The 115,343-nt window shown below is 68.2% G+C and carries 83 protein-coding genes, 2 pseudogenes and 1 riboswitch (2 of these 86 cut by a window edge); of the genes and pseudogenes, 23 read left to right on the top strand and 62 right to left on the bottom strand.

What is annotated here, in order from left to right:
- On the top strand, positions 1-1,250 hold the 3' portion of the coding sequence (locus ACFYP0_RS14940) for an MFS transporter (RefSeq protein WP_355493326.1). 181 nt of this gene lie to the left of the window's left edge; the window shows 1,250 of its 1,431 coding nt (coding positions 182-1,431); its start codon lies beyond the left edge, outside the window; its stop codon occupies positions 1,248-1,250.
- Positions 1,251-1,696: 446 nt separating this feature from the next.
- Positions 1,697-2,869, top strand: a pseudogene (locus tag ACFYP0_RS14935) (IS21/IS408/IS1162 family transposase); the annotation flags it as partial.
- 242 nt (positions 2,870-3,111) lie between these two features.
- On the opposite strand, the gene ACFYP0_RS14930 reads toward ACFYP0_RS14935, so the two are convergent.
- The 9 genes from ACFYP0_RS14930 to ACFYP0_RS14890 form a co-directional block, all read right to left on the bottom strand.
- Positions 3,112-4,044, bottom strand: a complete 933-nt coding sequence (locus ACFYP0_RS14930; RefSeq protein WP_386996308.1) for a hypothetical protein — start codon at positions 4,042-4,044, stop codon at positions 3,112-3,114.
- A 539-nt stretch (positions 4,045-4,583) separates the two neighbouring features.
- Positions 4,584-7,634, bottom strand: coding sequence for an AAA family ATPase (locus ACFYP0_RS14925; protein ID WP_386996305.1), 3,051 nt, complete (start codon positions 7,632-7,634; stop codon positions 4,584-4,586).
- Positions 7,634-8,779: an exonuclease SbcCD subunit D gene (locus tag ACFYP0_RS14920; protein ID WP_386996303.1), complete on the bottom strand. Its 1,146-nt coding sequence runs from the start codon at positions 8,777-8,779 to the stop codon at positions 7,634-7,636. The genes ACFYP0_RS14925 and ACFYP0_RS14920 overlap by 1 nt, the downstream gene beginning before the upstream one ends.
- Positions 8,780-9,098: 319 nt before the next feature.
- Positions 9,099-10,904, bottom strand: a complete 1,806-nt coding sequence (locus ACFYP0_RS14915) for a hypothetical protein (RefSeq protein ID WP_386996300.1) — start codon at positions 10,902-10,904, stop codon at positions 9,099-9,101.
- The gene (locus ACFYP0_RS14910) at positions 10,901-14,347 is read right to left on the bottom strand and encodes a DUF5682 family protein (protein WP_386996298.1); all 3,447 of its coding nucleotides are present in this window, start codon (positions 14,345-14,347) and stop codon (positions 10,901-10,903) included. Before ACFYP0_RS14910 ends, ACFYP0_RS14915 begins: the two co-directional genes overlap by 4 nt.
- Positions 14,340-15,458 (bottom strand): AAA family ATPase, encoded by a 1,119-nt coding sequence (locus ACFYP0_RS14905; RefSeq protein ID WP_386996295.1) that lies wholly within the window; start codon positions 15,456-15,458, stop codon positions 14,340-14,342. Before ACFYP0_RS14905 ends, ACFYP0_RS14910 begins: the two co-directional genes overlap by 8 nt.
- Complete coding sequence (locus ACFYP0_RS14900; protein ID WP_386996292.1) at positions 15,455-20,185, bottom strand: hypothetical protein; 4,731 nt, start codon at positions 20,183-20,185, stop codon at positions 15,455-15,457. The genes ACFYP0_RS14905 and ACFYP0_RS14900 overlap by 4 nt, the downstream gene beginning before the upstream one ends.
- The gene (locus ACFYP0_RS14895) at positions 20,182-21,057 is read right to left on the bottom strand and encodes a DUF4132 domain-containing protein (protein ID WP_386996290.1); all 876 of its coding nucleotides are present in this window, start codon (positions 21,055-21,057) and stop codon (positions 20,182-20,184) included. The genes ACFYP0_RS14900 and ACFYP0_RS14895 overlap by 4 nt, the downstream gene beginning before the upstream one ends.
- A gap of 1,049 nt (positions 21,058-22,106) precedes the next feature.
- Positions 22,107-24,143: a tetratricopeptide repeat protein gene (locus tag ACFYP0_RS14890; protein ID WP_386996288.1), complete on the bottom strand. Its 2,037-nt coding sequence runs from the start codon at positions 24,141-24,143 to the stop codon at positions 22,107-22,109.
- Between the two features lie 794 nt (positions 24,144-24,937).
- Here ACFYP0_RS14890 and ACFYP0_RS14885 point away from each other — a divergent pair.
- The gene (locus ACFYP0_RS14885) at positions 24,938-26,668 is read left to right on the top strand and encodes an ATP-dependent nuclease (RefSeq protein ID WP_386996285.1); all 1,731 of its coding nucleotides are present in this window, start codon (positions 24,938-24,940) and stop codon (positions 26,666-26,668) included.
- A 37-nt stretch (positions 26,669-26,705) separates the two neighbouring features.
- Positions 26,706-28,088: a UvrD-helicase domain-containing protein gene (locus tag ACFYP0_RS14880; RefSeq protein ID WP_386996283.1), complete on the top strand. Its 1,383-nt coding sequence runs from the start codon at positions 26,706-26,708 to the stop codon at positions 28,086-28,088.
- Positions 28,089-28,144: 56 nt separating this feature from the next.
- Here ACFYP0_RS14880 and ACFYP0_RS33150 read toward each other — a convergent pair.
- The 8 genes and pseudogenes from ACFYP0_RS33150 to ACFYP0_RS14845 all read right to left on the bottom strand — a co-directional run.
- Positions 28,145-28,272 (bottom strand): annotated as a pseudogene (locus tag ACFYP0_RS33150) (helix-turn-helix domain-containing protein); the annotation flags it as partial.
- A 193-nt stretch (positions 28,273-28,465) separates the two neighbouring features.
- Entirely contained in the window at positions 28,466-30,586 is a 2,121-nt protein-coding gene (locus ACFYP0_RS14875) for a DEAD/DEAH box helicase (protein WP_386996280.1), read from the bottom strand.
- On the bottom strand, positions 30,583-31,890 hold the full coding sequence (gene brxD / locus ACFYP0_RS14870) for a BREX system ATP-binding protein BrxD (protein ID WP_386996278.1): 1,308 nt from the start codon (positions 31,888-31,890) through the stop codon (positions 30,583-30,585). Before brxD ends, ACFYP0_RS14875 begins: the two co-directional genes overlap by 4 nt.
- Positions 31,887-34,652, bottom strand: coding sequence for a BREX-2 system phosphatase PglZ (gene pglZ, locus ACFYP0_RS14865; protein WP_386996276.1), 2,766 nt, complete (start codon positions 34,650-34,652; stop codon positions 31,887-31,889). Before pglZ ends, brxD begins: the two co-directional genes overlap by 4 nt.
- A complete protein-coding gene (locus ACFYP0_RS14860) occupies positions 34,649-38,395 on the bottom strand; it encodes a hypothetical protein (RefSeq protein ID WP_386996273.1) in 3,747 nt (1,248 codons plus the stop codon). Before ACFYP0_RS14860 ends, pglZ begins: the two co-directional genes overlap by 4 nt.
- Positions 38,396-38,437: 42 nt before the next feature.
- Positions 38,438-41,986, bottom strand: a complete 3,549-nt coding sequence (pglX, locus tag ACFYP0_RS14855) for a BREX-2 system adenine-specific DNA-methyltransferase PglX (RefSeq protein WP_386996271.1) — start codon at positions 41,984-41,986, stop codon at positions 38,438-38,440.
- 2 nt (positions 41,987-41,988) lie between these two features.
- Complete coding sequence (pglW, locus tag ACFYP0_RS14850; RefSeq protein ID WP_386996269.1) at positions 41,989-46,206, bottom strand: BREX system serine/threonine kinase PglW; 4,218 nt, start codon at positions 46,204-46,206, stop codon at positions 41,989-41,991.
- 442 nt (positions 46,207-46,648) lie between these two features.
- Positions 46,649-46,852 carry a hypothetical protein gene (locus ACFYP0_RS14845; protein WP_386996267.1) on the bottom strand — a complete coding sequence of 68 codons (204 nt, stop codon included), beginning with the start codon at positions 46,850-46,852 and terminating at the stop codon, positions 46,649-46,651.
- Between the two features lie 165 nt (positions 46,853-47,017).
- Here ACFYP0_RS14845 and pglX (ACFYP0_RS14840) point away from each other — a divergent pair, with 165 nt between their 5' ends.
- The 4 genes from pglX (ACFYP0_RS14840) to ACFYP0_RS14825 all read left to right on the top strand — a co-directional run bounded on the left by pglX (ACFYP0_RS14840) (position 47,018) and on the right by ACFYP0_RS14825 (position 52,691).
- Positions 47,018-50,299: a BREX-2 system adenine-specific DNA-methyltransferase PglX gene (gene pglX, locus ACFYP0_RS14840; protein ID WP_386996264.1), complete on the top strand. Its 3,282-nt coding sequence runs from the start codon at positions 47,018-47,020 to the stop codon at positions 50,297-50,299.
- A 221-nt stretch (positions 50,300-50,520) separates the two neighbouring features.
- Complete coding sequence (locus ACFYP0_RS14835; RefSeq protein WP_386996261.1) at positions 50,521-50,745, top strand: hypothetical protein; 225 nt, start codon at positions 50,521-50,523, stop codon at positions 50,743-50,745.
- 83 nt (positions 50,746-50,828) lie between these two features.
- Positions 50,829-50,949, top strand: a riboswitch (SAM riboswitch).
- Between the two features lie 4 nt (positions 50,950-50,953).
- A complete protein-coding gene (locus ACFYP0_RS14830; RefSeq protein ID WP_386996259.1) occupies positions 50,954-51,580 on the top strand; it encodes a hypothetical protein in 627 nt (208 codons plus the stop codon).
- Between the two features lie 172 nt (positions 51,581-51,752).
- The gene (locus tag ACFYP0_RS14825; RefSeq protein ID WP_386996256.1) at positions 51,753-52,691 is read left to right on the top strand and encodes a hypothetical protein; all 939 of its coding nucleotides are present in this window, start codon (positions 51,753-51,755) and stop codon (positions 52,689-52,691) included.
- Here ACFYP0_RS14825 and ACFYP0_RS14820 read toward each other — a convergent pair.
- A complete protein-coding gene (locus tag ACFYP0_RS14820; RefSeq protein WP_386996254.1) occupies positions 52,688-53,380 on the bottom strand; it encodes a GIY-YIG nuclease family protein in 693 nt (230 codons plus the stop codon). The two genes, ACFYP0_RS14825 and ACFYP0_RS14820, sit on opposite strands and share 4 nt — an antisense overlap.
- Positions 53,381-53,653: 273 nt before the next feature.
- Here ACFYP0_RS14820 and ACFYP0_RS14815 point away from each other — a divergent pair, with 273 nt between their 5' ends.
- Positions 53,654-55,567: a S9 family peptidase gene (locus ACFYP0_RS14815; protein WP_386996252.1), complete on the top strand. Its 1,914-nt coding sequence runs from the start codon at positions 53,654-53,656 to the stop codon at positions 55,565-55,567.
- 3 nt (positions 55,568-55,570) lie between these two features.
- On the opposite strand, the gene ACFYP0_RS14810 is transcribed toward ACFYP0_RS14815, so the two are convergent.
- The 17 genes from ACFYP0_RS14810 to ACFYP0_RS14730 all read right to left on the bottom strand — a co-directional run bounded on the left by ACFYP0_RS14810 (position 55,571) and on the right by ACFYP0_RS14730 (position 69,829).
- Positions 55,571-56,944 carry a helix-turn-helix domain-containing protein gene (locus ACFYP0_RS14810; protein ID WP_386996250.1) on the bottom strand — a complete coding sequence of 458 codons (1,374 nt, stop codon included), beginning with the start codon at positions 56,942-56,944 and terminating at the stop codon, positions 55,571-55,573.
- Positions 56,945-57,365: 421 nt separating this feature from the next.
- The gene (locus ACFYP0_RS14805; RefSeq protein ID WP_386996248.1) at positions 57,366-57,953 is read right to left on the bottom strand and encodes a PIG-L deacetylase family protein; all 588 of its coding nucleotides are present in this window, start codon (positions 57,951-57,953) and stop codon (positions 57,366-57,368) included.
- 26 nt (positions 57,954-57,979) lie between these two features.
- Positions 57,980-58,852, bottom strand: a complete 873-nt coding sequence (locus ACFYP0_RS14800) for a 5'-3' exonuclease (RefSeq protein WP_386996245.1) — start codon at positions 58,850-58,852, stop codon at positions 57,980-57,982.
- Positions 58,852-59,949: a glycosyltransferase family 4 protein gene (locus ACFYP0_RS14795; protein WP_386996243.1), complete on the bottom strand. Its 1,098-nt coding sequence runs from the start codon at positions 59,947-59,949 to the stop codon at positions 58,852-58,854. Before ACFYP0_RS14795 ends, ACFYP0_RS14800 begins: the two co-directional genes overlap by 1 nt.
- Entirely contained in the window at positions 59,946-60,464 is a 519-nt protein-coding gene (locus tag ACFYP0_RS14790; protein WP_386996241.1) for a phosphoribosyltransferase, read from the bottom strand. Before ACFYP0_RS14790 ends, ACFYP0_RS14795 begins: the two co-directional genes overlap by 4 nt.
- A gap of 65 nt (positions 60,465-60,529) precedes the next feature.
- Entirely contained in the window at positions 60,530-61,408 is an 879-nt protein-coding gene (locus ACFYP0_RS14785) for a radical SAM protein (RefSeq protein WP_386996604.1), read from the bottom strand.
- Between the two features lie 50 nt (positions 61,409-61,458).
- Positions 61,459-62,493 (bottom strand): glycosyltransferase family 2 protein, encoded by a 1,035-nt coding sequence (locus ACFYP0_RS14780; RefSeq protein ID WP_386996239.1) that lies wholly within the window; start codon positions 62,491-62,493, stop codon positions 61,459-61,461.
- A gap of 2 nt (positions 62,494-62,495) precedes the next feature.
- Positions 62,496-62,981, bottom strand: a complete 486-nt coding sequence (locus tag ACFYP0_RS14775) for a DUF6884 domain-containing protein (RefSeq protein WP_386996237.1) — start codon at positions 62,979-62,981, stop codon at positions 62,496-62,498.
- Positions 62,978-63,460 carry a formylglycine-generating enzyme family protein gene (locus ACFYP0_RS14770; RefSeq protein WP_386996234.1) on the bottom strand — a complete coding sequence of 161 codons (483 nt, stop codon included), beginning with the start codon at positions 63,458-63,460 and terminating at the stop codon, positions 62,978-62,980. The genes ACFYP0_RS14775 and ACFYP0_RS14770 overlap by 4 nt, the downstream gene beginning before the upstream one ends.
- 115 nt (positions 63,461-63,575) lie before the next feature.
- Positions 63,576-64,364, bottom strand: a complete 789-nt coding sequence (locus tag ACFYP0_RS14765; protein ID WP_386996231.1) for an RNA-directed DNA polymerase (Reverse transcriptase) — start codon at positions 64,362-64,364, stop codon at positions 63,576-63,578.
- 178 nt (positions 64,365-64,542) lie between these two features.
- On the bottom strand, positions 64,543-65,244 hold the full coding sequence (locus ACFYP0_RS14760) for a 7-carboxy-7-deazaguanine synthase QueE (protein ID WP_386996228.1): 702 nt from the start codon (positions 65,242-65,244) through the stop codon (positions 64,543-64,545).
- Positions 65,245-65,294: 50 nt separating this feature from the next.
- Positions 65,295-65,675 carry a 6-pyruvoyl trahydropterin synthase family protein gene (locus ACFYP0_RS14755; protein ID WP_386996226.1) on the bottom strand — a complete coding sequence of 127 codons (381 nt, stop codon included), beginning with the start codon at positions 65,673-65,675 and terminating at the stop codon, positions 65,295-65,297.
- Positions 65,676-66,398 carry a 7-cyano-7-deazaguanine synthase QueC gene (queC, locus tag ACFYP0_RS14750; protein WP_386996224.1) on the bottom strand — a complete coding sequence of 241 codons (723 nt, stop codon included), beginning with the start codon at positions 66,396-66,398 and terminating at the stop codon, positions 65,676-65,678. It abuts the gene before it with no gap.
- Positions 66,395-67,003, bottom strand: a complete 609-nt coding sequence (folE, locus tag ACFYP0_RS14745; protein WP_386996222.1) for a GTP cyclohydrolase I — start codon at positions 67,001-67,003, stop codon at positions 66,395-66,397. Before folE ends, queC begins: the two co-directional genes overlap by 4 nt.
- A 167-nt stretch (positions 67,004-67,170) precedes the next feature.
- Positions 67,171-67,605 (bottom strand): NUDIX hydrolase, encoded by a 435-nt coding sequence (locus ACFYP0_RS14740; RefSeq protein WP_386996220.1) that lies wholly within the window; start codon positions 67,603-67,605, stop codon positions 67,171-67,173.
- Between the two features lie 259 nt (positions 67,606-67,864).
- Positions 67,865-68,593 (bottom strand): creatininase family protein, encoded by a 729-nt coding sequence (locus ACFYP0_RS14735; protein ID WP_386996218.1) that lies wholly within the window; start codon positions 68,591-68,593, stop codon positions 67,865-67,867.
- Positions 68,594-68,596: 3 nt separating this feature from the next.
- Positions 68,597-69,829, bottom strand: coding sequence for a helix-turn-helix domain-containing protein (locus tag ACFYP0_RS14730; protein ID WP_386996216.1), 1,233 nt, complete (start codon positions 69,827-69,829; stop codon positions 68,597-68,599).
- Between the two features lie 268 nt (positions 69,830-70,097).
- Here ACFYP0_RS14730 and ACFYP0_RS14725 point away from each other — a divergent pair, with 268 nt between their 5' ends.
- The 4 genes from ACFYP0_RS14725 (at position 70,098) to ACFYP0_RS14710 (ending at position 74,012) form a co-directional block, all read left to right on the top strand.
- Complete coding sequence (locus tag ACFYP0_RS14725; RefSeq protein ID WP_386996601.1) at positions 70,098-71,504, top strand: APC family permease; 1,407 nt, start codon at positions 70,098-70,100, stop codon at positions 71,502-71,504.
- Positions 71,505-71,509: 5 nt separating this feature from the next.
- Complete coding sequence (locus tag ACFYP0_RS14720) at positions 71,510-72,514, top strand: acetamidase/formamidase family protein (RefSeq protein WP_386996213.1); 1,005 nt, start codon at positions 71,510-71,512, stop codon at positions 72,512-72,514.
- A gap of 10 nt (positions 72,515-72,524) precedes the next feature.
- Positions 72,525-73,202 (top strand): GOLPH3/VPS74 family protein, encoded by a 678-nt coding sequence (locus ACFYP0_RS14715; RefSeq protein ID WP_386996211.1) that lies wholly within the window; start codon positions 72,525-72,527, stop codon positions 73,200-73,202.
- 84 nt (positions 73,203-73,286) lie between these two features.
- Positions 73,287-74,012, top strand: coding sequence for a GNAT family N-acetyltransferase (locus ACFYP0_RS14710; RefSeq protein ID WP_386996209.1), 726 nt, complete (start codon positions 73,287-73,289; stop codon positions 74,010-74,012).
- A gap of 197 nt (positions 74,013-74,209) precedes the next feature.
- Here ACFYP0_RS14710 and ACFYP0_RS14705 read toward each other — a convergent pair whose 3' ends face one another.
- Together ACFYP0_RS14705 and ACFYP0_RS14700 are read right to left on the bottom strand one after the other, a co-directional pair.
- Positions 74,210-74,683: a hypothetical protein gene (locus ACFYP0_RS14705; protein ID WP_386996207.1), complete on the bottom strand. Its 474-nt coding sequence runs from the start codon at positions 74,681-74,683 to the stop codon at positions 74,210-74,212.
- A gap of 825 nt (positions 74,684-75,508) precedes the next feature.
- A complete protein-coding gene (locus tag ACFYP0_RS14700; RefSeq protein WP_386996205.1) occupies positions 75,509-75,832 on the bottom strand; it encodes a hypothetical protein in 324 nt (107 codons plus the stop codon).
- A 423-nt stretch (positions 75,833-76,255) separates the two neighbouring features.
- Here ACFYP0_RS14700 and ACFYP0_RS14695 point away from each other — a divergent pair, with 423 nt between their 5' ends.
- Positions 76,256-76,786, top strand: a complete 531-nt coding sequence (locus ACFYP0_RS14695) for a hypothetical protein (RefSeq protein WP_386996203.1) — start codon at positions 76,256-76,258, stop codon at positions 76,784-76,786.
- Between the two features lie 691 nt (positions 76,787-77,477).
- Here ACFYP0_RS14695 and ACFYP0_RS14690 read toward each other — a convergent pair.
- On the bottom strand, positions 77,478-77,714 hold the full coding sequence (locus ACFYP0_RS14690) for a hypothetical protein (RefSeq protein WP_358126978.1): 237 nt from the start codon (positions 77,712-77,714) through the stop codon (positions 77,478-77,480).
- A gap of 40 nt (positions 77,715-77,754) precedes the next feature.
- Here ACFYP0_RS14690 and ACFYP0_RS14685 point away from each other — a divergent pair, with 40 nt between their 5' ends.
- From ACFYP0_RS14685 to ACFYP0_RS14645, 9 genes are all read left to right on the top strand, one after another.
- Positions 77,755-78,315, top strand: a complete 561-nt coding sequence (locus tag ACFYP0_RS14685) for an SAF domain-containing protein (RefSeq protein ID WP_386996201.1) — start codon at positions 77,755-77,757, stop codon at positions 78,313-78,315.
- Positions 78,316-79,177: 862 nt separating this feature from the next.
- On the top strand, positions 79,178-80,506 hold the full coding sequence (locus ACFYP0_RS14680) for a CpaF family protein (RefSeq protein WP_386996199.1): 1,329 nt from the start codon (positions 79,178-79,180) through the stop codon (positions 80,504-80,506).
- Positions 80,507-80,511: 5 nt separating this feature from the next.
- A complete protein-coding gene (locus tag ACFYP0_RS14675; RefSeq protein ID WP_386996197.1) occupies positions 80,512-81,381 on the top strand; it encodes a type II secretion system F family protein in 870 nt (289 codons plus the stop codon).
- Positions 81,378-82,238 (top strand): type II secretion system F family protein, encoded by an 861-nt coding sequence (locus ACFYP0_RS14670; protein ID WP_386996194.1) that lies wholly within the window; start codon positions 81,378-81,380, stop codon positions 82,236-82,238. Before ACFYP0_RS14675 ends, ACFYP0_RS14670 begins: the two co-directional genes overlap by 4 nt.
- A gap of 37 nt (positions 82,239-82,275) precedes the next feature.
- Positions 82,276-82,470, top strand: coding sequence for a hypothetical protein (locus tag ACFYP0_RS14665; protein WP_357108127.1), 195 nt, complete (start codon positions 82,276-82,278; stop codon positions 82,468-82,470).
- A gap of 11 nt (positions 82,471-82,481) precedes the next feature.
- The gene (locus ACFYP0_RS14660; RefSeq protein ID WP_386996191.1) at positions 82,482-82,904 is read left to right on the top strand and encodes a TadE/TadG family type IV pilus assembly protein; all 423 of its coding nucleotides are present in this window, start codon (positions 82,482-82,484) and stop codon (positions 82,902-82,904) included.
- Positions 82,905-82,930: 26 nt separating this feature from the next.
- Positions 82,931-83,383 carry a TadE/TadG family type IV pilus assembly protein gene (locus ACFYP0_RS14655; protein ID WP_386996189.1) on the top strand — a complete coding sequence of 151 codons (453 nt, stop codon included), beginning with the start codon at positions 82,931-82,933 and terminating at the stop codon, positions 83,381-83,383.
- Complete coding sequence (locus ACFYP0_RS14650) at positions 83,380-83,808, top strand: pilus assembly protein TadG-related protein (protein ID WP_386996187.1); 429 nt, start codon at positions 83,380-83,382, stop codon at positions 83,806-83,808. The genes ACFYP0_RS14655 and ACFYP0_RS14650 overlap by 4 nt, the downstream gene beginning before the upstream one ends.
- Positions 83,809-83,828: 20 nt before the next feature.
- A complete protein-coding gene (locus tag ACFYP0_RS14645; RefSeq protein ID WP_386996184.1) occupies positions 83,829-86,654 on the top strand; it encodes a BTAD domain-containing putative transcriptional regulator in 2,826 nt (941 codons plus the stop codon).
- Positions 86,655-87,125: 471 nt separating this feature from the next.
- Here ACFYP0_RS14645 and ACFYP0_RS14640 read toward each other — a convergent pair whose 3' ends face one another.
- From ACFYP0_RS14640 to ACFYP0_RS14525, 24 genes are all read right to left on the bottom strand, one after another.
- Positions 87,126-89,606, bottom strand: a complete 2,481-nt coding sequence (locus ACFYP0_RS14640; protein WP_386996182.1) for a tetratricopeptide repeat protein — start codon at positions 89,604-89,606, stop codon at positions 87,126-87,128.
- The gene (locus tag ACFYP0_RS14635; protein ID WP_386996179.1) at positions 89,603-90,100 is read right to left on the bottom strand and encodes a hypothetical protein; all 498 of its coding nucleotides are present in this window, start codon (positions 90,098-90,100) and stop codon (positions 89,603-89,605) included. The genes ACFYP0_RS14640 and ACFYP0_RS14635 overlap by 4 nt, the downstream gene beginning before the upstream one ends.
- Positions 90,101-90,522: 422 nt before the next feature.
- Positions 90,523-91,587: a M23 family metallopeptidase gene (locus ACFYP0_RS14630; protein ID WP_386996598.1), complete on the bottom strand. Its 1,065-nt coding sequence runs from the start codon at positions 91,585-91,587 to the stop codon at positions 90,523-90,525.
- 467 nt (positions 91,588-92,054) lie between these two features.
- Entirely contained in the window at positions 92,055-93,032 is a 978-nt protein-coding gene (locus ACFYP0_RS14625; protein ID WP_386996177.1) for a DUF2637 domain-containing protein, read from the bottom strand.
- A gap of 403 nt (positions 93,033-93,435) precedes the next feature.
- Positions 93,436-94,239, bottom strand: a complete 804-nt coding sequence (locus ACFYP0_RS14620; RefSeq protein ID WP_386996175.1) for a hypothetical protein — start codon at positions 94,237-94,239, stop codon at positions 93,436-93,438.
- A gap of 29 nt (positions 94,240-94,268) precedes the next feature.
- Positions 94,269-95,252 carry a DUF4192 domain-containing protein gene (locus tag ACFYP0_RS14615; protein WP_386996173.1) on the bottom strand — a complete coding sequence of 328 codons (984 nt, stop codon included), beginning with the start codon at positions 95,250-95,252 and terminating at the stop codon, positions 94,269-94,271.
- A gap of 254 nt (positions 95,253-95,506) precedes the next feature.
- Positions 95,507-95,920: a hypothetical protein gene (locus tag ACFYP0_RS14610; RefSeq protein ID WP_386996171.1), complete on the bottom strand. Its 414-nt coding sequence runs from the start codon at positions 95,918-95,920 to the stop codon at positions 95,507-95,509.
- A gap of 233 nt (positions 95,921-96,153) precedes the next feature.
- Positions 96,154-96,657, bottom strand: coding sequence for a hypothetical protein (locus ACFYP0_RS14605; RefSeq protein ID WP_167944790.1), 504 nt, complete (start codon positions 96,655-96,657; stop codon positions 96,154-96,156).
- Entirely contained in the window at positions 96,650-97,276 is a 627-nt protein-coding gene (locus ACFYP0_RS14600) for a hypothetical protein (protein ID WP_386996168.1), read from the bottom strand. Before ACFYP0_RS14600 ends, ACFYP0_RS14605 begins: the two co-directional genes overlap by 8 nt.
- Entirely contained in the window at positions 97,273-98,217 is a 945-nt protein-coding gene (locus ACFYP0_RS14595) for a DNA-processing protein DprA (protein ID WP_386996166.1), read from the bottom strand. Before ACFYP0_RS14595 ends, ACFYP0_RS14600 begins: the two co-directional genes overlap by 4 nt.
- A 319-nt stretch (positions 98,218-98,536) precedes the next feature.
- Positions 98,537-98,698, bottom strand: coding sequence for a hypothetical protein (locus ACFYP0_RS14590; protein ID WP_167944793.1), 162 nt, complete (start codon positions 98,696-98,698; stop codon positions 98,537-98,539).
- Between the two features lie 186 nt (positions 98,699-98,884).
- Positions 98,885-100,033, bottom strand: a complete 1,149-nt coding sequence (locus ACFYP0_RS14585) for a GGDEF domain-containing protein (RefSeq protein ID WP_386996163.1) — start codon at positions 100,031-100,033, stop codon at positions 98,885-98,887.
- Between the two features lie 228 nt (positions 100,034-100,261).
- Positions 100,262-100,903 (bottom strand): hypothetical protein, encoded by a 642-nt coding sequence (locus ACFYP0_RS14580; protein ID WP_386996161.1) that lies wholly within the window; start codon positions 100,901-100,903, stop codon positions 100,262-100,264.
- A 92-nt stretch (positions 100,904-100,995) separates the two neighbouring features.
- A complete protein-coding gene (locus tag ACFYP0_RS14575) occupies positions 100,996-101,565 on the bottom strand; it encodes a hypothetical protein (protein ID WP_386996159.1) in 570 nt (189 codons plus the stop codon).
- Positions 101,562-102,596 carry a hypothetical protein gene (locus ACFYP0_RS14570; protein WP_386996157.1) on the bottom strand — a complete coding sequence of 345 codons (1,035 nt, stop codon included), beginning with the start codon at positions 102,594-102,596 and terminating at the stop codon, positions 101,562-101,564. The genes ACFYP0_RS14575 and ACFYP0_RS14570 overlap by 4 nt, the downstream gene beginning before the upstream one ends.
- A 124-nt stretch (positions 102,597-102,720) precedes the next feature.
- Positions 102,721-103,146 carry a hypothetical protein gene (locus ACFYP0_RS14565; RefSeq protein ID WP_386996155.1) on the bottom strand — a complete coding sequence of 142 codons (426 nt, stop codon included), beginning with the start codon at positions 103,144-103,146 and terminating at the stop codon, positions 102,721-102,723.
- Positions 103,147-103,372: 226 nt separating this feature from the next.
- Positions 103,373-104,044: a hypothetical protein gene (locus tag ACFYP0_RS14560; RefSeq protein WP_386996153.1), complete on the bottom strand. Its 672-nt coding sequence runs from the start codon at positions 104,042-104,044 to the stop codon at positions 103,373-103,375.
- A gap of 792 nt (positions 104,045-104,836) precedes the next feature.
- A complete protein-coding gene (locus ACFYP0_RS14555) occupies positions 104,837-106,342 on the bottom strand; it encodes an outer membrane protein assembly factor BamB family protein (RefSeq protein ID WP_386996150.1) in 1,506 nt (501 codons plus the stop codon).
- Between the two features lie 1,126 nt (positions 106,343-107,468).
- Positions 107,469-108,149, bottom strand: a complete 681-nt coding sequence (locus ACFYP0_RS14550) for a hypothetical protein (RefSeq protein ID WP_386996148.1) — start codon at positions 108,147-108,149, stop codon at positions 107,469-107,471.
- Positions 108,150-108,224: 75 nt separating this feature from the next.
- Complete coding sequence (locus tag ACFYP0_RS14545) at positions 108,225-109,169, bottom strand: replication-relaxation family protein (protein WP_386996146.1); 945 nt, start codon at positions 109,167-109,169, stop codon at positions 108,225-108,227.
- Positions 109,170-109,364: 195 nt separating this feature from the next.
- Positions 109,365-111,878 (bottom strand): helicase HerA domain-containing protein, encoded by a 2,514-nt coding sequence (locus ACFYP0_RS14540; protein ID WP_386996144.1) that lies wholly within the window; start codon positions 111,876-111,878, stop codon positions 109,365-109,367.
- Positions 111,875-113,692, bottom strand: a complete 1,818-nt coding sequence (locus ACFYP0_RS14535; protein WP_386996141.1) for a VirB4 family type IV secretion system protein — start codon at positions 113,690-113,692, stop codon at positions 111,875-111,877. Before ACFYP0_RS14535 ends, ACFYP0_RS14540 begins: the two co-directional genes overlap by 4 nt.
- On the bottom strand, positions 113,689-114,621 hold the full coding sequence (locus tag ACFYP0_RS14530; protein ID WP_386996138.1) for a PrgI family protein: 933 nt from the start codon (positions 114,619-114,621) through the stop codon (positions 113,689-113,691). The genes ACFYP0_RS14535 and ACFYP0_RS14530 overlap by 4 nt, the downstream gene beginning before the upstream one ends.
- 42 nt (positions 114,622-114,663) lie before the next feature.
- Positions 114,664-115,343: the final stretch of a hypothetical protein gene (locus ACFYP0_RS14525; protein WP_386996136.1), read on the bottom strand. Its footprint extends 766 nt past the window's final position; only the last 680 of its 1,446 coding nucleotides appear in the window; its start codon lies off the right edge, out of view; the stop codon is at positions 114,664-114,666.

The following is a 115,343-nucleotide window of genomic DNA, read 5'->3' as shown; positions in this document are numbered from 1 at the left end:
GGTACGGCGGCTTCATGCTGCTGGGCGGGCGGGCAGCAGACCTGCTCGGCCGGCGGCGGATGTTTCTGCTGTGGCTGGTGATTTTCCTGGTCTTTTCCGGGCTGGGTGGATTCGCCAGCGAGGGCTGGATGCTACTGGTCGCGCGTTTCGTCACGGGCGTGGCGGCGGCGTTCATGGCCCCCGCCGGGCTGGCCTTGTTGACCAGCAACTTCCCCGAGGGTCCGCTGCGTAACCGAGCGTTGGGCGTGTACGCCGGCACCGCCGCCGGTGGATTCTCCCTCGGCCTTGTCGCCGGCGGCGTGCTGGCTTCCGTCGGGTGGCGGTGGGTGTTCTTTGCCCCAGTGATCCTCGCCGCGCTGATCCTGCTGGCTGCCCTTCCGCTGCTGAAGGACGACGCGCAGGAGAATCAAAGGGTCCATGGCTTCGACCTCGCCGGTGCCGTCACCGTCACGGCAGCCATGCTGCTGCTGGCGTACGGCGTGGTCCGGTTGGAGCATGGAACGGAAGGATTCGGCATCACCCTGACCGTTCTCGCCGTTGGCGCCATCCTGCTGGGCGTGTTCACCCTGATCGAGCGGCGCGCAGCGAACCCGCTCGTGCGCCTTGGCATCCTGCGGTCGTCGCCGCTGGTGCGGACCAACCTGGCTGCGCTGCTGTTTATGATGTCGTTCGCCGGGTTCCAGTTCATGGTTACGCTCTACCTGCAGGAACTGCGGGGCTGGAGCCCACTCGAGACGGGGCTGGCCATGCTGGTGGTCGGCATTGACACCATCCTCGCGCCGACGCTGACGCCGCGGCTGGTCAACCGGTTCGGAGCGGTGCGAGTGCTCTTCGGCGGCATCATCTCCGCTGCGCTGGCCTACGGGCTGTTCCTGCCGGTCGCGTCGGACTGGACCTACGCGGCGATGCTGCCGAGCATGCTCCTGCTGGGCTTGGCCTTCTCGTTGTCCTACGGACCGCTCACCATGGCAGCCACCGACGGTGTCGATGAGCAGGAGCACGGCTTGGCTGGCGGCTTGCTCTACACCTCGATGCAGTTCGGCATGGCTCTTGGCATCTCCGCGGTCACCGCTGCAAGTGTGGCAACGCTAGGCACAGAGCCTGGCGAGGGGATCAGCTTGGAGGCGATCCGCAATGGGCTGGCCCTACCCACGGCCGCGGCTATCCTCGCGGCGGTCATCACGGCGTTTGGCCTGGGCCGAAGCAAGACAACGACCGAGGCACCCGCGGTCGCGCAGGCACCGGCCTGACCATGAGGAACAGTAATGAAGAACCAGCGGGTCTGGCCGTTGGCGAGGCGGTAGTTGTAGACAGCCATGAGGCTGCACCTCTGCAGTGACGGGATCGAGGGATGCGATCCACGTTAAGCGATCTCCGTTGCCGCCAGCGTTACCGCAAGATCGCACATGATCTTCTATATCCGCTGGTGAATACCAGTCGGGACGGCCGGATTCGAACCGACGACCCCTTGACCCCCAGTAGTCCGGTGGCCCAGCGGCATGCTCACGAACGTTTGTCCAGGTCGCTGACAGCGTAAACCAGCCGAGTAAAGGAGTCGTCGCAACACTCCCCCGGCAGGGCCGCGCCGAGTTCGGCCCGCAGGCGTCGTGGAACTCGTCGGACTTCTGTCGGCTCCGCCTGAAAACTGACCACGTGGTTCCGGTTGAATCTTGACCCCCTCCGGAAGCATCGGGAGGTGCTGAGCGTGGAGGACTGGCAGAGATCCGTCGGTTGACCGGGCGGAGGGGATGGCGATCAAGGCCATCTGTCGCCGGCTGGAGGTCTCGCGGAACACGGTGCGGAAGGCCTTGGCCAGTCATGAGCCGCCTCGTTACCAGCGGGCGGTGAAGCGCTCAATCGTGGATGCGGTGGAGCCGCAGATCCGGGTGTTGTTGGCGGAGTTCCCGGACATGCCGACGACGGTGATCATGGAGCGGGTCGGGTGGACCCGGGGCAAAGACGGTGTTCGCCGATCGGGTGCAGCAGCTGCGGCCGTTGTTCCGCCGCCCGGACCCCAGCCAGCGGACGGACTATTTGCCGGGCGAGTTGGCGCAGTGTGATCTGTGGTTCCCGCTCGCGGTGGTTGTCGGCGGTGATGATCCCGTCGCGGCAGTCGCCGGATCTGCTGGTCGGGCATTGGATGCTGATCTCCGGATGGGGCCGGGTGCCTAAGGCGTTGGTGTGGGACAACGAGTCCGCGGTCGGGCAGTGGCGGGCCGGTCGGCCGCAGTTGACCGAGACGATGAACGCCTTCCGCGGGACCCTGGGCATCAAGGTGATCCAGTGCCGGCCGGCGGACCCGGAGGCCAAGGGGCTGGTCGAGAGAGCCAACGGCTGTCTGGAGACATCGTTCCTGCCGGGGCGCCGGTTCGGCTCAGCACAGGACTTCAACGCCCAGTTGACCAACTGGTTGGCGCGGGCGAACAACCGCCAACACCGGGGTGTTGGGCTGCCGACCGGTGGACCGGTGGGACGCCGACCGGGCCGCGATGTTGTCACTGCCGCCTGTCGCTCCGGTGGTCGGCTGGCGACAGGCCACCCGCTTGCCACGTGATCATTACGTCCGGTTGGATGCCAACGACTATTCGGTGCACCCGTCGGTCGTTGGCCGACGCATCGAGGTCACCGCCGACTGCGACCAGGTCCAGGTGTCCTGCGACGGCCGGTTGGTCGCCCGGCATGAGCGTTGTTGGGCCGGGCATCAGACGATCACCGACCCGGTCCACCGCCAAGCGGCGGCTGACTTGCGTGCCGCCGCCCAGCACACCCCGGTGCCAGTCGTCGATGCTCAGGTCGAGCGTCGAGCGTCGAGCGTCGAGCGTTGAGTGATTACGACCGGATGTTCGGCCTGGAGCCGGCCGGTCTCGGACAAGGGTGCATTACGGTTGGGCATGAGGGCCTCCGCTGGTTCGGGGTAGGACGTCGCAATCCACACCGAACCCGAAGGCCCTCACCTATTTCAAGATCTCCCCGTCACCAACGTCTGTGGTCAGTACAACTAGACACCCTCGCCCGTCAAGTCTGGATCGGTGGTGCGCGAGAGGCGGCCCGCGTTGACGGTCGAGTGGCTCACGACCGCATCGATTGTCGGTACCCTGACGGGACGCTGGATCAGATGCCGAGCGCTGCCCGCAGCCGGTGAACGCGGTAGACGGCCATGGGGTTGGCGCCCACGTCGTTCCAGGGCCATCGGGTCACCCGGCCCCGCATCAAGGCAAGGTGTGGCCGGGCCGATTTCCGGTCGCCGATGACGCTGAACCAGGCGGCGGCGTAGTTGTGAGCGAGTATCTCGCCGGGCCGCTCGCAGCTTGCCAGGTTCATCCGGGTCGACGCCTGCCGGGCGCGTTCGAGAGCGTCGACGTCCTTCCGCAGGGGCGTGCCGGTGTTGTCGCGACGCCAGCGTTCGAAATTCGCGACGTGGATCAACGCGTGAGTCGGGGAACCGATGGGATGGCCGTCGGTCCACTCCCGCGCGCACTGCGCCGTGAAGGCGGCGGAATACCCCCAGTGCGGAGTGACGGACATGACCGCTTGATAGTGCCCGCGAAAGTGGTAGGGACTGCGCTTGGCCAACTCCTCGCGGCGCTCACCCGTACGCTCCGGGCCGATCTCCAGCCCTCGCGCCAGCTCCAGTAGCCACACCCAGGGCGATGCGTCCGCCGGCGCCAGCGCGGCCGACGCCTGCAGCAACTCCTCGGCACAGTGCAGACCTTGGTGGAAGCTCGACATCTGCTCGCTGCGGGTGTAGTAGGCAAGAGCCCCGCCGCGTAACACCCAAGCCCGTGCGACTTCCAGCGCGCCCCGCAGCAGGTACGCGGTAGCGTCTGCTCCGAGTGAGACGATGTACTGCTCGAACTGGGCCGGGACAACGGCCTTCCATCGCCCGATCAAGGTCTGCACGGCAACTTCGACGCGGTCTGACCGATCTTCGTCACCGGATACGTCAGCGTTGATCGCATCCATCAGGCGGGGCCAGTCACCCTTCCGGGCCGCATTACGCACCGCCAGCAAATCAGGTCGGCCGTAAGTGATGTCGAGCGCCATGTCACCTTGCCCCAGATAGATCCACGCCCGGGATCGTGCCACACCGAACGTGGTCCGCCGAAGCGACTACCGGGCTGATTGGGGTCCGACGGGCAGACGCCGCTCGCGAACTCGGGCTTGCCGATTTTCCAGTCCACTCCGCCGCCAAACCATGATCAACAGCGCGTTCTCCTTCGACGCGAGACACGGACCGACCCAAGCACCCATCGGCAGCCCCCGTGATCAGCAACTCGACCGGGTGACCGTAGAGAGCCTGCGAATCCGGTGTGAAGCACCGTTACAAGTTGATTCCACAGAGCGGTCATCGGGAGTAGCAAGAGGGCCGGTCGTTCACGGTCAGCTACGGCGGCGGCCAGCGTGCGTGAGCGAATAGGGGTCAACCCGCCCGTACTGGCGGATTTCGTTGCCGAACTGCCCATCGGCCCCGACGCTGCGTCAACAGTTCCACCGGCACGGCGGCCGACACCGTCCAGCTCGACCGCACTGTTGAAACTTGTGGTCGGCTGCGACTGGGCGGAACAGAGTCCCCAGCGTTGATCTCAGTCGAGCACCTGAGCTTCGACGACCACGGATGAGCCGGTGGCTGTCTTGCGCACGTGTAGGCGGGAGGGTATGCGCCTGCGCAGTTCCGCGACGTGGCTGACCAGTCCGACGGTGCGGCCACCAACGCGCAGGGCGTCGAGCGCGTCGAGTACCTGATCGAGCGCCTCTTGATCGAGACTGCCGAAGCCCTCGTCGACGAACAGGCTACCGAGTTGCGTGCCGCCTGCCTCGGTTAGGACGACATCGCTGAGGCCGAGGGCAAGACACAGCGAGACCAGGAAGGTTTCTCCGCCGGAGAGCGTGGCCGGGCGGCGTTCCTGGCCAGTCCACGCATCGATGACGGACAGGCCAAGCCCGTTCCGCCCGGCACGGCGGCCCGTATCTGCCTCGGTGACGTGGCGCAGCAGGTAGCGGTTGTAGGTGACCTGCCCGAGGCGGGTGTTCGCGGCCGCCACGACGTGCCGGAACCGGTGGGTCAGCACATACGTGGAGAGGGTCATCCGGGTATTGCCGTCGGTGCTCTTGCCCTCGACGAGTTGGGCGAGCCGATTGGCGATCTCGTACTCCGCGCGGATGGGCTTCCATTGCGCGAGGGCGTTGACCAGGTCGGGGCCCAACTGCTTCAGTCGGTCGTGTTGCCGGACGGCAAGGCCGTGCTGGGCATGCAACTCGGTGGCACGTTGCCTCGCGGATTTGTAGGCCTGTTCGCTGCCCTCGACGTCGGGTGGTGGTTCGTGCGCGGCCGCGAGCAGGGTGGGGTCCTGCACTCGTCCTGCGATCTTGCTGTACTCGCTGTCGAAGGCGTCGATTCGTTTCTGCAGTTCGACCAGCTCGGGGTTGGCCAGGGCTGCCCTACGCGCTGCCACGGCGTCGGCGAACTCCGACAGGTGCAGGTGGTGGTGCGCCTCACGGTGGGCCTCGGAGAGTTCCTTTGCTGCCTGTCGCCACTCCCCCAGGCTGCTCGCTGCGGCCTTGACCTCAGCGAGTTCCCGGACCAGTCGAGCCACCCGTAGCCGCAGGCTCTTGTCCTCTCCCCGGATGGCGTCGATGGTTTCGGTGAGTTCGGTGATCTGCTCGGTCAGGGCGGTCTGTTGGGTCGTCGCCGCTGCCTCATCGCGGCCGATCTCGGCGGCCTCGCGGCGTTGATCGGCCAGCAGTACGTCGAGGGTTTCCAGTTGGGCGCCGAGTTCCTCGGCCAGTTTCGCTGCCTCGGTCGCGACTCGTACCGACTTCCGTGCCTCCGTCGCCTTCGATATCGCTTGTGCTGTCGTCAGGTCGCCGACCGCTTCAATGACTTCCTTGAGTTGGGCGTTGATGCGCTCGACGGTGATTTCGGCACTCCGGCGTTCATTGAGCCGCTCGCCCGCCTCAACCTCGGCGAGTTCCTCGTCAGCGGCGGAGACGGCGTCGGCCGCGGCCCGGGCGGCATTTGGGTGTTCCAGGGAGCCACAGACCCCGCAGGGCTGTCCAGGCCGCAGCTCACCGGCGAGTTCCGCGGCCATGCCGGCCAGTCGGCGCTGCCGCACGTCAAGGTGCCGGGCCTCTGCGTCCTGGTGGCGGTCGATTGCAGCACGCCGTTCCTCCTCGGCGGTCGTGAGCTGCCCGGCGAGGTCGTCCCGACGCTTGCACGCCTTGGTCTGCTTCTGCGCTTCGGCCAGCAATAGTTCGGTGGCTGCCTGGCCGGCGGCCGCAGCGAGAGCCTGCTCCTGCCGAGCGGCAACCTCGTCACGCTGGGTGGGCAGCTCAGCAAGGAGGGCGTTGACCTTCTCGCTCCTTCCGGCCAGATCCTCAAGCTTCTTGCTGACCGTCGTCTTCTGACGCAGCAGCTTGGTCCGTCGCGCCTCGCTGTCGATCGCGCCTTCGGCCGCATGACGTTGTGCGGTACGGGTCTGCTCCGCGCTTGTGAACGCGTCGAGGTGGAGGTCGGCTACGTCGACGGCGTCCCAACCGTCCGGACCAGGCGACGAGGTATGGCCCGGCAGCACCGCTACATCAGCGGGCAGGGATTCGAGGCGTTCCGACACCGTCCGGCGGAGCCGGTCAAGATGCCCCTGTCGGCGGTCGACCTGGTCGAGGTACGGCTTCAGCGCCGCCGCAGCGCGGGCCAGGTCGAGCTGGCGTTTCCACTGTTCACGCTCCGGCTTGCGCATTGTCAACTCGTCGCGCTGCTGGACCGCCGCACGGTACTCGCGTTGCTGCCCGGCGAGTGTTACGGCTGCCTGCCGAACCTGGTCGAGGCACTGTTCCTCTGCCGCACCGACAGCAATGCTGTGGGACAGGGCTTCCACCAGAACACCGACCCGGTCTCGGTGCGAGGCAGCCCACACCTCTAGCTCGACCAGGGCATCGGGCTTGTCGAGGTCCGCGGGCACCTCTACCTTGACCACCTCGGCGAAGCGCTGCGTCAGGTCGCGGATCGCGCCAAGGGCCGCACGTTCATGCTGGCCGAGTTGCGTACGGTGATCGGCCAACCAACGCTCGGCGCGAGTGAAGATATCGATGTCGAAGAGGTGCCGCAGAAGCCCTTGCCGGTCGTCGGGAGATGCCTGCAGGAATCTGGCGAACCCGCCTTGGGGCAGCAGGACCACCTGACAGAACTGGTGGACGTCGAGGCCGATCTCGGCTGTAATCAGGTCAGCGGCTTCCCGATGGTCACGGGTGACGAACGACTGAGTCTGATCCGACAGCTGCTCGATGATCTCGACATGTGCGCCTTCGCGTGTGGTTCCAGTACCGCGCTTACGGGGGCGTAGCCATTCCGGGGTACGAGTGATCAACAGTCGCCTGTTGGTCAGGGTTACGTCCAGTTCGACGCGGGGGCCGCGAACAGGGCTGGCGTGGTGGGAATGCAGCGATTTAGCGTCGTCCCGTGAGCCGGGTACGGCTCCGTACAAGCCGAAGCAGATCCCGTCCAGAATCGTGGTCTTTCCCGCACCCGTGTCACCGTGAATCAGGAACAGGCCGTCAGCCGTGAGCGCCTCGAAGTCGACGCTGACCGTTTGGGGAAACGGTCCGAACGCGGTCATGGTCAGCCGGTGAAGTCGCATCAGCGGGTCGCCTCCAAGCGGCGCAGCTCGTCGAAGGTGCGATGCAGCAGCGCGACCTCGTCGCCGTCGGCGGGTCGCCCGCGTACCTCTGTCACGAAGTCGAGCGCAACCTCGACCGGAGCCAATCGATCGAGGTCGGCGAGATCCCGGCTTCCCACGTCGGCGGTCAGGCTCGGCACGACGAGCTTCAGCAGATGCGGGAACCGGCGTTTGAGCCGCTCATACGGCGACAACGGTCGCACCCGGTCGGTCAGGGTCGCCTCGACCCAGCACTGCTCGTACGCGCTGTAGGCGGGGTTGTTCAACAGTTCCTCAACGCTGCCGGTGAGCCGGGCCATCCGCCTCGGTATCGGAGCAGGAACCTCCTCGACGCGACGCAGCCCGTCAGCGTCGAGGTCCACAAGGTAGGACGACTTGACGTGAGCCGCCTCGGAGAAACTGAAAGCCAACGGTGACCCGCTGTATCGCAGCCCGTCGGCTAGACGCTGACGGCCGTGCAGGTGGCCGAGCGCCACGTAGTCGACGCCTTCGAAGACCGCGCTGGGTACATGCTGCGCGCCACCCACGCTGATGTCCCGCTCAGTGTCGCAACCCTGTCCGCCGAAGACGAAGGCGTGCGCCATGACGACAGACCGATGTCCAGGGCGGCCGGCGAGATCCGATCGAACCCGGCCCATCGCGGCACGCAGGGCCGCAGCATGGCTCCGCTCCTCGAGCCCCCAGGCGGCTACCGCCGACGCTGGTTCTATAAACGGTGCCGGGTAGCACGCGACCGCCGTGTGCTCGTCCTCAAGGAGCACTGGCGTGCCCACAGCACCTGTGCCCACTCGCACGTGGACGCCGGCTCTCTCCAGCAACCGGGAGCTGACTCCCAAGCGGGCCGGCGAGTCATGGTTGCCGGCGATGACGACCACCTGCGTCCGGGCCTCCAACACGAGCCGGGTCTGTGCCTGGTCCCACAGACCGACTGCATCAGGCGGCGGCACCGCCCGGTCGTAGAGGTCACCGGCGATGAGCACGGCATCGACACGTTCATTGCGAGCAACCTCGACCAAATGATCGATGAATGCCTGGTGCGCGTCGTGCAGGTTGAGACCGTGCAGCTGGCGACCCAGATGCCAATCCGAGGTGTGAAGGAATCGCACGAGCGGTGACGCTAAGACATACATCGACCGCAGCACATCAACTCAGCCGACCACAGTCCCAGCCGAAAATCGGGTGTGTCCCGGCAGCCCAAACGTGAAGCTTCTGGTATTAGGCGGCAAGAGAGCCGAAACCGCCAAAGGAGAGCCGCAGGGTGCCTGCGGTCCGGAGTTGCTCACGCGAGCGGGTCCTACGTTTTGGCTCGGCGTCGGCGTGCCGCCGCCGAGCGCTCAAGAAAGCTGGCCTCAGCCCAGCGTGAATACTGTCGGCGTCGCACCCGACCCAGAGGCTTCGGCTACTCACGGGATAGCACTGGCAGCATCAGGCTGACGGCTGCCAGGCGCGGCCTTCAGCGCGGTGAGCATTGTCGTCTACCACGCGACCCCGGTTGGATTGCCATGATTCTGCGGATACGGCTGTCGCTGCGGCGTGTTGATAGGCCGCACCGCTCAGCCAGGCCACCGCGAGGGCGGTGGAGTCCTGCTGGTTCAAGCGGCCGAACGCGTCGCGGCTACGTCGGTGACCCGCGCGCCGTAGTTCGCGCAGCACGGATGCGGCTGTCGGCAGCTGGGCGTCCACGAGCGCCCGCGCGTCCCGGTCGACGTCCGGCACCAGGGCAGCGCGGCCGGCGGCGACCACTCGTTGCAGATGGTGGGTGAGGAGGTGCAGCGGCGGTTGAGGTTGATTGCTGCCGGAAGGCTCCGTGGTTTCGGCGTCGGGTAGGTCGGCGCGCTGTAGCTGGTCGACGCCAAGGTCGACGTGTCCGGCGAAGCGGTCCGGCAGCCAGGGCGCGGCAACGGCGAGACCGTGCACTTGGCGGGGTCCGTGGAAGCGCCCGATCATCCGTACCGGCATGCCGGTGGCGTGGGCGGCGAGCAGGCGCAGATTCGCGACGTACGGAAGCACCGGATCATCGTGTGGAGCGAGGACGAGGACTGGCCCCGGCAGTTGCGCCGTCTGCAGGAGTAGACCTCGCTGGTCGGCGGCGAGGACGCCGTCGAGGAAGGCGAGGTCGTGTCCGGTGGGCCGCTCGTGTTGGGCGACTTCGAAGGCGTTCAGCCAGCGGGCGGCCTGTTCGGGGATCGGTTGCCGCCAGAGGGCGTCGGCTGGTTCCTCGTGCCAGGTGCGGCCTGTGGTTCGTACGGCCTGCACTGTCCTGCCGTGACTGAGGCGCCGGTCGACGGACGCATGGGCGTTGATGACGATGATCCCGGCGCGGTCCAACTCGCGGTGGCTGATCGTCACGTCGCCGAGGTTCACGCTTGCCTGAGCGGCGCTGCGGGCTGTGTCGCCATCGCCGGGGCGTGCCTGTGCCAGGCTCCAGATGGTCGAATCGCCATCGGTGAGGTAGCTGATCGCACCGACGTGGCCGGTGGTGGTGCGCAGCGGCTCGGTGCATAGCCCGCGCAGGTGCAGATCGCCGACCGGGCCGTAGCCGCGCCGGCTCGTACCCCGGGCGGCTCGCTGGTCGCCGATGCCTTCGCTCAGGAGGTGACAGACGATGAGTGCCTCGCGCAGATCTTCGGTGAGGTCGGCCAGCCGGAACCCGGCCGTGCTCCGGCGGGCTGCGCGCAGTTGTTCAACCACTCTGGTCGCGGCTGTCGCCAGCCGGGGCAGTCCGATGGCGCGTGCCTGGTGGATGGCGCGGAGCAGGTCCGCCTGGGTGACCGCGCCGGCGCCTGCCACCCCGTGTTCGAGGATCTGCGCAACGACGTCGCGTACCTGGGTGGCGGCGGCCTTCTCGTCGGCGGTGGCGGATGGGGCGGCGGGATCGGGCGGGTCGGCTTCGGTGGTCACGACGGTCTCGGCGGTGGCCACGTCCGATCCGGCTGCGACCGGGTGGTGTGGGTGCGTGGTCAGGACGGGTGCGGCGCTGAGCACCGCGGCTCGGTGCAGGCAGCGTGGTGCGAGCAGGCAATTGCAGGCGGCTCCGTCCGCGGTTTCGACCGGGGCGGTGAGGGTGACGGTTACGTGGTCGTCGATGACGATCGTCGCGCCAGAGTCGGACGTGGTGATGGTCCAGGTCGGCTGCTTCTCGAGAGCCTGGTCGAGCTTGGACCGCAGCCGGGTGGGGAGGGCGGCGACGGCGTCGGCGACGACGTGTGGTGCGACGGCGGGCAGGCTCATCGGACCTGGTCTCCGATCCATCGGGCCAGTTCGGTGGGGCTCAGCGCGGCGACGGGCATCCCGGCGGCCACAAGTTGCCCGGCGACGGCGGTGCTGTAGCGGGGTTGACCCCGGTCGTCGAGGCTGGCGCAGCCGAGCAGGGTCACCCCGTCGTCGGCGAGTGCCCGGACAGCGGCCAGTAGTCCGCCGATGGGATGTCCCTCTTCGAAGTCGCTGACGAGCACGACGAGGCTGCGGCTGGGGGTGGTGACGAGCTGCCGGGCGTAGCGCAGGGCGGCGGCGATGTGGGTGCCGCCGCCGACGCTGATTTCCAACAGCAGGCTGAGCGGGTCGGCGACCCGGTCGGTGAGGTCGACAACCTCGGTGGAGAAGGTGACGAAGTGGGTTCGTAGGGTCGTCACGCCGGCGAGGACGGACGCGGTCAGCGCCGCCCAGATCGTGGACGGTTCCATCGACCCGGATACGTCGACGAGGAGGATGATCTGCCAGTCGACGCTGCGTCGACCGCGGCTGCGGAAGACGAACCTTTCGGGGCGGATCTGCGCTGCGCCGTCTGAGTCGAGGTGTGCGGTGTGCAGGTTGGCGTGCACGGTGGCGCCGAGGTCGAGACGCCCGGTGGGTCGGCGGGTACGTCGTGGTGTGGCGAGCCCGGTCAGTGCCGGTCGGATCTGTCGGGCCAACTGCGCGGTCAGCTCGGTGACGAGCCTGGCGACGAGTGGGCGCAGTCGGTTGAGCCGCGCCTCGGGAAGCCCGCCGGCCAGCGCCAACACGGTGTGCAGCAGTTCCACAGAGGGTCGGACGTCTTCGGGTGCGATGGTGAGCAGGGCGTCGGCGCGTCCGCGTTCGGCGGCGCGGGCGAGCACCTCGTCGCGTACCGCGGCGCCGAACAGCGCTTCGAGGTCGTCGGCCCAGTCCCGCACCTGCGGGTATGCGGGTTGTCGCCCACCGCCACGTCCGGCGGCGGTGTGGGAGCCTTCTCCCCTGCCGCTGCCGTACAACTCGTCGAGTGCGGTGGCGAGTCGGCGGGCGTGCGGTGGCAGGTCGTCGGGGCGGCGGCCGAGCAGCAGCCGCCAGCGCTGCGCGGCGGGCAGCGTGTGCGCTCGGTGAGCCGGGCGGGGTTCTGCCGGGGGTGGTGGTGGAGCCGACTTCTCGGCGGTGTGGTTGTCTTTGCACGCCGGCAGTCCGAGGGTGGTCAGGGCCTGCCGTCCCGACTGGTCGACGGCGAGCCAGTCGGCGAGCAGGCCGGGTGCGACGCTCACCGTCGCGTCGAGATCACCGATGCGGTGACGGACGGTGTCCAGAACGCGGTCCCGGTCGGCGGGGCTCAACGCGTCGAAGCCGCCGCGCAGCGCTGGCAGCCGGCGGATGAAGTGGTCGTCGTCCCAGCCGTCGATGGTTTTCAGCAGCGGGGTCAGTGTGTCCCCACCGGCTTCGAGCAGGGCGCCGGCGAGGCTGAGCGCTCCGCGGAGTCGGTCAGTGCATTCCACGGCCGGCATCTCGGTCCAGGACGCCAGGACCACGCCGAACTCGTGGGGAGCGGCGATGCCGAGCAGTACCTGGACGGCGTGGGCCGCTCCCCTCATCAGCGGTGATCCGTCGCGGGCGAGGCGGCTGACGGCGTGGCCGAGGCGCAGCAGGTGGCCGCTTTCGTCGGCGTGCCGGACAAGGTCGAGCAGCGCGCGGGCGTCCCCGGGTTTGGTGGATCCGGCGAGCCCGTCAATGGCGCGGACCGCCGCAGCGTGCAGGTGTGTCAGGTGCTCGTCGAGGCCGGCTGGTGGTGACGGGGTGGCGGGGATGTGCCCCCGGTGCAGCCGCTGGAGCAGTTGGCTGGCGGCGGCGAGATCGGCGAGGGTGGCGGTGCCGGTCACGGCGGTGTGCAGGTCGGTGAGGCGGACGTCGACGGCGTCGGGTAGTCCGCAGGCGGCGGCGCGGGCGAGCCCGGCGACAGCTTGTGCGGCGGTGGGGCCTCCGTCGGTCACCTCTCGGCGGCGCCGGGTGTTCAGCATGCCGGCGGCGGCTTGGGCGAGGGTGACACCGTGTGGGCTGGCGGCGGCGAGCCCGGCGTCGGTGCCGGGCTGCCAGTGCAGCCGCCAGCGGGTGGTGAGGGTTTCGGCCGTGGTGGTCTCTGCGGGCTCGGCGTAGGGCACCTGGCAGGCGAGCAGTCGCTGCAGGGTGGCCTCTCGTCGCTGGTCGAGTGGGATACGCAGTGGATCAAGCCGAACGGTGCGGGGCGGGTCACCGGGGCCAGGCAGGCGCAGCTGCTGTAGCAGAGCCGTGGTCGCGGGAGTCAGCCCGCAGACGGGTGTGTCCGGGCAGGGGTGACCGCGGCGCTGTCCGATCAGGGTGTGCTGCATCGCGGCGGCGACCGCTCGGCCCCGGCCGGCCGGTTCGCCCTGAGCGAGGACGGACTGCAGTGCTTCGACGAGTTCACCGCGTCCGGCGGCGGGCAGGTTCCGCAGTCGGGCCAGGTCGTGGGCGAGCCGGGTGATTTCGGCGGCCTCCGCCGGGCCCGTGGGGTGTCCCTGGTCCCGCAGGTGCCGAGTGATCTCGACGGCGAAACCGCGCAGGTGGGCGGCCAGCGCGCTGGGATCGGCGTGCGCATCGTGGACAGCCTGCTGCCAGCGAGGGTCGCGGATCCCTGCGGGATAGCCGGACCGCGCGTCGAGCAGGTCGAACGAGTACGGCACCAGAGAGATGACCGGGGTACGTCCCGGCGCCTCGGCATCGGGTGTCGGTGGTGTGGTGGGTGCTGGGTGTCCCGGTGTGGTCAGGGCGGGGGCGTGGAAGGCGCCGACGACGACGGCGAGCCGGCCGGAGGTCTCCGCGATCTGCTGCCGCATCCACGCCTCGCGCCGCTGATCGAGGGCGCCGATGCCGTCGGCGGCATCGTTACGAAGCGCCCAGCCGACTGCCAGCGCCGACCGGCGTACCGCCTCGGGCGGCGAGCCGGGGGCCGCCGCCTCGACCCAGCGGTCCCACAGGTCGTCTCCGATCCGACCGGTCAGGGTGGCTCGCACGCTGTCGGCGTACCCCCTCACCTGCGGTCCGACGGCTGCCGGGCGTTCCTGCCAAACCGGGTCGCTCAGCGGAAGATCGCAGCAGTGGGCCGGCACGCCTCGCCGTTGCGCCCACCGCAGCGCGGCGAGTTCCGGGGAGAAGTCGGCGAACGGGTAGAAGGCGAGCGGCCCGCCCTCGTCACCGCTGGCGGCGGCCAGGGCGACCGGCGCCTGGGTGTCGAGGTGCGCCAACCAGGTCAGCCACGGCTGCATGTCGGCGGGCAACTCGACCAGCACCGCGTCCGGGGCGGCCGCGTCCAGCAGGGCGGGGATCGCCGCGGCGAGCACCGGCGAGTGATGCCGCACTCCGATCAGGGTGACGCGGCCGGTGTCGCTCAGACGTGCGACGGCGGCGCGCGGGTCGTCAGCTGCGCTGTCGTCAGTCACGCAGGACATCGCGCTGTTCCCACAGCTGCCGCCACATCCGGCTGCCGCCGGCCTCGGCGCGGCGGCGCAGGGCGCCGTCCCAGTACGCCAACAGCCGCGCATGGTCGGCCGGGTCGTCCTTGCGTACGACACCCACCAGGTGCCCGGGCAGCAGCGACAACGGGTCCGGGCCGGGCAGGTACGCGGTGGACAGGCCGATCGAAGCGGCGACGGCGACCGCCTCGGCGGTGCTCATAACCGAGGACGGACGTTCCACCTCCCAGCCCTCGACGGTGCTGCCGGTGCGCAGGTCGCGGAAGGCGGTCACCAGGGTCTCCAGCACCGCCTCGTCCACCGTGTACGCGGCGCCGACCCGTTCCACGGTAGTGCGGGCCTGCCGGGTGACGAGGGCGACCTCGGCGTCGAAGTCGGCGATCGGAGGCACCACCTCGAAGTTGAACCGCCGTTTCAACGCCGCGGACATCTCGGACACGCCCCGGTCTCGCAGGTTGGCCGTGGCGATGACGCAGAAGCCAGGAGCCGCGTAGGCGACGGAGTCGTCGGCGAGTTCCGGCAGGACCAACCGCCGGTCGGACAGGATCGACACCAGAGCGTCCTGCACCTCGGGCAGGCAACGGGTGATCTCCTCGACCCGGGCGACGGCACCGGTGGTCATCGCGGTGAGCACCGGCGAGGGCACCAGTGCCTCCCGGGACGGCCCCTTGGCCAGCAGGAGCGCGTAGTTCCAGCCGTAGCGCAGCTGTTCCTCGGTCGTGCCGGCCGTACCCTGCACGGCCAGGGCACTCGTGCCGCACACGGCAGCGGCGAGCAGCTCGGACAGCATCGACTTGGCGGTGCCCGGTTCGCCGACGAGCAGCAGCCCCCGCTCACCGGCCAGGGTCACGACACACCGCTCGATGAGGGCCCGCTCCCCCACGAACTTCGCCGCGATGGTGACCTGACGGCCGTCGGGCCCGTGCACGGGGCGGCCGGCGGAGCCGGCGATGAACGTCACCACCGCCTGCGGGGTCAGCTGCCAGCCTGGCGGGCGGGGACCGCGGTCGGCGGCAGCCAGGAACGCCAGCTCGTCGGCGTACAGGTGCTCCGGCGGGTCGATCTGTCGGGCGTTCACGCCTTCTCCTGCAGGTCGAGGTAGCGGGGTGTGTCACCGGCGGTCACGCGATCCCAGGCGGTGCGGAACAGCTCCGGCGTCGTGCGGGTGACCAGGGTCAACCCATTGAGGAACAGGTACAGCGGCTGCTTCCAGCTCTCCATGGGCGGGTTGGGGTTCTTCGCCGCAAGCCAGCCACCGGGGAGGAAGACGCCGCGGCCGGCGCGTTCCCGCTTGCCTGCCACCACCAGTCCGGAGTCGAGCAGCGCCGCCTGGGCGTGCTTGAGGGTGGCGGGCTTCCACGCGTTCCAGGTTCGCACGTTGACATCGGTGGGGTTCGGTAGGGCGAGCAGCTGCAGGTAGTAGCCGGCCGAATCCCGGTCGAGGCCAGTGTGAGCTGCGACGGAGTCGACCAGGTCCGGTGCGCTGACCCGGGCGTCGCGATGTTCGCCGCTGGCGCCGTCCGGGGTGGACAGCGCCGCTGCGATGTCCGGTGAGAGCACCAGCCGCAGCGCGTCCGCGACCGGGCCGGAGATGAAGCTGACCGCCGGGTCCTGCGGTCCGCTGAGGCGGGCCGGGGCGAGGTGGTGCACGACCTCGTCCCGGAAGGTGTGCCCGGCCACCAGCGCCGGTCCCACCTGGGGTGGCTCGTCCACCTCATGTCGCCCGGCGCCGATCAGCAGCCGCGGGTTGCGCAACCGCTGCCGCAACAGCTCCAACGCCCGAGGCAGAGCATCGCGCATCGGATCGCCCCACGGCAGCTGGTAGGCCAGCCACAGCAATGCCACCGTGCACCCGTACAGGTGGTTGCCGTCGAACGGGGTTCCGCTCGTGGCGGTGGTCTCCAGTCGGCCCCAGTCGCCAGGCTGACTCTCCCCGTCGGTGGTCAGCCAGCTTCCGGGTGCCGGGTTGGCGATCGTCTGCAGGATGTCGGCCGCTCGGTTTGTGGGCAGGATGCGGGTGGCGTCGGCGAGCAGTTGCTCGCCGATGACGACGCGGGTGCCGCGCAGTGCCAGCCATGCCGTGGCGAGACGGTCGACGTCCGGGCCCTTGCGCCACAGATCGGCCGGGTCCTGCGGCATCGCCGCGTCCACCAGCGCGATCCGGTGCCCGTACGACAGGGACTTCAACGCGTCGCGGGCGGTGCGCGCCTGGGTGCTGTTCACCCCGAGGATGCGCCGCTGGTCGGCGGTGAGGAAGTTCGCCTGCCAGTCGTCGATGCCGGGAAGACCAGCCAGCAGCAGGGCGGCCTCGGCTCGCGTCATGCCGGTGCGCTGCACCAGATCGTCGACGCATTCCGCGCGCCACGGGGCCGGGCCCTGCTCGGCGAGCAACCGGCAGAACGCCCTGATGCGATCAGCGCCCCGCCAGCCGGCCGCGACGGTCTCCGCATCGACGGTGGCACCGGGCGGCGGGGTGAACCGCCCGTTCGGGGACCACTGCACGGCCGTGCGCCGCCACTGCTTGCCTCCCCCGGCGTACCAGATGGGGCCGCGTTCTGGCAGGAGCACCGTGACCTGGGCTCCGTCGCGCTGAATGACCCGCTGGTTTTCCTCGGGCGCCTCGTCCCATGTCGCGGTGAGCACCCGCACCGCCTGTGCCGGGTCGGCCAGAACGGTACCGGCCAGGGTGGACAGCAACTGGGCCAGCGCTGGGCGCTCCTGCTCACTGGTGACCGGCGCGGCGGCTCGGACGGCCAGGGCGCCGAGCCCGCCGAGCGCCTCCACCCACGTCGGACTGGCCTGCGGTACGTCCTCGACCGTCCCGGCCGCGAGGAGGTCGGCGACCGCGGTGACCTGGCGAAGGATCTCCCGCTGCGTCTGGGCCCTGCCGCTGTAGTAGGTGAACCGTTGCGCCGGCAACAGCCCGGACCAGGCGGTGCGCAGCAGATCGTCGGCGACGGCGTCGACAGTGGTCTCGTCGACCGGTTCGGTCGCCAACAGCTGCGGCACCCCTTCCAACCGCCGACGCAGCCGTACCGCGCGCACCACCTTCTCCGCCACGACGGTACGCAGCACCGGGTCGGTCACCTCCGTCAGCACCTCGGTGACGATGGCCAGCGCCACCGCGTTGATCTCGGTGGACTTCGTGACGGTGTCGTCGATTGACATCAACCGGGCCGCGTCGGCGGCGTCGAGCCGCCGCAGCCGGGCCGAGCCCGACGCATCCCGCGGGGCCAGTGCGTGCCACCAGGCCAGCGGCGGAAGATGTCGGGATGCCCGGCACCGGTCCACCGGTTCCCGGCCGTCGGAATTCCAGACGGTCAGCTCCAACTCGCCCCGGTGATGGGGCCGCCCGGTCACCGGTAACACGACGTCGCTGCCCGGTAGTCGCAGGCCGGCAACCAGCGCGTCGCCGTGGAACGGGTTGCGGCTGGCCCGGACCGCACTCGAATGCCAGGACACCCGCCGCCCGTCGACCCCCTCCCCCACCTGCGTGCCATCCGGCAGGCGGGTCACCCGCCAACCGACCAGCCCGTCGCGCCAGCCCAGCGGCGACGAGGCGAACCCGGCCGGCGCCGGCCGCAACTCGCACAGGTCAGCGAGGAGGGTCGCACCCGGGGGCAGGTCGGCGGCGAAGAACGCGGGCAGGCTGTACCGGCCGCTCTCGCCCGTCGCCGGGTCGTACTCCCGCCAGCGCCGCTCCTCGGGCGTCGGATCGGTGGGCCGTTCACACCGCCAGAACGAGACCCCGTCACCAGCGACCGGATACGTCGAGGCCGGACTGCGGGTGTCCCCGGCGTGCCAGGGCCGACTGCCCGTGGTCGTCGCACCATCGGGCAATGGCAACGGCATCGACCGGCGGCCCCACAGGGCGTGGTCGGTCGGTTGGCCGGGCTCGATCAGCTCGTCCGGGTCGGCCGACCAGTAGCCGACGAGCCGGCCGTCGGTGCTGTACCAGGTGACCAGGAGTTGTCCGTTGACCAGCCGGCAGGTGGTGTCGGCGTGGGAGTTGCGCGCGTGCGGGCTGCCCGAGGGCGGATACCGAAAAATGTGTTCGCTGGTCGGGGCGTCGACGTCGACGACATGGGCGGTCCGGTTGTCGTGCACCACCAGCTGCGGCCAAGCGTCGCCGAAGCGTCGGCCGAGCTTGTCCTCGGCCACCTGCTCGTAGGCCGGCCAGGACAGCTCCGCGACCAGGCCGGCTCGCAATGACCGGGCGAGTACCGCAGGCACGTCGACCACCGCCAGGGCAGTGAACGCGTCCGGTGCCAACGCCACACCGGCGGGCGACCACACGGCCGCGAGCTGGGACAGCGCCTCGTCCAAGCCGATCACGGTGCCCTTCGACACCCGGGCAGCCCGTTCGACGAGCAGCTCGGCCATCACCTCCCGCAGGCCGGCCGTTCCCAGCGTCTCGGTGACCAACCGCGCCGGCAGCGGCCCCGACCCCTGCCTGTCGTGCAACTGCGACAGGGTGTCGGCGGCCCCCCGCGCCAGCAGAACCCGACACCTGGGGTCGGCGGCCACGGCGCGCAGGTCCCGCCGGCCGGGGCCGACGTCGTGCACCCAGGGAGACACGTTGAACGCACCGCTGTCGGTGTCGATCACCACCGGCACGCCACCCGTGAGGCACACGTCGAGGACGTCCAGGTCGGCCCGGTGAGCGAAGCCGCTCCACAACGTCACCGGCCGGCCCTCTGCCCGCAGCCGCGGCGCCAGGTCCGCCACGACGCGGATGAGCCGCTCACAACGACGCCGGCTGCGCCGTTCCCGCAGCGCCATCAACCGCTCCAGCCACCGCGCCGCGGAGACCGTCGCGGCCTCGTCACGCAGCAGATCGAGCGTGCCCGCCGCGTCCAGCAGCTCCAGCCAGAAGTCGGTGACGTCGGTGGACCAGCCGGGCGGCTCGGGGAAGATATCCGCCAACCGCGCGCGCACCGCCGGGTCATGCTTGGTTAGCCGCAGCAGGGGTGTGCGGTACGCCTTCCACACCGCCTCGCTTGAGCGGGTCATCGCGGGGAACGTCAGCAACTGCCGGATCACCGCCTCGGCCTGCTCCTCGGCGTCCACGCCGGCCGCCTTCGCCAGCCGCCGCAGATCCTCCGCCATCCCGGCGTACGGCGGCAGCCCGCCGGCGACGCGACGAATGGCCAGGGTCCGCACCAGCTCGTACGCCTCAGGTGCCGGTCGCCGCGTCGCGACCGCGCGGGAGTACTCGGTCAGCATCTTCGCCGTCAGGGCACCGGCGAAGGCGAACTCCAGATGCACCTCCCGCAGCCGCTCCTCGTCCACTGGCAACCCGTGCACCTGCTCGGCCCGCCGGGCTTCGGCGAAGCAGCCGCCGGCCATCCGGGGGTTGTCGGCGGCGCGGAACGCCCGCCCGGCCTCCTCCCAGAACGTCGGCAGGAAGTGCGGCGCCGCCGCACCCAGCCGGGCGGCAAGCTGCTGGTAACCATCTCGGGCGTTACCCGGCTTGGAAGCGGCGCTTCGCGCGAGCCGGGCCATGTCTTTGACCATTGCCAACGCGTGCCGACCATTCGCCGGGTCATTGATCAACGCCCAGGCCGGAAACCCGAGCGACTGCCGCCGGGCCGTGCCCACCGGCGTCGGTTCGGCGGTACGGCTGAAGCCGAGGAACTCCATCGACAGGTCCTCAGCCTCGCCCAGGGTCGCCCCGGCCAGACGGACGACGGTCCGACCGGTGAGCGCCGGATGGGTGTAGCGACGCGCGGCCATCACGTCACGTCCGGTTTGGGCCTCGCCGCCAGGCAGGATCGCCCCCGCCTCCAACAGCGCCTCACTCACGCCCGCTCACCGTCCTCGTCGACAAACCGTCCGGCGTGAAGATTCGCCGCCATTCGCATTCCTTCCGACCACGCCACTGGCCCCACCGCCGCCAACGCCACCGCCTCCCCCTCCGGATCGGTGAAATAGAGCGGGCCCGTCTCGGTTTCGTACAGCGGATCGCCCTCGCCGATCCACACCGACGCGACCATAGGGACGCCGTCCTCCCACACCCGCACCGACGCCGCGCCACCCTGCACCCGGTAGCCTGCCGACGTCGTCCGCGCCTGCACATGGCGCAACTCCTTGTAGCGGCCCCCGGCGTATCGGAGCAGGTCGCGCCGCCGCTCGTCGAGTGACTCTGGCAGCGCCCAGACTTCCCGGAACAACTGCAGCGTCTCCTGCCGCACCCCCAGGTCCGCAGCGAACTCCCGCAGATCTGCCAGATCAGGCAGACGAACCGGGTGCGGCAGAACAACCTGCACGGCGGTGATCCGGCCGCTCTCGCCGTCCAGGTCCACCACACCCAGCCCCTTCCCGGGGTCCGCGTCACGCAGCAGCCCCGCACGGTCGGTTTCCCATCGCCCCGCGCCGTCGATCGGCACCACGACCAGATCACGCAGCGACGTACGCCACGCCTCGTCTGCCCACACCTCACAAATCACAGTGGTCGGCACGGGCAGCGACCGCACCATCCACTGCTCGACCTCCCGCCGGCACGAGACCTCGTGCCGCTTCAACCACTCCGAGAGCTGCCGCAAGCCGACGACCACATCGGTGTCACGCAACGCCTTCGGTAGGCCTTTGAGCAGCCTGCCCTGGCGGTTACGCGCGATCACCTTCCCGCGTTCCAGGCTCACCTCGTAGTCGGCACCGGCCGCCAGCCAGCCCATGTTGATCTCCTCCCGCCGGGCAGTGAGCGGGATTCTGCCATCCGCGACCGACACTCGAGATCACCGTGCCCCGATGGGTGCAGCAGGAGTTCGCGTGCGCAGGTCACCGTCTTCGATGGCGGTGACGCCGCCTTCTACGGATACACGCCGGCAGAACATCTCCACAGACTGATGGTCAGCTGCTTCTCCCTGGACGGACGCTTGACTGGATGCTCGAAGAAGCCGAACGCACCGACGCGGTCGCGATCTATCGGACTGCCCCAACTTCATGACCAACCAGAACAATGCAGGGCAGGGCGACGGGTCACGGAACTGGCGGGCGGAGCCCCGAAAAGCTCTTGAAGCTCGACGAGCTGCGGCGGGACCTCGCAACCAAGTTCATCCGGTCAGTGAGCGGCTCGCCGTCGGCGGTCGGCACTACGAAGTGCGGCCAAAAGAGCCGACCGCGGCACAGCGGGGAACATGTCCTGTCTGTCCGAAATCGCCTGCCGTTAAGAGGTCCAGCAGCGACCACAACGACGCGATGCAGAACGCCTACCAGGCGATTCACCGCGGGGGCAACCAAGATCGGCTCGCAAAACCACCCGAGTTAAGGGTTCCAGCAGCGCCTTACGCGCCATTTCATCGAGCGATAACAATAAACTGAGGGTTTCCGCAAGTCACTGACCTGCGGAAACCCTCTCACTGTCGGGACGGCCGGATTCGAACCGACGACCCCTTGACCCCCAGTAGTCCGGTGGTCCAGCGGCATGCTCAGGCACGTTTGCCCAGGTCGGTGAAAGCATATACCGGCCGAGTAAAGGAGTCCTCGCACCACTCCCTGGACCGGATGCAACGGCTGTTGAATGCGGCCAACTGGCTCACCGAGGCTGTCCACGACGCCCTGCGTGGCTATCCGACAATGCACACAGGTCAACCCGCCACCTCGGCCGTCGTCGTGTCGAAGTCAACCCGCCAGTAGATCTCGGCAGCCGAAACCGGGTTCTCGTCCGTCCCGGGCACCGCGCGAATCGCGAGTCGAGTCGATCAGCGCGCGTCCATCACCGAGCTTAGAACCAATCCGTGGCCGTCCCGCCATCCGGCTCCAGCCCAAACCGGCGAATTCGCTGCCAGCCGGGGTCGTCGGAGTACGCATCGGCCAAGATCGTCAGGCAATTACTGTCGCCGGCGTCCGTCGCGCGCCGCGCCAATCTTTCCGCCTCTTGAGCCTGGCCGCTGTTGCCACGAACCACGACGAGGCTCCCGAAAGCGGACACGTCTCCGGCGCACGCTGCACGCTCAGCAAAAGCCTCCGCCTCGTCGCGGTTGCCCTTGTCTTCGCACGCTTCGGCCAACAGCACGAGGTCACGCGGGTCCGCCCCGCGCCCGGCAGATTCTGCTTCGGACACACGCCGCCGAAGACTCCGCTCCAGCTTGTCCGCACCACCACTCCGCTGTTGGATGTCCCCCAACGGCCGACGAGCGAAGACCTGGACGCAATTCATAGCCTGCGCGCGGAGCTCTGCTGCCTCACGCGCGTCACCGGCTTCGGAGCGAAGGCGTGCTAGCTGCCTGAGCGGTCGCGCCCCCTCGAAACCGGCCGTTTCGACCGCTTCTCGTAGCCACTGTTCCGCGCGGCCATTGTCTCCTTGCGATTCAGCAAGCTGAGCCAGCAATTGCTGAGCCTTAGCGTCGTGCTTACCTGCCGCCAGTATCAGCCACCGTTCAGCTTCATCGATCTCTCCCCGAGCGACGAGAAGGCGGGCAAGCTCAATCTGCGCGTCCGTACCGCCACCGGCCGCCGCTCGCCGGTAGTGCAGTTCGGCTTGATCGAGGTTTCGGGATCGAGCGTGCATGTCACCAAGCAGAACGAGTGCCTGGACGTTGCCGAGCTCCGCAGCCCGCTCGAACAACATGGCTGCGTGCCGGAGGCGCCACCTGGTCGCCGCCGCGGACCCAAGCGACACGAGGACTCCGGCGTCGGCGAAGTGATCAGAGGCCGCCTGCCAGAACTCCACCGGCGGGACCTGGAAACACCTGCTAATTCTGCCCCACTGCGCCAGGTAGTCACTCACGGTGAAACCCGCTTCGCCCTGCTCACTCTGCCCCGGCTTCTGCCTCCGCCGCGTTACTAGTCCGGATGCACCACGGCACCTGGCGCCTGCGAAAGCCAGTGCCTGGTCCAACCAGTCGTCGCTGGTCGACTGCCATTCGGAGTCCGACAGATACCCGACAGCAGCGTGCTCCAAAAAGGATCGGGGCGGGTCCAGGTCAGCGACGAGCCGACGAAGGTCGATCGTGGCATCGATAACCGCTCGAGCCGCGGAGGGAGCAGCTTCATACCGCTCGACTATGGCCGGCCCAGCCGCTAGGTATTGCGTGATCTCGCCAGACCTGGAGAAGGCAAGGGCTTGCCGCAAGCGCGGGTCGTCGCCTCCCGCGGCGCCGACGGCGGCCAACTCCTCTGGGCTGAACCGCCCAGGGATCGGCAACTCGTTGCCGGCAACGAGGATACGAGCCTGCGCGTACAGATCCGCCTGGTCCGGAGGAGGGGCCATTGTGATCCTGTTGAGGTAGTCCGGCCAGATCGTTCCCACGATGAGCACCGGCGCACGCTCGTGATCACGAAGGAGTTCGCGCAAGTTCGCGGCCACCACCTCGCTCACACTGGGATCGGGTGAAACCAGGTAATGCTGGAGTTCGTTCAACCAGACAACCGTGAACGGGGGTATCCGCGCCAACCCATCAAGCACGGCCTGCGACGGCGATGGCGAGATGGGGTGCCACACCGTCCACCGCGCGGGCAATTGCTGGATCGCCTCCCAGCACGCCCGTGTCTTGCCCGACGAAGACCCACCCACGAGAACGATGAACTCGCTCGTACCATCGCAAGCATGCTGCACGCTCTGACGGAGAATTTCGTCGTGCGGTCGTAAGAAGTATCGAGGGAGCTCGGGAAGCGCTGCTCCGGCTCCGCCTGGAGCGGTGATGGCTCGGTGAACCTCGAGATCGAACGGGTCGAGTTCGGTGACCGGCACCAACCGCAGCTCAAGCGTCTCTAATGCAGGCGGAAAGGGATCAACGACAACGGTGTGGTGATAGCTCACCGGACCGGAGTGTCCAATGCTGAGTCCGCCCGTCCCAGTGGCCACTCCGCCATTAATGACGGTCGTGGGCTCTTCAGCTGGGGCGTCGCCTCTCTCCGGCAAGGACTGTCCCACGTCATCGCCGGGCCGGCGCGGGTACTGTGTGGCTTCTCCCGTCGCGACCTGCCCGCCTGTCGCAACACCGACAGTCTGCCCCGACCCATGACCGTGAACACCATTGTTGATGGTGATCCTTGGCTGCGGTGACGCGCTGGTGGACGTCGATTCACGCCGCCCGGCCCGCACCTGGAGCACGAGCGCAGCGACCACGAGGGGGAACGAGAGGATCGCCACCACCCAGCTCAAGCCTTCAATAACAGTCCGTAATGGATCACTCTCACTCGGCAGCCACAACAGAAGGCCGTATCGGAGCAGCGCCCACATCCCCGCTGCCGCAACAACTATCACCAGAGCCGCGACGAGACCTCGACGCCACTGCCTCAAAGTCAACTCCTTCCGCCCTCCCCCGGGCTGGCGGGTTTTAGAGCGCAGCCTAACGCAACCTGCGAGTTGAACTCCGTTCGAGGCAAAGCCGACCTACCCGTCGGCTATTCACTGTCTGCGCCGGCTGCTCTGCCCGCCGCAATAGCTCGCCCGCACGTTGGGTTGAGCCTCAAGGTTTCCGGACCGCTCGGCTGGCGATGCCCGGCCGTTCGAATGACCAGGAGTCGCCTGATCGGCATCCCTGGCTGTGGAACAGTTTCCGCCGCGGTGTTCGAGTTCAAGTCGGTCCGCCCAAGCCGTAGAATGCGCCGATGCAGATTCGGCGGGTCATCGCTCGCAACTTCCGCGGCATTCGGCACGCCGACTGGTCACTGCCTCGCCAGCGATTTGTGTGCCTGGTCGGTCCCGGCGACAGCACTAAGACGACCTTGCTCGACGCCATTGCGCTCGTCCTGAGCCCACGATGGACGGTCCAGTTCACCGACGCTGACTTCCACCGGTGTGACGTCTCCCAGCCCATCGTGCTCCAACTCCTGATCGGCGATCTGGACGACACGATGCTGGCCGACAGTGCTTTCGGCCTCGACCTGTGCGGACTTGCCGAGAGTGGGCAGCTGCTGCACGACCCGGTTGACGGCGCCGAAGAGTGCGTCCTGCTGCAGCTGCGCGTGGATGAAGACCTTGAGGCTGAGTGGACTGTCATGCGGCCTGGTTCCACCGAGACCACCCAGCCTCTCACCGCTTCCAAGCGCAAGGCGCTTGGCCTGTTCCGCATCGACGAGCGAGTCGACACCCACCTGCGGTGGGGCCGTGGCTCCGCGCTCACTCGGCTCACGGAGACCTCTGGTGCGAGCCAAGCCGTCACCCTGGCGGGGCGGGCTGCGCGCAACGCCGTCTTCGACGCGTCTCATACCGCCCTGCAGGCAGCGGCCGACACGGTCGCTTTGGCCGCCAGCAGTATCGGCGGTGCTGCTTACACGGGCTTGCGGCCGGGGTGGGACCCGTTGGCGGTCGCTTCGACGGGCGCCCTGCTGCTGCATGAAGGAGCCGTGCCACTCACGCACGCAGGCCTGGGCACTCGTCGACTGACCAGCATCGCCGTTCAGGAAGGCGCTGCGCTCAATGGGCACGTCATGCTGGTCGACGAGATTGAGCAGGGCCTTGAGCCGCATCGGCTGCTGCACGTGTTGCACCGGGTGAAGCAGCGTGCGATTGGCAGCCGTGGACAGGTCATCGTCACCACCCACTCACCCTCCGCTGTACAGGCTCTCGAAACGGCGGATATCTGCGTGGTGCGGAGCACCGCCGGCGAGACCACCGTGCGCCAGGTCCCCGACGTCGTCCATGACGCCCAGTCGTCCCTGCGAGCCTGCCCCAGCGCGGTACTGGCCCGCAAAGTCATCGTGGGCGAAGGTAAGACCGAGGTCGGTATGGTCCGCCACCTCATGCGGGCCTGGGATACCGAACAGATCGACGCCGACCAGCCGACACATGCTGCGCTCGGCGTCGCCCTGGCCGACGGAGGCGGCAAGACCGCACCCGTGCGGGCCAAGGTCTTCCAGGACCTCGGCTTCAGCACGCTGCTGCTCGTGGACAACGACGACCCGAACTTCGACGCAGACATCGCCACCGCCACTCACGCAGGCGTCGCCGTGATCCGCTGGCAGGCCGGGCACTCTACGGAGGCCGAGATCACCTCGGCACTCGACATCGACGGACTTTCGGACTTGTTGCAGCTGGCCGCCGAGCTCAGCGGTGAGGACCCGGTCCGCGACGCGGTCGTCGCCAAGCTAGATCGGGTCCCCGCACCGGGCCAGCTGAGCCCTGCCTCATGGCTGGAGGCCGGCCATGCCCTACCTGAGCTGCAGCGAGCCGTTGCCGCAGCGGCCGGGAAGAAGGCATGGTTCAAGCGCGAAGACCCCGGTGAACGGCTGGGTGCGTTCGTCCTCGATCACTGGGACCAGTTCAAGGGCGTCGCGCTGGGACACCGCCTCGCGGACCTGCACAGTTTCATTTACGGAGACAGCCATTACTCCCAATGACGAACTGCTCGCCGTCGCCCGCAAGGTCCGCCAGACGATGCCGTGCTCTGTGCAGCTGCCTGCAGGTACTGGCAAAACCCATGTCATCGCCGCCGTCGGCTCTCTAGCTGCCAACGCCGGCGAGAGAACCCTGGTCCTTACTCACACCAACGCCGGAGTTGACGCGCTTCGACGAAGAATGACCGCCTTCGGGGTCACGCAGAGGCATGTACGCGTGGAGACAATCGCGAGCTGGTCTCACTCCCTGGTGAACCGCTACCCGCAGCTCGCGCAGTTCTCGGCGCCGCAACTGCCGAACTGGTCTGACTCGCTGCGCTACTACACCGGCGCCGAGCTTGTCGTATCCAGCCGCGCCATTCGCCGCGTACTGGCAGCCAGCTACGACTTGGCGGTCGTTGACGAGTACCAGGACTGCGGAGCCGACCAGCACGCCCTCATCCGTGCCCTGGGCGAGATCCTGCCGGTGGCTGTCTTCGGCGACCCACTGCAGAGCATTTTCAACTTCGGCGGCAACGTGCCAATCACCTGGGAAACGGACGTCGCGGCACGATGGCCGAACACGGAACTCCCGGCGCGGCCGTGGCGCTGGCTTAGCCACAACGAGGTCCTTGGGGAGTGGCTAATCAAGGTACGTACCGACATCATCACCGGTGCCCCCATCGTCCTCGACGAATCCGCACCGGTGACCTGGATCGCCGCCGACCCCGCCAACCGGGCACGTGCCTGCTTCGGCCACCGGACCGCAGTCGGGTCTGTGGTGGCCATCGGCGACTTGCCCCACGATGTCGCATCCCAGGCCCGAAACCTTGGTGGTCTCTATACCGTAATGGAGGAAATCGAGGGCAAGGAGATGATGAAGTTCGCCGCCTTCGTCGACAAAGGAGATCCTGCGACCGTCGCCTCCGAGACCGCCAAGTTCGCCAAGACCTGCGCCGCCAAGCTTGCGGACGTCCTCGACACCGCTGTGCTGAAGAAGCTTGCAGCCGGCCAAAGCGTTGCCCACCTGAAACGCCAAGGTGCCCAAGACGCGCTCGTCCGATTGTCTGTGCTGCTCGATGATCCGTCACCCGCACGAGTGCACGAAGCCCTCAACGCCCTCGATTCCGTGCCGACCACGAAGATCTTTCGTCACGACGCCTGGTACACGATCCTGAACGCCCTGCGAATCGCCACTTCGGGCACCACCGACGTGGCGGCAGCCGTGACGCAACTCCGCAACCGCGCACGCGTCACAGGCCGCCGGACGACACAACATGTCATCTCACGCCCTGTCCTGATCAAGGGTCTCGAGTACGACCATGCGATCATCCTTGATGCCGATGCCCATCACCCGACCAGCCTCTACGTGGCAATGACAAGGGCCCGCCGGAGCCTCACCATCGTCAGCCGCGAGCCCGTCCTCCGGCCAGACGCCAAGTAGTAAACGTGGTGTTTGGACTGCAACCGTCGAGGTGTCGGCGCGCTTGCTGCGGTAGGCCGGCTACCACGCCGGGCAGCCTCCCGCGACACCACCAACGGATCCGGTCGATCAGCACACCGATCTGCTTGAACTCCAGGCCTTCGGCCAAGCCACGGGATATCTCCTCGCGATCAGCCAGGGTCAACGTTGCACGCACGGCGAAACAACCTGTCCCACCCAATCAGCAAGATCAAAAGCTCCGACCGACTGAACCTGCCCCGCGCTGCCTCCGAGCGGATTTGGGTCAGCACGCTGGAGGGCCAGAGCGCGTGTCGGAGGCCCCTACCAAGCGTGAGACTGGAGAGCGCGTCACGCAGCCTGGCTGACACGCTGCCCGGCTATGTCTGAACGAACCGCGTCGGCTCCTGCAGGACAGCGGTTGCGCCACCGAGGTCGGCGAGGCGAGACGCCAGCGTCGCCAGCGCGAGCCGCTCCGGCAGCGCTTCACTGAACTTGAGGCCGTCGAGAGCCTTCTTGTTGACCTCGGGCAAGCACAGACGCTGATCTGCGTCGGCGATGAGTTTCCGCCATTCTTCCCGAATGAGATTCGTCCGCAGGCGGATCTGGCAGTCATCGAAGCGTTGGACAGGGTCGACCACCTCGGTCAACGTGGCCGCCAACGTTGCGTTCGCGCGGAAACCGGCCCAGGTCCACCAGCGCAGGTCATCGCCGTGCCGATCGCGAACGATGACGTTGCCACCCGGATGCACCAGCGCGGATCGCTCTTCCCGCTCTTGGGCGAGGCGCTTGGCTGCTCGCTGTGTGAGCTTTACCGGGGGGTCAGCGCCGAGAAGCACCTCGCGCATGGCGCGGCTCAGCTCGAATCCGAGGCCTGCCCAGCCCCCGGTCGTCCAACGAGCTTTCCCGCCGCTCTCGGCGGGTTCGACGAAGCAGCGGCGGCGCCGCCAGTCGATGTAGGTGACCCGCCAACTTCGCCCGTTGAGTAGCAGGCGACGGTCGCCCTGCACCTCCTCCGTGAGCAGCGCGGGGTCGACGCGGCCCAGCTCATCGCGGCCTACCAGGACGGTGAACTCGGGTGCTCCGACGAATACTGCTGTCATGCCCATGAAGTGTCGGTGTCCGAAGCGCCGTTCAGCTTCGGGGCCGATGTAAAGCATGTCGCTGTCGCTGTCGAGGTAGCCCTGATCGATCAGATGGCGAATGATCGGGGTGGCGCCGCGGCCGAAGGGGTCGAGACCGTTCCACCACTGCGGCCAGTTCTGATCCCCCACTCGGTGTTCTTGCAGGCAGAGCGCGAGCATCTGCTGGGCGACGATGTGCCGTGGCTCGGGCGGGGCGACGACTGGCTCGACCCATCCGCGGCCCCAGAGCACCAGCAGAGCCGCAGCCTCCAGCAGGGCGTCGCCGCTGCGGGTGAGGAAGAGGCAGTTGCGGATGCCGCCGGGCCGCCGACCTGTACGCCCGAGTCGTTGCAGGAAGGAAGCCACAGTCGAGGGGGCGTCGATCTGAATGACGCGGTCGAGGTCACCGACGTCGATTCCCAGTTCGAGTGTGCTGGTCGAAACGATGACGCAGTCACGGGCCTCGGCGAACGCCTCTTCCGAGCGTCTTCTTTCGTCTGCGGACAGCGAGGCGTGTGACAGGAAGGTGGTGATGCCGCGCTCCCGCAGGAGACTCCCGAGCTGTTCTACGGCCTGGCGGGATTCGCAGAAGACCAGCCGCTTTTCACCGGAGTGCAGCCCGGCGAGCACGGTGGCAGCATTTTGCAGGGAGCCGACGAAGTCGAGTTCGATCTCGCCCGGCGGAGGTGTTGCCGCAGTCGCTTTCGCGGCGACCGACAGGTCAGGAGCGATGACGCGTCCGGCCCGAACACCCGCGCCGGAGCCCTGCAGCCAGGCCAGCAGGCGATCCGGATTGCCCACGGTTGCCGAGAGCCCGATCCGCTGAACGGGCCGGCCGATCAGGTGGGTCAGACGTTCCAGGACAGCGAGGAGATGCCAGCCACGGTCGTCGCCGGCAAAGGCGTGCACCTCGTCGACGACCACGGTCCGCAGGCCAGCGAAGAACGCCCGATGGTCGACGTTTCGGCTGACCAGCATCGATTCCAGGGATTCCGGCGTGGTCAGAAGCACGTCCGGGCGGGCAGCCAGAATGGCCCGCCGTCGCGACGTGGTGACGTCGCCATGCCAGAGCGCGGCTCGCCGTCCCAACCAGTCGGCGTAGCGTTCCCAGCGCGGCAGCAGATTGTTGAGTAGGGCTTTGAGCGGGCAGAGGTAAAGCACTGAGGTTCCGGACCAGCCCTCGGCTGCCATCCGAGACAACAGCGGAAACGCTGCCGCTTCGGTTTTGCCGCCAGCGGTCGGCGCGAGGAGGAGCGTGTCCTCGCCAGCCAGAAGGGGCCCCACAGCAGCGTCCTGCAGGGGTCGCAGACCCTGCCATTGCAGGGAGTTGACGATGTGGTGCAGCAGGACGGGATGTAGCAGGTCGGCGGCAGTCACACGTCTAGTGTGATGTCGTCGGCGCTTGCGGCGTTGCGTTCCACGTCGGTCATCTCCGCTGCCGACATGGTCGGCGCGTAGTGCTGTCTGGGGTCGAAGTCCGGGAACTGGTCGACGCGGTCGAGGACATCGCCCACCAGCTTCTTCAGGTACAGGCGCGGCACGATGCCGACCTTTCCACCCAGGCCGCCGGCAACGGCACGAGCCAGCTGGTCAAGGTACGCGTCGTCGACCAGAGTCCGAATCCGGTCGGGAGCGGTTGATGCGTCGGCGTAGAGGTCCCGAACGCGGGCGCCCAGCTCGACCAGGGACTCGATAGTGAAGCCCGGCAGGCGGATCTGCACGGCCCTGGGGTTGTCGAATCTCGGGTCCGTGGCGAAGTCGACGGCAAGCCGTTGCGCCAGCGGGGCGAGCCGCTGCACTCCCTGCTGCCCGTCGTAGAACGCCGGCGTGCCGGTGATGACGAGATGCAGCCCTGGGAAGCGGCCGGAGTGAACCTCGTCGATCAGCTGCCGCAGTGCGTTGAGTGCCTTGTCCCGGACGTCGCCACGGACCCGTTGCAGCGTCTCGACCTCATCGAGGACAAGGACCAATCCCGGATGACCAGCGTCCCTCAGGACGGTGAGTAGCCCCTGAAGGAAGGCCATGGCGCCGAAATGGTCGAGCTCGCCGCGGATCCCGGCGGCTCGTTTCGCCGACGCCGAGACCTGCGGTTGTCCGGCCATCCATGCGGCCAAGCCGTCGGCGACGACGGTGTCGCCCGAGCTCAACGCCGCCCGGTAGCCGCGCAACGCCAGCGCGAAGAGCGGGGAGTGCTTGCTGACCTGGGCGAGCCGCTGTTCGAGGAGCCGATCCACCGCCGCGCCCACGTCTGCCTCCGCGGCGGGATCAGCTTCGAGCGCATCGGCTTCCAGCGTGAACAGCCAGGAGTCAAGAACAGCGCGGAACGCGCTGGGTGGTATCGACGCCGTCCGCATGGACTCAGTGATGCGCCGGTACACGGTCTCCAGCCGGTGCAACGGCGTCTGGGTCTCGGAGATCTGCACCTCGGCCGCGGCGAAGCCGCGGCGAAGAGCCCGCTCCGCCAGGTGTCGCGTGAAGAATGTCTTGCCGGCGCCGTATTCGCCCCGCACCGCCTTGAACACGGCGCCACCGGACCTGACCGTGTCGAGCTCACCGTCAAGAGCGGCGGAAAATCGGTCGAGGCCGACTGCGAGCAGGTCGAGTCCACTTTCCGGGACGGTCCCACGGCGAAGCGCGTCGATCACCTCGCGTCGGCGGCGCTGGGAAACGTCCGGCGTCACGCGGGCACCTCGAACTGCTCGGTGAGGAGTGTGACGTCGAGCGTGACCGTGCCGGTGGCTGGTTCGGCGGCCAAGACGGCGTATCCCTCGATGTTGAGCAGTTGCTGAACCTGCGTCAGCGCACCCCGAAGCCGGGTCTGTGCCACTCCTAGGGCTTGGGCTGCGAGGGTGGGTGCCAGCCGGTTGGCAGCTGCCCCCACCAGGGCGTCGATGATGCTCGCGATCTGATCGTCGGTGACGATGAGCCGGCCGGTGATCCTCCGCTGTGCCTTGTAGACGGAACTAGTCACGATGGCGCGGCCGAGTGTCACCGCCGGCTGCTCGGTGGCCTGTGGGCCCATGTCGAACAGGGTCGGGCTGTCCTGTCGGACTCCGCGACTCTTGGTGGTCGCGGCCTTCTGGGCAGGCGGCTCGGCAGGCAGCCGCGGAGCGGGGGCGGAGGTTAGCCACCAGGCAGGTTCCTGCGGCAGCAGCAACTCCAGGCCGGCCCGGTTGCGGGTCTCATCAGGTACGAGGACAGCGACCGGGACGACGACCTCCGCTGCGCTCGCTCCCCCGTGGTAGCCGGCTTTCAGGGGTCCATACCTGAGAGTCTCGTCGACGGCCAGGACGGCTCGGTGGCCGTCGGTGAGGACGCGAGGGCCGCTGACCTCGATCTCGTCGTCCTGGACGGGAGCGGTCGCCGGGCGAGAACGGGCACTGGAAATATTCGGGTACGAACGTTGCGCGCCTTGGCGGCGCTCGACGATGTGACCGTGGTCGGAGGTCACGACGACCGTCCGCCCTGCGGCGGCGGCCCGCGCTAGCAACGGTTCAAGATGTTTGACAGCGTCAGCGGTCCAAACCGTTCCTGCAGGGTCGCTGCGGTCGAGTGCGTCGTCGATCGTGTTCAAGACGACGGTCACCAGCGACAGCTCAATGTCGTCGATGGCGCCGCCGACGTCCGGGCTGACCGACCAGCCCGCTGCCGTCGTATCCACTGCCTTTTTGTGAAAGAGCCGTGCAGTGATCTTTCCGCCTTTGGCGGTGAGTTCGGCGTACCCGTGCAGTTCTTCGGACTGCTGCCCGCGGGTGAGGCGGCCGGTGAGCAAAGCGGCTCGACTCACCTCGGTGACCGACGGCAGCGCCGCAAGCGCTGCGGACCTTCGGCGGTTGCCGGCTCCTGGCAGGGCAGCCTCGAGCCAGCCGAGGCGTGTAGTCGCGTCGGACAGGATCTCCGTCGCGACGGCGGCGCTCATGCCGTCGAGGACGAGCAGCAGCGTGGGTGCCTTGCGGGCGAGCGGGATGACGGTGCCTGGCAGTAACTGCTCCAGGTACCAGATGGTTCCCGAGTCAGCGGGCACGCCGCGGCCGGTAGGGAGCGGCGCTGAGGCGAGCGCCCGGGCGAAGCGACGTTCCTGTGCGCGGCGTCGCTTCTGCGCGACCGTGACGACGGCGTGGAGTGCGCTTGACAAGCTCGGATCGTCAACGCCGCCGAACGCGTCGTTGATCGCCGCGTCAGCCCATGCTTCGCTGTCGAGGTACTGGCGCACGAGAGCGCCGAGTGCAGCGGCATCCGAGGCGGCGCCGGCCGGTGGATCAACCTCCGCGAGCCACCGGACAAGTCGTACCGCGGCCTCGAAGGGAACGCGCAGTGGCGTTGTCGCTTTGAGCCGGTGCGTCTGAACTGCAGCCCAGGCGGTTTCGACGGTGTTGGTGTTGTCGACATGGCCGGGTGAAGCGATTGCCCGGCGCAGGGCGTCGGCAAGCGCGACATATCGCGCTCGTAATCCGCCGGCGAGAAGTCCTGAGTAGCGGGCCAGCGGCTCGGCTTGGAGCTGCTTAAGGATTACGTCGGCCCGGTCGAGGGAGCGCGCGACATCGTCATCGGCACGCCGATCGTGGATCAGGTCGGACAGCAGTGTGTCCGCTGCTTGTCCGAGTGCGGCCAACGCGACCAGCGACGGGCGGGGATCGCCCCACCGCGGTTCGAGCCGGACCAGAGCAAGTTGTGCCTGATGAGCTGTCGGCGGGTCATATCGGTCGGCGGTCAGCAACCGAAGAACCAAACCGAGCGGTACGACGTCGGCGAGTTCGCCGCGAGACAGCAGCGCACGTATCGGGCCTGCCGCCGAGCCCGCCCGCTGGGCGATCCAGTCAAGCGTGGTGTCGGCGAGCAGGTCTCCGACGCTTCGTCGCAAGGCGCCGAGGGAGGCGACGCTCTGCGCAGCGATCGACCAGCGGAGGACGCCAAGGACGTCGGCGGTGTCCGTATCGAAGCCGAGGTGGGTTGCGGCCACGGCACCGAGCGCGTGGGTGCGGGTGAGCACCCCGGCCGGGGCTGCAGGCCAGCCCGCCTGCGGGGTTGCAGCGACCAACGCGGTGGCCAGCTCCCGGTTGTCCGGTCGGCTGGTCAGGGCAGGGTCGATACCGGTGGCAGCGAATCGAGTCCGCACTGCCTCCCACGGGTCAGGGCTGCGTAAGCGCTGCCAGATGAAGTGGGCCAGGATACCGGCGCCGAGGTCGCCATCGTCACGGTCGGTGACGACGACGAGCCAGTCGCCGCCTCGGTGGTCACCGAGCAGCTCGCGGGCGGCCAGCGCCGACTCGGCCGCTCGAACCCGTACGGTTTGGCCCTGATGTTGAAGGTCGGCGGTGATGGCTCGGTCTGGGACGCCACGGATGCCGATGACGCCGCTGCCGTAGTTCTTGGCGCGGGCCTCGTCAACGATGGCAAGCACCATCGATGCGCTTACCCGCGTTGCGACCACGGCGACGGTCACGGCAGCACTCGCCACGTCACCTCGACGGTGACGTCGGGGTTGTCGTTCAAGAAGGTTTGCAGCCGGTCCAAGATGTCTGTGTTCCCCGCTCCGCCTGCCCGACTGGAACTCCCGGCCTTGAGGCCCGGCACCACCGGCGGCTTCGGCTTGGGCCCAGGACCCGGCGGGGGCGCGGTGCTCCCCGCCAACCACCTGAAGATCCCGTCCTCGCAAGAGGCAAGAGCCCGTCCGATCGGGACTGGCAACTCGTCCTGCTCCAGAGCGGTACGCAGGCCGTTGACGACGTCAGCGGCATCCGCGGCGCGGCTTCCCTCGCCGTCCATAGCTGCGCGAAGCGGGTCGAGCCGGTGCCAAGAAAACGCAATGAGCGCCTTTTCAACAGCATCCGCCGAAGCCAGCGATTTACCCGCGGCGACTGGAGTCGCACCGCCGAGATCCGCCTTCGCCAACACCTGGACGAGCTTGACGCCGTCCAGATGACGCAGTTGCTGCATCAGCGCGGAACAGGCTTTGGCGGTCCTCAGCCGGCTACCGTCTGCAATCTCCGCACGTCGATACGCCGTCTCGATCGCTCCCACCAACCCGGGCGCTGTCTTCGACAGTTCCGCTGCCTTGGTGACGACCTGCCCGACGAAATCGGCCACAGCGGGCGCGGTGAGATACGCCCCGGCCGTGATGCCGAGCATCGCGCCGGCCACGGTTCGCGCCGCCTCCCAATCACCGGCGGCCGGCAGTTCCTGGGTACGCAGCTCCATCACCGGGTTGAGCGAGCCAGGCTCCGGTGCAACCGGTAGCGCCATCTCTTGTTGAAACCAAGCCCGCTGCCGCAGCGCCGCCCAAGCGATGACAACCAGGTCGGCGACCTCGTCCCGCAGGCCATGGGCAGGCGAGACGTCCCGGATCCAGCGCCGCAGCTCCGCCACGGTCACCGGACCGTCGGCGGGCTTGCCCTGTTCCTGCGACCGTCGGCCGAGTGCTCGCTCGATCTCCTGACCCCACGGAGTAAACCGATCGTCGCCGAAGAGGTAGTGCATCTCCGTGGCCTTGCCGACGCCGAGCGGCTCCGCGATCCGTCGTACCACGGCGGCGTCGGCCTGAAGCTCGACGCGCTTCTCGCTGTCCGCCGCAGTCTGTGCGACGTACCGAGCAACGGTTTTCAGGTCGCGGACTTTGACCTCCACATCGCCTGGCTCGAACAGCGGATGCGCGGGGTAGAGAGCCTTGAACGCCTGGTCGAGCAGGTTGTTGAAGGCCTGACCGAGCGTGGCACCGACCGGATTTGCCGGGGCGAAGCGCCGTTCGAAGGAGAACAGCGTCCGCTCGTGCGACGCGTCTTCGAGGAGGACGCCCGGGCGCGGTGACGCGGCGCCGTATGCCTGCTGCACCGCGTCCTCAAGGCTGCGCCGCAGCGTGTTGCGCTGGGACTCCAGGATCGACCGGGCCAAGGCACGGTCAGCCTCGTTGAGGTGGTCGGCATGGCCTTGCCAGCGTTCGATGCTGCCGTCGAGCAGCCAGTTGAGGATGACCAGACGCCGCAGCTCGCGAATTTTGTCATTCGACAGGAATCGCGGCAGCCACACAACGGTGCGCTCCTGCACGCCCCGCGCCACCATCTCGTCCAGCCGCTGCAGGTCTTCGACGGTGGAGTGGCCCGGGTCGTCGAACGGATGGTCGATGACGATCCGCCAGGTGTCCGGCGCAGCGCGGAAGTGGTCGTCGGACAGCCAGCTACGGTCGCGGACGTTGCCGAAGAGCACATCGACCTTTCGCTTCGAGCCACGCCAGACGAAGTCGTACGGGTATGCGCCCTGCAGGTCTTGTGACGCCAGAGTGACGCCGAGACTGTCGCTGACAAGGTCCTTCAACAACTCACGGCGTCGGCCCTCGTTGTCCTCAGCCTTGGCCCGCTCCACGATCGATTCGTAGTCGACGTCGGACAGCTGTACCCGAATCGTCGGGTTGCGGTCGTCGCCGTCGAGGTGAATCTCCGGGATGTCCCGGGCCCAGGTGCGCACCTTGGACAGCACCACGGCCGCCTCGCCGCCCGGCAGCGGTGACACGATCGACCCGTGGTTGAGCGACGCGAGCCGGGCCGCGGTAAGCGCCATCAGGGCCGGCACCCTTGGGGCGACGGCCGACAGCAGGAGAGTCTTGGCCAGACGGTCATCCGTACGGAAGCCTGGCGGAACCTTCTCCGCCTCCTCCCGCAGCGTCCGCTCGTCGATGCCGTGGATACCAAGCAGCAGCGGTCGCAGCTTGTCCGTGTATAGCTTGTTGGCTGACCGGAACAGCGCGGCCGCCTCAGCGTCCAACGCCTGCCCGGTCTGGCCCTGAACGACAAGGTCGAAGGAGTCTCCGACCGGAATGATCTGGTCGATGGTCAGGGTCTCGCGCCGGTCGACGAGCATCTGCTGCATCACCTTGAGCGCGGTCCGCTCGCGCTGCATGACGCTGGCGAGGCTACGCAGCGTGGACACCAGGGCCGGCGAGAACGGGTAGGTGAGGCGGAATGCTTTCTCGTCGGACCCGCGATGCCGCTCGTCGGTATTCACGCCATCGAGAAGCACATCCCAGACGGCAGGGCGGCGGTCAATTGTCCCGAAAGCGCCTTCGAGGACCGCGGAAGCCTCAGCGTTCCGGGGCTGCAGGAGACGCCGATTCGCGACGTACGGAAGGTTGTCGTCGCCCAGCGGGATGACCCCGAACCGGCCCTCCTGATGGCGGAAGGCGCGGTCCAGCGCGTCCTGCTCTGCACCGCTGGCGCCGGAGTCGGCGAACCAGCGCCGCAGGTCCATCTGCCGGGCCACAAACGAGATGAGCGGGATGGGCCGCCCGCCGATGGACGACTCGACCAGCTTGGTGAGCTTCTGTGACTCCCGGCGGAAGAACTCGCGGTCCTGCACCGAGAACGCCAGCCACAGGACAAGTTCGTCGAGGAACAACACCACGGCGTCGTAATTGAGGCTCTTGGCGTGCACCGAGATTGCCGCGAGCCCGGTGTCCAGGTCGACGTACTCCGCTTGCTGCGTATACGAGCGGAAGTACGTGTCGACCAGGGCCGACACCAGCTTCTGTCGGCTGGGACTCGCGGCCGAGGCCGCACGCGCCTCGGCGTAACGAACCGCATCCCACTGCCCCTTACCCAGCACGGCGGCCCAGGGGTCGGCAGCGCCGCCGCCCTCGCCGCTTGCCTCGCCGTTGAGACCGGCGAAGAACTGCTGGTCGCCGAGCTGGGCCCGGTAGCGCTCGGCGTCTTCGAGAAGAGCGTCGGACTTGTGTACCGCGGGCAGCGGCGCACCGGGATGGCGTTCGGCGATCTGGCGGATGTACCCCTGGAAGAGGGCTTCCTCCATCGTCCGCGCGCCGAGCAGGTGGAAGGCGAGCGGCAGGATCTTCCGGTCTGCCAGGACAGGATCGTGGCGCGCGACTACGGGCTGAAGCTCGGCCTTGGCGCGGGCAGCGGGCTCATGCTGCAACAGGGCATGCAGCACGGCCATGAAGTGCGACTTACCCGAACCGAACGAGCCGGTGAGGAACGAACCACGGCTCGTACCTGAGGTGATGCCCTCGGCCACCAGCCCCATCGCCGAATCGAACGCCTCGACCAGCGCATCGGTGACGACGTATTCGTCGAGCGTGCGCTGGACGGCGCTTTGCCCTACCGAGTCGGTCAGGCGCAGGACGTAGTCCTCCGCGCCGGCGCGCTCAGGAATGTTGATGACGTCGCGCAGCGGGGTATTCAAGCCTTCTCCTCAAACTGCATCGTCATGGCTCCGATGTCTCCCTCAAGCCCTCGCCCTACGACCACGCACGGCGGCCGGCGGCTTCCAAGCACCAAGCTGCTCGACGGTCATGCCGACCTGGTGAGCGCGACCTCGCAGCTGCTCTTCCAGGTAGTCCGCCAGATTAAGCTGGTAGATGGGGTCGGTCTCGTCGTGCCATTGCCGCACCCAGGGCTGAAGCTCCGCGAGGCCCGCGACCAGGGGGACGAGCTTTTCGTCGGCCCAGCCTTCGGCCTCCCGCTCGGCGATGACCGCGTTCAGGGCCAGCGCTTGCTGAGCGTGGTCCCAGCCGGCCCAGCCGAGCAACTGGGTTGGGTCGGTCTCGCGACCGGCGTCCGGGTAGAGGATGAACCGTTCCTTGGGCACGTCGAGCTTGCCCCGGTGCTGCCACCACGACTGCTTCCGGAAGTCCGCGGTCGCGTATTTTGGCGGCACCGGAATCTCGCCGACCTTATCGCCACTGTCCTCGCGGCGTTGCAGATCCCAGGTCTGCTCCCATGCTTCACGCTTGCGAAGTCCAGAATCCTTGAGCCGGTACGCGGCCAAGAAGGGCACGCTTTCAGTATCCAGCAGCGTAGAGAGCTGCTGGGTGACCGACCGGTCCTTCCGACCGTCCCAAAGCTGCAGGACCGAGACGAGATCGAAGTCGCGGGTCACTACGTCCGCGAGCTGAGCGACCGATCGGGCGGTTGGTCGCCCCTGCACGTCGAACCAGTACGAGCGTGCCTCCAGGCGGTCGAGCAGCCACCGCCGTAACGCCCTCTCGACCCGCTTCTCCCACGGTTCGGTGGCCCACCGCCGCTTGTACTCGGGACGCTCAAGCAGGTTGATGAACTTGTTCGACTCGATCAGTTCAAGCCGCCGCTGCACCAACGCCCGATACTCTTGCGGCCAATGTAGAGGTAGCTCAGTTATGGGTTCAGACGCATGCCGTGTGAACCATTCTGCAGACTCGCCATCTCGTATCACCTTTCGGGCGAGCGCAATCTCAAATGCTCGTTCTCCGAGGCGGATTCCTGGGGCAACGCCCTCCGAATACGTCAAATCGTCTTCGGTGAGCCCGTAGGAGAGATAGAATTGCCAGTCCAATTCCTCCTGATCAGAAATCATTCGCTTACGCAGCTCGCCGAACTCAGCTCGGGCATTGGAAATTGCACCGAGTGTTGGAGTGCAATTTCCGGCCGCCATGGAGCCAAAAAGGGCTGCCGCCCTCTGAGCAGCATCGTCGAGTGAACGAGCCAGAGCCAACGGTAGATTCGGAGGAAGTGGGAAGTCTTTCAGGGTCGTCCCGGTAAACTCGTAAAATCGCTCCCAGTCCGACGAGGTAAATCCTCCACCCTCACCCCGGATACCCTTGTCGTGGCTGTTCTGTTTGAGCCAGAAGCAGGCCGTCGATGAGTTCAGCACTCCCAGCAGCGCAAGGTAATCGTCCTCTGCCGCCCCCTCCGGCAACTTAATCACCGGCGCCGACTGCTTGAACACCTTCCCGCCCCGATCCAGCACAAAATGGTTGTGCGTCGCGACGAAGGCAAAAGCAATTGATAACGGACGACGGAAGCGCTGTGGAAAGAACATCGAATGGTCGAACCAGCGAAGGCCTCGCTCTGTCTTGGTCTGGCCGAAATCGAGTTGAGTCTCGAGCGAACGCCTCGTGCGCCAGAGATGCTTCATCGCCGCAGAGCTCAAATCCTTGGGATTTCCGAGCCTACCGTTCGGCAGGATGGTTACGTTCGCAGGTTCCAAGCCGTAATCGCGGACTTCCTCGCCGAGCACTACTGGCACTACGTCGGACTCCAGCCCCAGGACGCTTGACGAAGCGGCAGGAACGAAAAATGCCTCATCGTTTCCAGTATGCGTCGTGCGCCCGACTACTTCCATCCTTGCAGCAAGGCTACTCGTTGAGACCTTCTCAATTTTAGCCGACAGCCCTGCAGCGCTACCGCCACTCAAACTCCATGGATGTTTCGCCAAAACTTTGCGCTGCAGGTCTGCGACGGAGATAAAGTCGCCGTCCTCGAATTCAGCTTTGCTGATATTAGTTACGATTTCTTGCCAGACAAGACCATCCGACGGGACGTCGGGTTGCCCCGGCTCGCCACGAATTCCAAGTGCCGCCTTGACCGTATCGGTGGTTGGTGACTGATGCCTACCAACCAAGATGACCGTCGGTGTTCCGTGACCGGGGATGTAAGCACCCGAAGTGTCAACAACGAGTCGGAGGTCCTGGCGGCTAAGGAACTCTTCAATCAGTCTAGAACCGAACTCACGCTTCATGAACGAGTTAGATGTAATCTGGCCAGTCCAGCCGGCCGGCCGGTCGCCGGCCACGGACTTTGCTAGCTGGAAGAACCGCTCCATGAACGGGACCGTCAGCGCATACGTTCCTTTGCATGTCGGGTAGAGCTCGCGATAGGCGGCGTTCAGCTTTCGATCCTTGACGGTGATGTACGGCGGATTGCCCACCACGACGTCGTACTTGCCCGGCTCCAGGATCGAACGCAGCGCCGCGAGGTCCTCCGACGCGTAGGCGAAACCGCTGAGCCCGACGTCGTAGTCCTCCACGCCCGGTAGTTCGAGTGCAAGCTGCGGTCGTCGATGCAGCAAGGAATCGCCTGCCGCAAGATGGAATTGGAACGCAGGCGCCTGCTCCAGAGTGTTCAGATCTGCCGCCCGGAGTGCTGCGAGCATGAGGCGGAAGCGGGCGATAGCGACGGCGAAGGGGTTGAGGTCGACGCCGTGGATGGCGTTGAGTGCTTCCTGTACCCGTGTCTGCACCTCCATGCCTGGGGCGTGCGCGGCCCAACGATCGTAGAGCCGGGCGAAGGCACCGAGCAGGAAGTGACCAGACCCACATGTAGGGTCGATGAGCTTGAAACCTTCGAGCGGTCGCTCGGCGAGCGCTGGCTCCATCGTCTGGTCGAGGATGAACTCCTCGACGAACTCCGGCGTCTGGAGCAGCGCGAACGTCTTCTTGGCGTAGTCGGAGAGGTCTTGGTAGAGGTCGCCGAGGAATCGAGTCGACAGATCGGGGTCGGCGAGGTCCCAGACGAGGTCACCGTCGGCGGTGCGTTCGCGCCAGAAAGCGATGAGCCGCTTGGCGGCCTGACCCGACGGAGAGACCGTCCACAGCGGAGAATGCGACTCGACCAGATCCCGGGTCGCCTCCGTGTTCCTCAGGTATTCGATCGCCTGGAGCACCCACTCCCGGTCGGTGTCTTCAGGGTGAGCGCGGAAGTAGGAGAGTTCCGCGTCCAAGGCCTCCTGCCGGCGGTCGGCGGGTCCGGCGATCCAGACCGGCATGAGTAGGCGATTGTCCTCGCAGAAACGCACGAAGACCGTGGTCAGCACCCAGGCAACGGCCGCCTGTGTCACCCGGTCGTCGCGCCATTCCTGCCACGACATGGCAGTCCGCTCGCGGCTTTCCGCAGCCTTGTGCTCCTGTTCCCATCTCGCCAGGACGTCGGGCTGCGAGGCGACACGATCGCGGAGGTCGTCCTCCAGATCGAGGACAACCTTCTTGAGCGCTGCCGTCAACCCCGTTGAGACCGCCATTGCTACTGCTCCTTCTGGGCGGCTGCGCTCAGGGCAGCCGTGCTGTCGATCCACTCGTTGTCGAGGTTGACGAACTGGTTGGGTGCGGCGAGCGGGACCGGCCGGCCGTCAATCACAGGGCCGTGGTTGCCGTTGAGTTGCGGCACGAGCAGCCAGACTGCACGGTGGCGCGGGGCTGCCAGGTCGGTCCACCGGGTGAGCAGCGCCATGTTGTCGTAGCGGGCGAGCGGCGAGGCATCCGTGAGCAGCACGGGCGAGTCCTCACGTCCCGCCGTGAGCGCCCGCTCGACGGCGGCCTCGACCTCGGGCCAGGATCTGCGAACCAGCTCTTCCAAACCGCGTCGGGGACGACTCGACTCCCGTTCGGCGTCGGCGGCACGCACCAGGTCCCAAGGCATGTTGGCGGCCTCGGACACCGAGCGCAGCGCGCCCAGCAACGCTCCGGTCAGGTCGACCGTCGTCGCCCCGTACCGGGATTGGGCCGCATCGATCAGCCGATCGAGACGATCGGCGCGGGCGCCGAGCGCGAGGAACGATCGGCTGCCGATCGAGGTTTCCAGCCTGGCACCCAGCGCGCCCGTGGTGCCTACCGGGGATGTGGTCGTCGCGAGACTGGTCGCGGGCCGGGAATCCAGCCCGGTTGTCGCAGCGCCGGTGTGGAGGGCCCGGTAGACCCGCAGCCGGTCGTCGAAGGTCAAGCCGAGGCCAGCATCCGCGATCAGGCTGTCGAGCGCCGGCCTCCGCGGCAGTTCCGGCGCTGCGGGGAACCGGACCCGTACTCGTTCGCGAATCTCATCCGGGGTGAGCTGCTGCCCGCCGAAGTCCGCAAACGTCTGGGCCAGAGCCGCGACCGCGGTGAACGCGCGGTGGTGTAGATCGCCGGCGCCTGAAGCAGCCGCGTGGGTCGATGCGGCGGCGGCCAGAGTCACCCGACGCAACGGGTCGGCAAGGGCGGTCGGCCATCCGCTCTCGGTGGGGACGGCCGCTTCGAGGCGTGCTTGCGCGCGCTGGGCCGGAATGACCGCGTTCGCGGTGACGCCGGTTGCGTTGACCAGGCGGTCCGCCTCCGCGGCGAGTGACTCGGCGACATCGCACAGCGCCTGATCCTCGGCCAGCAGCGTGACCACTCCCCCGCGCCGGCGGACCCAGACGGGCGGCTGCGAGCCGTCGGCCTTGTTCATCGCCTTACGACGTTCCAACGCGAAGCGGAGCAGGCCACGAGCCAGCCGCTCGTCCGGATGCGTTCCGGGCCGGAGCTTTTCGATCACCGTACGAGTCAACTCGGCGACCGTTGCGACCGAGCCGAGTTCCGTGAGGCGGACCGAGACGGCGTCAGCCAAGCGGTCGAGGAGCGCCCGCGCATCACGGTCCCCGGCCCACCGCTCTTGCAGGGTTCCGAGCAGCGTCGTGATGCGCGACTGTTGCACCGGCTCGTCGAGGTTCGCTCCGAGCTGAGCGTGCGTCGCAAAGGCATCGAGTGCCGTGTCGAATCCCAAGATCAGGCGGACGACTCCGCCGCGTGACGGTGAGCGAGGTGTGGCGACAACGCGGAGCAACAGATCGGCGGCGTCGGTGGGAGTCAGCTCCGGGCCACCACGTTCGGTCGTGCGGATCTCAGCCCCGAGCCGGGCGCGCCACTCCTTGATACGCGAGGTGATCTGCAAACGAGTTGCGTTCGCTACGCCCTGTAGGCGGGACAGCTGCACCGGGTCGACGGTCAGCAGTTCGCCGACCGTCTGGACGCCATAGGGTTCCAGCGCCGACAAGGCGCGAGCAGTCAGCCCGGAGTCACGCAGCGGGGTGGTCAGTGTGGCTTGAGCTGCCAGCTCGTCGTAGGACTCGTCCGGCTCGGTCGTGGCGTCCTGCGCGAAGATCGTCAGCCATGCGGCCCGCATTCCTTCCGCGGTGTGGTGCCGGGCGCTGGCATCGCTGGCCAGTGCCTTGCGGAAGAAGTCGACCAGGTCGCCAGCCAGCGTGGTGTCGAACATCTCCGGCCGGATGGTCGCCTCCTCCTGGATGCTCCCCGGATCACCTTCGCCGTCCCCGTACACGGGCGTGCTGCCGGTCGCCATCTCGAAGAGAACCACGGCGGCGGCATATCGTTCCGCGGCCGAGTCGTACCGGTCCCGTGTGCCGGTGAGGAACGGGTCGAGGTACGGCGGGGTACCGGCCTGGAGAGCGGAGGCCGCGGCCCTGGTCAGCGAGAAGTCAAAGAGGATCAGATGCTTTGTGCGGTCGCTGCGGCTTTCCCGTACACCCAGGTTGGAAGGCTTGATGTCTCGGTGGTCGATCCCGGCCTTGTCCAGCGTGACGAGGCTGTCGAGCAGGTCGGTTCCGTATCGTTCAAGTAGGTCGATTGACAGGCGGGTACGCGCCCGCAGCGCGGTCGTGAGAGTCTCCGGACCGGCACTTTCGAGTAGAAGGGCACGCCGGCCACCGACGACGATCGGTCCTTCGAGAACTTTCACGATGCGTGGGGCGTCGAGGCGACGCAGCACCTCCGCCTCATCGTCGAGCCTGGTCGCAGCGGTGTCGTCGAGGGCCACCTTCAGGACACACTCGCCGTTTCCGTCGATGTGCAGATCCTGCACGAGCAGACCCACAGCAGTCGATCCCTGCCCGAGGCGCCGGATCAGCCGGAAGCGTCCATCGAGGACCGTACCGGGTGTCGCCTCGAGCGGATCGGTCTCCTCGCTTGAGGTCGCGGAGTCGCGCTCGGCCGCGGCGAGCTGCGACAGGAAAGTCGCGACGTCGGCCGTCCGCCGGCTGGGCGCCGGATCAGTTGCTTTGAGCACGAGCGATCGCAACGTCGACGGGACCTGAGGCAGCTCGATCGCCAGGTCAAGGCCGTGCTGGTCACGCAGTCGTTGCTTGAGAGCGCTCCGGGTGGGTGCCGGCGCTCTCCCGGTGATCAGGTAGAAGGCGAGTGTCCCCAGGCCGAAAACATCGAGCCGGATACGGTCGGCGTCTGCGCTCCACGCCCCTTCAGGGGCGCTGAACACCTCGGCCGCTCCCGGTCCGTGATTCGCGAGGGCGGCGTCGACCAGCGAGGTCACCCCATGGAGGGAAGAGTTGGCGGCCGAGCCGTTCTGGACGCTGCCAGCGCCCTGCCAATCACCGACCCGCACCTTGACGTCGCTCTGGGTGCCGGGAACCTGGCGCACCCAGACCGCAGGCGGCATCAGCCCGCGGTGTACGACCCTGTTGTTGTGGGCGTACTGCAGCGCCTCGCCGATCTGGCGAATCATCGACAACTGCGTTGCCAGCGGCACACCCTGATCCTGGCCGGCCAGCCATAGGTCGAGACGCTGCCACTGCTGGTCATAGGGGTAGACGAGCCCGATGCCGAGTTCGGATTCGACCAGGTCACGAGGGCGCAGCAGCCCGTCGTGCTGCAACCGGGACATGATGCGAAACTCATGCTCCGCGATCTGCCGGGCCGACGCCCGCTCCTGCTGGCCGGCGGCCGGTGGTAGGACTCGGAACCGGATCCGGGCACGGTCCTGCTGGACCACCCGGTGGTAGGCGAGCCAGTCCTGCCAGCCCTCGTCAGAGTCGATGGCCTGGTCCTCAATGACCCAGGACCCCGCCTCACGCTCCCGGCGTTGTACGAGGCCGATGCGTTCAAGCAGCTTAACCAGGATGTGTTCCTGGTTCGGGCCGATCGCCCGCCGCCCCGCGGGTTCGAGCACCAGTTCAGATATTTCGGCCAGGTTGCTTCGGGAGCTGTGGTCATCCAGGCCGTAGAGGTTGATAGTGCTTGATGAACTGAGGACGCAGCGCAGATCGGGATGGTGCAGGAACACCGCCTCCTGCACGAACGGGATGACGTCTCGCTCGTCGGGAATCTGAACGTTCTGCTCCTGCGCCCACAGACGCAGCTCGTCCTTCAGCTTGCTCGCGAAAAACTGCGCTTTGCGCCGGGTCAGCTTGAGCGGCGAATCTTCGGGGCGCCGACCGTCGCGAGCCCAACGCTGATCATCGCCGCGGAGGGTGCCAGAGTAGTACTTGAGCTCGATGAGGTGGAGCTGTTTGCGACCGAGTAAAAGTAGGTCGACCTCGTGCCATCGACCCCGCGAATCGCGGAACTCGAAGTTCGACCAGGCGCGAAACGGCGTCTCATCGGGCATGATCGCGCGGACCAGTGCCAACCCTTCGGCTTCGTGCGGAAATTGCGAGGGCGAGACCTCGATCCAGCGGTCCTGCCCAGCCTCTGCCACCGTTCACCCTCCGCACCGCACCTGGTTCGTCCCCGAACCTACTGCCCCGGGCCGCAGGAGCATACCCGGTCAGTAGCGGGTGGCCATCGTCTCCGCTCCGCAAGTTGCCGCCCTACGAGGGAGATGTACATCCGCGGGAATCGTGTTGGCTGATTGGTCAGAGGCATTCAGACGGATGGCTGAACAACGGTGTGACGGCCGTGCTGCTGGCCGGCTCAAGCTGCTCTCGAAGACGTAGAGCCTGTTCGGGCGGCGGAGCCGGGTATTCGAATTCGGATGGTGTTGGCGGGTATGGGCGATTTACGGACGTCGACTGCGGAGCGGGCGTGTCCGAATCCAATGCCGAGCGCCCCAGCACATCCACAAAGGGCCTACCGCGCGAGCGCGGCTGGACCGGCATGGTCCAGCGGCTCGCGGGCGGCTCAGGCGGTGGATCCGAACCTCAGGGCCGGTCGGGCGTAGCAGTGAGGAATGCCGCTATCGCCAGCAGGAGGAGCACGGTGCCGGTGAAGCCGGCGGCCCCGGTGAAGATCCCGGCGACCGGATCTCGCGAGCTCATCCCCGTCAGCAGTCCGGCGGCCGCGCCCACCATGAGGCTGAAGACGATGATCACCGCGAGCCAGAGGGGGCGCGTCGGAGGAGTCATTGCCGATCCGTCCTTTCGTGGCCTCCGGCTGTTCCCGGATGCTTGTCGGGCACCGGTGCACGTCCGTGCCTGTCGAAGGCGAGTGGCGTGCGACGGAGGGGAAGCTGTGGGGGTAGAGTAGCAGTGTTCTAACACGATGCGAATATTCAGGAGGCGGGTCTCAGCGTGTCGACCGCGGAGCTATCCACCCAACTGCGCCGGCTCGTGCGGCTTGTCCAAGAGGACCTACGCACGTCCGGGGCCAGCGACGTCTCGGACGAGCAGGTCGACCAAGCAGCGGTCGGGTGGGTGCTCGGCACTCTGTTCGTGCGGTTCGCGGAGGACAACCGCCTGATCGATCGACAGTCGGCACCTGCGGCTCCGGACCAGCAGCTGCCGTGGCTCCTCTCCCGGTTCGAGTCCTTCGCGGCCGTCGATCCGGGGACCGGGCTGTTTGACCGCAGTCAGAACCCGATCTTCGACCTGCCGGTCTCGGACCAGATGGCCGGCGACCTGGTCGCCTTCTGGAACCGCCCCGACGCGAACGGCGGAATGGCCCACGACCTCGCCACCACGGACTTGAACACCCGCTTCCTAGGCGATCTCTACCAGGTCATCGACGAGAGCGCCAGCAAGCAGTACGCCCTACTGCAGACGCCTGCCTTCGTCACCGAGTTCATCTTGGACCTCACGCTTGAACCTGCCCTTCAGGAGCGTGGGCATGAGGCCCTCCGCCTGATGGATCCGGTCTGCGGGTCGGGGCACTTTGTCCTGGCGGCATTCTCGCGGCTGTTTTCCGTCTGGCAGCGGGCCGCTCCCACGGTTGCTGTCGAGGATCTGGTCGGTCGTGCGCTGCGCTGCGTGCACGGGGTGGATCTCAACCCTCTCGCCGTGGCTATCACCCGGTTCCGCCTGCTCATGGCTGCGGTGCGCGCGTGTGGCGCCACGAAGCTCAGCGAGGTTGCCCGATTCGACTGGCGATTCTCGGTAGCCGTCGCCGATTCGCTGGTCGAGGACCCCTTCGGTGGCGACTTCGACGTGGTGGTAGGCAACCCGCCCTACACCACCGTGCGGGACAAAATCCTTGATGAGGTCTACCGCGCCCGGTACGACGCCTGCGTCGGCAGGTACGCCCTCACGATCCCCTTCTCGCAGAGGCTTTTCCAGTTGGCTCGGCCCGGTGGCCGGGTTGGTCAACTGACATCCAACTCGTTCATGAAGCGCGAGTTCGGTCGAAGGCTCGTCGAGGAGTTCTTCGGGCACCGGGTCGCCCTCACGCACATCATCGACACTTCGGGCGCGTTCATCCCAGGCCACGGCACGCCCACCGTGATATTGATCGGCCGCAACGAGCCGCCTCTTGACGCGGCGCCGGTGCTCACCGTGGCCGGACTGCGCGGCGAGCCGGCCGTCCCGTCCGATCCCGCTCGGGCGCCGGTCTGGCGATCGTTGCTGCGACAGACGGCGCATCCTGGTCGCGCCGACACGTGGTCGGAATCTCGCTACGTCAGCCGAGAGCAACTCCGCTCGTTTCCGCTGACGATTGCGACAAGCGAGGCGGCCGAGGTCCTCGCGGGGATTGCCGCTGCGCCACGTCGGCTGAACGACTATGTGGTGCGAATTGGATACTTCGCCAACACGGGATCGGATGACATCTTCACCGCGCCACGTCACACGTTCGCGACGCTCGGAATTCCTGCTGACGACGCCCTCGTGGGCGTTATCTCCGGCTCCGAGGTCCGGGACTGGAACGCCCAGGCCGACCGCTACGCTTTCTGCCCGTACGATTCATCGGGCGACATCGTCTCGATCGAACAGCATCCCGCGCATCTACGACGGCTGTGGCCATACGGTCTGGTGCTGCGGAACCGCCCATCCGGTTTCGAGGGATCTGCCAATAAGAGCGGAAGGCCTTGGTACGACTGGCATCAGTTCGTCGGTCGGAGGGGCACCCACGACCGGCTGATCACATACTCCTGGGTTGCCACCCACAACCACTTCGCCGCCCTGCACAGGGATGAGGTGCCACTGCACTCCGCGCCGATCATCGAGCTCCCCCCCGACGCGGCACAGCGCCGCACCGACCTGACCGCATGGCTCAACAGTTCCTCGGTCTGCTTCTGGCTAAAGCAGGGCAGCAACAGCAAGGGCAGGCCGGGCCTCGACCAGACTGGCACCGGCGAACACTGGGACACCTTCTACGAGATCGCCGCCACCCGGCTGCGCGAGCTCCCATTGCCCGAGAAGCTGCGCACCACGTACGCCGATGAGTTGGACCGGCTCGCTCGGGAGCTGTCTGAGACCACTCCCGCAGCGGTAGTGCGCCACCAGTCCCCAAGCCGCGAAGGGTTCTCCACGGCTCGTTCCCGTTGGGAAGCTGTCCGCGCCCGCATGGTGGCCCTGCAGGAGGAGTTGGACTGGGAGGTCTATCTCCGGTATGGCGTGACCGAGGACGAGGGCCTGTTGGCCGCTGCCTCCGCCGTTCCACCATTGGCCTTCGGCGAGCGAGCATTCGAGATCGTCATGGCCCGACAGATGGTCGCCGGCGAGCTGGACACTGCTTGGTTTGTGCGGCACGGCGCTCTTCCGACCACCGATCTCCCCGCCCACTGGCCAGCGTCCTACCGTGAGGTGGTCGAGCGGCGCATCGACGCGATGCAGCGGGACAGTCGGCTGCGGACTCTGGAACGGCCGGAGTTCAAACGACGATGGGCCTCCCCCGGCTGGGACGCCATGGCGGCCGGAGCGGTGCGCACCTGGTTGCTCGACAGGTGTGAGACGGCCGAGCTCTGGTACGACAACGCAGACGGCGCAAGGCGTGCCCGACCGCGAACAATCGTGGAGCTAGCCGAGCTGCTGGGCGAGGATCCAGCGTTCGTCCAGGCGGCTGAGCTGTACGCACCAGGCCAACCGCTAGTCGACGTCGTAAGGGACCTGTTCGCGGACGAAGTCGTCCCCCACCTCGCCGCCCTACGTTATCGAGACTCGGGCATCGCAAAGCGCGCTCAGTGGGAGGAGACGTGGCGGCTACAACGGGAACAGGACTTGGGTCTTACTGGGCCGGCCCCGATGCCACCGAAATACAGCAGCGCCGACTTCCTGAAGGTGAGCTACTGGCGGCACCGTGGCAAGTACGACGTGCCTGGCGAACGGTTCGTGTCCTATGCGCGCTCGGGAGGCGCCATCAAGGACGCCATGGTGGGGTGGGCCGGCTGGCCCGTCGAGGACCGGGCAATGGTGCTATCCGACCTCGCGTCAGCCGCACCGACTCGCGAGGACGGCGTTCCGCTGCTCGCCGGCCTGCTGGAGTTGCTGCCGTGGGTGAAGCAATGGTGTAGCGACCAGCAGTACGGGAGCCACCGCACCCTGCTAGACGACTTGATGGTCCGGTGGGATGTCACCGAGGAGGATCTACGCGCTTGGCGTCCCCTGAAATCGAAGCGCGGGCGTCCCCGCAAGCAGAGCTGATCGATGTAGCTCAGTCAGGCCATCTGACCACCAGAACTATCCACATGATGATCCTTCGGGCTCCACCCTACCGGGGCTCTTCACTGACGTACCGGCCCTCGGTACCGATCTGCCCGATCCTGCGGGCGCAGTCGAGCGGGCCAGGTAGATCGTCGTTTCAACGGTCAGCCTGCCTGAGGGCGTCTACCGGTTCGGGGACGGCCCTGCGCCAGTTCCGGCAGGTGCTGACACACGTACGCGCCACCTCCGGCGACGTCTCCCCCACGGCTCTCGACCTACGTTTCAACATCGGCATACTGCTGATCTCCGATGACAAGGCCGCCGAGGCCGCGGACGAGCTGCAACCGCTGCACGACGACCTCTGCGTGGTCTACGGCCCAGACCATGAGCTGACCCGGGAAGTCGCCGACCTGCTTGCCCGGCTCCGACTCGCCGCCGACGGATAGATCCGCCACCGCCGTCTGCTCAGGTCTCCCCCGCGTGTTGTCCGGGGTTGCTCCCGGCTTCGATGATCTCTATGCTTCCTGGGCGTCAAGAGTGGTCAGCGTCAAGCCCCTCGGCTTGCTGACCCGGCAACCGCGCCACCCGCGCACGGTGCCTCCGGGGGAAGACCAGGCCGACCGCAAGCCGCGGCACGGCAAGAGCGGGTGCCTCATGGCACCGGAAAGCGAGTTCATCGTGCCGTTCGACGAACTGGACCTGGCCGCCTTCGCGGTCTGCCTGACCTGCGGGCACCTCCGCGACGGCGCCCCGCGCGAACAGCGGTGCCGCTGCCAGCCACGTACACCGGAGTGGGAGCAGCAGTGGCAGGGCCAGGACATCCCTAGTGACCTCGACCTGTGCCTGTTGTGTGTCCGGGACACGGTGACCACCCGAACCCGGTGGTCGTGGCTGGCCTGCGAAACCTGCCGACACGTCTCGCAGGTCGTCGGCGAGCGGTACGGCCACCGCGCCGCACTGCCGCTGGGCCGGCACTCGCTCATGAACGGCGACGTGGCCCAGCGGCAGACGGCCACGACCACCGAGGTCGCTGCCTCGCTGGTGGCCTCCGCACGGCGTTGTAACGAGCTGCGCGAGTGGCAGCAGGTGGAGTTCGCCCGGCTCGCCGAGCCACTACGCGTGATTGCTTCGAGCCTGCCGCTGGCCGAGTGGCAGCGGCAGTCGCCGCCCTCGCTTGGAGCGAGCGTCGACGCTTTCGACCGCTACGGCGTCATGCCCGTGCCCAACGACCTCAGCAGCCTCCGGCAGGCCCAGACCGAATTCCTGTCCACCGCGCGTTGACCGCCAGTCCAGCCGGCTGCTGTTGGGTATCCGAATCGCCAACAGCGGTCGCGCTGGTCATCGTCCATCGAAGGTCCGGTGATAACCGGCAGCTCGGATGCCGCGCCGTTCGATAGCATCCGGCCATGATGGACGGTGGCGGGCAGTGACGTCGGTGCCCGGTGGCCGAAGCATGACCATCACCAGTGGTTGGCCGGCGCTGACCGTGGCATTGAGCAACAGAGCCTCGCCAGCGAGATTGTTCATTCAGGAGCGGTTCGGCCGCTGGCAGGACCTGCAGGCACGGTATCGGGAATCCGTGGGCTCCCTTGTCGTGCCTGGGAGCCAGGCGAACCCTGGCACCATCGGCTCGGCCTTCGACTGGATGGTGCGCTTCATGGTGCATCCCAGTCCGGATCTGCGCTTGGCACTGCTCGGCGCGCGCACTCCCCCACTCCGGCACGCGGTCCACGAACTGGCACGCACGCTGAATTACTCCCAAAGCGGCGACAGCGTGGGGACCTACCGGTTCACCGGGCCGGGCGCAGGCAGCGAAGCCGACCATCAACTCGTTGCCCGGGCGTGCTGGGCGCTGGCGCTCCTCACCGACCTGTACCGGGTCGATTCCACACCCGGATCCCCGTTGATGGCCCTGGCCCCAAGGTCCATCACCGCCGAGAAGCTCCTTGAGCTCGCCCCACCCGCGGCCCTCGACGAGCTCCAGGCTCTGCGCGCCTTCGCCGAGCGAAGCCTCGTGCCGCCCCTGTCGGCACGGCATGGAGCGTGGGCCCTCGGGCCGACCTTCGCCGGATCATCGCTGATGAACGCCGACGCCGACCTGATCGCCGCAGGTCTGCTGCTCGAACTCAAGACGGGCCTCGGCAGCAAACGCCGCGACGGGACACGGCGGTCATCACTGGAAGCGCCGACCATCATGCAGCTGCTCGGCTACGTACTGCTGGACTTCGCTGACGAGTTCGCCATCGAAGCCGTCGGCGTTTACAACGCCCGCTACGCACACCTGACGACCTGGCGCCTAACCGAACTCCTGGCTGAGTTGGCGGGCCGGCCCGTCGACCTGAAGGAAGAACGTGTCGCCTTCCATCAGCTGCTCCACGGGCGATCGCGTTAGTCCTCGCGTCGGAGACCATCTAGGTAGCCCTGAATGAGGGCGGACGCGTCGCGGAAGTCGAGGTCGAAGAACTCACGGTCCTTGCGCACCCGGTAGGGCGCCAATCGATCGTGCAGCTCGGCCTCCACCGACGGAGCATCCGCGACCACCCACAAAGCGCGCACGCCATACGGGATAACGACGCCTGTCGCCCGATTGATCTCCCTCACCCGCTCCTCGACGGTTCGCTCGGTGTAGCCGATCTTCAGCATCCGAGGCTGCTCGCGAGTCGACAGCACGTAGATGTAGCCAGCTCCTCGTATTTCACGCGGCTGTTCCCCGACGAGTCCGGCCAGATGGACCTGCACGTCCGCGTCAGTCAGGAGCGTGAGCTGCTTCGCAGCTGTGGCATCGTCGCCATCCCTGATCGCGGTGCGTAGGCGACTGAGCGCGTCACCAACTTGTAGGCAGCGCTTACGTCCGGGGCGGCCCAGCTGTTGCCACACGGTGAACCAGTCCCACTGGTCCTGCTTGTGACAGCGCGAGTAGAGCCCCTTGACTTCCGACAGGGCCTCCAGCAGTGACGGGCTGGACTCAATCGGGTCGTTCTGCAGGTAGCTCAGCACGGCCGCTACCGACTGACGTCGTTTCTGCTGAACCTCGGGCTTGACGGGGGCCATCCCGAAGCCCCACTTCTGCACGACCTGCACGCGGTGGTCTTGAACTGGAGATGCCACGACCGCCTCCCCCTCCCGTAGCTGCATGCGCCGTCGGATGCGGCGATCCCGGCCACCTCAGCAGCGGCCGGAATGAGCGGGAAGAGTATCCAACACGACTCGCTGGCCGCCGAGCCGGAGCCCGGACGGAAGGCCGCCCGCCTGCGAAGGAACACACGCGACTACAGGCCGAGAGACCGGAGCGGGCAAGATGACCTCTGCGTGGTCTCCGGCCCTACCCGCGAGGAGGGTCTGGCGATCGCCCACGTGCTGGCCCGCGTCCGGCTCGCCGGGCCGGGGGTGGGTGACAATGGCATCCCTGTTTCACCGCCATGGATCAGCACGACGGATCGCTGGCGGCGGTCGCCCGAGGAGGAGTCCGTGGAGTTGGCACCAGAATCTGATGCCGTCTCTGCGGCCAGCGCCGTTCGCGCGTCAATCGGCTTCGACCAACTGCGCAGGGTCGGGGATGCGCTGTACTGGCTGGAGTCCCGTCCGAGCTCCGGGAGCGGCCCGACCCTCGTGCGGTGGTCGGCAGACGACGGCGCGGCCGACGTAACTCCGTCGAGGTTCGACGTGAGCAGCAGCGTGCACGCCTACGGCGGTGGCACGTACGCCCCAAGCAGCGACGAGGTGTGGTGCGCCGGCGCGAACGGCCTCTACCGGGTAGCCGAAGGCAACGTCAGCCTGATGGCGGAGGACTCGTCGTCGTTCGGTGACCTGACGATCGGCAACGGCGAGCTACTCGCTGTACGGGAGACCGACGACGGTGACGCCCTGGTGGCGGTTCCGCTCGTCGGCGCCCCGGTGATGCGGGTGCTTGCGGAGACGTCGGGATTCTTCGGGGCTCCGCGACCCGGGCCGGGAATGCTGGCCTGGTTGCGGTGGAGTGAGCGGGACATGCCGTGGGACTCGAGCGAGCTGTGGGTGGCGCCCTATGGTGCCGACGGGTTGCTCGGCGATCCGGTGAAGCTCGCAGGCGGGCCGACGGAGTCCGTGGTGGAGCCGCGGTGGGGGCCGGACGCCGCCCTGTACTTCGCGTCGGATCGCAGCGGCTGGTGGAACCTCTATCGCTGGGATGGAGAATCGGTGGAGCCGGTGGCTCCGGTGGCGGCCGAGTGCGCGGCCGAGCCGTGGGAGCTGGGCTACGTCTCTTACGACTTCCTGGCTGATGGCCGGATTGTGATGGTGGTGCAGGAGGGACCGCGCCACCGCCTGGCCGTCGTTGATCGTGCGGGAGCGGTCGTCCCGGTGAAGCTGCCCTACACGTCGATCAAGCCGTACCTCGCGGTGGGCGGCGCGTCGGTGGCCTTGGTGGGATCGTCACCGGAAGTGGCCCCGCAGGTGGCGCTGGTGCACCTGGGCGACGAGCCGCGTGTGGAGGTGTTGGCTCGGGCCGAGCATCCGGGGCTTGACGGGCTGGCGGTGTCGACGCCGGTGGAGCTGCGCATCCTGGTTGAGGGCAGCCGGGAGGTGGTGGCGCTGGTATATCCGCCAACCGGGGCAGCGCCGGACTGGTGTGCGCCCGTCATCGTACGGGCGCACCCGGGTCCGACGGCTTCCAGCCTGGTGCGGCTGGACTGGCAGGCGCAGTTCTTCACCAGCCGCGGGTTCGCTGTCGTCGACGTCGACTACACCGGAAGTACCGGGTACGGGCGGGTATTTCGGCAGGCCCTCTACGGCCGTTGGGGCATCGACGACGTGGTGGACTGCCGTGCTGCCGCCGAATTTCTGCTGACCGAGGGCCGGGCGGTCCCGGAGGCGGTGTTCATCCGTGGAGCCAGCGCAGGCGGGTATACCGCGTTACACGCGGTTGCACAGGACGGTCCGTTCATCGCGGCAACCGCCGTGTCAGCGATCGTCGATCCCGAGCGTTGGGCGGAAACCGTGCCTCGATTCCAGCGCGCACACGCGACCCAGCTGCGCGGTGGCGCCGGGCGAGTTCGTGCAGAGGACATCCGCCGACCCGTCCTGATGATCCACGGCACCGCCGACGACGTAGCGACCGCCGACGACGTGCGGGAACTCGCCGACGAGTTGCAGAATCGGGGCGCGCCGCATGAGCTGATGCTGCTCGACGGTGTTGGGCATTACGTCGCCACCTCGGCTCATGCTGCCCGGGCGTTAGAAGCAGAGCTTGCCCACTACCGCTCGGCGATGGCCGAAATGGCGTCCGGCTGACGGCTACACCACTGCGGACGGTAGCCGGTGCCGCACGTACTCGCCGAGTTCCTGCACTTCCGGCTCGCCCCGGTAGGGATCGAGGTCGACCTGGACGTCGACGATGCGTTGCACGCAGCGGTGGGACAGGGTCGCGGCGGCGTGGTCAACCGCAGTGCGCGCTGTGGCACAGGCTTCGTCGATCCGCCCGGCCGTTGCCAATGACGAGGCGAGGAGCGCGGTGTCGATCGCGAGCCGGCGCACGTGCGACGGACGAAGCCCGGCGAGGGCTGCGCCGAGGTGCCGTTGCGCCTGCCGGGGCTGGCCGAGGTCGTGGAAGCAGTGGGCGAGTTCGTCGGCCAGGTAGGCGGCGGTGAAGTAGCGAATCCACGGCGGCTCCTCGCCCGCCCGGCTACGGGCAAGCTGCCGTTCCGCGACGCCGAGGTGGGCGGCGCAGGCCGCCTCGCGCCCGAGGCGGGCCTGGGCGCGGGCGGCCACGGCGTGCAGCGCCGCCCGCACGGCCGGGGTGGCGTGGGTCTCGCTGCCCGTCAATGCCGCGAGCGCCATCCGTAGCGCGGGCTCGGGGTGGTTGCAATGCAGGGACAAATGAGCGATGTTGACCGCGAGCAGGTATCCGCCGTACACGCGGTCACCGGCGGACTGGGCCAGCCGGAGGGCGCGTAGATAACGGCGTTGGGCCAGACCGTAGGCGCCGGTGTCGACCGCCTGGTACCCGCACAGCTCAAAGAATCCCGCCGCGAGCCCTTGCAGGTGGACACGGACGGCCTCGTTCGCGGGCGAGGCCGCCAGCAGCTGGTTGAGTTCGCCCTCGATGTAGTGCTGCACCTGGGCGTGGACTCGGCCGGCCCCGAAGGTGTGGTCCAGCTCGCGAAACATCGCCAGCGAGGTCTCCGCAGCCTGGATATCTTCTTCCGACACCCACCCCGAACGGGCCGGAGCGTCGACCCTCTGCGTCAGCGAGCCGACTTCAGCGGTCAGCCATTCCAATGCGGCGCGATCGAGGACGCCGGGCTGAAAAGGTACCCGCCTGACCAGCTCGGCGCGTTCGCCAACCTTCGGGTGGTCTGCGGTGCCGCCCGCAGAAGGGCTGGCCGTTCCTGGAATCGTTCGGGTCCTGCGACGCTCTTCCTCGATTAGCGGCCACATCCGCGTGAGAGCGCCGCCAGCCGAGAGTGCCGCGTCGCACGCCTCAGCGAACTTGCGGGATGGGAACCGGTCCGCTGTTTCCACCCGGCGCACCAGGTCCGCGCTGAAGCAGATCATCGCCCCGAGCTTCGCCTGCGACCACTGGGCCGCTTCGCGCAGGCGACGGAGCTCGGCGCCGAAGAAGTGGCGCTGCGACGCGAACGCCTCCAATGCCCGCGGCGTCTGCCCCATGGCGCATCCCTTCGAGTGCGTCGCAGCTACTGCATCCAGGTGCAGAGGCGGCAGAGGTCGACGAACGCTGATGTTACTACGATTTGTCACCGGCAAGAGACGCGGCCATTGCCTAAAGAGGCTGGTCGTGGGCGTTGAGCGGAGAATCGCGCAGGAGCCCGGTGCGGGGATGTACGACAACACCCACCGGTCCTCGTGGCGGGGCAGGACCGGCCGGTAGTGCTAAGGGCCGCCAGCGGGACAAGCTCGCCAGCGTGCCTTGGCTGACCGTGCTCGCGCCGCTGATGCCGCAGGTCACCGCGGCTAACGCTGCACGGGCGACGGAGCCGAGCTTGCTCACTGCCGCTCAGCGGTGGCCGGCGAGGACTCCGCCGCGTCTGTGCCTTTGGTGATCGCTCGGTCCAGGCTCTGAGCCACGCAGTCAAAGCCCGGTGGCCGCTGGCAATTGGCCGAGTATTGGCACTGCGCGGAACGCCTCCGCGTACGTGGCGTTGATCCGCCGGCCGTGCAGCTTCCCGAGCGCCTCGGCCATCGGGCCGAAGTGATCGAGGATCGGTTGGGATGTGTGGGATCGGAGGGCGTCGAGCTTGGTGGGCCATTGGTCACCGACGTCGACGATGATCGGCAGGTCCATTGGGCGACCGTGCTGGTCGAGGTTGTTGTAGCCGTCGCATTGGTAGACCCGCTTTGGGCGCCCGGTGCTGATGACGACGTCGGGCAGGGCGCTGAGGACCGCCTCGGCGCATCGGCGGTGTTCGGGGTGGATGTCGTTCGTCGGGTGGGTGATCAGTACGTCGGGGCGGACTTCCCTCAGCACGGTGGCGACGGTCGAGACAGAGAGCTGGTCCATGAGGTAGAGGTCAGCCCCGAGCAGGCGTGCGCCGACTGTGGCCTCGGCGTCGCGGACTGCATCGTGGTGGGGAACGGCGATGACGGCCGTGCCTCCATCGCGGACCTGGCGGGCGATGGTGCCGCCTGCCCAGAGTTCGGCGTCGTCCGGGTGCGCCATGAGGGTGAGCAGGACGGAGCCGGGCGTCACCACAGGCCCAGTCCCTCAACGATCTCCGCCGGTGCGGGCAGGAGTTGACTCTGCTGGCCGGCGGGAATGACGGGAACGTCCAGCTCGTGGTTGAGGCGGATCATGTCCCGCCATTTGCGGGCCAGGCCGAGCTGTACCCGGACGAGGCGTCCCCGTCCGGTGTCCAGACGGTCGGAGGAAGCCAGGTCGTCAAGGGTGAAGCCGTCGGCGAGGAGGGTGGCGGCGGTCTTGGCACCGATGCCGTGGATGCCCGGGATGTTGTCGGCGGGGTCGCCGGTGAGAGCGCGGAAGTCCGCCCACTGGGCGGGTGTGACCTGGTGGCGGGCGATGACGTCGGCGGGACCGATGTAGCGCTTGCCAGGGTGCATCTTGGTGTTGAGGACGCGGACGCGGTCGGTGACGAGCTGGTAGTAGTCGCGGTCGCGAGACATGATCACAATCTCGCGGGGCTGCAGTGTGATGCGGACGAGTGTGGCGATGACATCGTCGGCTTCGGCGTGGTCGAGTTCGGTCCAGACGATGCCGTGCTGGTCGAGGCCGCGCTTCACGTCGGGCAGGAACTGGATCGGGGCCAGGGCGGCCGGATCGGTGGGCCGTTGGGCCTTGTAGGTGGGGTCGACTTCTTTGCGGTCGCTGCCGCCGTACTGGCCGTCGAACACGACGATGACCTCGGGTTGATCGGTGAGGTCTTCGCGGATGGCGACGCGGAGCAGGGCGAAGAACGCGAATACGCCGGTGAGTAGACGTGTCTTGTCACGAGAGCGGATTTCGGCGGGGAAGCCGAACGTGGCGCCCCAGAGCAGGTTGTGTCCGTCGACGAGCAGGAGCGGACAGGGTTCGGGTGCGGATGGCAGGACAGAGCCGCCCATCAGCTCACCACCTTCAAGAGTTGGTTAGCGACAAGGGCGGGCCAATAGTCCCGCGAGCGGTAGTACGCGGCCCGTGATGCTGCGGCGTAGTTTATCGGGTCGGCCAGCAGGTGCTGGGCGGCGCGCCACAGGCTGTCGGGACGGGACCGGTGCGACACGATGACGCCACCGTCGCCGATCAGGTGGGGCAGGTTCCCGACGTCGTAGGCAACGACCGGAGTGCTGACGGCCATGGCTTCCAGCGCGACGAGGCCGAACGTTTCGGCCCGGGACGGGACGATGACGACGCTGGCGTCGGCGAGCCAGGGCGGGACCTCGTGCCAGGCGAGACCGGGCAGCAGGGTCACGCCGGGTGTCTCTGCGACCAGGGCGCGGCACCTGCGGCGTACCTGTTCCTGGCTGCCAACGGCCAGCTCGAATGGTGCGTCGGCGAGCGCAACCTCGATGGGCCGGTCGAGGACGCTGATCGGTTCGAGCAGTTCAGCGACGCCCTTCTCCGGTCCGAGCCGGGCAAGGACGCGAACGGGACCGCTGGCCCGGAGATCCTCGCGGTAACTGCCAGGTCGGGGCTCGGGCACGGTGAGCAGGGCGTTCGGCACCACGCTCCAACTGCTGCTGTCGTAGCCGCGGACTGCCGCCTCGGTCAGCACCGTGGCCGAGGGCGCGATGATGGCATCAGGGCGACGGGCCAGTGCTGCTTGAAGGTCCACGTCGTGGCCGATGACGTGTGCGGCGAGGACGGTGCGGATGCGGGGGCGGGTCGGCATGATCCGGCCGAGTCCCCACAGGGCGTCGACGTAGACGACGGCGCGTACCTGACGTCGCCGGAACAGCCGCTCGAGCTCCTCGCCGATGGCGGTGGCGGATGCGTCGATCGCCGCGCGCAGGGTGGTGTCATCGCAGGGGAACTGTACGTCGAGGCTGCGCATCCGCTCGATGGGTACGTTGCGGTAGGTCGGTGGCGCCGCCGGGTCGGCGGTCACGATGACGGCTTCAGCGTTGATCTGCTGGAGGCCGACGGCGTGCGCGATGACCGCACGTTCCATCCCGGCCGGGACATCGGGCCGCCAGGAGGCGAGGACGAACGCGATGGTCATGCGGTCCGTACCCGGCTCGGGATAGGCAGGTCCGCGACCGTTGTTTCGGCGGCGAGTGTGGGTTCCCAGGGGAACCAGACCCAGTCGTCGACAGTCCAGATCCACAGATCCGGGTCGAAGACACCCCCAGCGTTGCGGCACAACGCCACGGTGCGCAGGGCTACGTCCGGGCCGAGGTGCACGCCGAGTTCGGGCAGCAGCGTGGCGAAGGTGGCACCCGTGCCGCAGATGTCATCGACGATCAGGACGGTGCCGCCAAGGCTGCGCCTAGCCGGTCGGGTGGTGAGGGGGCTGAGGTCGTAGGTGACGGTGCCCGTCGCTTCGGTGTAGGTGGCGTCGGTGGGGTTGTGCTTGGCGTTGACGTGGTAGCTCGGGATGTGCAGGAGTTCGCTGATGCCCCGTGCTGGGGCGAGGCCGCCGTTGGCGATGCCGATGGTCGCGGTGATCGGCCAGTTCCGCTGCCGGACGGCGTCGGCCAGCACCTCGATCGCCCGCTCGTATGCGTCAAGCTGCATGCGGAGGATCCGTTGGTGGCGGAACGTGCGCGGGCGGGCAGGTGGCTGGTGCGCCGGCGAGATGTTCATGGGGTGCCTTCCCGAGCGCTGAGGGCGAGGTCGGTGGCGCTGCGAAGGGGGTGCAGGCCGCCGATGTTGAGGGCGGTGCTGTCGTTGCGCCAGACTCGGCCGTCGGCGCGGATGACGGTGAAGTTGCCGGCGACGTCGCGGGTACGCAGCCGCATGTTGAGCCGCTCGGGAACGTCCAGTGCGGTGAACAGCGTCAGGGCTTCGTCGTCGCTGAGCAGTTCGTCGGGCAGAGCGGTGCCGGCGCCGATGGGCAGCATCTGCAGGGCGCTGAACCCGCAGGCCCCGAGTCCGGCCGCGAGGTCCACCATCTCTTGCAGGTAGCCAGCGGTACGGCGCATGAGCACGGTCTGGATTTGCACGGGAATGCGCAGAGCGACCGCGGTCTGGATGCCTTCGATGGCTCTGGCGAAGCTCAGCGATCCTCGAATGGCGTCGTGGCGGGCCACGTCGGGGCCGTCGAGGCTGACCCGGATGGCGTCGATGTGCCCGGCCAGCTCGGCGGCACGTCGGGCCAGGTGCCAGCCGTTGGTGGTGATGGAGACGGCACTGCGGCGCCCGCCCCGGACGATGTCCAGCAGCTCGGGCAGGTCTCGCAGTAGCAGCGGCTCGCCGCCGGAGATATCGACTCCGAGGACGTCGGCATCGGCGAGGACGTGGGCAACCCGGTGCCGATCAGCGGTGTCCGCCTCTCGCACGGTGGTGTCGTCGAGGCACTGCGGGCAGTGCAGGTTGCATCGAACGATCGGCGACCAGCAGATGCTGTCCGGGGTAGACCGCCCGAGGTCACCGGGCGCAACGGCTGGCCAGCCGGTCACCGTGGCCTGGGCGAGGGTGACTCGGCCGCTCCCGATGGGGGTGGGAGCGCGGTGTGTCATTCCTGATGCGGGATCGTGGATGTGGTCGCCGTGGGCGGCGAAAGTTCGCATCATCGCAGGGTCTCTGCCTTCCGCAGCAGAATCCCGGCGCGCTCGGCCAGGTCCGCAGCGCGGCCGGTGGGCTTCGGCTGCGCGCAGAGCTGCCGGTAGAGGGCGATTCGAGGTGCGACACCGGCAAGCTTGGCTTCCCACACAGCAGCGGGATCGGGTGGATCGATGTGCCAGCCTCGGGCTTGCCGCAGCGGGATGACGAAGCAGCCGCGGCTGATGAGGGCCGCACCGAAGTGGGTGTCTTCGGCGCCCCAGCCCTCGGCACCGAACGCGGGGTGAAACCCGCCGACGTCCAGCACCACCCGGCGAGGCACCGCGACGAGGGCGGTCACAGCCATGCGGGGCAGGTCCCAGTCGTAGTAGGTGCGACCGTTACCGAGGTCGAGGAAGTCTCGGGTGTCCTGTAGTGGCCTGCCGACGAACGGCGTCGGGTAGACCTGGCCGGTGTAGAACATCGGCACACCAGCCGGTGGGGTCCATCGCACTCGATGGTCCGCGTCGAGGTCAGGCTCACCGGGCGGCACGACCGGGTAGCCGTTGGCGTCGGGCAGGTAGGGGATGTTGTTCCGGAAGCCGACGAGGACGGTGTGATGCCGGGCGCGGGCGGCGACGTCGGCCAGAACGTGGTCCCGCAGGACCATGTCGGCGTCGAGGAACACGATCGTGTCGCCGGTGGCGAGGTGGACTCCGACGTTGCGGGCCGCTCCCGCGCCCGAGCGGGCGTGAAGGCGGACGGCCCGGTCGACGCGCGGGTGCGCGGCGAGCAGCTCGGTGGTGGCATCGGTGGACGCGTCGTCGACCGCGATCACCTCGACGGTCGCCGTTGTGTGCTGCTCAGCGAGCGCGTCGAGAACCGGTGCCAGACTATGGGCGGTGTCGCAGGCGGGAATGACGACGCTGAGTCGGGCGCCGGCTCCGAGCTGCGGCGGAGTCGGGGCATGCCAGTCCAGGCCGGTGCGGCGGGTGAACGTCGCGGTGATGTGGCGGTAATCGTTGGCGGTGACGGCTAGCACCTCGCTGAGGGTGGTGGGCACGCTCACCACCCCCACTCGTCGAGGACCTTGGCGGCATCGGGCCAGCCGGTGGCGTGGTCAGGGATCCAGTGGATACGCGGCCGGTGGGGATCGGCGAGGAGTTCGGCGAGGAGCACCAGGTAGAGCGGTTCGGCTATGACGAGGATGTCGTCGGGGATGTGGTCTGTGAGCAGGTCGGCTTGCAGCTGAGCCCTGACGCGCGGGCGCAGCGCGACGGCGCGGGCCGGGTCGAGGGGCCGGTCGTAGGTGTGCAGGTGGGTGTCGGCGGTGACGAGGCCGTGCTCGGCAGACAGGAATCGGACCCGGCTGCGCTGGTGCGGCAGGTGACCGAGCCGGGCACGCAGGTGCGGCACACAACCACCGGCGTAGAGGTCGAGGGCAGGCAGCGGCGCGGTCGCGGGCGTCTTCTCCGCCGAGCAGCCGACGATGACCAGCTCTGCCCGCTCGGCATGGGCGCTATGGACGAGTCGCAGGCGTGGGAGGTTCATGGGGTGCGCACCGGCCTGACGGAGATGCCGGGGCTGCGGCGTTCGACGGGGGCAGCGTTGAGGAAGGTGGTGTGTGCATACAGCGGTGGGGAGGCGTACGAGCCGCCTCGGATGATCTTTCCCAGGCCCATGGCGGTGCTGGCGGTCCATTCCCAGACGTTGCCTGCCAGATCCAGCACGCCCTGCGGCGTGGCGCCTGATGGGTACCGGCCGACCGGCTGGGCGGCACGTGGGGACTGTCCGGTCCCCGTGAGTAGGGCGCGGTCGGGGGTCCACGGTTCGTCGCCCCACGGGTAGAGGCGGCGACTCGGTCCGGCGGCGATCCATTCCCACTCCACCGATGTGGGCAGCCGCCCGCCTGCTTCGGCGGCGAGGCCGACGGCGTCGTCGTGGCTGATGCCGGTGATCGGCAGGTCGGTGTCGCCGACGCCGCATTGGGCGGCGGTCAGTGGCGTCTCCGCGACGAGGAGGTCAGGCACGGGACGGGGTTTGCGGGCGTCGCCGTAGAGGCAGGTACCAGCAGGGACATGTATCCAGCGGACGCTACGGGGGCGTACGAGCGGTCCGGTGTGCGTGATGGTCATCGGTCGGCTCCTATCCGTCGATGAGGAAGAGGTCTTCGGTGTTGGCCTGGTGCGGTGCCCGGACGCGGCTCTTGCGCGGGTGCGGCTGCATCTGCCAGTTGGCGAGGGCGGCGGTGAGGGCGTCGATCGCGGCGACGGCGCGGGCCTCGTCCGTCGCGAAGATCAGGTAGTTGTCCGCGAACCGCACTACCGGCCAGCCGGTGAGCATGGCGTCGACCTGGGACAGGCGCAGGTGAAACAGCACCGGCCACAGGCCGCTGCCCGGGACCAGTGGCGTCGGCAGCGCCCCGACGATGCGGCGGAACAGCCGCAGGAACGAGCCGTCGGCCACGTGGACGGCGAGCCAGTCCACGAACTGATCGGTGCTGCCGCCTGCCGAGGCACCGGCCACGTCGACATCGGCGACCCACTGCCGGCCCGCCGCCAGATGTTGCTCGGCCTGGCGCAGGGCGGTGATCCGGTTGCGGCGCGGCCGGTACGCCGATACCCAGTCCGCCAGGACGTGGTGCTCGATGATCGGCTCGACTGCGCGACGCATCGCCCGGTGCACGATGCGGTCCTCCACCGTTGGGATCACCGCCGGGAAGACCTTGCCCGTGTAGGAGGTGATCTCCACGTGCCGTAGCGGGCCCGGCTCCCACGTCCCTGTCCGCAGCCGGTCGGACAGCTCAGCGAGGCGCGGTCGTAGCCCGCTGCGGTAACCGGCCCAGGTAACGCCGTCAGCACCCGGTGCGCCGGCACGGCGCATGCACAGCCGAGCCGCCGCCACCAGGTGCGGCAGGTCCACCAGGTACGGCATGAGGGAGTGCGCCGGGGACTGCACAGGTGGGGCGGGTTGGGCTATCGTGGGGTTCGCTTGGACGGCAGGAACGATCCCGCCGCCGACGATCGCAGGGCCGCTCCCCCACACGCGCGGCCCGTCACGGCGGGAACGACGGCCCCGTCCAAGCCCATCTGACCTGCGTGAGTCCGGTGATTCAGCGGCCACGGGTGTCCTCCCACAGCAACACGTGCAGGCGGCTGCTCAGGTGCCAACCTCTGGCTAGGACCGCGTCCGCGAGGTCCCGCATTCCGGCTAGGACCGCATCACTGGTGGTGCCTTCGGGCATCACCCAGACCGGGTCCAGCCCGAACTGCTCCTGAAGCCGGGCGATCTCGTCCAACTCCGCTGTGTCGGCGGCCACGAACTTGAACACGGCCCGGCCCGAGCCGGCCAGTGCCGACAGCGCGTCCGGGTTGATCCGCCGCCGACCGTCCCTCGGTCCGGCGAAGCCAGACAGCTTCGGAGACACGTTGAACGCGCCTATCGATGCGACAAGTGCCGGCAGGGGAACGACCGTGCCGTTGGTTTCGATCTCTACCCGTCGCCCCGCAGCGGTGACCGCGTCCACCACGGGCAGCAGCCGGTCCTGCTGCAACAGCGGCTCGCCGCCGGTGATGACCAGCAGCCGTGTCGGCTGTGTCAACACCCACCGAATGATCTCCTCGGCCGGGCGGGAGGCCGTGTGCGCGCGGAGATCGAAGCGGGAGGTATCCCACGTGTATGGGGTGTCGCAGCGTGGGCAGGAGAGGTTGCACCGCGACAGCCGTAGGAACAATGCCTGCTGGCCGGTGCTCGGTCCTTCGCCCTGCAGGGTCGGGCCGAATGTCTCCGCGACCAGCAACGGCCGCGCCGGCACCGCAGGCGAGCCGGCTGGAAATGGCGGTACGGCGGGCCTGGACGGGGCTGTCACGGCAGGTCTAGCCCGTACTCGGCGAACGTGGACGCTGTTTCCGACACCCGGACCTTCTCCACCCGAACCGGTTCCGGTAGTCGCAGATGGTCGTGGCACCACTGGTAGAAGTAGGCGGCGAGGTGCTCGCTCGTCGGTGGTGCGTCCAGCACGGTGTTGAGGTCGCGGTGGTCGAAGTGGTCGCGGATGTGCGCGCTGAACGGTCCGAGTTCGGCGAAGTCCACGACGAACCCGGGTCGGGTCAGCTCGCCGTCAGAGACGAGGTGCACCTCGACGGTGTAGCTGTGGCCATGGACGCGCGCGCACTGGTGGCCTTCGGGCAGGTCGGGCAGCGAGTGCGCGGCCTCGAACCGGAATTGCTTGCCGATGCGGAACACCTAGCTCACCCCCGAGGCGGTGGCGTACTCGGTCGGGTCCGTCACGCCCGCCATCGCGAACGCCTCGCGCCGCTCGACGCACGTGCTGCAGGTCCCGCAATGCCGCTCGCCGCCCTTGTAGCAGGACCAGGTGTCGGCGAACCGCACGCCGATGGTGTCCCCGAGCCGGGCGATGTCGGCCTTCGAGCAGTCGATGAACGGCGCGACGACCCGAAAGCCAGCGGGCAGGAAGCCCTCGTTCGCCAGCCGGGCAGTCGACTCGTACGCGGCAAGGAAGGCTGGTCGGCAGTCCGGGTAGATCGGGTGGTCACCGGCGTGGGCACCGAATGCCACCGCGTCCGCACCAGCGGAGACCGCGCGGGCCACGGCCACATCGAGCATGATCGCGTTGCGGTTCGGTACGACCGTGGCGCGCATCGAAGCATCGGTGTAGTGCCCGTCCGGCACATCGACCTGGGCGTCGGTGAGAGCCGAGCCCGTCAGCACACCGACGATGCCGGTCAGGTCGACCACCACGTGAGGCACGTGCAAGGCCTCGGCGGTCCGTGCCGCATAGTCCAACTCACGGCGGTGCCGCTGCCCGTAGTCGCAGGACAGCAGCGTCACCGTCGACCCGCCCTGGTGCAGGGCGTACGCCAACACGGTGCTGTCCATGCCACCGGAGGCGATGACGACGACGTGCGCGGGCACCGGAGTGACCAGCGGCAACACGGCAGCGGTCACGGCCGCCACCCCCGCCCCGCCAGGCTGAGGAACTCCGACCGCACCGAGACATCGCGTTCCAGCGCGCCGCGCCACGCGGAGGTCACCGTCGAGGCGCCGCGTGCCTTCGCTCCCCGCAGCGTCATGCACAGGTGCTCCGCCTCGACGATCACCCCCATGCCGCCGTTGTCCGGGACAACCTGTTGCAGTCCGTCGGCGATCTGTTGCGTGACGTTCTCCTGGACCTGCAACCCGCGCGTGGCGTGCTCAACCAGCCGCGTCAGCTTCGACAGCCCCAACAACCGCGCACCCGGGAGATATCCCACAGTCGCCGAGCCGACGAACGGCAACAGGTGATGGGCGCAGATCGCGGCGAACGCCACGTCCCGCACGATCACGAAGCCCTGATGCTTCGCGTCGTTGACGAAGTCCGTCGCCTCGAACGGCGCCGGCGTCAGGACCTCGCCGTACGACAGCACCATCCGTTCCGCGGTGCGCCGAAGGTGCTCAACCTGTGTGTCGACGCCGAGCGCGGCCAGCATCCGCTCAGCGGCAGCTACCGCCGCGGCGACGTCTGCCCTCGCCATCTGAACGGGCGCAGAGGGTCGTGTTTCGATCACCGTCATGCCAACTCCTTTGTGAAGGTCCGAGCGCCCCAGCGCTGCGGAGTCCAGACGGGTTCACATTCGAGGCGTGCTGCGCCGGCTCGAAGCTGACGCTCTTTGAATCGAGGCAGGGATCACGGCGTCCTGCTCGGAGGTCGGCAGGCACTCCGAGCGCCGAGGCAGGTCCGTCAATCGAAGATCCGGCCCAGGAGCGCGCCCTGGCCGGATTGCAGGATGCGCCCCGCCGTCAACGGCACCCAGAAGCACTCGAACTGGGCCGGCAGCTGGGTGCCGTCGTGGTCTTCCTGGCTCGACCAGCGCCTGGGCGTGGGCTCGAAGAGCTCCAGGAGGAAGATGTGTCGATGCTGGATCTCGAACCGCAGCGGGCTGATGTCGTACTCGGACTCACCCAGCTTGCGGACGACCTTGAGGTCCGTGAGCCCGGTCTCCTCACGGGCTTCGCGCAGCGCGGCATCCTCCGGAGCCTCACCGGGGCGGATGGTGCCACCCGGCACCTGGATGACCACCTCTTCGTAGCTGAAATTCGTGTGCCGGAAGACGAGCAGCTGCCTATTCCGCACGATGTAGCAGAGCGCCTTGTGTGTGACGACCTTTTCGGGCATGACGACCTTTCGCTCGACGCCGAACCTCGATATCGGTCCGCGCCCTACAGCGCTGATGCGAGGCACCATCTGCCCGCTCGAACGACGATGGATCTGTCGTCAGCGCCTCCCGTCGACCATTAGACAGCCATCGACGTCACCATTGATGTGACCCGGATGCGGACAACAGCACTTGTCCGCATGACGGCCTCGATCGGAGTGACGATGCCAGCCGTCGTCCGGTCAGTGATCCGGAAACGCAGCGCCCGGACCGCCAGCGTCAATTCCTGGTCATGCCTTGGGGCCCCGGCAGGAGGCCGTAGTGATCGGCGAAGGAGCGGACAAGGTCCTCGAGTACGGCTTTGCCCTTGGCGGCGGTGGCGTGAGACGGCAGACCGATGACGCCGCTGGTGGTGTAGCCACCCATGCCCCGCGTGAGGAGGTGACGTCGGTCGTCCGCGACGTGGTCGGCATGCTGGAAGCCATCACGCACGACCTCCGGCGCGACGTGCAGGAGGAGTGAAACCTCAATCTCGCCAGCGTGCATGTCCTGGTGGGCGGTGCTGTGCAGGCCGGCGGCCAGTCGAGCCTCGTCCCAGTCGGCCCGAGCGGGGAACAGAGTCATCCGCGGTCCGGCGACGTTGGCTTCCTGAACGACGTTGGCAAGCGCATAGTTCCCGCCGTGTCCGTTGATCACGGCGAGCTGATCGATGCCCGATTCACGCAGGGAGGTGGCGATGTCGACGACTACGGCGGCGAGGGTGGTGGCGCTGATACTGACCGTTCCACGCCACGCCGCGTGCTCGTGGGAGCAGGAGATCGTCACGGGCGGTAGCAGAAAGAGGTCGTAGCGCTCAGCGACCGCCTTCGCAATCGCGCATGCCACGATGGTGTCCGTCAGCAACGGCAGGTGGGCGCCGTGCTGTTCGAAACTCCCGACTGGGAGGACCGCGACGGACGCCGCCCGCTCGGACTCGTCGGTGCTCGTTGCCGTGGTGATCAGGTCCACGGGCTAATGGTTACACGCTTCGAGAGTCGCCTGCCGATAGGCGAGCACGAAGGCCACCGCCTCAGGAACGCCTGGCTGCTGTCGAAGGGCAACCGCCGTGGGGTTCAACCAGCGCAGGGCCCGCCCGGAGGAGGTACCAGCGGCCAAGGTCAGGGCGTTGGTGGCCTCGGTCGCGGCGCGTTCGACGTTGCCACTGTTGACGTAGGCGGTGGACAGGGCCGATCGCCAGAGGGCCTCGTCGACACGCCACTGACTTGGCCAGTCCTGAAGAAGCTGCTCGTAGAGATCGGCTGCCGCCGCCGGCTGGCCGAGCAGTAGACGGCACTGCGCTTCATGGGCAGTCACGTACACCGGGTTGCAGTGGACGCCAACATCGATCGGCAGTTCCGAGTCCCAGTCGGCGCTGCCGGCAACCCTGTGCGCCTCGTCGATGCTGGCAACGCAGGAGATCTGGTCGCCGCCCATCGCGAAAGCCTGAGCCTGACGAACCAGCAGCAGAGCGCGAATGCGGCCCGGTAACCGAACCTCGTCCAGAGCCTGCTGCGCCAAGGCAGCGGCCTGACGCGGGTCGAATCGCTCGAGAGCGCGTTGGCTCTGCCTCATCAGGACGTAGCTTGCCAGCGCCGGCGCGTTGGCCTCGACGGCGTGCTGCTGGGCGCGTCGCAGCCATGCGTCCGCCTCGGCGGCATCGCTCTGCTCGTCGATCCAACTGAGGAACTCGGCCCACATGGCCTGGGCGATGAGCACGTTTCGACGGTCGGTTGAGCTGCTCCGTCGCCCGATGGTGGCTGCGGCACTGATCTGCGCATGGGCGGTGGACGCCATCCCCGCATATCCGGTGCGGTTTCCGGCTGTGGCGAGACTGGCGAGCTGCTCGTGCCACGAACGGAGCAGGTCAGTCTCCTCGGAATGATTCATGACCACCCCGAGCTGGCCGTCCGCACCGCCGGCGAGGCGGTAGCCGACGCCGGTCAATCGACGCTCACGTTCAAGGTCCGACAGGAAGGCGACCAGCTCACCACCCGTCTGCAGCGCGGCCTCGCACGACTCGACCAGGCGGGCGGACGGCCAACGTTCGGCCTTTTCCACCTTGCCGATGAGGTCCCCGCTGACGTGCACCAGCCTGCCTAGAGCGCGCTGGGACAGCCCGCGGCACTCGCGCCACTGTCGCAGCGCGGCGCCATACCCGTGCAGCACTGATCGATGCGGGGTCAGTCGTCGCGGAACCTGCGCCACCGATACTCCTGAATGCCGTTTGCCCGCCGCTGCCGCAGTCAGACGGACCTCACCGTACGTGCTCGAACGCTACGCGGACAGTCGCATGCGGACAACACCGCCTGTCCGCATCATCGCTATCGACTCATCTGGCTCAGTACGCAATTCTCGTCGTTGAAATACCTCCGGCATGCCAGGCAAATCATCAGCAGCCGTTTTCGGGCCAACGAGTAGCTGCCGTGGCCGACGGACCAACTGCGAACCAGGACTCAAATACCTGAGGAGTCTAATGAGTCTCCAGAATGACCTGTCGCGATATGGATATCGGCAGGAGCTGAGCCGCCAACTGCGGTTCAGGGATCTACTTGCCTACGGGCTGGTATACATGGTGCCGATCGCGCCGATGGCGATCTTCGGCAGCGTCTACGCTGGCTCCGGCGGGATGGTCGCCCTGGCGTACGCCGTCGGTGTGGTGGCGTTGGTGTTCACGGCGTTTTCGTACGCGCAGATGGTGAAGGCGTTCCCGATGTCGGGCAGCGTCTACAACTACGCCGGCCGGGGCATCAGCCCGCCGGTCGGGTTCCTGGCCGGCTGGGTGATCCTCCTCGACTACGTCCTCGTGCCGGGGCTGCTGTATCTGGTTGCGTCGGTGGCGATGCACGCCACGGTTCCGTCGGTGCCGGTGTGGTTGTGGCTGCTCGGTTTCGTCGCGGTCAACACGATCGTCAACTCGGTGGGGATCCGCATGACCGCAGTCGTCACGCGGGTGATGTTGATCGGCGAGCTGATCGTCTTGGCGGTGTTCCTGGCCGTCGCAGTCTGGGCCCTCGCGACCGGCAAGGGTCGGTTCAGCTGGGCGGCGTTCTACAACTCCGACACCTTCACCTGGTCGCTGGTGGCGGGTGCGGTGTCGATCGCCGTGTTGTCCTTCCTGGGCTTCGACGGCATCTCGATGTTGGCGGAGGAGACCAAGGGCGGCTCTCGGCAGATCGGCCGGGCGATGGCCGCGGTCCTGGTCTTGGCGGGGGTGCTGTTCGTCGCGCAGACGTGGCTGGCCGCGATGCTCGTCCCCGACCCCGGCACCCTTCTCGCGGAGGGTGATCCCAACGGGACCGCTTTCTACGACGCCGCCGCCGTGGCCGGTGGGGGTTGGCTGGCGACGGTGTGCGCGGTGGCGACGGCGATTGCGTGGGGGTTGCCGAACTCGATGGTTGCGCAGGTCGCGACGTCTCGGTTGCTGTACGCGATGGCCCGGGACCGGCAGTTGCCGGCGTTTCTGGCGAAGGTGTCGATCCGACGCAACGTGCCGATCAACGCGACGCTGCTCACCGGGGCGGTGTCCCTGGCGTTGGGCCTGTACATGGCGACTCGTTCGGATGGGATCACGCTGTTGTCGTCGCTGATCAATTTCGGGGCGATGGTCGCGTTCCTGGTCCTGCACGTCTCGGTCGTGGTGCATCACCTCATCCGGGAGCGCAGTGGTAACTGGTGGGCGCACCTGGTCATGCCCGGCATTGGCTTCGCCATTTTGGTGTGGGTGGTGGTCAACGCCAACATTGCCGCTCAGCGTCTCGGCCTGGCGTGGCTCGCCCTCGGGATGGTTGTTCTGGGTGGCCTGTACCTGTCGGGCCGCCGGCCTGCGCTGTCGGGGTTGGCGCCGGCGCAGCCGCAGGCGCGTCACGTGGAGCGGGTGTGACCGGCATGGACAGGTTCACCTACCGGCCCGCTCGGGACGAGCTGGCGTACACCTTCGGCGGTCGGATGCCGGTGGCGCACGTGCGCGGCGGGGACGTGTTCACCGTCGTGACGGAGGACTGCTTCGGTGGTCTCGTGAGAGGGCCGGCGGACCTGCCGTCGCAGGTGTGCCGCATGCCCTACCTCAACCCGGTGTCCGGGCCGTTCTTCGTCGAGGACGCCGAGCCCGGCGACACCCTCGCCGTCCACCTCGCCGCCATCACCCCGGCCCGGGACTGGGGTGTGTCCTCGACGTTCCCGCACTTCGGGGCGCTGACCTCCACCTCCCACACCGCCACCCTGCAGCCGCCGCTTCAGGAGCGGGTGTGGGTATACGGCATCGACCGGCACGCCGGGACCGTACGGTTTCAGGCCACGCGCAGCGACCACAGCGTGGACCTGCCGCTGGACCCGATGATCGGAACGATCGGAGTCGCCCCCGGCGGGTTCGAGGCCCGATCCACACTCGTGCCCGACACCCACGGCGGGAACCTCGACACCCCGCACCTGCGCGCCGGCACCACCCTCTACCTCGGGGTGAATGTCCACGGGGCGATGCTCGCGCTCGGCGACGGGCACGCCCGCCAGGGCGAGGGTGAGGCCTGTGGCATCGGCGTGGAGATCGCCACGACCACCACCCTCGCCATCGACGTCATCAAAGGCGTCACCACCCGGTGGCCTCGGTTGGAGACCGACCGGGACATCCTGACTATCGGCTGCGCCCGCCCGCTGGAGGATGCCTACCGCATCGCCCAGCACGACCTCGTCGGCTGGGCCAGCGCCCTGACCGGCCTGGAAACCCTGGACGCCTACCAACTCGTGTCGCAAGCGGGACGCGCGCCGATCGGCAACGTGTGCGACCCCAACTACACCGTCCTCGCCGCCATCAACAAAACCCTGCTCCCGGCCCCCGGGCCCGCCTACGGCGGGGCACACGAGCGGCTACGGCGGCTCACCGCCGGGCTGCGGTAGGACCCCGCCGATGCCCACGTCGATCCCGCGTCTGCCGCTGCGCGATGAGCTGTTCCTCCTCGGCCACGACGATGACACCGGGCACCCCCACGTGCACCGGCAGACCCTCGCCCTCGGGCTCGCGGGCGCGGTCCTGATCGACCTGTACCTGGCCGGGCGGGTGACCCTCGACCCGAACGACGACACCCGCCCGGCCAACCACCAACGGATACACCCGCACATCGACCGCCCGGTCGGGGACCTGATCGCCGACGCCGCGACCGCCACCATCCGCCACACCCACCCACCCCTGCGGGGGTGGTTGCGCGGGTTCTCCGACGACCTCTACGACCGCACCCGCGCCGGCCTCGTCGCCGGCGGAATCCTGCGACACCACACCCGACGGCGCCTCGGCGGCCTCATACGCGCCGACACCTACCTGCCCACCGACAGCAAATGGGCCGTCATCGCCCGCTCCCGCCTGCGCTACCTCGCCGCCGGCCGCGAACAACCCGACAACCACACCGCCGCCCTCGCCGGCCTCGTCGCCGACCTTGGCCTAACCAGCCACCTCTACCTCGACGACGACACCGCCACCCTGACCACTCGCTTGAAGGCCATCGCCGGGCAGCACTACCAACCGGTACGCGACATCACCGCCGCCGTCGACGCCGCGATCGGCGACCTCGCCACCGCCGCCTACCGCTAACTCTGCCTCTGTCACCTTCGGAAATCACCGTGAGCAACCGCCTCAGGTAAGACCCATAGCGACCTGCGCATCACAGGAGTAATGATGACGAGCATCAGCACCAACGTGACCGTACGTCAGGCCACGCCCGACGACGCGGGCAGACTTATCGGCGTCCTCGCCGAGTCGTTCTTCCACGACCCGGTCGCCCACTGGCTGATCTCCGACCACGACGATCGCCGCTTCGTCTCCTACCGCTACTTCACCCACGTGGTGGGTCACAGCCTGCAATACGGCCACGTGGACACAACTTCCGACGGATCCGCCGCCGCAATCTGGTACGCCCGCCCGGCACCGTCCCCCAGCATCGCCGCCGAGCGCCACGTGGGCGTGCAGGAAGCGACCGGCGCGTACGCGCCGAAGTTCCTCCTACTCGAGACCATGTTCGAATCGCACCACCCACCCGAGGCGCACCGCTACCTCGCCTACGCCGCCGTCAGCCCCGAACATCAAGGCCGGGGAACTGGCACAGCGCTGCTGAGTAACCACCACCAACAAATCGACACGCTCGGCTTGCCCGCCTACGTGGAGGCCACCAGCCCACGCAACCGCGACCTCTATCTGCGCCTCGGATACCTACCCGGCCCTTCGATGGTCCTACCCAACGGAGGACCGAAGATCTGGCGGATGTGGCGCGCGCCGCTCGGCAGCACGGTCCCAGCCGGGTTCTTCACGCCGCATCCACCTCTGACCGGCGAGCACAACGAACGCGGAGAGGATCACGCCGGTACAACCGGCGTCCAGGCTGGCGCTTGCCAGCGAGGTGCCTAGAGGACGGTGTGTTGAACGGACTGGCGAGGTTCTCCAGCAGGGGCATGAGGAGAGCCATCGTTACCAAGACGACGTTCAGCCTCCGGGGTTCGCCTGTCAGCTGCCGTTGACCTTCGGGCTGACCATCTTGGGCCCGAGGGTCCGGCGAGCGCACGGGTCTGCTGATGAGAGCATCGTCGCGTACCGCCATCGATCGTTTACACGCCCACGCCAAGTTCCGTTCTTGCGACAGTTAGAAACGCACGACGCGCGTCGGCCACTCTTTGCTGAGCCTGATTTCTTTCAGTTCGTTCATCTTGCGCAACAGATGCCAAAACTTCAATTTCCACCAATAACTCGCGCGCGATGTTGTACAGATCGACAGAACACACTAACTGGATCTCGATCCGCGCATCACTTAGCGCACTCACTAGCTCCGCCACCACCTCTTTTTGCTCCTTGGCAGAATTACGATCAGTGATCGTCTCAGCAAGGATGCAGCGCACAGCAGCATCGGCAGCACTCAGATACCGCACGTAGGCGGCACGGCGATCATCATGCCATCGGCGTTCGTCTTCGCGATGGAGCCGGGCTCGGTCCATTACAATTGCGTTGATTTGGGCGAGAAGTACACCGGCAAGCGTGAAGAAGCCGGTGACTGTAGACAAAGCCCACCAAGGCGCACCAGTCATGACCGCATTCTCCACCAGTGGGCCCGACTCTTCGACCCGGAGGCACCCTCAGCCTACCGATCTTTCCGACCGCGTCGCTAAGGGAGGTCTCGTAACCCTGGTGTCTGTCTGCTGAGGTCGGTCGGGCAGGATGCCGGCGTGCAGGTGATCACCGCAGCCCATCAGGAGTGGATTTTCCGTTCACCGGGTTGCGCCCGCCCAGTTCCGCAAGCTGCTCCGCTTGGTCGCTGAGCGTGGTGGGACGGCATAGCTGACGGCCAGCCGGGCCGGCAGTGGGCTTTGGACCATCGGCTCAGACTTCCCCTACGGCCGAGACCACGGCCGTGCATTGCACACCGCATCTATAGTCGTGCGCTACCCCGCCAAAACGACGACGACCCAGAACTGTCCGTCGCGCCGCTCGGCCGGTCGCTCCTCACGGTCCCTCACACGAAATTCAGCGACCGAAACGGCCTGGACCAATGGGGAGCTCCGGCAACGGTCGAACCCCGGGGGCGGATCCATCGAGCGCGAAGAGGTAGTGGGTCCGGCCAGATCGCAGTAGAGGTCGAGGCGCTTCAGCGCCGCCTGCGACCAACCCAGCCAACTGGACTTCCCGGCAGACACGACCCGACCGACCACCCACGCGCCTGGGGCGGGAACCTCCCTGCCGGAATCGATCTGTGAGTTGGGCGGTTGACAGGCTCGAACGGCGTTTCCGAGGCTTCTAAGCGCGCTGCCGGCCGGCCTAACACCGCGCCCCGATTCAGTGGTTGACCGCCGTCCATTCGCGTACCGGGCCAGCTCAGGCTGTCCTGGTGGGACCAACTCAAGCGTCAAATTTTTTTAGCTCCTGTCGATATTTACGTTGCCTTCTTCGAGAGCTCTCTCGATCATTGCCAGCATCTCGGCCCTCTCATGCGCCTCAGCCGTCAACGTCCAGGTCAGATATCCACGTCCGTCGTCGACCTGGTTGACAAGCCCAGCCTGGCGCATCTGCTTGAGCGCCTTCGACAGGTGGCCGTCGCCGGGCCTCGCCCCCCAGCGCTCGACGAGGGCGGCAGCGAGTTCGGTGTATCGAAGCTGCCGATCAGCGAGCGTCAGCAAGATCGAAGCCCACCAGCTGTGCCCGAATACCTGCTCCAAGATCCGAAAGTGGATCAATGCCACAGTTCATCGTCTCCCCCCGCACAGGTGCCCAACGCCTGACCCGAGGCGTTAGCTGTCGTGCATCTGACACTGCGCGAAGGAATCACTTCACCGAGTAGTCGCAGCGGTGTCAAGGCCTCTCGTTTATCGACCTGACAGAGAGCTGCCGGTTAGGGCGGCTTTGGGTGAAAACGAAACCCAGCCGTAACGAGCAGTGGTTGTCGATGCCCCGCTCTGATCAGCGCCCCCACGGGGCTGAGCAATCCGTCGCGTTGGCGCGATGTGGCCCTACCAGCGGTGCGCACGATCTGGACGCACGATTGGCGCGCGCGGTTGTAGCGCACTTACGTGCCGTAGCGGCAGGCTCTGGTCCTGGGATAGGACAGAACATGTTGACCGTGATGGAGGCAACTGGTGGCACACCGTAGGGGGAGGGTGGTGGCCGTGCTCGCGCTCATCGGCCTGGTGGGAATCGGGGCAGGTTGCACACGTGGTGACGGTGACGGGAAAGGCTCACCAACGCCGACGCCCGGCAACCAATCCAACTCTCCCGCCGAACCGGTTACGCCCGAGGATCTCGCGCTTGCTGCGTACCGCGGCATGTGGGCCGCCTACGACGAAGCCGGGCTGACGTCCAACCCGGACCATCCGGAGTTGGTCAGATTCGCGGCCGGCGATGCGCTGAAGGTCTTGAGAAGCGGCCTGCAGTCCGACCGTCGCGAAGGTCTGGTCGGGCGGGGCGAAGTCGTTGTGAATCCGTCGATCCAGTCCCTCACGCCCGCGTCCGCGCCGACCCAGGCGAAAGTCCGAGACTGCGCGGATACCTCCGGCGCGACCAGGGTGAGAGCGACTCCGAATGGCACTCCGTTCACCGACTCACCCGGCGGGCGCCGGCTGGTCAACGCCACCGTGAGCATGGTCGGCGAGAGCTGGAAGGTGACGTCCTTCGGGGTGCAGGGAGTCGGCTCGTGCTGAGGCTCCGGCCCCTGGCAGCTGTCGGTGTCATGCCCGCAGCCTGCTTCCTGGTTCTGCTGGTGGTTGCGTCTCCCGCACGGGCCGACAAATGGAAACCGGTGGACTGCGGCATAACCCCTGACGTGCCTGAATGTTCCGTCGAGGTGGGGACACCGCCCTCGGCCGGAAATGGGAACTCCGGGGACGACCTCAACGGCGGGTCGAACACCGGTGGCGGCTCCGGTGGTGGGCACGAGGGTGCGGACGGTTGTCGCTACGTCTTGATTGGTCGGGACGATCCGCCAGCGGGTGCCCCTGAGCCCGGAGCGTGGTATTCGCGCCACTGCGTCAGCGATGACGGGGCTTCGGCGACGCAGCCAGTGTGGATCGCGGACGCGCAGTCGCCGGATCCCGCGGTCTTGGCACGGTCTGCGATATCACGGCTGAATCTGCCTCTGCCGTCGATCCGAGCCAATCCCGCACCGCCGGCGGCTCAGCTGCTGAACGTGCCGACGTGGCTGTGGCTGGACGGCCCTTCGTATCGGGCACGGTCAGCGACTGCTTCGGTCCCCGGCCTGAGCGTGACGGCGACCGCCTCACCGGCCCAGGTGCGGTGGTCGACTGGTGACGGTGCGTCCTTCACCTGCTCGGGCGCGGGAATTCCGTGGAGCGCGGGCATGGATCCGGCAGCAGCGTCGAGTTGCAGCCACACCTACAAGGCCCCGTCGAGTGGCCAACCGGGCGGCGTGTACGAGGTGCGGGCGACGGTGACCTGGGAGATCGGCTGGGTCGGCGGCGGCACGTCGGGGTCGGTCGAACCAGTAACGACAACCGCCACGGTGCCGCTTCGGGTGCAGCGCTCGTCCGCGCTCAACGGGGCGGGCTGACCGATGGCAGTGTCGTTGACGAGAGCACCGGCCACGGCGGCGAACGGGCGATCGTCGTCCACACCTCCGCCCGTTGGGGTGCGCCGACGTTCACCGCGCAACGTGGTGCTGGGGCTGGTTCTCGCAATCGCGTGCTCACTGCTGTTCGCCGGCACCGCGTTGCGGACCGATCCGGCAACCCCGGTCCTGGCGCTGTCCCGCGACGTGGGGGCAGGCCAGACGATCCGGGACCCAGACTTGAAGGTCGTACGGATCGTGCCGGGCGACGCCGTGCAGGTGGTGGACGAATCGCAGCGCGAGACGGTCGTCGGTCGGACGGCCGCGGTGCCCCTGGTGGCCGGGAGCCTGTTGTCACCCGGCCAGATGGGTGGTTCGGCGTTCCCGCCGGTGGGCCAGTCGGTCATCGCTGTCGGCGTCAAGGCGGGCAAGGCGCCCGCCGGCATGACCGTGGGTTCGCGGGTGACCGTCCTGGTAGTGCCCCCGACAAGCAACGGATCTCCAGCTGTACAGCCGGTCCGGGCGTCGGCGTCGGTTTCCGCGATAGAAGTTCCCGACGCTGCTGGGCTGACGGCCGTGTCGCTCCTGCTGTCGTCGGACGCAGCACTGCAGGTCAGCGTCGCTTCGGGAGACGTATCGCTGATTCTGCAGGGCTCGGGCGGCTGAGCACCATGCTCATCGGGGTGACGAGCGCGAAGGGTTCGCCGGGAGCGACGACGCTCGCCCTGGGGCTGGCACTGCGGTGGCCCGAGCCAGGCGCCATTGTCGTGGAGGCGGACCCTGCGGGCGGCGACCTGATGGCGCGGTTCGGTCGGACCTACCACGATGGCGGGCGGGAGCCAGGGCTGGCGTCGATGGCCGCCGATGCCCGATCCGGGGCCGGCGTTCGGATGGATCCGTCTCGGTGGGTGCAACCATTGCCGTCCGGGGTGGACGTGGTCTTGGCGGAGCCTGGGGCCGCGGCGGCGAGCCTGCGGGCGTTAGCTGTGCGGGGACCTCGCATGCTGCGAGTGCTGGCCGCTAGCCGGCCAGTGGTAGTGCTCGACGTGGGCCGGTGGGAGCCGGCTTCGCCAGCGTCCGCGCTGCTATCGGCAGTGGACATCCTGCTGGTGGTGCTGAGGCCCGTACAGGATGAGGTACGGGTTGCGGATGTACGACTGAACGGCCCGACGGGCCGAACAATCCCATCAGTAAAAGGTAGAGACCTCAGCCAGGGACGCGAGCACGTCGAGCAGCTGACCGGGTTGGTCCGGGACGTACAGCTGGTGACCGTAGGCGGCGACGGGTGGCCGGCAGTGGAGGTGGCCGGAAGCCTTGGGCTGCCGCTGGCCGCGACCGTCCCGAACGACCGTCGCGGCGCCGGGATTCTGGCCGGACGCATGGTGCCCCGGCGCGGTTGGCAGTCGACGGGCTGGACTCGGTTGCCACTGCTACGGGCCTGTCGTGGCCTTGCACTGGACCTCGATCGGCACGCCAGTACCGAGACGCCCGTCGCGCCGGTGACGGAGCACGCCGGGGTGAGCGGCCGATGAACGCTCGGCATTCCGCTCCGGGGAACAGCATGGGCGTGGGGGGCGCCCACGCCCTGACCAGTGGCGAGCGAGACGTTCTCGATGCGTTACGAGCCACGGTCGCCGTCCGGCTACAGGTGTCGGTCGTCGGCGGAGCAGACAACGCGGGCGACGTCGACCTGTTGATATCCAACGCCCTGGACGAGTACGCGCGCGAAGCGTTGCACCGCGGGCAACCCCCGCTGAGTGAGATGGCCGAGCATCGGATTCGACAAGCGTTGCGCAACTCCTTCATTGGCGCCGGCGGGCTGCAACCGCTCCTCGACGACGAGGCGATCGAGACCGTCAACATCAACGGCTGCGACAACGTGCAGGTGCAATACCGCGACGGCCGACGTGCGCGGGTGGCCGCAGTCGCAAACTCCGATGCCGAGCTGATCGAGCAGTTGCGCGACATGGGCGCCCGGCTCGGAGCCCATGAGCGCCGATTCGACCCAGACGCCCCCGAACTCGCCATGCAGCTGCCTGACGGAGCGCGTTTGCACGCGATGCAGGTCATCAGCGACCGCGTCGCGGTGTCGATCCGTCGGCACCCGATGGTGAAGGTGAGCCTGGATGACCTGGTGGGGATGGGCGAGCTGACGCCGACGATGGCGGATCTGTTCACCGGCCTGGTGTTGGCCCGTCGGAACATCGTCATCAGCGGCGGCCCCGCCGCAGGAAAGACCACCTTCCTGCGAGCCCTCGCCTCGGCGATTCCCGCGCAGGAACGCCTCATCGTGATCGAGGACTCCCGCGAGCTGTCGCTGGACCCGCAGGTCCACCCGGACATGGTCTCGATGCAAGCACGGCAGGCAAACATCGAGGGCGTGGGCGAGTTCAGCCTGGATCAGTGCGTCCGCGCCGCGCTGCGGTTGACGCCGGATCGGGTCATCCTCGGCGAGGTTCGCGGGGCTGAGGTCGTGCAGATGGCCAAGGCGATGTCGATCGGGGTGGACGGGTCGATGGCTACGGTGCATGCCTCGTCGAGTTCGCAGGCGCTGCTGCGGATGACCACCTATGCGATGGAGCCCCCGGCGTCCTATCCGCGAAGTGCCGCCACGTCGCTGCTGGGCGAAGCCGTGCACATCGTCGTGCACTTGGACCGCACTCCCAATGGCCTTCGAGTGGTCTCCTCCGTTCGCGAGATCGTCGGCACTGACGGGGACCAGATCCTGTCCAACGAGGTATACCGGCCCGGTCCTGGCCGCCAGGCGGTACCGGCGACGAGGCTGCGGGACGAGACCATGGACCGGCTCGTCGATGTTGGCCTGGATCCTGCTGTCCTCGACCGTGACGGGTGGTGACACGGATGGCCATGCCGGTCGTGCTGCTTGTCGGACTACTCAGCGGCCTTGGCCTGTGGCTGATCGTTGACGGAGCCCGGCGGCGCGACCGTGACAGCCCTGCACCGATGGAGGGTTTGCTACGCCGAGCTGGTGCGGCCGTAACTCCCCTGCGGACCGTAACGGCGATCATCGCGGCGGTGGTCTCGGGGCTGGTAACCGGCTGGCTGGTCGGCGCGATCTTGGCTGGCCTGGCAGCGTGGAGCCTGCCCACGGTGCTGGTCGGGAACCGGGTTCATCAGCGTGAGCAGGAACAGCTGGAGGCGATCGCGGGCTGGACGGAAAGCTTGCGCGACACGCTGGCCGCGGCCGCTGGGCTGGAAGAGGCGATCGCCGCGACGGCCAGCACCGCGCCAGCGGCGATCCGACCGCAGGTCATCGCGCTGGCGGAGGCGATCGACGCTGGGGTCCGCCTGCCGGTCGCGCTGCGCGCGTTCGCCGCTGATCTCGATCATCCGACCGGGGACATGGTCGTGGCGTCGTTGCTGCTGGCGGCCACCAGGCAGGCTCGCAACCTCGCCGAGCAACTCGGCGCGCTCGCGGCAACCGCACGGGAGCAGGCCGCAGCACGGATGCGCATCCAGACCGAGTGGGCGACCACCCGCACGTCGGTGCGGATCATCATCGCGATCACCCTTGTCATGGCCGTCGGACAGGTGCTGCTCAACCGCACGTTCCTCGCTCCCTACGGCACTCTGGCCGGGCAGGTCGTACTCGCCATCGTGGGTGCGATGTTCGCCGTCGGGTTCATCTGGCTCAGCCGGATGTCCCGGGTCGACCGTGACGAGCGGGTGCTGGCCGGCGCCACTCCCCACCCCCAGGTGGTGACGAGGTGATCCGGGACGCGCTGCTGCTGGGGGCCGGTACCGGCACCGGGCTTACGCTGGTCCTGCTGGGTTTGCGTCCCAACCGACCTGCCCTGGTCGATGTGCTCGACGGCCTACGTCGTCCGGCGCCGCCGCCGATGACCGCCCGACAACGCCGTTATCAGGTGCTGGGGGCGCCCCTCGTACGCCTGGGCCTTCCTACCGCTCGCACCCGCAGCGACCTGGCAGTGCTGCAGAAGGACGTACCCACGTTCCTTGCCGAGCAGGCCGCGGCCATCGGGCTGGGGGTACTGGCGTTGCCCGTCCTGGCCGCACTGTGGGGTGTCGGTGGGCTGGTGCCGCTGTGGCTCGCCGGTTTGGGCGGACTGATCGGCTACCGATGGGCGGTCACCCGGGCCCGAGCCCAGGCCGAGAGGCGGCGTGCCCAGCTGCGCCACACCCTGTCGGTGATGCTCGACCTGGTCACCATCAGCCTGGCCGGTGGCGCCGGCGTGGAACAGGCCCTCGACGATGCGGCAAGCGTCTGCACCGGCTGGGCCGCCGAACAGCTGCGCGCCGCGCTACGCACCGCCCGGCTGACCCGGCAGCCCCCGTGGCGGCCCCTTGGCCAACTGGGCCTCGATACCGGAGTGAACGAGTTGGCCGAGTTGGCCGCCACGATGCAGTTGGCCGGGGCCGAAGGTGCCCGGGTCCGTGCTTCCCTCGCTGCCCGAGCCTCAGGGATGCGCGCTCGCACCACCGCCGCAATGGAATCCGCCGCTCGCTCGGCCGGCGTCCGGATGTCGCTACCCGTCATGCTCATCGCCGTCGGCTACGGCCTGTTTCTGCTGTACCCGGCCATCGCGGCCATCCGCACCGGCCTCTGAAACCGCATCCGTACGGAGCTCGAAGGAGTTGATCACCATGATCCGCCGCCTACGCGCCAACGTTGCCTACGGGCTCAGGGCCATCCGTGAGAATCCCGAACACGGAGCCGAGACCGTCGACACAATCATGTGGATCGCCATCTTCATCGTCGTCGTCGGCGGAATCGGCATGCTCTTCCGGGACACCGTTACGCAGTACTGGAACTCCCTGGTCATCACCATCGGCTTCTGAGAGTCACGACCATGGGGAGTCCGAGCAGGACCAGGCAGCACCTCCGCAGCAGACTCCGCGGCGACCGCGGCTCAGTCACGACCGAGACCGTCGGCTACACCGTCATCTTCCTGCTCGCGCTGACCGTGATCGTGCAAGCCGCCGTCTGGTCACTGGCCGATCAATCGGCCCGGCACGCCGCCAAGGAGGCACTTCAGGCGGCGCGGGTCTACGGGGCGACGGCCGAATCCGGCCGCAGCGAAGCCGCTGAAGTCCTGGCCGAGACCAACCCGGCCGGCATCGACGACATCCAGATCACCGTGGAGCGTGGGCCGGTCACCACAACCGTCACGATCACCGGCACGGCGAACCGTGTCGTTCCCGTGCCAGGGCTCACCGTGCCCATCGAGGTTCGGGCCCAGGCACCCACCGAAGATGTCCCACCCGTCAGCTGAGGCCGGACGGAAGGAGCGAGGCGTCGATGACGAAGCGCAGTAGAGCAGCACTGCGTCGGCGCTGTCTGTCCGGCGATTGCGGCTCGGTGTCGGTCGAGGTAGTCGGGCTCGTCCTGCCGGTCATGGTGATCGTGGCGATGCTGATCGTCGGCGCATGGCGGTTGTCGGCCACTCGCCTCGACGTACACGCCGCCGCCGCGTCCGCCGCCCGCGCCGCGTCCCAGCAGCGCACCGCCACTGCTGCGCAGTCCGCCGCCGAGGAAGCCGCCCGCGCCGACCTCGCCGGCCGGGCCCGCGGATGCACCCCGTTGACCGTTGTCACGGGCCTCGACGACTTCGACCGCGGCGGGTCGGTCACCGTCACCGTCACGTGCCACGTCTCCACCGATGACCTGATCGGCGTCAGCGCCCCGGGCGGCGCCGACACGACCGCGACCGCCAGGGCCCCACTGGACACATATTCGGAGATCGTTCCGTGAGCCGCCCCTGGTTGGAGACGGTCCGCCGCCAACTACGCGAAGACCGCGGCTCGGGCACCGGCTGGGCAGCCGGCATGTTCCTCGTCGGCATGCTCGCAGCCGCACTGATCATCGACGGCGGTGCCGCCATGACGATGCGCGTCGACGCCCGCCACGTCGCCCAAGAGGCCGCACGGGCCGGAGCAGACCGTATCGATCTACTCCTGCTCCGCACCGCCGGCACCGTACAACTCGACCCGGTTCTGGCCGAAGCCGCGGCGACCGAATACCTCGCCCAGGTCGGAGCCACCGGCACCGTCTCCGCCACCACGACGTTGGTCACGGTCACCGTCACCAAGACCGGACCCACGCCGCTACTCGCCGCCATCGGGATCACCACCGTCACCGTCTCGACCACCGAGCGCGCCGAACCCGTGACCAGCTAGACCACCGTGAAGGGGGTGCCATGAACGTCACCGCGGCGCTCGGCCGGCTCCTCACCCGCCTCGCCAGCGCAACCGCGCTGCTGTCCATCACCGTCGGCATCCCCTACGGTCTCGCCGCCCACATCGGTTGGCCCCTCCCCCGCGCCGTCCCGCGTGACACCGCCGGCTGGCAGGCATGGCTGACCGCCGGCTTCACCGACACGATGGCGGTCAACCTGCTGGCCATCGCCCTGTGGCTGCTCTGGGCCGTGTTCACCGCCAGCCTCCTCGCCGAGGCGATCGCCGGAATTCGCGGCCTGCCCATGCCGAGACTGCGCGGCTTTACGTCCGTACAGACTCTGGCAGGTTGGCTGCTCTCCGGACTCACTGCCGGGGTCGTCGCCACCGCCACCGTCGCGCCGGCTACGGCGACTCCTCCGCCATTGCCCGCGGTCGTGCCGGCCGCGGCGCACGCCACCCCGGTGGTGCTTGTCGGCAACGCTGCGACGGGCCCAGCCAAGGTCGGTATCGAGCAGCAACCGCCGATCCTCTGCGCTGGCGAACACAACGTTCTCATCGAAGGCAACAGCTACGTGTACGTCGTCCAACGCAACGAGAGCCTCTGGGTCATCGCCGAGAAGTGCCTCGACGACGGCAACCGTTGGCCCGAGATCTGGCAGCTCAACCGCGGCCGACATTTCGAGGTCGGGGGCACTTTGCGAGCTCCCCGCCTGATCCAACCCGGCTGGGACCTACGGATGCCAGCCGACGCCGTCCCGCCGCCAGCCACCGATCCGGCACCCTCCAAACCCGCCCGGCCGCCGAGTGCCGGCCCGGTGCCAGCATCACCGGGCCCTGCCACGTCGACAGCCCCACCCATGTCGACACCGTCAACCTCGACTGCTGAGGATCCGGACGGTGTGGTCGAGCCGGCACCGGGCATGCCGGCGTCATCGGGTCCGGCGTCGACCCCAAGCAGCGCAAGCCCGACGACGCCCAACCAGAGCGACGCCGTTCGGCCCCCGGGCGAGCATCGCGGCGTGGGCGTACCGGGTGGATGGGTGAGCATCGGACTGGCCGCTGCACTGGCCGCCGCCTCGTCGATCGTGTGGCTACGCCGACGCACCCGCTACAACCCCATCGCCGACATCGACCCAGCCACCGATCCCACCCTGCAGCCCCTGCCGGCCGTGATCAGCCGGCTACGCCGGGCCGTCCGTGAGCAGGCACCCGAACTATTGGCACCCCCGCCGCCACAACCCACAGTCCGTGACCTCGCGGGCGCCGAGCGGCCGCCGCTGGCACCGATCGGACCGTCCGGACCGCAACTGGCCGGACTACCCGACCACCCACGCGGAGGCCTCGGCCTCACCGGACCAGGTGGAGCCGACGCCGTCCGCGCGATGCTCGTGGCGACGCTCTCCTCCGGCGGTGTCCACGACCCGGACGCCCGCGGGCAGGTGGTGATCCCCGCGACGGTCCTCGCCGACCTGCTCGGCGGCACCGCAATCACCGATCTGGTCGGTGCCTTACCTCGGCTGCGAGTCACCGCCGGACTCGACCACGCCCTGACCTACGTCGAAGAACAGATCATCCACCGCACACGTGCCGTCACCGACGCCGACGTCATCGATGTCGCCGCGCTCCACAACGCCGACCCGCACCACGATCCCCTTCCGCCGATCACACTGATAGCCGACATCCCCGACACCGCAATCCGGGCCCGGCTATCCACCGCGCTACATCTGGGCCACCCCCTGGCCATCAGCGCAGTCATCGCCGGCCAGTGGCCGCGCGGCACCACCCTGACTGTTGCGAGCGACGGCACCACCACCAGCAACGAGCCGGGACAGACCCCCAAGCTGTCGGTCCTAGACCCCGACACCACTCTGCAGCTGCTCACCGTCATTCGCGAGGCACACACCGGAGAGCCGCCCCCTCCCCCGCCCAGCGACCCGACGCCCGAAGGGCCGGGCTCCACGAGCAATGGCGACAACACATCCACGGTAGAGACCACCGCGAGCCCAGCACCGCCAGTCAGGCCAACCGCACCCACTGAACCTGACCGAGCGAGCGGGAAGCGGCAGTCACGGGTACGCGTCCAGGTCCTCGGCCGGCCGATCATCTTCGGCGCCGACGGAAATCCCGTCCCAGGCGTCCGCCGAGCCAGCTACGAACTCCTCACCTACCTCGCCGTTCACCGTCAAGGTGCGGAGATCGCCGACATCGAGGTAGCGATGACGCCGGATGCCACCCCGCGCCGCGCCCGCGACCGCCTGTCCACCAACGTCGCCAACCTCCGCAATCGGCTGACCCACGCCACCGGACTCGACCCCAGCGCGGTAAGCGATACCTTCAAACCGGTCGTCAACCCTGGTGGGCGCTACTACCTCGACCCGGCCCTGCTCGACGTCGACTGGTGGCGCGTCCTCGACGCCGTCAGCTGCGCCGGCGCGACAACCGACCGGGACGCCCAGCGCGCGGCGCTCGACGACGCAGTCAGCAACTGGAACGGCCTGCTCTACGACGACAGCTTCGAATGGATGGACGGGCCACAGCACAGATGCAGGCAGGCCGGCGTCAACATCCACGCCCGACTCGCGGTTCTGCTCGCCGACACAAACCCCGGGCGAGCCCGAACCCTTCTCGACACTGCCTGCGACATCGACCCAATCAACGAGGAGGTCGCCCGCCTCGCCATGAACGCTCAGGCCACCGTCGGCGACACCGCAGCCATCAAGGCGCGGCTGGCAGCACTTACCTCGGCGCTTCAGGAAATCGACGAGGACGTCTCCGACGAAACCCATCGACTCGCACGTCGGCTACTCGACACATCCCTACCGCACATCGACGGACAGTCGGACTGAGAGTCCACCAGGTCGAGACCGACCATATGTCAAGTCAGGACACTGGCAGGTCGAACCTACGTCCCATTCCGAACTCCGGTGCCCGTCGGCGACCAAGGTGAGCTTCCCCGCCAGTCATACGGCCGGTTGCGACCTGCGGTAGGTGAACAGCGGTGGAACCACTCGCGGCGTGCCGCCGAGCGCGTCGAAGGCATCCTGGCCCGCGTCTCGCAGTCGCGATCCGCGGCGGACCAGGCCCCCAACGGCCTGCCGCGGATCGCGATGCTGGTCGATCGTTGAGTGCTGCCGAGGGCTGCACCCTCGCGCATCGATGTGGCTTTCGATAACGTGTCGATCACAACGGGTGGGGTGGGGGTTTGGATGGCCGAAGGCAACCACGACGAGCCGGACCCGGCGCGGATCGTCGACCGTGCTCAGTTCGCCGGCGCGCTCACCGCGCAGCGCGAGCAGGCAGGGCTGACCGGAAGTAGATCAGCGTGTGTCCGGTGGCAACTTGTCTAGCCAACGGGTAAGCAAGGCCGCAGTGTCCCGATCGCCGCTGTCGGTAAACGCTTCGATAGCCCGTTTCCAATTGCTACGGACCTCGTCGAAACGCCCAACCCTTCCCAGAGTCGCGCCGAGGTTGCCCAGCGCCCAACCTTCGCCGTGTCGGTCGCCGATCTCGCGAAAGATGGTCTCAGCCTGCCGCTGAGCACTGATCGCCTCGTCAAAGCGCCCGACCCCTTGCAGGGCCTCGCCGAGGTTGCCCAGTGCGCGCCCTTCGCCGTGTCGGTCGCCGATCTCGCGAAAGATCTCGGGGGCCTGTTGGTGGGCGGTGATCGCCTCGTCAAAACGCCCGACCCCTTGCAGGGACGCGCCGAGAGTATCCAGCGCCCAGCCTTCGCCGTGTCGGTCGCCGATCTCGCGAAAGATGGTCACAGCCTGCCGCTGAGCACTGATCGCCTCGTCAAAACGCCCGACCCCTTGCAGGGACGCGCCGAGGTTGCCCAGCGCCCGGCCTTCGCCGTGTCGGTCTTTAGCCACCTTGCAGATCGCAAGATCCTGCTGATGGGCGATGATCGCCTCGTCAAAGCGTCGGACTTCCATCAGAGCCAAGCCGAGGTTGCCCAGCGTCCGCCCCTCGCCGTGTCGGTCGCCGGTTTCCCGGAAGATCGTGGCAGCCTGCTGCTGAGCACTGATCGCCTCGTCGAAACGCCGAGTCTCCCGCAGGGCTTCGCCGAGGTGGCACAGCGTCCGCCCTTCGCTGTGCCGGTCGCCGGTTTCCCGGAAGATCGTGGCAGCCTGCTGCTGAGCACTGATCGCCTCGTCGAAACGCCGGACTTCCTTCAGGGCCAAGCCTAGGTTGCCCAGCACAATCCCTTCACCGTTCCGGTCACCTACCTCGCGGACGACGGCGATGGCTCCCAGGTGGATGGTGATCGCTTCGTCGAACCGCCGTACCTGTAGCAGCGCCACACCGAGGTTGTTCAGCGCGCTGCCTTCACTGTGCCGGTCACCGGTCTCGCGATAGATCTGGATGGCAGTGCCGGTGATCTTGATCCAGTCATCGAAGAAGCGGCGGAAGTTGAGAAACTGGCTGAGTTCGGACGCAAGGTCGGTGCTGATGTCGGGATGTCCCGTCGCGGCCGCCCTGGCGCAGGCGGCGAGCAGGTTGGGGCGTTCGTCGTCGAGCCAGGCCAGCGCGACGGTGCGGTCGCCAAATCGGGGAGACACTGGGGCGGGTCCTGGCTGTATGTGAGTGTTGGCGTCCCGGGTGGTGGTGCGGTAGTGCTCCAGCAGGCGGACGCCGGCACGTTCCCTTTGGTCGGGAGCAGTGTCAGGGTGCTCGCCGGCGTACAGGCGGACCAGGTCGTGGAGTCGCCACCGTCCCCAAGTGTGGCCGGCCTCGATGAGGTGGGCGCGGGCCAGGTCTTGCAGGATCTGTTCGGTGGCTTGCGGGTCGAGGCCGGCGAGGTGGGCGGCGGCCTCGGTGCCGAGGTCGGGGCCGGGGTTGATCGGCAGCAGCCGGAACAGGGTGGCTTGCTGGTCGCTGAGGTTCTGGTAGGACAGATCGAACGCGGCCCGTACGGCCCGGTTCTCGCGGCTGAGCTGGTCCAGGCGGGTGTGCTCGGCTTCCAGGGCCTGGGCCAGGGAGGCTACTGGCCGGGTGGGGTGGTCTGCCAGCAGCGCCGCGGCGATGCGTAACGCCAAGGGCAGTCCCGCACACAGGTCGGCGACCCGTGTGGCGGCGTCGGCCTGATCGTGGATCCGGGTGTCTTCCGGACCCCGCGCCTGATGCAGCGCTTCGGCCAGCATATGCACAGACGCCGCCCGGTCCAGCACGTCCAGATCGTGCAGGCGGGCGCCGACGTCCAAGGTATGCCGCGATGTGATCAACACCGCGGTGTCCCCGTCGCTGGGCAGCAGCGGAACGACCTGGTCGGCGGTAGCAACGTTGTCGATCACGAGCAGGATCCGCCGACCCTGCCTGGCGAACGCGGCGAGCAAGCTGCGGAACAGCCGGCTCCGGTCAGCCTCTGTGGCGGGGATGTTCTCGCCTGGCAGCCCAAGTGCCTGCAATAGCCTGAGCAGGGCTGCTTCGGCGGCCATGCGCCGTTGTGGGTCGTAGCCGAACATATCGACGAACAGGACACCGCCAGGGAACCAGCCGGTCTCCTTCGCCGCCCGGCTGGCGGTCTGGACGACCAGTTCGGTCTTACCGATCCCGGCCAGCCCCGCCACCGCGGATACCAGCACTGGTCCGCTCTCGCCGTGAGGGGCTAGAGCCAGCATCAGCAGGCGGACCTGCTCGTCCCGGCCGGTGAACGTCACCGATGCCGGCGGTAATCCGGACAGCGCCGGCTCCACTGTGGGCGGCAGCACCACGGTGATGGTGTGGCCTTGCACCACATGGTTGAAGAACACACCACCGGTGATGGTGTTCGACACCGCCGACTCGTCCTTGATGTTCATGTCGTCGGTCCGGCACCTGGTACCGGGCCGGTACCGGTACCAGGCTGTGCCGAAGACAAGCCGGTGATGTCGCGGGCCTGTACGGCCGGCTGGTGGAAGGTGCCCCCGCTAATCGTGTTTCGCACGTCGCCGGCACCGGCTTGCTGGGTCGGGGGCGGGCCGGCTGGTGGTGCCGGCGAACCGATCGACAGACCGATGATGTCGCGGGCCTGTACCGCCGGCTGATGGAAGGTGCCCCCGCTGATCGTATTGCCCACGGTCCTGCCGCCGCTCGGCGGCGGCGCGGTCGGAGGGGTCAGGGACCGGCGGGTCAGCGCGGCGCTGTAGATCGCCACCGCCAGGCCGAGCACACCGACGAAGAACCCGAGCACACCCGACCATCGGTTGGCGTCCTCGACGCCGGTGACGCCGAAGAACACTCCGACGCCAGTCACGCCGAGCCCTGCGACGATCCCAGCCACCCACCCGACGATCTTCCAACCACGTCCTGTCACCCCACCATCATCAACCGTCACACCGGCGTGGGGATCCCCGCATTGGGTCGCCTCCGCGACACCGACTGGCTCGCCGCACACGGCCATCCATTCACCTGCCTGCGTTGCGGCCTGTCAGCCAGGAAGACCTTCGGTCCGCAGCGACGTAAGCTGGCGTGCCAAGATCATGTGCACGCTCATCGACAGATCCGCGCAGGCACTACCAGCAGTGCAGTTGACGCTTCCATCGTTACGCAACGCTACTTTTGGTGGCCGACAGGTCAGCCCGGCGCTCCAAGGCCGGCACTCAGACCATCTGGATCGCCGAAAACTGCCATCCTCGTCGGGGGCACGGGTCCCTCATGGAATTGGCGCAAGCGCCAACCCGGGGCGCCACGTCTATGAGACGGCCGGCCACTTATGGGGACCGGCAAAGAGGCCGGCTACCCCAACGGCGCACCTAATTTGATCATGAATGGAACCGGATCTATGGCCCCTCCCACACTGGCATCACCGTTGGCGTGGACCTCGAAGTGGAGGTGCGGCCCGGACGAATGGCCGGTCGAGCCGACGACACCGATGGGCTGGCCGACCACGACATGGTCGCCGACCTCGATCCGCGGTGGTTCGTCCATATGGCAGTACCGGGTGATGATCCCGCCGTCGTGATCGATGTCTACGTACCAGCCGCAACCGCTGGTGAGGCCCGGGTCTCCGTCCCGGTCGCAGCCCCAGTTGCTGCCGTCACGGTTGTCGATAGCGTTGCAGCGCACCCGGCTGACGATGCCGGCGGATGCGGCTCGGATCACGGTGCCGCGTGACGCACTGAGGTCGACACCGTCGTGACCCGGCCGGCCTGCGGTGCGGAAGCCCGAGCCGACAGGCGCGAGGACTGGCTGGGTCCAGGGCCCGCTGGCGCCGCCACAGCTGGCCAGCCGCCCAGTTGGCAGTGAACTCTCGCCTCTGGTGATCGTGCCGAGAAGTTGAGTGGCTTCCGGCTCCCACTTGGCGTACGCGTCGGGATAGGCACTGACTTGCACACGTTGGGCCGCCTCGGTAAGCGGCATGGTCTGCCAGCCGGGGATCGTCATCAACTTGGCGTAGAACCGACCGGCGGCGTAGGTGGGGTCGAGGAGTTGCGCGACGGTTCCCCATCCTTGGCTGGGTCGTTGCTGGAACAGTCCGACGGAATCCCGGTCGCCGCGGGGAAGGTTGCGTAGCGTCGATTCCTGCATCGCGGTGGCGACGGCGATCACCCACCCTCGAGTGGGCACGCCCTTGCTGGCTCCGGCGGCGGCGATGACGGCAGCGTTGGCTACCTGATTGCGATCCCACCGGCCGATAGCGGGCCACCCACCGGGCGGCGCTGGGGCGAGCGATCGGCCGGGTGTCGCACCAGGGCCGCAGCCGGCAGCAGAGCCTCTCAGCAGGAGGCCGGTGCCCGCGAGGCAGACGAATACCACCGTGACGACGGCAGCGAGCAGGGTGGCGAGCATTCGACGACTCACCACCGGCTCCAGCACTCAGGTCGCCTGGTGGTGCGGAGACGTGTCTTGATGGTCATGTTTCCTCCACTGGTGAGCAGTCGCCGCGCGCCAAGGAGCTAATCCCGGCGCGTCCGGCGAGTCGAAGGGGTCTGGCGCTGTGACGAGCAGGTCTGCAAACGCAAAAAGGGCCGCATATGCGGCACCAGGAGGTGCAGATCGGGTTCGAGCGGGCGGGCATCGACAGCCGGAAGACAGGCCGGACGCGGATCCCGGGCAGGCTGAGCAGAATTGGTTCGGCGGATCCGGCTCCGGCGGGAGTCCATGGGCTCGAGGACCCGGCGGGTCGCTCTTCGACCTCGAGAACTGGGTCCGCCCAGGTATGGCCCGGGCCGGCCCCTCTGCCCCTCTACTCAAGTAGGGATGACCCCACCACCGGGACAGAGGGGTACCGACCGGGGTGGTCAGGCGGAGCCGACCCTCATTGGCACTCAGGGCCCAGAAATCGAGGGTGCCGCCGGTACTTCGGGCGGGTTGTCGTGGCTCCCGTTGCGGGAGCCCAGTTCGGCCAGCCGGCGGGCGATTGGGACGGGGTGGTCGAGCATGCCGACCTGGCCGGCGCGCCGGATCGCCTGGACTGAGCGCACATCGAAGTTGTGTCGCTGCGCGAGGGCACGAAGGTCGGTCTCGCCGTCCTTCATGTCCGCCCAGACGGCCTGCCAGCGACGGTAGCGGTCGGCATTCACGGGGATGCGGCGGATCAGGTCGACCGGCCACGGCTGTTCGAGGTCTTCGCCGGACTCGTGGTCATCGCCGTCGGGCCGCGACACGTCAGGGTCATCCCGCGACACGTCAGGGTCATCCCGCGACACGTCGGGATCGTGTCGCGAAACGTCGTCCGGCCGGTTGTCGTCGTCCGGCGCTCGCCCGGCGATCTCCGGCTCGCTGAGGTGTCGCTCGCCGCTCGCCTGCGGCTCAGGTTCCTCATCACGCTGCACCGGACTGGCGGTGGGGTGTTCGAGCATCCGCGACAGCATTTTGATCGCGGCGATGAGTGCAACCGCGGGCCAGCCGGCGATGATCCGGGCGATGACGTCGTCCTCAGCGATGAGGATGTTCGCACCGAGGCTGACGACACCGCCGGCGGCGAGGGCGATCCACGGGAACGCGCCGGAGGGGCGGCCGGCCCGTCGATCGGCGAGGATCGCCAAGGTGGCGACGACCTCGATGCCGTCGACCGTCAGCGGGAAAGCGTGTGCCTTCCAGCCGTGCTCACCGCGCGATTCGGCGAGTTCGCGGAGGTGGTCGTAGCTGACCGCGCCGGCGACACCGGCCAGTCCGAGGGTGGTCAGGGTGGCTGCAGTGGTGATGACGAGGTCGGTCAGGGACCGTCGCGGTCCGACCGGGCGGGCGGTTCGCCGAAGTACGACGTCAATTGCCGTGACGGCAACGGCGACGGCGATGCCCACGAGGACGAGTCGGATGTCCATCAGCGACCCTCCCGTCGTAGCGACGGTGGGAACCTGGTCTCACGGGTAGTTCGGACGACACAGCGTGGAGTGTCGGGTGTCGAGACACACCCTTGCCAGGGCATCGTCCAGCCCCCGGTGCCGACTGCGGGGCCGCTGTCCTCCGGGCGGTCCGGGGTCGGACCGACCCCGTGTCGACACGGGGTCGCGGCGCTAGGCAGGCGGGGCGCGGTGGCGACGAGCTGGCCACGCGTTCGGGTGATCGATCGCATCAGGTTTGCGCCTTCCAGAAGGGCGGTGCCGGCGCCCGAGAGGCGCCGGCACCGCACATCGGTGTGATCCGGCGCCCAGGGGCGCACCTGGTGGTGCGTCACCCGGGGTGCGGGCGTGGAGTACGCGGGCGTTAGTCGGCGCCGAAGTCGTACTCGCGGTGGTCGACGGGCACCACGTCGACCGCGCGGATCTTGTCGGTGTGCGCGCGTGCGACCTCGAGGCGGTCCAGGTCGTTCGCTACGACGTCGACCGCGAGAGAGATGGCACCTCGTGGGTCGAGGGCCTTGACTTCGACGACGAGTGGCACCACGAAGATGATCCGATAACGGGAACCTCGCTCGCCGCTGACGTTGCTGGTCAGTGGCGTCTCGTCGAGCGCGCGCAGCCGCAGCTGCCACTGTTTGGTCGGGTGGACGGATGCATCCCGTAGGCAGCGAAGTTCGACGCGCAGGAGGCGCTCTGCGGCGGCTACGGACTCGTCGCTGCTGGCCGCGTCGGTCTCGACGGCGAGCGGGGTGTGAACAGTGGCTTCGAAGTGGGTCCGCAATGGCGGGGGCATGGTCAGGTAGCGCATGGCGTCGTTCGCGTCTGGAACGGTCAAAGCTCCGGTGTTGACCGCGAAGATGATCCAGCGCCGAACCAGGTCGACGAACTGCCGGTAGCGTTCCTCAATGGCCGCGCTGCTGTCGCGGATCTCGTGATCAGCCAGGGTGAGTGCGCCACGAAGCGCGGCGATCAGATCGGTGTCGGCTTGCCGGACGAGGACCATCTGTTGGGCGACGAGGTCGGCGGCGGCGCGGACAGCGTCCACGTCGGGGGCGACGGTGCGGGAGTGCTGGAAGCCGGCATACAGCAGGTCGAGGATCTCCTCGGCGCGCCAACGGGCCTGCTGCACCACGGTGGCGGCGGCCGAGTCAGTGGGTGGGTTGATCACGGTGCTGCTCCCCTCCTGATCGCGGCAGATCATCGGCGGTCGGTGTGCTGGGCAGCCCAGCTCTGCCAGTCCTCGAGGACTGACGGGGGGATGCCCGCGCGGAGCCCATCGAGGACGAGCAGTGCCATCCCGTAGCTCGGATCGGCGGTCAGCGCGCGATGCGCCGCGATGTCGGCCAGCGCACCATTCCCCTGCAGCCAGGCAGTGAAGGCCAGCAGGCTGGCTGGCGCCGCGACCAGGTCCGGGTCGACGCGCCGGGTGAGGTCCCGCCACAGTTCGAGGTGCCACCCCTCGCGGCTGGTGGTCAGCCAGGCATGGTCCCGAACGGTGATGGTGCTGAGCAGCGTGGTGAGCCAGGCGACCTCGTCATCCGTGCACCGCTGGCCGCTCCGGTACCGGTTGGCCGCCTCCGTCAACGCTGCCTTTCCTTCGGCCTCGACGGCGCTCAGACTGGCCGGTAGGTCCGCCAGCCGTCGGCGGGCGCGGGCGGTCGCTTCGGTCATGGCAGCACGGAGGGCAGCGCCTGCGGGTGCGATGGAGGCCGCCAGGCTTGCGCGGTCCGCGAACGGGCTGGATCCGGATACCACAGCCCGCACCGACACTGGGCTGGCGACCGCGTCGAACGGCGTGCCCTCGGGTGAGCAGCACGTCGGGTTGTCGCACAGGTAGGACCAGTACCTGCCATCGGTGACGCGTAGCGCGTCGTACACCTGCAGGCCGGCGACGGTGAGTACCGCACGGGCAGCATCGACCGCCGGCGTAGCGAGATCTTCTGGCCCGTAGGCGGCGATCACGACATGGGTCGCGTGGACCTGGTCGAGGGCCGGCAACGCCTGTGCGATGTCGTCCAGTCCAGCGGGCAGATCTCCCCGGGTGACAAGGGCGACCTTCGCCCCGGCGATCGCGATCAGGACGATGCTGTTTGTCGGGTGGAATCCGACCAGGTGCGGCACGGCGGCGAGCATCTCTGCGGCCGAACGCACCGGCAGGATGGAGTTGTCGGGGCTGGTCATTGTGTTTCCTTCCGATTCGGATTCACCACGCGAGAGCGGGTGGATTGGAGTGGGACTGCGCGGCCTGATCGAGTTCGGTCAGGTGTTGGCGGACGCGTATGGCTCCGCCGGGAGCGCGCCCGAGCGCGAGCGTGTGTTCCCGGTCCGGGTACGCATGGAGGTGCGCGTCGACGGCTGCGCGCAGAGGGATGCCTTGTCGCCGGATGAAGCCAGGCGAGCATGCCCCCGACGCACTGCCGTCGGCGCGAGCGGAATCACGGCCGGGGCGGGGTGATCTCCACGTGCAGGTCCCCGGTGAACCCGGTGGCGAAGGTCATCCGCAGTCGGTTCATGTCCAGGCGCTGAATTTCTCGAAGTCCGTTGCGGTCGGTCATCCAGCGTGAGCAGCGCATGGCATTGCCGATTTCCGCGACGACCAGATCGAGGTCTGGCGCGATCGGCGGAATCGGATCCAGACCCAGGTGACGGCGGCTGTCGGCGGCCCAGATTTCGTCGGTAGTGATCCAGTGACCGTCGCGGTGTCGGAACTCCACAGCGTCGGCGGGCGCGTTCTGTGCCCGGGCCAGGTCGAGCAGATAGGCCAGGTAGTCGGGGGCAGAGCCGCGCATGCGGCCCCAGGCACGGATGTACGGGTAGTCCTCGTTACGGCCAGAGGCGTCGTCAGTCATCGAGGTTGGTCCCTTCAGAGCGAGCAGCCCGGGACCGCGAGCGGCGATCCCGGGCTGCAAGGTCGGCTTTTGTGTGCTGGCCGGCACCGCCCGCAGCCACGGCCGGGACGCAGCGCCTGGTCGTGCGATTGCACAGCGGGGCGGCATTCGCTTGGGCCAGTGGAGGGGGTGCGAGGTACCCCGTAGGTCTGGGCGTTCGGCTCACGGCACCTGCTACTGTGTGTTGCAGGCCGTCAGCGACGCCATGCTTCCTTGGCGCCCTCTACGCGGAGCGCTTCAACCGCGGCGACGACTGCAGCCTCGATCGTGTCGAACGATGCTGCGCGCGCCCCGCCGTCGATGTAGAGCGGGAAGTCGACCCCGGTGGCGCGGTTGTGGACGCGTACGTACCAGCCGAATTTGCCGTCGGGTGGGGACAGGTAGCTGGTGGCGTTGACAGCCGGTGCATCGATGGCGACGACGCACCGGGCACCGTCGGTCTGGTGGCGGCGGGCGGCCCACCCCTCCGGGACCAGCCGTTGCGCCTCAGGCAGATGCTCGTCAACGAGGTCGACGGAGTGGGCAATGTCCCGCTCGTTCTCCGCCGCGCACCGACGATGTTCGTGATCGGCGAAGCTGACCCACGTGCCGGACCCGGCATCGATGACGAGGTACGTTTCGCAGGCTTCACACCACGGCAGGCCGTGGCGCCGCAGTCTGCTGAGGGTCTGGCACCGCGAGCAGACGATGTCAGTCATGAACCTGACCCCGCGCTGGCTCCTCCTCCGCAGCATCCGGCTGATCGTGGCCATGGACGTGGACTGGTAGGGGTGGGAAATCGCTGAGGCGTCCGTGCCCTTCGGCGACCTGCTCGATGGCCGCGATGATCAGGGCAGCGACCTCCGTCGGGCTGGTGTGGTCCGGCACCGCAATGGTCCAGACCCCGTCGTCGGGGCCAATATGGAACTCGCTCGTGTCGGCGACCGGCTCCCGATGATCGGGTCTTGCGAACCAGCCGGGGCCGGCGGTGACCGCCCAGCGGGCGTCCCCGTTCTGTTCGGTGTGTTGGCTTCCGGCGTAGATGGTGGCGGTATTCCCACCCGAGTTGTCGATGTGTGCGTGATGGCCATGTCTGACGATCTCGACGACCACGGCCTGCATGTCGAAGCGGGTGGGCTGCTGCCCGTCGTTGAAGGCGTCGCGCAGTTCGGCAAGCAGGCCGTCGTCGATCTGCTCCGGCAGCACGCCACACTGGCTACGTCGGGCGGCCGCCCAGAGTTCGTCGTCGGTGGGCAGCGGGGTGCCGTTTCTAGCATTGATTTCACCCGCTGCCCTGACGAGCTCGAGCAGGTCGAGCCAGTTCGGGAAGGCGTTCATGTCGTCGTTCGCTCGGGTGAGCGTCGCTCGGCCAGGTGTCCGACGACGTCGGTGACGTCACGGACCAGACGCACCCGCGGCGTCTCGCGCAGCGCCTCGTGACAGCCGACGGAAAGGGCGGAGGTCACCGGACCGGGCACCGCCATCACAGGTCGGCCGAGGGCATCGGCCTGCGCCAGGACGGCCCGGGCTCCGCTGCGGAGGGCGGCCTCCACGAGCACACATCCGCCGGTCATCGCCGCCAGGTAGGCCCCGTTGACGGCGATGCGGCTTCGGTACGGTGCGCTGCCGGGCGGCCAGGCGCTGATGAGAGAGAGCCGCTCGAACAGCGCTGAATTGCCCTGCGGATGGGGACGGTCGAGTCCAGCGGGATTGATCGCGACGGCCAGGTGTCCAGCCGTCAGTGCGCCGCGAAGCGCTGCGGCGTCGACGCCGTACCCGCCGGTGTTGAAGATGGTCCACCCGTTCTCGGCGAGACCGTGGCCAAGTTCCGCGGCGACATGCTGCCCGTAACTGGTGGCCGCGCGGGCTCCGACTACCGCAACAGACCCGTGCAGCGTTTCTACGAGGGGCTGTGCGCCGCGAACCCACAGGCACGGCGGTGGGGCGGGCAGCCGGACATCGTCGTCGGTGGCGTCGCGGTGCTGGTTCAGGTCCTCCAGCGCCGTGGGCCACTCCGCGTCCTGCGGGATGACGATCCGCGCGCCGATCCGTTCGGTGTCGACAACGATCCTGGTGGCGGTCTGGCGCAGACCGGCTGCGCCCAACTGTTCGGCAGCTGCGGAACGTGCCTCAGCCTGCGGCAGGTGGCCGGCGATCAACCGGTGGAGGACCGGCTCCGGGCCCTCGTCGTGGATCATCGTGTGGACGAGTCGGTCGCCGACAATGGTCAGCCGGGCCAGGACAGCGCGGGCGATTCTTGGGTCGTCGATGGTGCTCATGTCAGCTTCTGTCTCCTTCCGTGTCAGGGGGTGCGTGGGCTGGCGACGCCAGGCCATGCATCCCTTGGGAAAGTTGTTGGGCCTGGGCGCGGCACTTCGCCGCGCCCAGGCGCAGTCATCTCGGGATCGCCGGGGTACGGCCGGCGGAGGTCTGGGTCGAGGTGCGCAGCATCGTCAGAGGCGGCAGGTGGAATCAGCGCGAGCTCAACCTGCGGAAGTGGCTGCCCTTCGAGGGCGTTCGGTCGGGGGAGTGTGGCGGCGAGGCCTCTGTACGGCTATCGGAGGAGTGGCACGGTCGCCGTGCGCAAGCTGGTCGGCGTCAGTGGCCCCCGAGCGAGCCGAGACCGGTCGCGGAGATGACGACCAGGGCAACGACGTGGAGGCTGACCAGGGCAAGGACGTGGACCGCGGGATGCAATCCACGGCGCAGACAACGCCGCAGGAAGCCGCTCTTGGTCTCGGGGGCGACGTGCTTGGGCATCAACAGATTCCTCTCGGCTGGCCGCGCCTGCGGACGAAGCGCGACTGGGAAGGTCGGGGTCACGGACCCCTGCGTCCGAAGCGGGACGGTCCGTAGTTCGGTTCGTTGACGGGCGGGCGGCGATCCAGCGCCGGAGCTGGCCCCGTAGCACTCGGAGACACGGGAGTGTCGGACTCTCCTGTCCGTTCACGACTGCTCGCTGGCGGCGCCGATGGCCGCTGATATGCGCCGAGCCAGTCCCGCGTACTTGGCCATCTCGGCTTCCGCGAAAGCGGCCGTGCGGTCGAGTCCTTCGGCGGTAGGTGTGACGTCGATCGTCTCGGCCGGTGCAGCGGATGCCGCGGAATCGCTCGGCTCGGCCTGGAGCACGGCCGCCCACCGGTCGTAGGCGAGCCAAAGGGCGTTCGCGATGGTGGCCGCCTCGTCCAGCGAGCAGACCAGCCTCGTCGTCGGGGTAGTGCCGTCGGTCGCCCGGGCCGCCGTGTCACGGCCGGGTTCGACATCCCGGCGGCGCACCCGAGGTCGGGTGCCGTCGAGCTCCGGCACGCCGTCACGGTTGGCGTTGTAGATGAGCGTCTGGTTGCCCGCACGCTTGGCGGTGAACATGGCAGCGTCGGCCTGGGCTAAGGCGTACCGGGCGTTACCACCGCTGCTAAGGGCGATGCCGACGCTGACCCGAAGTTGCATCCGCCGTCCTGCGACGATCACTGGTCTAACAAGGGCCACGCGGATCGCGTCGCGCAGGGCCGTGGCGTCCGCGCGAGGCACGAGGATCATGAATTCATCGCCTCCGGTACGAGAAACCTGCGCCCCAGCGCTGACGGAGGCGGCGGCGTGGAGCAGTCGGACGGCGATGGCCTTCAGGTATTGGTCGCCTGCGGCGTGTCCGCCATTGGCGTTGACCGTGTGAAGGCCGTCGGCGTCGGCGAAGGCGATGGTCAGCGGTGCAGCCACCGCACTGGCGGCGGCGATGGCCCGCTCAGCGAGGGTCCGGTTGGGTAGTCCAGTGAGCGGATCGGTTTGGGCCGCTAGGAGTTCTCGCCGCAGCTGCTCCTCAAGGGCGGCACCGGCGGCAACTCGACCTTCCAGTTCTTCCTCGCGGGTATGGGCCGCAGCGAGTCTCCGTTGTTGCCGGATGTGCCGAGTCGTCGCGATGATGCCAACCGGGATCCAGCTCTGCATGGCGATGACGGCGATGAGTACCGCCACCGGGAGATGGCCGTACGACGCCACGAATACAACCGGCGCGGTCGCGAGGATGGCGACGACGACGATGGTCGCGGCTGCACGAAGCAGATCACCTCTGCCAGGGGGTCGCGTATCGGGTTCAGACATGAAGGGCTCCTTCATGGAGGAGCTCCGAGGGCAGGCCGCTGTCGCAGGTGAGGCCCGCCCCCGGGCCTTGGGGTAGGTACCGGCCCTTGGTGGGCCTATCGCCTGACGGGAGCCAGCTCGGAAGAGCTGGCGCTCACGGTGCCGCGCGCGGCGTGCCCGCACCTACGGCCCGCTGCTGCAGGTGCGACAGCATTGGGCAGTCCCGTGACCGGATGTCGGCCGCCGCTGTCAGTCGAGGTCGTCGAGGTCGATGTCCTCGTCGCTGACCTGGGCACCTTCGCGGCGCAGGTCGTACTCGTCGAAGTCCAGGTCTCCGCCGCACAGGTTGGCGCGCAGCTCGTCCTCAGCGCGGTCGTAGGCGTCCTCCTCGTCGGTCGCGCGTACCCGGACGGTGACCGGGACGAGTAGCTCGACGCTGTATTCCACGGGAAGGGTGGTGATCCCCAGCCGTTCCAGGGCGTAGTTCGTGCCCGACAGGCAGATCTCACGGTTGTTGACGGCACGGGCCGCCCTACGACGTACGTCATTGCTGAACTCGTCGTGAGCGAGTTGCCTGGCGTTGGCCTCGACCATGGCGGCCTCGGCAGTCGCCTTGGCGGAGGCGACCGCCGCAGTGAGTAGGCGGTGGGCCGTCTCGTCGGTGGGCGTGACGGGCATCGGCCCGTAGCCGGCGGCGAGCAGGGTCGCGACCCTGCTCAGCCACGCCGGTATGTCACCAGATCCATTCGTGGCTTGCCAGGCCGCAACGAGCATCTCCTCGGTGACGGCGGTGTGGATCGTCAGGTCGCTGGCTGCCGGCCCGTTCTCCGGATCTGCAGCATCCGGGGTTGCGTGGTTCTGGGCGTCGAGCAGCTCGACGGTGTCGGTCATGATCGTGTTACCTCCTCTGGCTGAGACGAAGAACGCCGCCCCCTCCGGGACGGCAGCGAATCGTTCGGTTGGCCGGGGACGGCGAATCGCGGTCACTCGTTGGTGACGGAGACGACCTCCACCTCCTCAGCGCGGAAGAGCGGCCGGCGGGGCAGCCGGGGCAACTCCTCGCTGAGTTCGCTGACGGCCAGGCGGACTGCCTCGTCGTCGTCGACCGCGGAGATACAGATGGTTATCGGCACGCGAAGGGTGACCACGTGGTCCGAGGGGATCGGCGGCAGACCCCAGTCGGCCAGCGCCTCGCTGAGACTCTCCTCGAAGTCGGGGTTCTCGTCGAGCGTGCCGAGCCCAGCTGTGCGTACGCCGAGTTGCAGCCGGCGCAGGCCGGTGCGGTGCTCGGCTGCCTCGTGGCGTGCGCGGTTGGCCCGTGCTCGGGCCTGAAGCAGATCCTCGATCAACCGGGCGTGACAGACGATGCGGTCATCGCCGTTGGTGTGGTCGTGCTCGCAAGCGGCGGCGGGTAGTTCACTGGCGGGGCTGCTGGCGGCGGCGAGGAAAGCGGTCAGCAGGTCATCTGGCATCGACTCGCCGGTAACCTCCCGCCAGGCCTGGGCGGCCGTGCAGCTGAGCCGCCCGATGTCCCCGGAGAACGCTTCGGTCATGGGTGCCTTCCCTTCGTCGACGCCCGCGCTGGGGTACGGGCGGGAGTGGAGGTCGGTGTCTCAGGCCAGGCCAGGACCGGACGACGGAACACGGCGACAGCTTGGTCACCGGTCGCAACGGTGGTGGCGACGGCATGGACGTCGTTGTCGAACAGGTCCCGCTCCAGGGCTTCGAGGTCGATGTAGCGCCGGGGCATTCCGAGACGTTCCAGCGCCGTGGCCCAGCCGCGATCGACCAGGTGCTTCTCGGCGTAGTCCGAGCGGTGCGGGAAGAGGCCGACGAAGTCGGCAGCGAAAATCGCCGGCAGGTCATCGGCGGGTACGTCCGCGTCGACGCCGCCGCTCGCCCCGAGCCAGTCGCCAACCACGGCCAACGGCAGCTGATGGGTTGAGGCGATCCGACGCATCGCGCACAGCACCGGCAGCGGCAGTCGGTGTGAGTCGCGGCAGTAACGGCCAAACCCGTGCGCGTCGATGACCACCACCTCCGCTGCGGCTTTGGCCGGAAGCAGTTTCGCGATGCTTGCCCGGTCGGCGGTGAGGTCACCGCCGAGGAGGACGGCCACGGACCAGGTCAGGTCGTCGGCAGGCGCGATACGTACGGCCCCCTCCTGGCTCATCACCGACTGGACGACCGCGGCCTCGACCTCGGCCCTGGCATCGGCGAGCGCGACCAGCACCCATCGGGCAAGGTTGGACAACGCCTGCACCGCCATCCGCTGGTGCCGGGCCGGCGTTCCGTCGAGTACGAGATCAGGGGTGACGACGGTGGCCCGGACAGTGCACCAGGCCACCGGAAGGCCGCCGGAGTAGACCAGGTAAGCGGGGGTTCTCTCGTCGATGACCCCAGCGGTCCGAGCCTCTATCGAGGCGCCTAGCACCGCAGCCTGCGCCGGTGGCAGTGTGTCGACCTTCAGTGGTGGTGAGGTGCGGTACCGGTCCGCCAGGGCGACCCCGACCAGACTTCCGGCGTTGACGCTACGCAGTCGTTGAAATGCTCGGACCGCGTCCGCAACGGTGCTTCGCCTCATGCTCTCCCCCGTCCGACCGGGGTGCCGAGGCGGCTGTCGGCAGCCAGACTGACGCCAGGTCGTGGTGAGAGATCGCCGGACCGACGCGCAGTGAACTCGTCGAAGAACGCCGTCGTCGGCCTCATCACCACAGCTCCGTTGCGGCGTGGGCGTCCACGAGCAGCGAGAACTGCCGGTCAGTGAGCCCGATCGGTTCCGCGCCACGACCGGCGCCAGTGAAGATGACCGGCCCGCACAGGTAGGGCGCGTCCCACGGGCCAAGGTATGAACGGCCGCTGGTCTCGAGGGCCATCTGAGTGGCCGCCCAGTTGGGGACTCCCCTGCCCTGCTGGTCGTCCTCGAACCACATGACGGTGCATTCATCGAGCTGGACTCGGTAGGCGGCACCGGTGGTGATGCGTCGGCCGAGCCGAAGCCCGCCGCCATCGGCAGGGGCCTCCAGGACGGTCAGCCGTCCGGACGGACCGACCATCAGGTAGGTGGCCTGTTGTGCCGGAGCAGGCGTCGACTTACGGATGTCGAGTGGCGGCCGCATCGCGGTGATGGTCATCTTCTTTCTCCTCTGCTGTCGTGGGGTCGGGGACCCCTGGGCACGCAAAACGGCCGGTCAGGCGAGTGCCTGATCCGGCCGGGAGGTACGGCGGTTGGCAAGTCAGCCGGGCCAATTGGCTGGGCGGGGGTATCCCGTCGCTGCACTGGTCCGAGTCGATTGCGGCTTGTCGTGGGCGTTGCTGGTACGCCCGGACCGGGAGGTTGCGCCGCAGGCTGGACGGTTTCTAGGCGAGGGGCCAAGCGGCCATGGCGACCAGTTGCTCGTTCGGGCGCAGCCGGTCGATGTGGTCGTTGGCGGCGTACAGATAGTCCAGCTGGTCGGCCAGCCGGCCCGATCTAGGCGTGAGCCAGTTGGCGGGGGCGGCCAAGGCATCACCGGGCACGGCCGCGAGTGCCGCGAGGGTGCGGTAGCTATTGAGGCCGGCTTGAAGGGCTTCGATGTCCGCGATGGGAATAGGTTGCTGCCGGTAGGCGGCGTTGTAGGTGGTCATCGCGAGCACCCGAGGTTGGGCGAGGTAGGCCTGTTGGGCGCGGCTGAGCGGCCAGCGTGCCGGGTCGTCGCGGTGGCGGTCGACGAAGGCCGAGAGCGGTTGGGCGTCGCGCGTCCCGTCAACGACGTCTCGCCATCGGTGCCACAGCCAGACAGCGCTGGTGGCGGCGCGGGCACGCATGCCGGCCAGGTCAAGGTGACGGACCGGGCCGCCGGCGGCGTAGCCCTGGTAGCGGTGCAGCAGTTGTCGGGTGAGTCGGTGATGGGCGGCGAAGTGGCCAACAGGGCCGGCGGGACGGAGCTGTTGTGCAACGAGGCGGGTCGCCGCGAGAGCGGGCATGGACTGGGGTGTCGCGTCGGTGGACAGGCAGACCACGATGGTGTGCACGGCAGGACGTGCGGGCATGGGCTCCTCCAGGCAGGGTGCGGAGACACGACCGAGGTGCGATCGCGCGAGAGCGCGCGGGCAGGCGACAGCGTCGACGGACAGGGAGGTGGGGTGCGGGGATCGCGGGGCTGGCGCCGGTGGAAGCTGCGGCGGGCGGGGATCCCGAGCGTGATGACGCGAGCGCGTCGAGGCGATGCTGCCTATGTGGCAGGTCTGGCGCGGTGGCGCCGGGGTGGTGCGGGTGGGCGTGGGTGCCGGGGAGGTTGCGTCGCGGCCAACCGGCCTAAATGGCGGGTGGGCGGGTGCGGCTCCTGCCGTGGCGAGCCAAGGCCCGAGGTGGTGCAGTGATGGGGGTTCTATAGAAGAGAGTTCACGATATCCGGCCGACCCAACAGGAAACGATCATTGATGGGCCGCCTCGATGCCCGGACGTTGAGCAGGGGTGTTGGGCGGATCGACGACCGACATCCAGGGAGTGGCCAAAGGCGTTGGGTGCTACGACGCAGGTGTTGGGTTTCGCAGCCACCTGGCGTTGGCGGACGACCGTGACCCCGCCCGGACGGCTGTCGGCTCCGCCGCGATCGAGGCGCCGTTGACAACGGCCTCGCTGAGCTCGTGAGGCGTTGATCTACCTCCCTCACGGCAGCCCTCCGCCGGGCGGCGTCGGACGCTGGTCGTGTCGGCCCGATGCGGAATCCAGCTGCGGCGAACGCACTCTCATCGCCGAGATCAGTGCGCGTCACCGCCGTAGCCTGTCTGCGGAGGCGGCGGTTGGTGGTGGTGGTCAACCCTGGACTCGACAGGTAGCAGCTATCCGGCCGAACAGTCCAAGATCCGCCCGTCGCTGGTGCCGATGAGTAGACGTCCCGGTCCGGCTACGGTCAGCGCGGTCGGTATGCCGGGCACACCTGCAACGGTGAGTTGCCGGCGCCAGCGCACGGTGCCGTCATGAAGGTCGAGTGCGACGATCTCACCATCGTCGTAGGCGACATACGCGGTTTCCGCGTCCGCGTCGAGGTCGGTGGCCTTCCGGTCGGTCCGGAAAACCCAGCGCGGCTCTCCAGTGGTCACAATGCGCCGTACTACAAACGAGCCGCCGGGCTGCAACCCGTGGCCGTGATACACGGTGCCGGCGTGGACGAGGCTGCCGTCCGTGGTCTCCACGCCAGGGCCGGCGAAATGTGTCTCACCCGGCGTCCACGAGCATGGGAGCAGGCGACGGAACTCCCGCTCCGTCGGTTCACGCGGACGCCCGGCAATCGGCGGATCCTTCAGGTCGGCTGCGGCGAGCCAGGCGTCACTCGGTTCGGGCGTCCACTCGCGCTCGCGGTCGATCTCCCGAAAATAGACCCGGCTGCCGCGCCGGATACGAAGCCTGCTGCGCTCCCCGACATGCCCGGCGGGTGCGACGGCCGGTAGACCATCGGCACAGCGCACCAGAGACGCCGGGGCGGGCAGGGTGAGTTGCTCGAGCTGCGCCCCGTCCTCGAGCGAGAGCCGGACCAGGGACTGAGGACGTTCCTCCCACTCGGGCCGCATCAAACTGACCCAGACCGATCGCTCATCGGTCGCGACGACGATGCCACGGCCGCCCTTGTCGTCCGGAACAGTCCACTGCCGATCCCCCGAGAGCAGCCAGGACTCCGCCTGAGCACCGTCGAGCGTCGCCAAGATCCTGCCGTCGGACAGTTCCTCGACCGCACGGACGTCACGCCGCGGATCCCAATCCGCGCTCAGGCTGGAGACCGCACAGCGGGCGTCCTCCCGGCTGTCAAAGCGAGGCGCGGCGACCCGCGGTCCGGCCAACTCGTCCCCGGTGATCGACCTGGGTGGTACGACTCGCCAATCGCGTCGGCGCACCACCGCAACGTGTCCCTCAGCCCATGCATCTTTGTCCTGCCAGTCGTCAGGCGGCGCCATCAGCACGCGTAGTTCCTGGCCGGTGAGCCACTCCAGGGCGAGCACTTGACGGCCGAGCGGGTGCTCGATGAGTGACACCCCGGTACTTGTCTCCAGGTCCATCAGGAGCAACTCGCCTTCGAAGAAGTAGCCGCCGTCGTAGCGGCCCGTGCCTACCACCAGCAGGGGAAACGTGGGGTGGAAGGCCATCGCGTGCACGGGGTAGCCCGAACGGAGAAGAGCGCGGCAACCCAGATCACCGACGTCGTAGACACCTACCGGCGCAGTACCGAACTCGTAGGTGCCCGCCACTGCCAACAGGCCACGACTCTCGTCGGCGACGACAAGGGCAGGCTCACCGATCTCGGCGAAGGGCCGATCACCGAGAACCCGGTCGATACGCAACGGACTGGTCACGCCAACGATCTTCTCACCAGCAGAGGACGCAACACTCTCAGGCACGTTCCGCTGATGGAGTCAGCTTCGGTCGCGCTTGGCCGAGCCGCGGCGTCCGGTGTACGTCACGCTGCGGCACTGCGGCTTCGCCGCGAACTGCGCGTCGGCCAAGGTCAGGTGCACGGATCTGCCGCGAGTCGCGCTCAACGCGATGTCACGCCGCCCGGGCGGGTAGGCGTCCGGTCGTGCCGAGATCCGGCCATTCGATATCACCTCGACTGCGGCAACGCGAGATTGCGGTGGAGCAACAGCAGTCGGGTGGGGCCCCCAACGCGCCTTCGTCGGCGGCGGCGGCCCGCAACAGCAGGAGGAAACGAACGCAACGACCGCAGGGCACCCCAACGACCAGACAGAACCGCGCCGTCCCCGGCCTGAGTATCCGATGGGCTCAGGCTTCGGGGGCCACCCGGACGACGCTCGCTCCGCTCACGACTCCGCCACCCTCATCTACGGCAAAGATCAGGTTGTAAGAACCGGGCGGTGCGTCCTCTGGGATTGGAATGACGCTGACCGGTCGTTCGCCCGCCGCACCGGATGGCCGCACCGGCTGGGACTCGAACGTCACCTCTCCCGAAGCGGGCCGAGCCGTACCCCCTGCAGCGCTCTTCAATTCGCTGGCATCCCCGTACGGGCCAGTCAGACGCGCAGTCAGCTCGACCTGTGTCGGCTTCGCGGCGGGGTCAGTCCCCGGCCTGACGATCCAGTTAACCGTCATGTCCTGGCCAGGTTGGTAGACCGTATCGACGTCCTCGCCATCGCAACACGTGTAGGTCGTCGGGGTGCCTCCTGCGGGTGTGGAACGCCCGGAGCCACAACCCGATGCGACCAGCAAGGCCAGGCAGGCAACGACCACAAGCCGGCACGCTTTCATGAGCATGAGCGTAACGAGCACTGTCCTCGAACGTCTTCGGACAGTCCTGACCCCGCCAGCATCCAGTTGACGGGCCGGCTCCGAGGTGACGCTCACGAATCTGGACGACGCGCCGTCGAGTAGCCGCCGGCCCGATAGCCGATCTGACGCCGCCAGGCGTCCCTGTCCATGACAGACGTACGCTGTCGCCGGACGGACGGCTACCTCTACCTGCTGCTACACCGGGGCCATCGGGTAGCCAATCGTGGCGAGGTCTTTCCGCAGTTCGGCAACGGTGAGTTGAGGGTTCAGCGTCTGAAGCACGCTGTCGGTGAGCGGCCGGTTGGCGACCACGTGCTCGACCGCCGCCCGATCCACCTCGATCTCGTAGTAGTCGCTGGCGAACTCGACAAAATGGTCAACGATGTCGTCGAGCAGGATCTCGAGCATGCCGGAGCCGTCCGGTCCGGTGTCGTCGTAAGGTCCACGAAGTGGCGGGAAGATGATGCCGTCGCCAGCATGCCAGCGGTCGTCACCGGCCAGCCGCCATAGCACCGCAGTGGCGATGAACTGCCCGGTCTCGTCGCAGAAGGCAGGTTCCTCGATCTGCGGACGCAGCTCTATGGGCAGGCCGTCGAGCAGTCCCGGCCACAGCTCGTAGTCTGGATCGCCGTAGGGCGACATCGCCGACTCGTGATCGAAGACCCGGACGAATACGCCGTCGGGGGTGAACACGACGGCGCACTCGTCGCCGCTGCCGTTGCTCATCAGCGCCGCCTCGTCCGTGCCCCAGGCACGGGTGTAGGCGTAGTACGCGGCCCCGCCGTCGATGATGCATTCCAGCAGGGCTAATGCCTTACACCGCTGCCGCAGCCGGTCGATGGACGGCAGTCTGGCGGCGATGTCGTACGCGATCATCGGGTGACCCTACTGGGGCGGCCAGACAGCGCCTCGGCAGGTCCCGAGCTGCCAGGTTCGACGCCCACGAAGGGTTCACGCCGCTTCGTCACGCAGCTCGTGGAGCGGATCCTCGGCCGGGCGCGGTGGCCCGGGGTTGAGTGGGCCAGGTTCGTCGTCGGTGGTGGGTAGGTCAGCCAGGCTCAGCCGGTGTCCCCCGTTGCCGACGAGCCGCCATACCGGTCCGGCCGGGCTATGTCCGTTGATCCGGTCCCGGGCGCAGGTGGCGACGGTGAGCGCGGCCAGGGCGTCGGCGACGCGGTGATCGTGGCGGGCGGCGTCAGCGAGCTTGGCGTGGAAGTTGCGTTCGCGTTCCCGGCTCGGCAGGGAGAACAGCAGGATGTGACTGGGCCCGCCGTCCACACGGAGGCGCCGGTAGGGCTCCAGCTTGTCGCGTAGCCGCGGGTGGTCTTCGGTGGCTCGGTCGTACTCCAGCCAGAAGCCGACGCTGTTGCGACTGTTGGTCCAGACACCGTGTGCGTCGGGGCGTACCCGTTGTCCGAAGGCGGCGGCTGTCTGCTGCTCGGACCACCAGCGGGTCAGCCTCACCTCGGGATGACGGCGCCCGTGGGCAATGAGGTCGATGAAGAACTGGTTGGTCTCGATGGTGTGTTGCCGGATCCGGTTGGACAGCACCGAGTCCGCGGCGAGTGCGACGGCTTTCGGGGTGGGCGGGGTGTCACCGCGGGCGAGGGCCACGAAGCGGGCGGAGAGCCGGCCGGGTACCCAGTACACCTGTGCGGGTTGGCCGGGGTGGGAGCGCAGGACCCGGTCGATGAAGTCGAGCCGTCGCAGGGTGTAGAGGCGATGGGCGCAGGTGACCGGCGAGTCGAACAAGACTGTGGTGATCTGGTCGGTGGTGAGGGAGGTGTGGTCCGAGAGCAGGAAGGCGATCACCCGATCGCGAGGGCGAAGGCGGGCCGATACGTCGGACAGCGTGGTCGTGGAGCGACGTTGGATGGATCGGGATCGGGGGGTCACGGGGCACCCCCCGATCGGAGGATGTCCCCCCGGTGGGACTGTCGGGACGGCTGATCATGACTCATGTACGTCTCCTAGCTGCGCTGTTGGGCGAGCAGCGACCGATTCCCTGGCTGCTAGCAACGACCATGGCCGGGCCGGACCGGCGACCAGGGTGCGAACCCACCCCGGTGTATGGAGTGGGAAGTTCCGATGTCAGTCGCTGCGACGGGATGTCTTGCCTCGATCGCTGCCGGCGAGACGCTTGGCGAGCTGCTCGATGGCGGTCGGGTCTGTCGTGTTGCCGCTGGCAGCGGCACAGGCGGCCCGGATGTGTGTGGCGGCGCCGACCACGGGGCGGGGCGGCCGGGTGTGCAGGGTGAACGCCGCGGTCTCCCGATTGCCGATGACCAGCCGCGCGGCTGCCTGGTAGGCGTCCAGATGGCTCAGATCGTGTTCGGACAGTTCGGGGAACATGTGCCGGGCCATCTGGTGCGCATCCTCGGGCGCCACGTTAAAGGTGATCTTGTTACGGGCGTTCGCGCTCAGGGCGAGCTGGGTGGGTCGTGGCAGTTGAGCGAGGTCCTGGTGGGCCAGCACCAGGCTCATGCGGTAGCCGCGGGCTTCGGCGAGCATGTCGTCCACCGAGCCGGGCAGGTTCAGAAAGTTGTGGCACTCGTCGACGAATACGGTGCAGTCGCGTCGCTTGTCCTCCGGCAGTCTCGCGCGGGCGGTAGCGGCCTGCCAGGCGCGGGCCAACACGAAAGAGCCCATCAGCCGGGAGGTGTCCTCGCCGAGTTGCCCCTTGGGGAGGCGGGCGAGCAGGATGCCGCCGTTGTCGAGCAGTTTCCCCATGTCGAATGACGAGCGGGGTGTGCCGAGGGTGCGGCGTGGGAAGTCCCGCAGCAGGAATGCCCTCAGCCGGGCCATGACGGGTCCGATGACCTGCGCCCGCACCGGCGGCGGCATGGACTCGTACCAACTCCAGTAGCCGAGCAGGCCTTCTGGGTCGTCGAGGCCGTCGGTGAAGGCCATCCGGAACTGACGGTCGTTGAGCAGCGGTGGCACCAGCGCGAGCGTGGCGTGCGCCTTGCGCATCAGGGTGAGGCAGGCGACCCGCAGGGTGTCGTCGATGCGCGGGCCCCAATGCCGTTGGAAGATCTTGCTGAAGATGGAGACGACATTGTCGACGGCGAGGTCGTGGTCGTCTCCGGAGAGCGGGTTGAAGTAGCCGCCCTGGTCCTGGTCGGGATCGATGAGGACGACCCGGTCGGCGACGGCCTCCGGCAGCCGATCCAGGACGTCGGCGACGAGGTCTCCCTTGGGGTCGATGACCACGACACCGCGGCGGGCGGCCACGTCGTCGAGGATCATGTTGACCAGGAAGGTCGACTTGCCGACGCCGGTGGAGCCGAGGACGTGCAGGTGCTGGCGGGCGTCGACGACGGGCAGCCCGACGGCGTGACCGCCGATCTCGGCGTGTCCGAGCTGTTTGACGCCGCGTCCACCGGCGGGAACCTCGACCGGCGCTGGCATGGGCTTCGCGCGAGCGCGTCGGAGGCCGGGTACGGCCAGGTCGGTCGGTAGGGCGGCGACGGCGGCGAGTTCACCGGCTCCCAGCAGGTACCCGGAGCGCAGTGGTCGTGCGGACAACACCGCGGCGGGCTGCTTGAGCCGGACGCGGCGCAGTCGTTGGCGGGCGGTGTAGACGCCGTAGGCGGAGGCGACGCCGTGGGCGAGCGTCTTCAGTCGTGCCCGCAGATTGTCTTCTGCCACCTTGCGGGGGTTGGTGTGGGCGACGCCGTAGCGGATCGAGGTCTCCCACAGCTGCCCGGCTGCGAGTTTGTCGACCGCAGCGCGGGCGTCTCGATCACGTTCCGGATCTGTCGGTACCGACCGGGTGGCGGCGGCCCGAGTGCCCGCGGGGGCCCGGCCGGGCCCGGGCACGATCAGTTCGAGCAGACCGCGTAGCCAGGCTGTGGGGTCGAGTAGCCCTCGTGCGGGCTGGCCACTGCGGAGGGCCCCGGTCCCGGCGCGGAGCCGACGGATCTGCCGGGGTGTGGCTGGGCGGGTGAGTACCTGCACGCAGGCGTACTCGGGATCCTGCAGCCCGGACAGCGCGGAGATCAGTGGTCGCAGGGGGTCGCTGTCGTGGTCGGTGACGATCGGGTACCAGGCGGCGAGGATGGGAACCAGGGCACCGCCCTCGTCGAGAGTCGCCAGGGGTATGGGTGCGGTGGCGTCAGTGACGGCGGCGGTGGCGCCCGGCCAAGCGCCGGCGACGGCGGCGAGGACCGGTCCGGTGGGCACCGTACCGGGCAACCAGATGGTGATGGTCAACTGCCGGCCCACCCATCGGTATTCGAACCCGATGTGTGGAGTGCCGTGGATCAGGCGTCGCCATCCGGCGGGGCGGAGGATCTCTGCGCAGGTCGCCCACCAGCGTGCGGCGCTGTCTGGGTCGACTTCCGGTGGCGGGGTGATGACGACCTGGTGGGCGTAACGGTGAAGCCGCCGGTGCCGCCAACTGTGCAGTTGCCCTCGCGCGACCAGTACGACGAGCCCGAGGGCGGCGATGACGATGGCGAGCCACGGACGGTCGGTCACCCACCGGAGTGCGTTCACGATGACGTCCGCGATCGGGTTGGACGGGACCGGCGGAGGCACGAAGGGCGACGGCGGCGGGCCGGGCACCGTCGGCGGCGGTGTCGTTGAGGCGAGCGCTGTCACGGTGTCTGCCCGTCGAGGTCGCCCGTGACGCAGAGTTCGTGTTCCCGGTGGGAGGACACGGCGTGGGCGCCTACCCGGTTGGCGCCCGCGAGGAGGAGGCTCTCCCCGCGTTGTGCCGACAGCAACATCCGCGCCTCTCCCCCGGTCAGGTTGAAGCTGTCGGCGACGGCGGCGATCGCCTGCGGAGCTTGGCGCATGAGGAGCTGGGTCGCCGAGTTCGCGACGACGGCCTGCCCGAGTTCGGAGCCCAGCAGGTCAGCGGCGTCCTGTGTCACCACGGACACCCCGGCCCGCCGCTTGCGGGCGGCCTTCGCCAGCCGGTTGAGGAATCGGACGCCTTCGCCGTCACGCAGCAGGGTCCAGGCCTCGTCGACGATGACGAGGCGGCGTGGGTCGGCGGTCGGGCCATCGGCGGGTGGGCCGTCGACGGTGCGCCAGATCGCGTCGAGGGCGAGAAGCATCCCGGGGGCGCGAAGTTCGTCGGCGAGCTGTCGGGTGGACCAGACCACCAGGTGCCCGAAGGGGCCGGTGGTGGTGGGTCCATCGAAGAGGTGGTTGAAGCTGCCGGTGGTCCACGGGGAGAGGCGGGCGGCGAGGGTGAGCGCCGGCGGTGTGGCGTCGACCTCCAGGGCCGCGGCGACGTCGCGTAGCAGCGGAGCGGGGCGGGCCCAGGTGGTCGGGTCGTTGGTGATGCCGGCAGCAAGGTAAGCGGCGTTGACCGCCCGGTCGAGGGCCGCGCGCTCGGTGGGTGCCATCGCACCGTCGTGGCCGCCGGCGCCGAGCAGGACGTTGACCAGTGTGTGCACGAACAGGGCTCGCCGGTTGCGGGCGTCGGGTCGCTTGTCGTCGACGGCGATGTCCAACGGGTTGAGCCGTACGTCGGGGGCGCCGAGTTGGATGACGGTGCCGCCGACCGCTTCGGCGAGCCGCAGGTATTCGTCTTCGGGGTCGATGACGTTGACCTGCACTCCGTCATAGAGAGAGCGCAGGGTTTCGAGCTTGATGAAGTACGACTTACCGGCACCGGATCGGGCGAGTACGACGCTGTTGTGGTTGTCGGCGGCCCAGCGGTCGTGCCAGATGATCCCGTTCGTGGCGGTGTTGACCCCGTAGAGCACCCCGGAGGCGCTGGGCGGGTCGCCGGGCAACGGGGCGGGCAGATCCGCGGAGGCCAGGGGCATCGCTGCGGCGAGGGCATCGGTGTCGAAGACCCGCCGCATTCCGATGCTGTCTACGCCCATCGGCAGGGTCGATGTCCAGGCCGGCAGTTGCCGCCAGGTGGCTGGGACGGTGTCGAGCATGACCGAGGCGGCGGTGGCCCGTACGTGGGCGACGGACTCGGTCAACTCGTCCAGGTTGGGCGCGTGCACGGTGACGTAGTGGCCGACCCGAAACAGGCGGCTCGCGCCGCGGGCGACCCGGTCGGCGAGTTCGGCGGCGTCCGCAGCGGCAGCCTCGGTGCTGGGGTCGTCGAGGCGTCCGTGTTGGGCATCGGCGCGCCGGGAGGATTCCAGTCGGGCGCGTTGGCGGCGCAACCGGGACGCGGCGACCTGCGGGGCGAGCGGTTCAATGTGGATGACGACGTCGGCACGACCGGGCCAGCCGGTCAGCGGGAGCAGCCAGCCGGCCCCGACCTCCGCCGGGTAACCGTTGACGATCAACGTCGAGGCGTAGCCCTCACCGATCTTGAGGTAGCGGGGGGTGACTTCCACGCTGGCCGGACCGATAAGCGCGGCGAGGGTGTCGGCTTCCGCCGGCGAGGACGTGGCCGGGCTCGCGGGCCGCCGACGACGGACCAGTCGCAGCAGGTTCACGGCAGCTCCCCGGAGGTGATGGGCTCGTCGGGTAGGGCCCGTTCGCCGGGCACGGGCAGGGTGTAGGGATCGACGGCAGCCGCCAGCACTGCGGCGACGGCAGGGCCGTCGAGTACGCGGGTGCTGGCGCCCAGGCTCTGCAAGGCACCAGCGGTGTGCTCGGCGGCGCGCAATACGTCCTGGTCGCGGCGGGTGCCGGTTGCGGTATGGACGATGGTGCCGGTGCGCCACAGCGGCTGCCGTTCGTCTTCCAGATCGAGGAGGAACTCGGCGTAGTCCGCTGCGGCGTCCGCGAGCGCGGCGCTGGGCAGCAGTTCAGCCGCGTCGGCGATGCGCTGCGCGTGCCCGGCCAGGTCGACGCGTTGGGTGGAGACCACGATCTGCACCGGGGCCGTCAGGCTGTTGAGCCACCGCGCGTAGGCACCGACCAACGCGGCCTGCTCCGCTGGGGTGCGGAGTCCGAGGTTGACGGTGCTCACGGCGACCAGTGCTGCGCTGGTACCACCGAGGTCAACCACTCCGTTGGTGGCGATCGACCGCGCCGGCAGGCGCAGTGGCGTCGGCGGGGTCAGCTCACCCTCGGCGCTGCTGGGGGCCGGCGCCCACCGCGGTGTCTTGAGCACCCCGCCGGGTGCGGGAACCTGACGTTGTGGGGTGCGGGAGCCGCGAACCGCGGCGAGCAGCCAGGCGTCCAGGCTCAATCCGTCGCGGCGGCCCAACGCGAGGACGGTTGCGGCGCCGAGCAGCGGGACCAGACCGCCGAGCAAGACCGGCATGGGCAGAACATCGAGCAGCGTCCGAAACAGCATGTAGGCGGAGGCCACGGCGGTGGCCAGGATGGCGACCTGCCGCGTGGTCAGGTTGAACAGCAGGCGATCGGGCGTTTCGACGTCGGCGGGGATCCGAGCACGAAGATCGACATCAGACATGGGGTCTCCTCAGGCAGTGGGTTGGGTCTGGGGCGTGGGGTGTCAGCCGGGCAAGCCGTTACCGGTGCTGTTGCGTCGGGCCGACGGTCGGGAGGATGGAGTCGGTGGCAGAGGGTTGGTGGCCTGGGATCGCGCTGCCGCTGACGCGCGGGTGGTCCGCGGGCCGTACGCCGTCGTCGACGGCCAGCCCGTACCGCTCGGGGTTTTTGCCGCAGCCGGACCTGGCCCGATCGATGACGGCGCCGCTCCGGGCCCACGCGGTGGCCGATTCGTGCCGCGCAGGCCCTCCGGGGAGCCCGCCGGCCAGCCGGTGCCGGATTCGGTGTAGGCCCACCACCGACGCCAGCGAGGCATCCGCTGCGGTATCGCGGTGGCCGGGGTCCGCCCAGACGGCACCCTCGGTAGAGCACGCTCCGCGGCAGTCGGTGCCGCCGTCGGCGCGGTCCTGCGCGGAACCGGCCCGGGCCCTGGTCCACCGCCGGTCGGTCTCGGCAACGATGGGCCGGTCCCTGGTCCCCCGGGGCCGGCCTGGCCGGCGACCACTCGCGCCGCCGCCCGACTGGTCTGTCGGCCACCACGCCACAGGCCCCCGGTCAGGGCCCGGCTGACCTGCTGCACGATCGCGACGCGGATGAACGCGCCGACGACGTTGTTGGACTGACCCCCGGTGACGTAGCGGCGCATCAGGGTGGGGATCTTCACCACGGCCAGCAGCAGGCAAC

It is taken from the genome of Micromonospora arida, assembly GCF_042873195.1.
Classification (GTDB): Bacteria; Actinomycetota; Actinomycetes; order Mycobacteriales; family Micromonosporaceae; genus Micromonospora; species Micromonospora arida.
Note: the sequence above shows the minus strand (reverse complement) of the source record. Positions and strands in the feature narration are given on the sequence as shown.

Excerpts from the sequence above, each read along its gene's own strand:
- ACFYP0_RS14595 (WP_386996166.1), bottom strand. The coding sequence starts at position 98,217 with ATGAGCACCATCGACGACCCAAGAATCGCCCGCGCTGTCCTGGCCCGG.
- ACFYP0_RS14790 (WP_386996241.1), bottom strand. The coding sequence starts at position 60,464 with ATGCAGCTTGACGCATACGAGCGGGCGATCGAGGTGCTGGCCGACGCC.
- ACFYP0_RS14710 (WP_386996209.1), top strand. The coding sequence starts at position 73,287 with ATGACGAGCATCAGCACCAACGTGACCGTACGTCAGGCCACGCCCGAC.
- ACFYP0_RS14805 (WP_386996248.1), bottom strand. The coding sequence starts at position 57,953 with ATGGCGCACCCGGACGACGCCGAACTCTGGGCAGGCGGCACCATCGCC.
- ACFYP0_RS14640 (WP_386996182.1), bottom strand. The coding sequence starts at position 89,606 with ATGAACATCAAGGACGAGTCGGCGGTGTCGAACACCATCACCGGTGGT.
- ACFYP0_RS14880 (WP_386996283.1), top strand. The coding sequence starts at position 26,706 with ATGCCGTGCTCTGTGCAGCTGCCTGCAGGTACTGGCAAAACCCATGTC.
- ACFYP0_RS14580 (WP_386996161.1), bottom strand. The coding sequence starts at position 100,903 with ATGACCGACACCGTCGAGCTGCTCGACGCCCAGAACCACGCAACCCCG.
- ACFYP0_RS14660 (WP_386996191.1), top strand. The coding sequence starts at position 82,482 with ATGGGGAGTCCGAGCAGGACCAGGCAGCACCTCCGCAGCAGACTCCGC.
- ACFYP0_RS14825 (WP_386996256.1), top strand. The coding sequence starts at position 51,753 with ATGACCATCACCAGTGGTTGGCCGGCGCTGACCGTGGCATTGAGCAAC.
- folE (WP_386996222.1), bottom strand. The coding sequence starts at position 67,003 with ATGACGGTGATCGAAACACGACCCTCTGCGCCCGTTCAGATGGCGAGG.
- ACFYP0_RS14715 (WP_386996211.1), top strand. The coding sequence starts at position 72,525 with ATGCCCACGTCGATCCCGCGTCTGCCGCTGCGCGATGAGCTGTTCCTC.
- ACFYP0_RS14765 (WP_386996231.1), bottom strand. The coding sequence starts at position 64,364 with ATGCCGTACCTGGTGGACCTGCCGCACCTGGTGGCGGCGGCTCGGCTG.
- ACFYP0_RS14775 (WP_386996237.1), bottom strand. The coding sequence starts at position 62,981 with ATGAACCTCCCACGCCTGCGACTCGTCCATAGCGCCCATGCCGAGCGG.
- ACFYP0_RS14655 (WP_386996189.1), top strand. The coding sequence starts at position 82,931 with ATGACGAAGCGCAGTAGAGCAGCACTGCGTCGGCGCTGTCTGTCCGGC.
- ACFYP0_RS14550 (WP_386996148.1), bottom strand. The coding sequence starts at position 108,149 with ATGATCGCGTACGACATCGCCGCCAGACTGCCGTCCATCGACCGGCTG.
- ACFYP0_RS14530 (WP_386996138.1), bottom strand. The coding sequence starts at position 114,621 with ATGTCTGATGTCGATCTTCGTGCTCGGATCCCCGCCGACGTCGAAACG.
- ACFYP0_RS14810 (WP_386996250.1), bottom strand. The coding sequence starts at position 56,944 with ATGGGGCAGACGCCGCGGGCATTGGAGGCGTTCGCGTCGCAGCGCCAC.
- ACFYP0_RS14605 (WP_167944790.1), bottom strand. The coding sequence starts at position 96,657 with ATGACTGACATCGTCTGCTCGCGGTGCCAGACCCTCAGCAGACTGCGG.
- ACFYP0_RS14590 (WP_167944793.1), bottom strand. The coding sequence starts at position 98,698 with ATGCCCAAGCACGTCGCCCCCGAGACCAAGAGCGGCTTCCTGCGGCGT.
- pglX (WP_386996271.1), bottom strand. The coding sequence starts at position 41,986 with ATGGCGGTCTCAACGGGGTTGACGGCAGCGCTCAAGAAGGTTGTCCTC.
- ACFYP0_RS14680 (WP_386996199.1), top strand. The coding sequence starts at position 79,178 with ATGAACGCTCGGCATTCCGCTCCGGGGAACAGCATGGGCGTGGGGGGC.
- ACFYP0_RS14930 (WP_386996308.1), bottom strand. The coding sequence starts at position 4,044 with ATGGCGCTCGACATCACTTACGGCCGACCTGATTTGCTGGCGGTGCGT.
- ACFYP0_RS14565 (WP_386996155.1), bottom strand. The coding sequence starts at position 103,146 with ATGACCATCACCGCGATGCGGCCGCCACTCGACATCCGTAAGTCGACG.
- ACFYP0_RS14615 (WP_386996173.1), bottom strand. The coding sequence starts at position 95,252 with ATGACCAGCCCCGACAACTCCATCCTGCCGGTGCGTTCGGCCGCAGAG.
- ACFYP0_RS14895 (WP_386996290.1), bottom strand. The coding sequence starts at position 21,057 with ATGGGCTGGCTGGCGGCCGGTGCCGACTACGAGGTGAGCCTGGAACGC.
- ACFYP0_RS14800 (WP_386996245.1), bottom strand. The coding sequence starts at position 58,852 with ATGGGCGGCTCTGTCCTGCCATCCGCACCCGAACCCTGTCCGCTCCTG.
- ACFYP0_RS14600 (WP_386996168.1), bottom strand. The coding sequence starts at position 97,276 with ATGAACGCCTTCCCGAACTGGCTCGACCTGCTCGAGCTCGTCAGGGCA.
- ACFYP0_RS14720 (WP_386996213.1), top strand. The coding sequence starts at position 71,510 with ATGGACAGGTTCACCTACCGGCCCGCTCGGGACGAGCTGGCGTACACC.
- ACFYP0_RS14675 (WP_386996197.1), top strand. The coding sequence starts at position 80,512 with ATGGCCATGCCGGTCGTGCTGCTTGTCGGACTACTCAGCGGCCTTGGC.
- ACFYP0_RS14665 (WP_357108127.1), top strand. The coding sequence starts at position 82,276 with ATGATCCGCCGCCTACGCGCCAACGTTGCCTACGGGCTCAGGGCCATC.
- ACFYP0_RS14925 (WP_386996305.1), bottom strand. The coding sequence starts at position 7,634 with ATGCGACTTCACCGGCTGACCATGACCGCGTTCGGACCGTTTCCCCAA.
- ACFYP0_RS14785 (WP_386996604.1), bottom strand. The coding sequence starts at position 61,408 with ATGACACACCGCGCTCCCACCCCCATCGGGAGCGGCCGAGTCACCCTC.
- ACFYP0_RS14830 (WP_386996259.1), top strand. The coding sequence starts at position 50,954 with ATGGCACCGGAAAGCGAGTTCATCGTGCCGTTCGACGAACTGGACCTG.
- ACFYP0_RS14560 (WP_386996153.1), bottom strand. The coding sequence starts at position 104,044 with ATGCCCGCACGTCCTGCCGTGCACACCATCGTGGTCTGCCTGTCCACC.
- ACFYP0_RS14585 (WP_386996163.1), bottom strand. The coding sequence starts at position 100,033 with ATGTCTGAACCCGATACGCGACCCCCTGGCAGAGGTGATCTGCTTCGT.
- ACFYP0_RS14915 (WP_386996300.1), bottom strand. The coding sequence starts at position 10,904 with ATGAGCCTGCCCGCCGTCGCACCACACGTCGTCGCCGACGCCGTCGCC.
- ACFYP0_RS14725 (WP_386996601.1), top strand. The coding sequence starts at position 70,098 with ATGAGTCTCCAGAATGACCTGTCGCGATATGGATATCGGCAGGAGCTG.
- ACFYP0_RS14645 (WP_386996184.1), top strand. The coding sequence starts at position 83,829 with ATGAACGTCACCGCGGCGCTCGGCCGGCTCCTCACCCGCCTCGCCAGC.
- ACFYP0_RS14845 (WP_386996267.1), bottom strand. The coding sequence starts at position 46,852 with ATGACTCCTCCGACGCGCCCCCTCTGGCTCGCGGTGATCATCGTCTTC.
- ACFYP0_RS14740 (WP_386996220.1), bottom strand. The coding sequence starts at position 67,605 with ATGCCCGAAAAGGTCGTCACACACAAGGCGCTCTGCTACATCGTGCGG.
- ACFYP0_RS14795 (WP_386996243.1), bottom strand. The coding sequence starts at position 59,949 with ATGACCATCGCGTTCGTCCTCGCCTCCTGGCGGCCCGATGTCCCGGCC.
- ACFYP0_RS14575 (WP_386996159.1), bottom strand. The coding sequence starts at position 101,565 with ATGACCGAAGCGTTCTCCGGGGACATCGGGCGGCTCAGCTGCACGGCC.
- ACFYP0_RS14705 (WP_386996207.1), bottom strand. The coding sequence starts at position 74,683 with ATGACTGGTGCGCCTTGGTGGGCTTTGTCTACAGTCACCGGCTTCTTC.
- ACFYP0_RS14610 (WP_386996171.1), bottom strand. The coding sequence starts at position 95,920 with ATGACTGACGACGCCTCTGGCCGTAACGAGGACTACCCGTACATCCGT.
- ACFYP0_RS14570 (WP_386996157.1), bottom strand. The coding sequence starts at position 102,596 with ATGAGGCGAAGCACCGTTGCGGACGCGGTCCGAGCATTTCAACGACTG.
- ACFYP0_RS14885 (WP_386996285.1), top strand. The coding sequence starts at position 24,938 with ATGCAGATTCGGCGGGTCATCGCTCGCAACTTCCGCGGCATTCGGCAC.